At 73.2% G+C, this 84,200-nt stretch carries 78 protein-coding genes (1 of these 78 cut by a window edge); 41 read left to right on the top strand and 37 right to left on the bottom strand.

From position 1 onward, the window contains the following. A protein-coding gene (locus PGB27_RS24425) for a PEP-utilizing enzyme (RefSeq protein ID WP_274203036.1) crosses the window boundary here: on the bottom strand, window positions 1-1,320 show its 5' portion. Its footprint begins 438 nt before the window's first position; 1,320 of the gene's 1,758 nt are visible here — the first part of the coding sequence; its start codon is at window positions 1,318-1,320; the stop codon falls past the left edge of the window. 178 nt (window positions 1,321-1,498) lie between these two features. On the opposite strand from PGB27_RS24425, the gene PGB27_RS24430 reads away from it, so the two are divergent. The 3 genes from PGB27_RS24430 to PGB27_RS24440 all read left to right on the top strand — a co-directional run bounded on the left by PGB27_RS24430 (window position 1,499) and on the right by PGB27_RS24440 (window position 4,455). Beyond that, window positions 1,499-2,467, top strand: a complete 969-nt coding sequence (locus PGB27_RS24430) for an AraC family transcriptional regulator (protein ID WP_274203037.1) — start codon at window positions 1,499-1,501, stop codon at window positions 2,465-2,467. 95 nt (window positions 2,468-2,562) lie between these two features. After that, window positions 2,563-3,171: a GNAT family N-acetyltransferase gene (locus PGB27_RS24435; RefSeq protein ID WP_274203038.1), complete on the top strand. Its 609-nt coding sequence runs from the start codon at window positions 2,563-2,565 to the stop codon at window positions 3,169-3,171. A gap of 63 nt (window positions 3,172-3,234) precedes the next feature. Continuing rightward, on the top strand, window positions 3,235-4,455 hold the full coding sequence (locus PGB27_RS24440; RefSeq protein ID WP_274203039.1) for a DUF998 domain-containing protein: 1,221 nt from the start codon (window positions 3,235-3,237) through the stop codon (window positions 4,453-4,455). Here the strand turns inward: PGB27_RS24440 and PGB27_RS24445 are convergent. Genes PGB27_RS24445 through PGB27_RS24455 form a run of 3 tightly spaced genes read right to left on the bottom strand, consistent with a single transcriptional unit; the run spans window position 4,435 to window position 7,145 of the window. Beyond that, complete coding sequence (locus PGB27_RS24445; RefSeq protein ID WP_274203040.1) at window positions 4,435-5,370, bottom strand: vWA domain-containing protein; 936 nt, start codon at window positions 5,368-5,370, stop codon at window positions 4,435-4,437. The two genes, PGB27_RS24440 and PGB27_RS24445, sit on opposite strands and share 21 nt — an antisense overlap. A 24-nt stretch (window positions 5,371-5,394) precedes the next feature. Continuing rightward, window positions 5,395-6,324, bottom strand: a complete 930-nt coding sequence (locus PGB27_RS24450; protein ID WP_274203041.1) for an AAA family ATPase — start codon at window positions 6,322-6,324, stop codon at window positions 5,395-5,397. After that, window positions 6,321-7,145, bottom strand: coding sequence for a mycofactocin-coupled SDR family oxidoreductase (locus PGB27_RS24455; protein WP_274203042.1), 825 nt, complete (start codon window positions 7,143-7,145; stop codon window positions 6,321-6,323). The genes PGB27_RS24450 and PGB27_RS24455 overlap by 4 nt, the downstream gene beginning before the upstream one ends. A gap of 136 nt (window positions 7,146-7,281) precedes the next feature. Between PGB27_RS24455 and PGB27_RS24460 the strand changes: the two genes are divergently transcribed. Beyond that, a complete protein-coding gene (locus PGB27_RS24460; RefSeq protein ID WP_274203043.1) occupies window positions 7,282-9,546 on the top strand; it encodes a M20/M25/M40 family metallo-hydrolase in 2,265 nt (754 codons plus the stop codon). Window positions 9,547-9,656: 110 nt separating this feature from the next. Here PGB27_RS24460 and PGB27_RS24465 read toward each other — a convergent pair whose 3' ends face one another. The 12 genes from PGB27_RS24465 to PGB27_RS24515 form a co-directional block, all read right to left on the bottom strand. Continuing rightward, window positions 9,657-9,956, bottom strand: coding sequence for an antibiotic biosynthesis monooxygenase family protein (locus PGB27_RS24465; protein ID WP_274203044.1), 300 nt, complete (start codon window positions 9,954-9,956; stop codon window positions 9,657-9,659). A 31-nt stretch (window positions 9,957-9,987) separates the two neighbouring features. After that, entirely contained in the window at window positions 9,988-10,557 is a 570-nt protein-coding gene (locus tag PGB27_RS24470; RefSeq protein ID WP_274203045.1) for a YdeI/OmpD-associated family protein, read from the bottom strand. After that, a complete protein-coding gene (locus tag PGB27_RS24475) occupies window positions 10,554-11,174 on the bottom strand; it encodes a TMEM175 family protein (RefSeq protein ID WP_274203046.1) in 621 nt (206 codons plus the stop codon). The genes PGB27_RS24470 and PGB27_RS24475 overlap by 4 nt, the downstream gene beginning before the upstream one ends. Window positions 11,175-11,218: 44 nt before the next feature. Continuing rightward, the gene (locus PGB27_RS24480) at window positions 11,219-11,761 is read right to left on the bottom strand and encodes a YbhB/YbcL family Raf kinase inhibitor-like protein (RefSeq protein ID WP_274203047.1); all 543 of its coding nucleotides are present in this window, start codon (window positions 11,759-11,761) and stop codon (window positions 11,219-11,221) included. 72 nt (window positions 11,762-11,833) lie between these two features. Next, entirely contained in the window at window positions 11,834-12,475 is a 642-nt protein-coding gene (locus PGB27_RS24485) for a hypothetical protein (protein ID WP_274203048.1), read from the bottom strand. Window positions 12,476-12,605: 130 nt separating this feature from the next. After that, window positions 12,606-13,613 (bottom strand): 1-aminocyclopropane-1-carboxylate deaminase, encoded by a 1,008-nt coding sequence (locus tag PGB27_RS24490; RefSeq protein ID WP_274203049.1) that lies wholly within the window; start codon window positions 13,611-13,613, stop codon window positions 12,606-12,608. Between the two features lie 227 nt (window positions 13,614-13,840). Beyond that, on the bottom strand, window positions 13,841-14,599 hold the full coding sequence (locus PGB27_RS24495) for an SDR family NAD(P)-dependent oxidoreductase (protein ID WP_274203050.1): 759 nt from the start codon (window positions 14,597-14,599) through the stop codon (window positions 13,841-13,843). 734 nt (window positions 14,600-15,333) lie between these two features. Then, window positions 15,334-15,777, bottom strand: coding sequence for a very short patch repair endonuclease (locus PGB27_RS29500; RefSeq protein ID WP_408630117.1), 444 nt, complete (start codon window positions 15,775-15,777; stop codon window positions 15,334-15,336). A 114-nt stretch (window positions 15,778-15,891) separates the two neighbouring features. After that, window positions 15,892-17,136 (bottom strand): DNA cytosine methyltransferase, encoded by a 1,245-nt coding sequence (locus tag PGB27_RS24500; protein ID WP_274203051.1) that lies wholly within the window; start codon window positions 17,134-17,136, stop codon window positions 15,892-15,894. Between the two features lie 437 nt (window positions 17,137-17,573). Continuing rightward, window positions 17,574-18,278: an Eco29kI family restriction endonuclease gene (locus PGB27_RS24505; RefSeq protein WP_274203052.1), complete on the bottom strand. Its 705-nt coding sequence runs from the start codon at window positions 18,276-18,278 to the stop codon at window positions 17,574-17,576. 461 nt (window positions 18,279-18,739) lie between these two features. After that, a complete protein-coding gene (locus PGB27_RS24510; protein ID WP_274203053.1) occupies window positions 18,740-21,922 on the bottom strand; it encodes a UvrD-helicase domain-containing protein in 3,183 nt (1,060 codons plus the stop codon). Further along, on the bottom strand, window positions 21,919-23,667 hold the full coding sequence (locus tag PGB27_RS24515) for a PD-(D/E)XK nuclease family protein (RefSeq protein ID WP_274203054.1): 1,749 nt from the start codon (window positions 23,665-23,667) through the stop codon (window positions 21,919-21,921). Before PGB27_RS24515 ends, PGB27_RS24510 begins: the two co-directional genes overlap by 4 nt. On the opposite strand from PGB27_RS24515, the gene PGB27_RS24520 reads away from it, so the two are divergent. Then, window positions 23,611-25,023, top strand: coding sequence for a hypothetical protein (locus PGB27_RS24520; RefSeq protein ID WP_274203055.1), 1,413 nt, complete (start codon window positions 23,611-23,613; stop codon window positions 25,021-25,023). The genes PGB27_RS24515 and PGB27_RS24520 overlap by 57 nt on opposite strands. A gap of 69 nt (window positions 25,024-25,092) precedes the next feature. On the opposite strand, the gene PGB27_RS24525 is transcribed toward PGB27_RS24520, so the two are convergent. Next, window positions 25,093-25,842, bottom strand: a complete 750-nt coding sequence (locus PGB27_RS24525; protein WP_274203056.1) for a hypothetical protein — start codon at window positions 25,840-25,842, stop codon at window positions 25,093-25,095. Window positions 25,843-26,809: 967 nt separating this feature from the next. On the opposite strand from PGB27_RS24525, the gene PGB27_RS24530 reads away from it, so the two are divergent. Further along, window positions 26,810-27,754: a DNA-methyltransferase gene (locus PGB27_RS24530; RefSeq protein WP_274203057.1), complete on the top strand. Its 945-nt coding sequence runs from the start codon at window positions 26,810-26,812 to the stop codon at window positions 27,752-27,754. A gap of 1,107 nt (window positions 27,755-28,861) precedes the next feature. Here the strand turns inward: PGB27_RS24530 and PGB27_RS24535 are convergent. Beyond that, window positions 28,862-29,671, bottom strand: coding sequence for an MOSC domain-containing protein (locus PGB27_RS24535; RefSeq protein ID WP_274203058.1), 810 nt, complete (start codon window positions 29,669-29,671; stop codon window positions 28,862-28,864). 63 nt (window positions 29,672-29,734) lie between these two features. Here PGB27_RS24535 and PGB27_RS24540 point away from each other — a divergent pair, with 63 nt between their 5' ends. Further along, window positions 29,735-30,070, top strand: coding sequence for a hypothetical protein (locus PGB27_RS24540; RefSeq protein WP_274203059.1), 336 nt, complete (start codon window positions 29,735-29,737; stop codon window positions 30,068-30,070). Window positions 30,071-30,182: 112 nt separating this feature from the next. After that, window positions 30,183-31,031 (top strand): mycofactocin-coupled SDR family oxidoreductase, encoded by an 849-nt coding sequence (locus PGB27_RS24545; protein ID WP_274203060.1) that lies wholly within the window; start codon window positions 30,183-30,185, stop codon window positions 31,029-31,031. Window positions 31,032-31,037: 6 nt separating this feature from the next. Here the strand turns inward: PGB27_RS24545 and PGB27_RS24550 are convergent, their stop codons facing one another. From PGB27_RS24550 to PGB27_RS24560, 3 genes are all read right to left on the bottom strand, one after another. Next, window positions 31,038-31,409, bottom strand: a complete 372-nt coding sequence (locus PGB27_RS24550) for a hypothetical protein (RefSeq protein WP_274203061.1) — start codon at window positions 31,407-31,409, stop codon at window positions 31,038-31,040. A 100-nt stretch (window positions 31,410-31,509) separates the two neighbouring features. Continuing rightward, window positions 31,510-32,586, bottom strand: a complete 1,077-nt coding sequence (locus PGB27_RS24555; RefSeq protein ID WP_274203062.1) for a glycoside hydrolase family 172 protein — start codon at window positions 32,584-32,586, stop codon at window positions 31,510-31,512. A gap of 22 nt (window positions 32,587-32,608) precedes the next feature. Continuing rightward, window positions 32,609-33,301: a TetR/AcrR family transcriptional regulator gene (locus tag PGB27_RS24560; protein WP_274203063.1), complete on the bottom strand. Its 693-nt coding sequence runs from the start codon at window positions 33,299-33,301 to the stop codon at window positions 32,609-32,611. 82 nt (window positions 33,302-33,383) lie between these two features. Between PGB27_RS24560 and PGB27_RS24565 the strand changes: the two genes are divergently transcribed. After that, window positions 33,384-34,241 (top strand): SDR family oxidoreductase, encoded by an 858-nt coding sequence (locus tag PGB27_RS24565; RefSeq protein ID WP_274203064.1) that lies wholly within the window; start codon window positions 33,384-33,386, stop codon window positions 34,239-34,241. Between the two features lie 98 nt (window positions 34,242-34,339). Beyond that, window positions 34,340-34,759, top strand: coding sequence for an ester cyclase (locus tag PGB27_RS24570; protein ID WP_274203065.1), 420 nt, complete (start codon window positions 34,340-34,342; stop codon window positions 34,757-34,759). 4 nt (window positions 34,760-34,763) lie between these two features. Here PGB27_RS24570 and PGB27_RS24575 read toward each other — a convergent pair whose 3' ends face one another. Then, the gene (locus PGB27_RS24575) at window positions 34,764-35,576 is read right to left on the bottom strand and encodes an endonuclease/exonuclease/phosphatase family protein (protein ID WP_274203066.1); all 813 of its coding nucleotides are present in this window, start codon (window positions 35,574-35,576) and stop codon (window positions 34,764-34,766) included. Between the two features lie 182 nt (window positions 35,577-35,758). On the opposite strand from PGB27_RS24575, the gene PGB27_RS24580 reads away from it, so the two are divergent. Continuing rightward, a complete protein-coding gene (locus tag PGB27_RS24580) occupies window positions 35,759-36,184 on the top strand; it encodes an ester cyclase (protein ID WP_274203067.1) in 426 nt (141 codons plus the stop codon). Window positions 36,185-36,190: 6 nt separating this feature from the next. Here the strand turns inward: PGB27_RS24580 and PGB27_RS24585 are convergent, their stop codons facing one another. After that, window positions 36,191-37,450 (bottom strand): ferredoxin reductase domain-containing protein, encoded by a 1,260-nt coding sequence (locus PGB27_RS24585; protein ID WP_274203068.1) that lies wholly within the window; start codon window positions 37,448-37,450, stop codon window positions 36,191-36,193. Between the two features lie 85 nt (window positions 37,451-37,535). Between PGB27_RS24585 and PGB27_RS24590 the strand changes: the two genes are divergently transcribed. Then, window positions 37,536-37,913 carry an NUDIX domain-containing protein gene (locus PGB27_RS24590; protein WP_274203069.1) on the top strand — a complete coding sequence of 126 codons (378 nt, stop codon included), beginning with the start codon at window positions 37,536-37,538 and terminating at the stop codon, window positions 37,911-37,913. A 77-nt stretch (window positions 37,914-37,990) separates the two neighbouring features. Here the strand turns inward: PGB27_RS24590 and PGB27_RS24595 are convergent, their stop codons facing one another. Next, window positions 37,991-38,506, bottom strand: coding sequence for an RNA 2'-phosphotransferase (locus PGB27_RS24595; RefSeq protein WP_274203070.1), 516 nt, complete (start codon window positions 38,504-38,506; stop codon window positions 37,991-37,993). 45 nt (window positions 38,507-38,551) lie between these two features. Here PGB27_RS24595 and PGB27_RS24600 point away from each other — a divergent pair, with 45 nt between their 5' ends. Continuing rightward, complete coding sequence (locus tag PGB27_RS24600) at window positions 38,552-39,436, top strand: DNA polymerase domain-containing protein (RefSeq protein ID WP_274203071.1); 885 nt, start codon at window positions 38,552-38,554, stop codon at window positions 39,434-39,436. An 85-nt stretch (window positions 39,437-39,521) separates the two neighbouring features. Here PGB27_RS24600 and PGB27_RS24605 read toward each other — a convergent pair whose 3' ends face one another. Both PGB27_RS24605 and PGB27_RS24610 read right to left on the bottom strand, forming a co-directional pair. Continuing rightward, on the bottom strand, window positions 39,522-40,331 hold the full coding sequence (locus PGB27_RS24605; RefSeq protein ID WP_274203072.1) for an ABC transporter permease: 810 nt from the start codon (window positions 40,329-40,331) through the stop codon (window positions 39,522-39,524). Further along, entirely contained in the window at window positions 40,328-41,263 is a 936-nt protein-coding gene (locus PGB27_RS24610; RefSeq protein WP_274203073.1) for an ATP-binding cassette domain-containing protein, read from the bottom strand. The genes PGB27_RS24605 and PGB27_RS24610 overlap by 4 nt, the downstream gene beginning before the upstream one ends. 79 nt (window positions 41,264-41,342) lie before the next feature. Here PGB27_RS24610 and PGB27_RS24615 point away from each other — a divergent pair, with 79 nt between their 5' ends. Further along, window positions 41,343-42,110 carry a TetR/AcrR family transcriptional regulator gene (locus PGB27_RS24615; RefSeq protein WP_274203074.1) on the top strand — a complete coding sequence of 256 codons (768 nt, stop codon included), beginning with the start codon at window positions 41,343-41,345 and terminating at the stop codon, window positions 42,108-42,110. 45 nt (window positions 42,111-42,155) lie between these two features. Further along, window positions 42,156-43,373: a cytochrome P450 gene (locus tag PGB27_RS24620; protein ID WP_274203075.1), complete on the top strand. Its 1,218-nt coding sequence runs from the start codon at window positions 42,156-42,158 to the stop codon at window positions 43,371-43,373. Window positions 43,374-43,421: 48 nt separating this feature from the next. Here PGB27_RS24620 and PGB27_RS24625 read toward each other — a convergent pair whose 3' ends face one another. Continuing rightward, window positions 43,422-44,804 carry an MFS transporter gene (locus PGB27_RS24625; RefSeq protein WP_274203076.1) on the bottom strand — a complete coding sequence of 461 codons (1,383 nt, stop codon included), beginning with the start codon at window positions 44,802-44,804 and terminating at the stop codon, window positions 43,422-43,424. A 110-nt stretch (window positions 44,805-44,914) separates the two neighbouring features. On the opposite strand from PGB27_RS24625, the gene PGB27_RS24630 reads away from it, so the two are divergent. The 8 genes from PGB27_RS24630 to PGB27_RS24665 are packed head-to-tail and all read left to right on the top strand — an operon-like array spanning window position 44,915 to window position 50,952. After that, window positions 44,915-46,150, top strand: a complete 1,236-nt coding sequence (locus PGB27_RS24630; RefSeq protein ID WP_274203077.1) for an alpha/beta fold hydrolase — start codon at window positions 44,915-44,917, stop codon at window positions 46,148-46,150. Continuing rightward, the gene (locus tag PGB27_RS24635) at window positions 46,147-46,950 is read left to right on the top strand and encodes an N-acyl homoserine lactonase family protein (RefSeq protein ID WP_274203078.1); all 804 of its coding nucleotides are present in this window, start codon (window positions 46,147-46,149) and stop codon (window positions 46,948-46,950) included. The genes PGB27_RS24630 and PGB27_RS24635 overlap by 4 nt, the downstream gene beginning before the upstream one ends. Then, on the top strand, window positions 46,950-47,825 hold the full coding sequence (locus PGB27_RS24640; RefSeq protein ID WP_274203079.1) for an NAD(P)-dependent oxidoreductase: 876 nt from the start codon (window positions 46,950-46,952) through the stop codon (window positions 47,823-47,825). The genes PGB27_RS24635 and PGB27_RS24640 overlap by 1 nt, the downstream gene beginning before the upstream one ends. Beyond that, on the top strand, window positions 47,822-48,211 hold the full coding sequence (locus PGB27_RS24645) for a cupin domain-containing protein (protein WP_274203080.1): 390 nt from the start codon (window positions 47,822-47,824) through the stop codon (window positions 48,209-48,211). The genes PGB27_RS24640 and PGB27_RS24645 overlap by 4 nt, the downstream gene beginning before the upstream one ends. Next, the gene (locus PGB27_RS24650; protein WP_274203081.1) at window positions 48,208-48,639 is read left to right on the top strand and encodes a carboxymuconolactone decarboxylase family protein; all 432 of its coding nucleotides are present in this window, start codon (window positions 48,208-48,210) and stop codon (window positions 48,637-48,639) included. Before PGB27_RS24645 ends, PGB27_RS24650 begins: the two co-directional genes overlap by 4 nt. Beyond that, entirely contained in the window at window positions 48,636-49,499 is an 864-nt protein-coding gene (locus PGB27_RS24655; RefSeq protein WP_274203082.1) for an NAD(P)-dependent oxidoreductase, read from the top strand. The genes PGB27_RS24650 and PGB27_RS24655 overlap by 4 nt, the downstream gene beginning before the upstream one ends. Further along, on the top strand, window positions 49,496-50,254 hold the full coding sequence (locus PGB27_RS24660) for a carboxymuconolactone decarboxylase family protein (protein ID WP_274203083.1): 759 nt from the start codon (window positions 49,496-49,498) through the stop codon (window positions 50,252-50,254). The genes PGB27_RS24655 and PGB27_RS24660 overlap by 4 nt, the downstream gene beginning before the upstream one ends. A 17-nt stretch (window positions 50,255-50,271) precedes the next feature. Then, window positions 50,272-50,952 carry a GntR family transcriptional regulator gene (locus PGB27_RS24665; RefSeq protein ID WP_274203084.1) on the top strand — a complete coding sequence of 227 codons (681 nt, stop codon included), beginning with the start codon at window positions 50,272-50,274 and terminating at the stop codon, window positions 50,950-50,952. Window positions 50,953-50,957: 5 nt separating this feature from the next. Here the strand turns inward: PGB27_RS24665 and PGB27_RS24670 are convergent, their stop codons facing one another. The 7 genes from PGB27_RS24670 to PGB27_RS24700 all read right to left on the bottom strand — a co-directional run bounded on the left by PGB27_RS24670 (window position 50,958) and on the right by PGB27_RS24700 (window position 57,699). Continuing rightward, window positions 50,958-51,983, bottom strand: coding sequence for a sensor domain-containing diguanylate cyclase (locus tag PGB27_RS24670; RefSeq protein WP_274203085.1), 1,026 nt, complete (start codon window positions 51,981-51,983; stop codon window positions 50,958-50,960). A gap of 246 nt (window positions 51,984-52,229) precedes the next feature. Continuing rightward, complete coding sequence (locus PGB27_RS24675) at window positions 52,230-53,435, bottom strand: amidohydrolase family protein (protein ID WP_274203086.1); 1,206 nt, start codon at window positions 53,433-53,435, stop codon at window positions 52,230-52,232. A 67-nt stretch (window positions 53,436-53,502) separates the two neighbouring features. Continuing rightward, on the bottom strand, window positions 53,503-53,724 hold the full coding sequence (locus PGB27_RS24680; protein WP_274203087.1) for a hypothetical protein: 222 nt from the start codon (window positions 53,722-53,724) through the stop codon (window positions 53,503-53,505). Window positions 53,725-53,798: 74 nt separating this feature from the next. Further along, complete coding sequence (locus PGB27_RS24685; RefSeq protein WP_274203088.1) at window positions 53,799-54,740, bottom strand: MBL fold metallo-hydrolase; 942 nt, start codon at window positions 54,738-54,740, stop codon at window positions 53,799-53,801. A gap of 10 nt (window positions 54,741-54,750) precedes the next feature. Beyond that, complete coding sequence (locus PGB27_RS24690; protein ID WP_274203089.1) at window positions 54,751-55,635, bottom strand: fumarylacetoacetate hydrolase family protein; 885 nt, start codon at window positions 55,633-55,635, stop codon at window positions 54,751-54,753. After that, window positions 55,635-56,726, bottom strand: coding sequence for a hypothetical protein (locus tag PGB27_RS24695; protein ID WP_274203090.1), 1,092 nt, complete (start codon window positions 56,724-56,726; stop codon window positions 55,635-55,637). Before PGB27_RS24695 ends, PGB27_RS24690 begins: the two co-directional genes overlap by 1 nt. Before the next feature lie 103 nt (window positions 56,727-56,829). After that, complete coding sequence (locus PGB27_RS24700) at window positions 56,830-57,699, bottom strand: LysR family transcriptional regulator (protein WP_274203091.1); 870 nt, start codon at window positions 57,697-57,699, stop codon at window positions 56,830-56,832. 95 nt (window positions 57,700-57,794) lie between these two features. On the opposite strand from PGB27_RS24700, the gene PGB27_RS24705 reads away from it, so the two are divergent. Genes PGB27_RS24705 through PGB27_RS24715 form a run of 3 tightly spaced genes read left to right on the top strand, consistent with a single transcriptional unit; the run spans window position 57,795 to window position 60,383 of the window. After that, a complete protein-coding gene (locus PGB27_RS24705; protein ID WP_274203092.1) occupies window positions 57,795-58,487 on the top strand; it encodes an SDR family NAD(P)-dependent oxidoreductase in 693 nt (230 codons plus the stop codon). Further along, entirely contained in the window at window positions 58,484-59,551 is a 1,068-nt protein-coding gene (locus PGB27_RS24710; RefSeq protein ID WP_274203093.1) for an S-adenosylmethionine:tRNA ribosyltransferase-isomerase, read from the top strand. Before PGB27_RS24705 ends, PGB27_RS24710 begins: the two co-directional genes overlap by 4 nt. A gap of 49 nt (window positions 59,552-59,600) precedes the next feature. Beyond that, the gene (locus PGB27_RS24715; RefSeq protein ID WP_274203094.1) at window positions 59,601-60,383 is read left to right on the top strand and encodes a MerR family transcriptional regulator; all 783 of its coding nucleotides are present in this window, start codon (window positions 59,601-59,603) and stop codon (window positions 60,381-60,383) included. Here the strand turns inward: PGB27_RS24715 and PGB27_RS24720 are convergent. Beyond that, complete coding sequence (locus PGB27_RS24720) at window positions 60,311-63,328, bottom strand: BTAD domain-containing putative transcriptional regulator (RefSeq protein ID WP_274203095.1); 3,018 nt, start codon at window positions 63,326-63,328, stop codon at window positions 60,311-60,313. The genes PGB27_RS24715 and PGB27_RS24720 overlap by 73 nt on opposite strands. A gap of 146 nt (window positions 63,329-63,474) precedes the next feature. On the opposite strand from PGB27_RS24720, the gene PGB27_RS24725 reads away from it, so the two are divergent. The 6 genes from PGB27_RS24725 (at window position 63,475) to PGB27_RS24750 (ending at window position 67,039) form a co-directional block, all read left to right on the top strand. Then, window positions 63,475-63,711 (top strand): tautomerase family protein, encoded by a 237-nt coding sequence (locus PGB27_RS24725; RefSeq protein ID WP_274203096.1) that lies wholly within the window; start codon window positions 63,475-63,477, stop codon window positions 63,709-63,711. 4 nt (window positions 63,712-63,715) lie between these two features. After that, on the top strand, window positions 63,716-64,108 hold the full coding sequence (locus PGB27_RS24730; RefSeq protein ID WP_274203097.1) for a cupin domain-containing protein: 393 nt from the start codon (window positions 63,716-63,718) through the stop codon (window positions 64,106-64,108). A gap of 119 nt (window positions 64,109-64,227) precedes the next feature. Continuing rightward, on the top strand, window positions 64,228-65,400 hold the full coding sequence (locus PGB27_RS24735) for a sensor histidine kinase (protein WP_274203098.1): 1,173 nt from the start codon (window positions 64,228-64,230) through the stop codon (window positions 65,398-65,400). Then, entirely contained in the window at window positions 65,388-66,053 is a 666-nt protein-coding gene (locus PGB27_RS24740) for a response regulator (protein ID WP_274203099.1), read from the top strand. The genes PGB27_RS24735 and PGB27_RS24740 overlap by 13 nt, the downstream gene beginning before the upstream one ends. A gap of 84 nt (window positions 66,054-66,137) precedes the next feature. After that, entirely contained in the window at window positions 66,138-66,476 is a 339-nt protein-coding gene (locus PGB27_RS24745; protein WP_274203100.1) for a PE domain-containing protein, read from the top strand. Window positions 66,477-66,493: 17 nt separating this feature from the next. Further along, on the top strand, window positions 66,494-67,039 hold the full coding sequence (locus PGB27_RS24750; protein ID WP_274203101.1) for a DUF3558 domain-containing protein: 546 nt from the start codon (window positions 66,494-66,496) through the stop codon (window positions 67,037-67,039). Window positions 67,040-67,075: 36 nt separating this feature from the next. Here PGB27_RS24750 and PGB27_RS24755 read toward each other — a convergent pair whose 3' ends face one another. Beyond that, window positions 67,076-68,017: a zinc-binding dehydrogenase gene (locus tag PGB27_RS24755; RefSeq protein ID WP_274203102.1), complete on the bottom strand. Its 942-nt coding sequence runs from the start codon at window positions 68,015-68,017 to the stop codon at window positions 67,076-67,078. A gap of 164 nt (window positions 68,018-68,181) precedes the next feature. On the opposite strand from PGB27_RS24755, the gene recC reads away from it, so the two are divergent. The 5 genes from recC to PGB27_RS24780 all read left to right on the top strand — a co-directional run bounded on the left by recC (window position 68,182) and on the right by PGB27_RS24780 (window position 78,387). Next, window positions 68,182-71,424, top strand: a complete 3,243-nt coding sequence (recC, locus tag PGB27_RS24760) for an exodeoxyribonuclease V subunit gamma (RefSeq protein ID WP_274203103.1) — start codon at window positions 68,182-68,184, stop codon at window positions 71,422-71,424. After that, window positions 71,421-74,804: a UvrD-helicase domain-containing protein gene (locus PGB27_RS24765; protein WP_274203104.1), complete on the top strand. Its 3,384-nt coding sequence runs from the start codon at window positions 71,421-71,423 to the stop codon at window positions 74,802-74,804. Before recC ends, PGB27_RS24765 begins: the two co-directional genes overlap by 4 nt. After that, on the top strand, window positions 74,801-76,645 hold the full coding sequence (gene recD, locus PGB27_RS24770) for an exodeoxyribonuclease V subunit alpha (protein WP_274203105.1): 1,845 nt from the start codon (window positions 74,801-74,803) through the stop codon (window positions 76,643-76,645). The genes PGB27_RS24765 and recD overlap by 4 nt, the downstream gene beginning before the upstream one ends. Window positions 76,646-76,743: 98 nt before the next feature. Beyond that, window positions 76,744-78,102: an SLC13 family permease gene (locus PGB27_RS24775; protein WP_274203106.1), complete on the top strand. Its 1,359-nt coding sequence runs from the start codon at window positions 76,744-76,746 to the stop codon at window positions 78,100-78,102. A gap of 27 nt (window positions 78,103-78,129) precedes the next feature. Beyond that, window positions 78,130-78,387 carry a hypothetical protein gene (locus tag PGB27_RS24780; RefSeq protein ID WP_274203107.1) on the top strand — a complete coding sequence of 86 codons (258 nt, stop codon included), beginning with the start codon at window positions 78,130-78,132 and terminating at the stop codon, window positions 78,385-78,387. A 7-nt stretch (window positions 78,388-78,394) separates the two neighbouring features. On the opposite strand, the gene PGB27_RS24785 is transcribed toward PGB27_RS24780, so the two are convergent. Continuing rightward, window positions 78,395-79,942: a carboxylesterase/lipase family protein gene (locus tag PGB27_RS24785; RefSeq protein ID WP_274203108.1), complete on the bottom strand. Its 1,548-nt coding sequence runs from the start codon at window positions 79,940-79,942 to the stop codon at window positions 78,395-78,397. Between the two features lie 219 nt (window positions 79,943-80,161). Between PGB27_RS24785 and PGB27_RS24790 the strand changes: the two genes are divergently transcribed. The 4 genes from PGB27_RS24790 (at window position 80,162) to PGB27_RS24805 (ending at window position 84,038) form a co-directional block, all read left to right on the top strand. Then, window positions 80,162-80,824, top strand: a complete 663-nt coding sequence (locus tag PGB27_RS24790; RefSeq protein WP_274203109.1) for a hypothetical protein — start codon at window positions 80,162-80,164, stop codon at window positions 80,822-80,824. A gap of 4 nt (window positions 80,825-80,828) precedes the next feature. Next, complete coding sequence (locus tag PGB27_RS24795) at window positions 80,829-81,443, top strand: hypothetical protein (protein WP_274203110.1); 615 nt, start codon at window positions 80,829-80,831, stop codon at window positions 81,441-81,443. A 165-nt stretch (window positions 81,444-81,608) separates the two neighbouring features. Beyond that, complete coding sequence (locus PGB27_RS24800; RefSeq protein ID WP_274203111.1) at window positions 81,609-83,195, top strand: N-acetylmuramoyl-L-alanine amidase; 1,587 nt, start codon at window positions 81,609-81,611, stop codon at window positions 83,193-83,195. 39 nt (window positions 83,196-83,234) lie between these two features. Next, window positions 83,235-84,038 (top strand): SirB1 family protein, encoded by an 804-nt coding sequence (locus PGB27_RS24805; protein ID WP_274203112.1) that lies wholly within the window; start codon window positions 83,235-83,237, stop codon window positions 84,036-84,038. Window positions 84,039-84,200 lie beyond the last annotated feature (162 nt).

Raw genomic sequence — 84,200 nt, forward strand, 5'->3', positions numbered from 1 at the left:
GCCCCGGGCCGACCAGTGGTCGTAGTAGTCGCGGCGTGCGGTGACCAGTGACCGGCAGTCGGCCGGGCCGCCGCCGTCGAGCAGGTCGAGCAGCTCGGCGCGGAACAGGAAGAACACGTCGTCGCGCGCGTCCAGCACGCCGTCGGCGACGAGCCGGTCGGCCGCGGCCAGCGTCAGGCGCCGGATCGGCAGGTGGACGCGACGGTCGATGAGGAAGTTGTGCTCCTCGTTCCACCACACGAAGTTCGCGGACCGGTTGGACGCGAGCGCCGCGTCGAACCGGGTGCGGTCCTCCTCGGTGAGCGAGGCCCGGGCCTCGTCGACGAGACGGTCGCGCTCGGCGAGCACCTCGCGTCGCGCGGCCGCGAAGTCGTGGCCCTCGGGCCGGGTGAGGAACTCCCGGATCGAGCCCAGCGGCGTGGCCGGGTGCTCGGCCCACGACGGCCGGTCCATCGTCGCGGTCTCGTCGGTGCGCTGGCCCCAGACCGCGAGGAACGCCTCGAGCTCGGCCCACCAGGCCGCCCCGTCCGCCTCCCGCTCGAGCGCGGCCCGGACGTCCTCGACGGTCGGCTCGGCGAGCGCCCCGGCGACGCCGAGCTCGCGGGCGCGCGCCGCGAGGCGCCAGAGCTCCTCGTCGGTGCGCAGGTAGGCGGTCTCCTCGCCGGCGAGCCACTTCGGGATCTGACCGGTGTCCAGCCCGAGGTCGGTGACGAGCTGGAAGAGCGCGACGTAGTTGGCCGCGAGCAGGTACATGACCTCGAAGTGCACGCCCCACGCGCGTCGGTGGAAGGCGATCGCGTCGACCAGGGCCTCGCGCAGCTCCGCGCGGCCCATCGCGTCGACGTCGAGGGCGTCGAAGTGGGTGTAGGCGGCCTCGAGCTCGGCGCGGTAGCCCGCCCAGTAGGTGTCGAAGTCCGCCAGCCGTGGTCCCGCGAACGCCCCGAAGCGCTCGGCGCGCGCGCCCATCTGCCAGATCGAGGTGATCGGGCACTGGCCGAGGTAGACGTGGACGCCGGCGATCCGGTTGACCATCCCCGCGGTCGGCGGGATGCCGACGATCTCGGCGCCGTACTGCGTGCCCCAGGTCTGGGCGTCCTCGAGCAGCCCCATGCTCGCCGGGGTGATGCCCTCGGCGAAGTGCTGCGAGTCCCGCATCCAGAAGCGGCCCTCGTCGGCGCGCGTGAAGGGCGCGAGCGGCTCGGCGAGGAACGGCCGGGACTCCAGCCGTGGCTCGTAGCCCGGGTAGAAGTCGCCGTCGGCGTACTCGCCGAGGGGGATGACCGTGCCCCGGTCCTGTTCTGCGTCTTCCGTGATCGTCACCGGCTCACGTCCTCGTGCTGGGCTCTGCTGGGTCCGGTGCGCCCGGACGCTAGGAGCCGGTGACGGTGGATCGGTAGCCACTTCCGGCGACGCCGTCCGGTTCCGGCGAGCCGGGTGTGGCCCTTGACACCCCCGCCGGGTCCGGCCAGCGTCGGGCGCGGGCACGAGGAGGTGCGGCGTGGAGGTCCTGCGCGGGGGCTTTCGGACGGCCGACCCCGACGACGCCCACGAGCGCACCGAGCCGCTCATGACCGGCCACCGGATGGTCGTGCGCCGCGAGGGCGCGTCGTTCGGGGCGGACGTGCGGTGGGTCGCGGGCGACGGCCTCGGGCTGCTGCGGTTCTCCTACGGCGCCGCCGTCGACATCCGCTCCCACCCGCTCGACGCCTTCGCCACCGTGCACCTGCCCGTGCGCGGCGGCTTCCACGCCGAGCACCGGGGGATGCGGGTGCGCGCCGACGCCTCGCACGGCGCGGTGTTCTCGTCGTCGGGGCCGTTGACGATGCGGTGGGACGCGGGCCTCGACCTGCTCGTCCTCAAGATCGACCGGGCCGACCTCGAGCGCGAGCTCGCCACCCTGCTGGGACGCCCGCCCGACGTCCCCCTGACCTTCGACCTCGCGATGCGGCGGGCCCGCGGCACGGTGAGCGGGGCCGCCGAGCTGGTGCGCAGCACGTGCGCGGCGGCCGGTCCGCAGGGCCCGCCGCCGCGGGTGTGGGCGGCGCTGAAGCACGCGGCGGCGACGGCGCTGCTGCTCGGGCACCCGCACTCGTACACCGACGCGCTGCGCGCTCCCACCCCGCCGGCGTCGTCGACCGTCGTGCGCCGGGTGCTCGACCGCGCCGCCGCCGACCCCGCCCACCCCCCGACCGCGCCCGAGCTGGCGAGGCTCACCGGCGTCAGCGAGCGCACCCTGCGCGCGGTGTTCCACGCCGAGTTCGGCGTCGGACCGGTCACCTACCTGCGGCGACGGCGCCTCGACGCCGTGCACCGCGAGCTCGCCGACCTCGACCCCACCGGGGACACCACCGTCGCCGACGTCGCCCTGCGCCACGGCTTCGCCCACGCCGGGCGCTTCGCGGCCGAGTACCGCACCCGCTTCGGTGAGGCACCGAGCACGACGCTCCGGTGCGCTCCGCGCAGGTGAGCACCCTCGCGTGCCATCGCACGCGAAAGTGCTCACGAGCGCGCAGCGCACCCGGCGCTGGACCCGGCGCGTCGCGGCGGAGCACCATCCGGGTCATGGGGGAGGCGGTACCGGTGGGGGAGGGCGACGTCCCGGCGGTCGCCGCCGCGGCCGCGCGGGCGTTCGCCGACGACGGCATGTTCACCTTCGTCTTCCCCGACCCGTCGACGCGGCCGGCGAAGCTCGACCGCTTCTTCCGCGGCGCCGTGCGCTACGGCCGGCTGGCCGGCACCGCGCTGACGACGAGGCCGGGACGCGCCGGCGTCGCGATCTGGCTGCCCCCGGGCCACACCACGATGTCGGTCGCCGCCATGGCCCGCGCCGGCATGCTGACCTTCCCCGTGACGCTCGGGCCGGCCGCGTTCCGCCGCTTCACGGCCTACACGAGCTGGCTCGACGGCCAGCGGCGCGAGCTCGCCCCCGACCCGCACTGGTTCCTGCTCGCGCTCGGCGTCGACCCCGTCCGGCAGCGCCGCGGGGTCGGCACGACGCTCATGGCCTCGACGCTCGCCGACGCCGACCAGCGCGGGCTGGCGGCCTACCTGGAGACGACGAGCGAGGCGAACGTCGCCTACTACGAGCGGGCCGGCTTCACCGTCGCGCGCGAGGCCGTCCCCGACGCCGGACCGCGGACCTGGCTGATGCGCCGGGAGCCGCGGCGCTGAGTGTGGGGTGATCCGGCCACCGGGTAGTCGCGGGATCGATCAACGCGCGGAGGGGACGATCCAGTGGCGACGTCGGCACGCGAGCGGGAGCTCGTCCCCGCCGAGCCGCACGACCGCGCGCGTCCGGGGCTCATCGCGGCCCTGGCCCTCGCGGCGCCGCTGGTGCTGGTGGTCGGCGCGCTGCTCGCCGAGGCCGCGCAGCCCCCGGGGGCCTACGACGCGGTCGGACAGACCGTCAGCACGCTCGCCGGACGCGCAGCCACCGACCGCTGGATCATGGCGGGCGCCCTCGCCCTGGTGGGCGTGCTGTACGTGCTGATCGCGGCCGGTCTGCGGGGCGTGTCCCGGCCCGGCCGCGCCGTCCTCGGTCTCGGCGGGGCGGCAGTGGTCGTCGCGGCGCTCGCCGCCCAGCCCGCGCACGGCAGCTCGACGGTGCACATGGCGGCCACGGTCACCGGCGCCGTCGCCTTCGCGCTCTGGCCGATCCCGCTGGTCGCCGACCGGCGTCTCGACCCCGTCCTGCGCCGGGGCTCGCTCGTCGCCGTGGTCGCGATGCTCGCCCTGCTCGGGTGGCTCTGCGCCCAGGCGTGGACCGACGGCGCATGGCTCGGGGCCGCGGAGCGGGCGCTGCTCCTCGCCGAGACCGCGTGGCCGCTGGTCGTCGCGGCCCGGATCGCCCGTCCGGCCCCCGCGACCGTCGCCGCGCTGCTCGGTCCGGTCGTGTTCGTCGTCGGGGTCCTCGCCGCGCAGGCCGCCCAGCCTGGCCCCGACCCGCTGGGCCAGTCCGTCAGCGCCCTGTCCGGCCACGCCGCGACCAGCCGCTGGATCATGACGGGCACGATCCTGCTGGTCGGCGCCCTGACGGTGGCCACCGCGCTCGCCCTGCGCCCCCGCGTGCCGCCGGCGGCGTGGCGGCTGCTCGCGGCCGGCGGCGTGTTCCTCGTGGTGGCGGGGCTGAGTCCGCAGCCGGTGGGCGGCTACTCGGCGGTGCACATGGTCGCCGGCGGCCTCGCGTGGGCGAGCTACACCATCTGGCCGTTGGGCCTCGTCGCCTCGCCGGCGGTCGACCGGCGGCTGCGCGTGGCCTCGGCCGTCGCGACGGGCGTGCTCGTCGTGCTCGTGGCGTGGTTCGCGGTCCAGCTCGTCACCACCGGCACCTGGTACGGCCTGTCCCAGCGGATCGTCGTGCTCGCGCAGGCGGTGTGGCCGGTGGTGGTGGCCGTCCACGTGAGCGGACTTTCGAGCGATACCTCGAAAGTTCGCTCACGAGGAGAAGATCACTGACAGCGCCGGCGCGACGTCGTGGTGGTCGCGCACGAGCCGGCAGTGTCCCCGCCCGGCGCGGGCGAGGTCGCGGCCGAGCTCGACGTCCCGTTCGCCGGACACGTCGAGCAGCACGTCGAGCCGCGGCAGGCGACCGGCGATCCCGCGCGGGTCGGGCCCGGCGTTGTGCACGGCATCGGAGAGCAGCAGCACCCGCGCGTGGGGAGACCCGGCACTGAGCCGTGCCGCGGTGGTGAGCGCGAAGGCGACGTTGGTGAGCCCGCGGGTCGGCACCCGCAGCAGCAGGTCCAGCACCGCGAGCGGGGCGAGGCGCTCGCCGGGTCGCAGGAGCACCGCGGCGTCCGACCAGAACGCGACCACCGCCAACCGGTCCCGCCCGAGCTCGCCGGCGAGCGCCCCGACCGTCGCGGCCGCGGTCAGCGCGCGCTCCCCGGTCATCGACCCCGAGACGTCGACCGCGAGCACCACCGTCCGCGCGCTGCGCCGACGCTCGCGCACCACGAGGTCCTCGTCGGCCGGCGCCGGGTTCGCCGCGAGCACCTCGAGCGTCGCGTCGAGCTCGAGGTCGTCGCCCGCGCCGTGCCAGCGCCGGCTGACCAGCTCCCCGGCCACGCCGGTCGAGCGTTCCTCGTCCGTCGGTGGGCGCAGCGCCAGGCGCCGGGCGATCCGCCGGGACCGGGCGCGGGCGACCTCGTCGGTCGTCCGCGCCGAGAGGTCCTCGAGCGCCACCACCTCGGCCGGCTCGTCCGACGCCCCCGGCGCCGTCCTGCTCCCGACCGACCGGTCCCCGCGACGCCGCCGGGTGCCGTCGGAGAGCACCAGCCCGCCACCCGCCCCGGCCCGCTCGTAGAGCGCCGGCTCCTCGGTCAGCTGCTTCGGTTTCCGACGCAACGGCCGGGTCGAGCGGCGCGTCACGGGGCTGTCGGCCTCGACCTGCTTTCAACCCGGCTCGGCGCGCGCCGGGTCGAGCACGAACCACGACTCCCAGATCGTCCGCAGCACCTGCTCGGGCGTCGCCTCGACGACCTCGTCGAGGTGGATACGACCCGACAGCGCGAGCAGCAGGCCGTCGAGGACGAGCGCGGTGTAGTCGTCGGGCAGCCCCCGCGGCGGGGTGACGCCCGGGTCGTCCGGGATCGGCACCGACCGCAGGCGGGCCAGCCGGTCGACGACGAGCGCGAGGTCGATCGCCCCGCGCACGCTGCTGCCCTGCCGGATCGCCTCGTGCCCGCGCGTCGCCCGCGTCAGCCCGACGGCGTCGGCGACCAGCCGCGGGAGGTCGAGGTCGGTGCGGGCGGCGACGATGGCCCGCTCGGCGTCGGCGTCCTGGTAGTCGACGGCGAGGCGGCAGAGCCGGTCGCTCACCGACGTGGACAGGCGCGTCGTGCCGATCGTGTCGTACGGGTTCATCGTCGCGACCACCCGGAACGACGGCGCCGCCTCCACCGTGCCGACCCGCGGCACGGCGATCCGGCGCTCGGCCATGGCCGTGAGCAGCGTGTTCAGCGTGTCCTCGGGCGCCCGGTTGAACTCCTCGACGTAGAGGAAGCCGCCGGACCGCATCGCCTCCAGCAGCGGTCCGGGGACGAAGGTCTCCGCCGAGTAGTCCTCGCGCAGCACCCGCGCCGGGCTGTGGTGCCCGACGAGGCGGGTCGGCGTGAGGTCCGCGTTCCCCTCGACGAACACCATCGGCACGTCCCACTCGGCGGTGATCGCCGCGAGGATCGTCGACTTCGACGTCCCCGGCGGCCCCTCGAGCAGGACGTCGCGGCCGGCCGCGACGGCGGCCAGGAGCAGGTCGAGCTCTCGCTCCCGGCCGACCACCCGCGCGGCGACCTTCTCCCGGACGCCCGCCAGATCGTCGGTCACTTGACGCTGAAGCCCGCGTCGACCGGCAGCGTCACGCCGGTGACGTAGCGGCCGGCGTCGCTGACGAGGTAGAGGATCGCGTTCGAGATGTCGACGGCCTCGACCATCTCGACGGGCAGGAGGTTGGCGAGCGCGTCGCCCTTCTCCGGGTTCTCGGCCATCCACGCCTCGAGCTGCGGGTTGACGACCATCGGCGTGTTCACCCCGGTCGGGTGCACGGTGTTGACGCGGATGCTGTGCGGGGCGAGCCAGTGCGCGAACGTCCGCATCAGGCCGACGACGCCGTGCTTGGCCGCGGCGTAGCCGCTCATCGCGCCGCCGCCGTCGCCGCCGCGCCCGGACAGCCCCTGCGTGGAGCTGGTCAGCACGATCGCGCCGCCGTCGCCCTGCTCGATCATGCGCGGCGCGGCGACCCGGACGGTGTGGTAGACGCCGGTGAGGTTGATGTCGATGACCTCCTGCCAGCCGCGCTCCTCGTCGTCGGGCTCGCCGCCGACCTGGTTCGCGATGCCGGCGTTGGCGAGGACGATGTCGACCCGCCCGAGCTCGGCGACCCCGTCGTCGAGCGCCGCCTGCAGCGCGCGCCGGTCGCGCACGTCGGCCTGGCGCGTGACGATCCGCCGGTCGAGGTCCTCGACCTGCTTCGCGGTCTCGGCCAGGTCCTCCGGCGTCGCGCCCGCGTACTGCACCGTGCCGATCTGCTCGCAGATGTCGACGCCGATGATGTCGGCGCCCTCCTGGGCGAGCCGCAGCGCGTGGCTGCGGCCCTGGCCGCGCGCGGCCCCGGTGATGAAGGCGACCTTCCCGTCGAGCTGTCCCATGCGCGGGCTCCTCCTCGTGCGACGTCGTCGTCACCCCCACCGTGACCCACACCACGACGATCACGCCACGGCCGTACGGCCGATCTTGCGGGCCTGTCGCTGGCGTGGCGCGCGCCGGTGCGAGACGGTGCACGCCGTGATCGGGCGCCTGCTGGCCGTGGTGCTGCTCACGGTGGTGGGTGTCTACGCGGTGCTCCTCGAGCGCCCGCCGGACCCCGTGCCCGCGTCGGCGCCGCCCGCCGAGTTCAGCGCCGACCGGGCCGCCGTGACCGTCGACCAGCTCGCCCGCGAGCCCCGCCCCGTCGGCAGCCCGGCGTCCGACGCGGCCCGCGAGGCGCTGGTCGGACGGCTGCGCGCCGAGGGCCTCGACCCGCGGGTGGACGCCACGGCCGCGATCGCCGCCGAGCAGGGGCAGGTGCGGGCGGCGCGTGTCGAGAACGTCGTCGCCACGCTCCCCGGCACCGACCCGACCGGTGCCGTCGTCCTCATGGCGCACTACGACTCGGTGACCGCCGGCCCCGGCGCCGCCGACGACATGTCCGGCGTCGCGACGGTCCTCGAGACCGTGCGGGCCCTGCGCGTCGGCCCGCCGCTGCGCAACGACGTCACCGTCGTGCTCACCGACGCCGAGGAGGCGGGCCTGCTCGGGGCGCGGGCGTGGGTGCGCGAGCAACTGCCCCCCGACCGCCCGACCGTCGTCCTCAACTGGGAGGCCCGCGGCGCCGAGGGACCGTCGCTGCTGTTCGAGACCTCGCCGGGCAACGCCGGGCTCGTCGACGCCTGGGCCCGCTCGGTCCCGCACCCGCGCGGCGACTCCTCGCTGGTCGAGATCTACCGCTTCCTGCCCAACGACACCGACCTCTCGCCCGTCCTCGACGCCGGCCGGCCCGGGATGAACGCGGCGTTCGTCGAGCGGCCGTACCAGTACCACACCCCCGGCGACACCCCGGCGAACCTCAGTCGCGCCTCCGTGCAGAACCACGGCGGGAACGCGCTGGCGCTGACCCGCACCCTCGGCGCCGAGGACCTGGCGCCGCTCGACCCCGTGGCGAGCGTCGGGGAGCCGTCCGGCGACCGCACCTACTTCGCCGCGCTCGGCTACCTCGTCACCTACGACAGCTCCTGGGCCTGGGGGGTCGCGGGCCTCGCCCTGTTGCTGGTCGTGGTGCTGGTCGTCGTGGCGCGGGTGCGACGCAGGGCGACGATCGTCGGCGTCCTGGGCGGCCTCCTCGCCTACCTGCTGACGCTGGTCGTCGCGGTCGCCGCCGGGATCGGGTTCTGGCAGGCGCTGGTGTGGTTCCGCCCGTCGTACGCCGACACCGGTCCGTTCCTCGGCCGCCCGACGCTCTACGAGATCGCGGCCGGGGTGCTCGCGTTCGTCGTGGTGACGCTGGTCGTGAGCCTGCTGCGTCGCCGGCCCGGCGGCCTCGCCCTCGCGTGCGGCGCGCTGCTCGTGCTGGCGCTGCTCTCCCTGGGGCTCGCCGTCGTCGCGCCCGGCTCGGTGTTCCTGGTCGCCTGGCCGGTCGTCGGGCTCGCGGTGGGCCTGCTGGTCGTGGCGCTGGCGGGGGAGCGGCCGTGGCTCGCCGTCCCGTTCTTCGTGCTCGGCGCCGTGCCCGCGGTCGCCCTGCTCGTCCCGTTCGCGGTCGCGTCCTACGGCGTCGCGGGCGTGTCCGACGGGCTCGCGGTGGCGGTGTTCGTGCTGGTCGGGGTGCCGATCGCCGCGGGGCTCTCGGCGCTGCCGCGGCCCGGGCAGGTGCGGGGCTACGCGCTGCCGATCATGGCGCTGTTCTGGGTGCTGATCCTCGCCGCGGGCGGGCTGTTCGTCGACCGCCCCGACGCCCGCACTCCCCAGGGCAGCAGCCTCGCCTACGTCCTCGACGCCGACGCCGGTGTCGCGCGGTGGGTGACGACGGACGCCGCGCCCGCCGAGTGGACGCGCCGCTACGCGCCCGACCCGCCGTCGGTGGTCGCGTCGTGGCCGTACGGCGAGCCGGTGGGCAGCGGGCCGGCGCCGGTGCGGCCCGCGCCGGGTCCCGCCGCGCTCGCGACCCCGATCGCCGGCGGCGGCGTGCGGCTGCAGGTCTCGTCGCCCCGGGGCGCGCCGACGATCATCGTGCGCGCCGACCGTCCCGCCGCCTCGGTGACGGTGACCTACCCCGGCCGGACGCCGCTGACCACCCCGCTCGACGGCGGCCCGCTGCGGCTCCAGCTCGACGACGTCCCGCCCGAGGGGGCGACCGTCGACCTGCAGCTCGGCGGACCCGCCACGCTGCGCGTCGACGACCAGACCCTCGGCCTCGCCGGCCTCCCGGACTTCGTCCCCCGCCCACCCGAGCTGCGCCAGGCGCGGGGCAACCAGAGCGACGTCGTGATCGTGTCCCGCCGCCTCGCCGTCCCCTGACCTCGACCCCTCACCGGCGCACGGGGTGTGCCAGCCTGGCGTCCACGCTGGCACTCAACGCCAGGATCGCCACCTCCTCGCCGGCAGACACGCCGGCAACCCGGGACGGCTCAGGCACGCTCGTCCGAGACCACCTCGTACCAGCTCGTGTCGCTCGGACCCTCCTGCAGGCCCTCCATCCGCTCGCGGGTCTCGAGGAACGCGTCGTCGGAGTGCCAGGCCTCCCACGCCGCGCGGGTGGTCCAGGTGCCGATCACCGTGCGCTCGTTGGGGGCCTCGAGCGGGATGACGAGCTGGTTGCCGACCCAGCCCTCCTTCTCGCGGGCGGTCTCGAGGCGGTCGCGCATCGCCGCGTCCCACTCGGGCTCGCGGCCGGGCGTGAGGGTGACGTGGGTGATCACGGTCATCATGGGTGCCCGGCTACCCGCGCCCCGGCCGGTCTCACGCCCGCGGGTACGCGACCTCGCCGGCCGCCGCCCGCTCCGCGATCTGCGCGATCCGCCCGGCCCGCGTCGCCGGCCGCTTCGCCTCGACGAGCCACACGAGCATCGCCCGCCGCTTCGAGCGGCTGAAGCCGTCCCACTGCTCCCGCGCGCCCGGGTGCGCGTCGAAGGCCGCGGCGAGATCGGGCGGGACGACCAGGTCCTCGACGTCGTCGAGCATCGTCCAGCTGCCGTCGGCCTTCGCGGCGTCGATCATCGCGCGCCCGGCCGGCGCGATCAGTCCCGCCGCCTCCAGGCGTTCGATGCGCTGCTTGTTCGAGCGGGCCCAGCCGCTGCCGCGCCGTCGGGGGCTGAACCACATCGCGGTGCGCTCGTCGTCGAGCGAGCGGGTGGTGCTGTCGATCCAGCCGAAGCACAGCGCCTGCTCGACGGACTCCTCGTAGCCGACGGTCGGGCGCCCGGTGCGCGGCTTCCACGTGACGAGCCAGACGCCGACGCCGCGGTCGTGGTGCTCGGCGAGCCAGGCCCGCCAGGCGTCGACGTCGTCGGGGTGGACCTCCTCGCTCATGCCCGGCTCACCGCCGTCCGGGCCTCGAGGCGGTCGGCGACCAGGCCCAGCGGGATCGCGAGCGCCCAGCTGACGCGGGCCCAGGTCGGCGAGACGAAGGCGATCGGGATCGACGGCAGGAAGCCGACGACGACGGCCGCGGTGCCCCAGTACTTGCCGTGGCCCCAGCGCCGCGCCCAGCCCTCGCCGACCAGGCCGTCCTGCTCGGCGACACGCCACAGCGCGAGCGAGCTCAACGAGGTCCCCATGATCGAGCCGGCGTAGATGACCGTCGCGGCGATGCTGTCGCCGTCCCCGAGCAGGGCGGTCGGGAACGGCAGCATGACGACGAAGAACAGGAACACGAGGTTGGCGACCAACAGCCGCCGGCTCGCGCCCCGCAGCGCGATGAGGTCGTCGTGGTGCAGGACCCAGAAGCCCCCGATCACCGCGAAGCTCAGGACGAGCGCGAGGAACTGGTGGCCCAGGGCGAGCAGGTCGGCGACGACCTGCCCGTCCCGGACCTGCACGTCGGTGAGCGGGAGGATCAGGATGGTGATCGCGATGGCGAAGATGCCGTCGCTGAGCGCCGACACCCGGTCGAGGGAGGGCAGCGGCCGGCCGTCGTCACCCTCCACCGCGCCCCCTGCGTGTGCTCAGCCCTGGATCTCAGCCCTTGATCTCAGCCCTTGATCTCGTACGTCGGGGTGATGATCGCGCGCCCGATGCTGTGGAAGAAGAGGTTGAAGCCGAGGAACGCCGGTGTGGCGTCCGCGCCGACCCCGAGGTCCTCGACGTCGACGGCGTGGACGACGAAGAAGTAGCGGTGATCGCCGTGCCCGTCCGGCGGGGCGGCGCCGATGTAGCGCTTGGCGCCCGCGTCGTTGGCCAGGGTGATCGCGCCCTCGGGCAGCAGGCCCTTGTCGGGGTCACCGGCGTCGGCCGGGAGGCTCGTCGTGGAGGCGGGGATGTTGACGACCGCCCAGTGCCAGAACCCGCTCGCGGTGGGGGCGTCGGGGTCGAAACAGGTGACGGCGAAGCTCTTCGTGCCCTCGGGCGCGCCCGACCACCTCAGCTGCGGCGACACGTCCTGCCCCCCGGCGCCCATGATCCCGCTGACCTGCGCGTTCGGGAGCTGCTGTCCGTCGGCGACGTCGGTGCTGGTGACGGTGAACGTCGCGACGTCGGGCAGGAACTGGTACGGGTCCGGGGGCTGGTGGGACACGGCGTGGGCCTCCTCGTGTGGACGTGCCTTCTCGCCGCGCCAGGTACCCCCGTCGCGTCCAGCGATCACGCGTCAGACCGTCGCCGGCGTGCCCGTCCGGTCCGTGGCGGCGCTCTCCCGCGTGACGAGCAGCGCCACGCCCAGCACCACGAACCAGAGCAGGCTGCTCAGCGCGGCGACCAGCGGCACCCAGAGGTGCAGCAGCGGCAGGATGCCCAGCACCCCGGCGCCGGCGACCCAGGTCGGCAGGACCCGGGTCCGCCAGACCACGGCGGACGTCGCGAGGATCATCGCGGCGGCGCCGACCTGGGCGTAGTGGTAGCTCCACACCGCCAGCGCGAGCAGCGGCTGGGCGAGGGCGCTCGGCACGACGCCGAACTGCACCGCCGCGGCCGGGTAGGCGACCTCCGCCGCGAAGCCCGCGGACGTCAGGGCGAAGAAGACCGTGCCGCCGATGAGCGCGAGGTAGACGGCACCCGAGGGGCCGGCGGCCCGGCGCAGGACGTGGACCAGCACGCCCAGGAACACGAGGCCCAGGAGCACGTGCAGCAGCGGCAGCGCGCCGTTGGCCGTGACGAACCCGGCCGCGCTCTCGTAGTAGCCGGCCGCCTCCTCGGGCGTGCGCGGCTGGTTCGGTGTCCCCACCACGTACGCGGGGATCATGGCGAGGGCGGCCAGCACCCCGCACGCTCCGCCGATCCTCGTCTCCGTCACGTCGCCTCCCCGTTGCCCTGTCCGTGCCGCACATCACAGCGCGGGGGTCCGGGCGCGGACAGATCCGTCGTGGCGAGATCACCCGGTCGTGTCGGTGAGCTCGCCGCGTTCGGGCCGACGGGGCGGGCGCTCAGGAGAACGCGCCCGCGTAGGCGTTGAGCGCCGGCTGTCCGCCGAGGTGGGCGTAGAGCACCGTCGAGTCCGGGCCGATCTCCCCTGACCGCACGAGGTCGATGAGCCCGGCCATCGACTTCCCCTCGTACACCGGGTCGATGATCATCCCCTCGAGCTCGGCGGTCAGCCGGATCGCGTCGATCGTCGACGCCACCGGGATGCCGTAGAGGTCCCCCGCCCAGCCCTCGAGCACCGTGATCTCGTCGTCGCGCAGCTCGCGTCCGAGCCCGATCAGCTCGGCGGTGCGGCGGGCGATCCGCTCCACCTGGTCGCGGGTCTTCTGCAGTGTCGCCGACGCGTCGATGCCGATCACACGGCGCGCCGGCTCCTGCGCGGCGAAGCCGGCGATCATGCCGGCGTGGGTCGAGCCGGTGACGGTGCAGACGATGATCGTGTCGAAGAAGACGCCGAGCTCGGCCTCCTGCGCCGCGACCTCGCGGGCCCAGTTCGCGAACCCGAGCCCGCCGAGGCGGTGCTCCGAGGCGCCGGCCGGGATGCCGTAGGGCGTGCCGCCGGCCGCGCGGACCTCCTCCATCGCGCGTTCCCACGAGTCGCGGATGCCGATGTCGAAGCCCGACGGGTCGAGCCGCACGTCCGCGCCGAGGATGCGCGACAGCAGGATGTTGCCGACCTTGTCGTTCACCGCGTCCGGCCAGTCGACCCACTTCTCCTGCACCAGCCGCGCCTTGAGGCCGAGCTTGGCCGCGACCGCGGCGACCTGCCGCGTGTGGTTGGACTGGTAGCCGCCGATGGAGACCAGCGTGTCGGCGCCCGAGGCGAGCACGTCGGGGACGATGTACTCGAGCTTCCGGGTCTTGTTGCCGCCGTAGGCCAGGCCGGAGTTGCAGTCCTCGCGCTTGGCCCAGATGTCCGCCCCGCCGAGGTGGGCGGTGAGGCGGTGGAGCCGGTGGACCGGGCTCGGTCCGAACAGCAGCGGGTAGCGCTCGAAGTCGTCGAGGGACAACGGGTCCTCCTCGTCCTGGTGCTGGTCCGCGGGCCGCGGGCTCTCCGTGGCAGCACCAGCTCGCCGAGTACCGTATGCAACATATCGCATGGCCGGAAGAGCGCGGTCCTGTGACGGGTGCCCGAGATCAGGCCGGGCCCGCGCCCACCGTGAGGACGCAGGGCGGCGCCGGCGCGGCGGGGTCCCGAGTGCCGTTCGCCCGCCGCGCCGGCGTCACCACCCAGCGGTCAGAGCAGCAGCCCGCCCTCGACGGCGACCGTCGCGCCGGTCATGTAGGCGCTGTCGTCGGAGGCGAGGTACACGACGGTCTTCGCGATCTCCGCGGGCGTGGCGTGCCGGCCGAGGGGGATGAGGTCGTCGAACGTCTTGGCCGCCTCCTCCTGGCCCAGGCCCGTCGCGCGCATCTCGATGGAGTCCTGGAACGGCGTCGACGTCGGCCCGGGGTGCAGGGAGTTGACGCGGATGCGGCGCGGCGTGAGCTCCTTCGCAGCCGCCCGCATCATCCCGACCTGCGCGTGCTTGGCCGCGACGTAGCCGCTGATGCCGCCGAAACCCATGAGACCGACGACGCTGGAGGTGATGATGATGCTCGCTCCCGCGCCGAGGTGCGGCGAGGTGTGCTTGATCATGTGGAACGCGCCGAGGGCGTGGACCTGCAGCGTGCGCGCGAACTCGTCCGACGGGTAGTCCTCGATCGGCGCCACGGCCCCGGTGTTGCCGGCGTTGCTGAAGACGACGTCGAGGTGCCCGAACCGCTCGATCGCTTCGGCGACGGCGGCCTGCACGGCCTGCTCGTCGGTGACGTCGGCCTGCGTGAACGCGGCCTTCTCATCGCCGAGCTCGGCGACCGCCCGCTTCAGGGCGTCGGCGTCGAGACCGACGAGGTGCACCTGCGCGCCCTCGTCGACCATCGCGCCGGCCGACGCCCGCCCGATCCCGCTCTCCCCGCCGGTGATGATCGCGACCTTGCCGTCCAACCTGCCCATGGCTGCCCCCTTCGTCCGGACCGGAAGGGCAGCCTTGCGCCGTCCTGACCTGCGCAGGTCTCGGCGAGGACACGAGTCCGTGGTGACCTCGTCGCGGTCGACGGGCTCGCGTGCAGCGGGTCACCGACCGACTCCGCGGCGTCTCACGGACGCGTCGAGCGCACCCCGTCGCGGGCGAGGACGAGCTCCGTCTCGCCGGGCTCCGCCGTCTGCACCGCCTCCTCGAGGTGGACGAGGAACAGCCGCCACGCGGCCTCGAGTGGGTCGACGCCAAGTGACGAGGTAGAAGCGTCTGCATCGAAGGTTCTGAACTCACCGGTCGGTAGCGCGTGGGTCGCGAGTAAAGCAGCAATCCTTCTCCGGGTGTCACGTTGCCTCGATCTCGACCACCAGACAGAGGGACTAGATGGTATTCCTGCCGAGACCGACAGCGACCCGGAGACTCAGACCCCGGTAGGCTCTGTGCCTCGTTCGACTAGGTCTCCCTAGTCGGCTGGTAAGAAGGCGGAGGATCGTAGCGAGCTCCTTGAGCAACCCCTGACCCGGCGCTAGTTGTTGCCATTCAGTTCCCCGAGGCCTAGTTTCCCCCGAGGCTCGCACCAGAAGGGTCAAACCGGGAACGCTTCACCCTTGCACAAGCTCGGCGAATACGAACCTTTGTGCCACGACTTTTCCGTAGTGGTACGAACTGTCGCGAAGCGCCGCTGGCCCGGCGCAATTGCAGCCCCAAAGTCCTACTTCGAGCACGGCGGCCGTCGATCAACGAGAAGTTGTTCAACTCGAACCGCACATGCATCGGCATCCGCAAGCACCTCGGACGCCCAAAATCTGACCACGAGCCAGCCCTGAGCCAGCAATGTCTCGGTGACGACCCGATCGCGGCGAATATTGTTTTCGATCTTCGCGACCCACCACTCGGTGCGGCTGGGGAAGAGTTCAGCCAAATTTGATAAGCCTCGCCGACGATGTTCGTTGCCGTGCCACATGTCGCCGTCGACGAAGACCGCTAGGCGCCGAGTCCTGTTAACTACATCCGGTCGACCGAAAACGTCACGAGGGTGCAGCCTAAATCTTATGCCGCGAGCGTGCAGGGCCCGGCGAAGAGCGAGCTCAGGCTTGGAATTCTTGGAACGAACTCGCGACATCATGCGGCTCGTCACGGCAGGATCTCTCACCACTGGCCAATCGTCCTTGACACAATCCTGAGCTCGCCTCGTTCTTCGGCCTATCGGTTTATCGCCTTCCTCAGGGATAACTGCACCGGCCGCAAAGATGTTTGTCCAAGATCTCGGCTAGGCGGTCCTTGTCGCGAGGGCATCGGCGACCGCGCTGGCCATAACCTTGCCGAGCTGCACTGGAACTGCATTACCCAGCTGCCGCATCTGCTCCCCGCGCGGTCCTGACAGCCTCCATGTGTCGGGAAAACTCATTGCGCGGGCGACCTCACGCACAGTCATATAGCGAATCGAGCCATCATCTCTACGGAGTACCGTCTCTCCGCCAGGCACCCCGTGCACACCTGCCTTCACGGTCTTCGCGGGTCGGTCAAGATCGTTCGGGGTGTGTCCTGCATACTCGCGGGCGCCCGGCCATCCGTAGTGGTGAAGCCACCCGGGTGTCTCCCTGCGAACCCCAATGGGTTCAGGGAGGCCTCGAGTGGCGTCTCTAAGTGTTAGCCACCGCTGCTGTTTCCGAAGATCGGGGTCGAGCTGAGAGGAGCTTAGAGCGAGTTGTCCGCGCTCCGCGGTCGGCTCACGTACCAAGGCTGGTTCCCTACCGGGGAGGCCGTGCTCCTCCCAATAGCTCCCGTCTCGCTGTGCTTGCACTAGAGCTTCCCGCGAGTGCGTCGGTGTGGGAAACTCCCAGTCACCAAGGCCTAGATCAGCACGAAACGCCACTACGAACACGCGCCAGCGCACTTGGGGTACCCCATAGTCTGCTGCGTTTACCAAGAGGTACTTGACATCGTAGCGCTCGCGTAGGTCGTCTGACTTGCCCAGCACCGACCGCAACCGCAAGTCGTGTTCGCGCCAGTTCTCGCAGTTGCCGCGCTCCTCGAAAGGGGCCCGCAGTTCGTTCAAGATGTAATCATAGTATGGCTTGAACGACGGTCGTAGGAGGCCTTTCACGTTCTCCGCAATCACGGCTCGAGGCCGAGTCTCTCTTATGCACCGGAACAACTCGGGCCACAGATTTCGAGGGTCGTCGTACCCCTTGTGGGCGCCCCCAAGGCTCCACGGTTGACAGGGCACACCGCCGGCGACAACGTCGACGCGCTCCCGGTAGGGACGAAAGTCAATCTCTCGGACATCTGCCTCAATTAGCGGCCACGAAGCGCTACTACTGGTAGTCGGAGCCCACTTAGCGGCGTCGTTTACATCTGTCTTCGGGGGGTGCAAGTCGAGGGCGCCGTTAAGTCGCAGTGTTTCGGCTGCTCGCCGGTCGACCTCGTTAATCATTAGGTGCTCGAATCCGACTTCGTGCATCGCTCGCGCCAGACCGCCGCCTCCAGAGAACAGCTCGATGCTCGTCCCCATCGAGCCGGGCGAGCACTCATGGGCGCTGGTGGTCGAAGCTGACTCCTTGAGCTCCAAGCTCGAGGTAGAGCCGTGATGAGCTACCCCGTCCGAGCACGGTCGTGTTGGCGTCCCACGTGACATGTCGTCTACCCCGGACACGAGCATACGCGCAATCTACCCCAAGGCTGCGCAAGCTCGAAGTCGGGGCGGGAGCGTGTCTGGACGGTCACCGACGTAGCGATCTTCCACTCAGAGGCATGCGAAGAGGTATGTGAGTGGCTTGAGCTCACGGGGCTTGGCCTGCGCGGCCCTACGCACTAGGACTCGCCAATCCATTTTATGTTAGACAGTTGTAGTCGCCACCCATCGCTTCCGCCATCGAGTGGGCGGATGTCGCAGACGGGAACGATCTCGACGAGATCGCCGACCTGTTCAGCGCACAGCCCCTTCCGATCTCAGTCCCCATGCTCACGTAAGGCAGCGCTTGCTTGGTCCAGCTCCGCAATGAGTGACTCCACAATGTTCCTTGTCTGCTCTCGCGGAGGGAATTTATCTAGATGGCGATCGATGTCGCGCAAGATCTCCTCTCTCGGTTTCTGGTCTTCTTCAGTCTTCTCCGCCCAGAGACGACCAGGGTGTAACGTGTCCCATGGCGATCGCTTATTCTTCCGTGTGTCCGAGGCGTCTCCGTGTTTGCCTACTCCGTGACAGACCCTGTATTCCTTGTTCCAGATCGGCTTGAAGAAGCTGATGAGTTCGGCTTCAGCTGCCTTCTGATAACCGCTACGCGTAACAAGGTATCTACACTCGAAGTCTTGAATCGATAATGTGCTTGATGCGGCTCGGATCGAACGAGCATGCTCGTCGAGGCGGCGATGCAACGTGGGTCCCTGAGACGTAGCCCTCGCTGCGTTGGGATCAGTGGGCTCAGCTTTCCCTGCGTAAATAGGCTGCTCTGATCTTGAGATTCTCGCGTAAGGCTCGAACGGCCCATTGTAGTAGAGAACGTACACTCCGGAGCCGTAGAATGGAGTAACTTCATCCAGCCGGACCCTCGATTGGCAGACCATCGTCAACGCGATGACTCTAGCCGCAGTCGTTGGATCGTTGGGGTCAAAAACCCTTGATGGCTGAAGAATGGGATCCAGTTCCTGTGCCACGGTTTGCAGCTCATCGACCTTAGTGGTCAACGCCCGACGGAAACCTGTACTGCTGCCGGAAAGTGCCTGCAGGTCGCAGGTGATCGACGCAAGCTTCTCGACCAGGGCTCGCTCGAGCGCACTGTCGCTTCGCCTATTCAAAGGCAGCCTCTCCTGACGCTTGAGGTAAGCCGTGGTCCCGAGGTCACCCTACCCCCTTACCGGGCCTCACGTTTCAACAGCCTGACGTCGGTGTCGGACCAGGGCCTCCGACAGGGTTGTACAACGCTCGGGTTGAGTCGACCCGATAAATCCAAGAGGAGGGACGTTTGGCCGGCCGCAGCGTCAACAGGGCAGCAGCCCGCAGCGCCAGCAAACCGCGCGAGTCTGCGCGATACACCGCATCTTCATCGCGGACGTGCCGGAGGCAAGCCTATGGCTGAGTCTGGGAAGCTCCGATAAAGAGGTAGGCGGGCCACATTCTATAGGTGATAAGTGAGCTCGGCAGTGTCGCGTGGGCGGAGGAAGAGGAGGGCACTCCGTGACACGGACTCTTCCGCTGCAGCGCCGAGCGTGCGCGAATATACCCGGAGCTGGCGGCGGTAAGCCGAGATTGTTGCGGGTGAAGGAGCCGTATCCGTCTTGTAGTCGACGACAACGAGGCCCTCGTCGTCACGGAAGAGCAGGTCGATGTACCCCTCGACCAACTGCCCATCGATGACAGCGCCGACGTAGGTCTCCCGCCAGTGCGGGCGAGTAGCTGCCCGCTGCACGATGTCCGACTCCAAGCCCGACCGCACCGCCAGGGCGATGTCGTGGACCGCCTCCGGCACGCCCTCAGCAAGGGCCTGCGACTCGGCGAGCTCTTGCAGATGCTCTCCCGTCGCCAGGTCGATGGTCTGCAGCACCGCGTGCACGGCGCGTCCAACGGCGGTCCCGTAGCGTCCCTTGAGCCAGGGCGGGAGCTCGAGGTCCACCGGGTCCTTGTCGAGACCGGGCGGGAACGACGGCAGCTCGACCTCGCCGTGCGCGATCGCCGTGGCGGACACCGCCTCGAGGACGCGCGCGTGCTCGACGGAGGTGGCGTGGGCAGCGGCCCAGGCGTCCCACGCCGGCAGCGGCTCGGCCTCGACGACGAGCCGCTCGCCCGACCAGACCAGGTCGTCCGCTGATGCGAACGTGTGCGAGGGCACGCCCGCTGCCCCTCGTGCGAGCAGTTCTGCGAACACGCAGTCGACGGCGTCCTTGTCGGCCTTCACCTCCTTGCGGTGCAGCGACACGGCGAGGTGGCTCTCGGCGCGCGTGCAGGCGACGTAGAGGAGGCGAAGACGTTCGCCGTGCTCGACCTGCTTCTCGTACGCGTCGGCGTCGTCGTAGCCGACAGTACGGAGCTTGGCTGACAGCTGGGCCTCCACGCCCCCATCGGCGGGCCACAGGACAGTGGGCCGGCGGTTGGACCCGCCAGACGACAACCCCGCGACGACCACGAAGGGGAACTGCAGGCCCTTCGACGCGTGGATCGTCGTGATGCGCACCGTCTGGGTGTCGGTCTCGGGCAGCACGGTCTCGGTCACGCGCGCGGAGTCCTCGGCCTGGCGAGCGGCCCACGAGAGGTATTCGCGCAGTGAGCCGTGCTCGCTCTCCGACCACGCCCTCGCCTGGTCGACGACGAAGCGGAGGCGTCGCCAGACCTCCCGGTAGCGCGGGGAGTCGACGACCGCCTCCAGAAGCCGGCGACGCTCGAGGATCTCCTCGAGGAGCTCGGAGGGCGTGCGTCGTGTTCTCGCCCGCACCCAGGCGCGGAGCTGGTCCAGGGCCTCGGCGACCGGTTGGTCGTCCTCCCGGGGCGCGAAGAGGTTCCACGACCTGCCGGCGGAGCGCCAGCGCCAGAGCTCCCGGTCGCTGCACCCGAGCAGCGAGCTCCGCAGGGTAGCGACGACGGCGAGCTCGTCGGTCGGATCGTCGATCGCCCGAAGACACGTCATCAGCTCGCGAACCTCGCCCGCGGCGTAGACGATCGACGCTGCCTCCGTGCGATAGGGCACCTCAGCACGATCCAGCGCCGCTTCGACCGCCGTGATCGCGGTCCGGTACGGCAGGAGGATCGTGATGTCGTCGGGGCGGATCGGGCGCTGACGCCAGTCGTCGGTGCGCTCCCCGACGGTCCACCCGTCCTGCAGGGCCGTCACCACGAGGTTCGCGATGTCGCGAGCCTCGACGCCGCGCACCTCGTCCGCGGTGGGGGATCGCCCGGAAGGATGCGGTGCGCCGCCGAGCACCGTCACGCTGCCCCCGGTGGCGCGCTCCGGCTTCACCTGCAGCGGCTCGTACGTCGGCTGGATGCCTGGTCGGGGTCGGATGAGCTCGCCGAAGACCCCGTTGACCCACGTCAACACTTCGGGCGCGGAGCGGAAGTTCGTGGTCAGCGCGAGGGTGGTCCCCAACGCGGACTGGGCCGCGAGGTAGGTGCTGATGTCGGCGCGCCGGAAGCGGTAGATCGACTGTTTGGCGTCCCCGACGACGAAGAGGCTGCCGTCGGGGACGGCGAGGTCCGTCCACGCGTCCACGGCGGCGAAGCGGCCGCCGGCGATCCGCACGGCGAGCTCGATCTGGATCGGGTCGGTGTCCTGGGCCTCGTCGAGGAGGAGGCGCTGGTAGCGCCGTTGCAGCGCCGCGCGGGCGTCGCCTGAGGAGCGCACCAGGCGGCGTGCCAGGACGAGGAGGTCATGGAATCGCAGCTCGCCGGTCTGGAGACGCCGTCGCGCGGCGCCGAGCACCTCCTCGGCGAGGCGTGGCAACAGGCAGCGCAGGACACGGTCGACGACGATCCGCTGCTCCTGTTGGCCGTCCTCACTGAGCTGCCGGAACTCGTCGCGGATCGCCTTGGCCTGCCCGCCCCACGCGCCCGCCTTGCCCTTGTTGCTGCCGTGCGGGATCTCGTCGACGAGGTCGAGCAGCTGGGCGTCGTCGTCGGTCGCCTCAGCGCGAGCGAGCCACTCCTCGAGCAGGAGGAAACGCCCGAGGAGCGCGTCCGAGGGATCAGTGCACTCGCGACGACGGAGGAGAAGGGACCGGGCGCGGGCCACGTAGGAGCTGACGTCGACGCGGGGCGGTGGCGGCGCCACGAGGCCGGCGAGGCGCTCCTCCACCATGTCCCAGTTGGCCTCGAGCCGGGACAAGAGCTCCCGGACGTGGTCGAGCTTCATGTCCGCGGCCAGGCCCAGGCGGAGCAGGGGCGCGACGTCGGGGTCGGAGAGCAGCTCCGTGCGGAGGTCGTTCCACCGCCGTTCCGCAGCGACCTCCGAGCCGACCTCGTCCAGCACCTCGATCAGCGGCGGCAGACCGACCTCGATGGGGTGCTCGGACAGCACACGTCGGGCGAACGAGTGCAGCGTGCCGATGGCGGCCGCGTCGAGCTCCGCGAGCGCGCCATCGTTCCCGCCCTTCTCCAACTCCTCGCGGAGCCGATCGCGCAGCTCAGCGGCGGCCTTCTCGGTGAAGGTGACGGCGGCGATGTGGCGCATCGGCACTCCGCTCCTCACCAGTTCGGCGATCCGCGCGACGAGGACCGTCGTCTTGCCCGAGCCGGCACCCGCGTCGACGAACAGCGTGCTGTCGAGGTCGGAGCGGACCCGCTCACGCACGGCGTCATCGAGAAGCGTCACGAGTCCTCCACCTCGCCGTAGAAGAGCAGGCGGACGTCGCGCGCCTCGGCGCTCTTGGTCGGCCAGACCTGAGCGAGCGCCGCAGTACCGAGGCCGTCGACGTCACACCAGGGGCAGCCGTACGCACGGTTCCCCGGGTCGTTCGGCGGCCGGGCGAGGAACCACCCGCGCCCGATGCCGTCGACGATGGTCCGCAACACTTGCCGGGTGTTCTCGAGGACGGCGTCGGTGACGTCGAACCCGACCTGTTCGAAGCCTCCGCGCAGGCTCGTGAACCAGTACTCCGCGCGGACGGGCGTGTCCGCCCGACCGAACGCCTCGCGAGCCGCGAGGGCGTAGACCGGGAGTTGGAGACGCTGCCCGTGATCGGTCGGCTCCTCCGGGGTGAGCTTGCCGCGGTAGAGGTCGGTCTTGCCCGTCTTATAGTCCGTGACCACGAGCCCGCCGCCTCGTCGACGGTCGACGCGGTCGACACGGCCCTGGAGCCGCAGCGTCCGGCCGTCTCCGAGGTCGAGACGGACCGCCGGGGACCCTTCCCTCCCGAAGGCGTGCTCGGCGCCGACCGGGACGGCCTCGTCCAGGCGCGCGCGTCGCTCGTCGTCCTTGACGAGCCAGGCCTCGAGGTCGCGGAGGAGGACGCGCCGGTCCTGCTCCCAGAGCAGGGGGAAGCCGGTGACGCCCCGCGCCCGCGCCTTGACGAACTCGTCCTCGGCGAGGAGGGCGAGGCGCTCCCTGGCCAGCTCCGGCCACGCCTGCCCAGCAGACGGCGCCCATCCCTCGCACAGCGCGTCGGTCACCAGTCGCTCCCAGACGGCATGCAGCACGTTGCCCCGTTCGAGCGCCGAGATCTGCACGATCTCGTCGGGCTCCTCGACGGGCGCGACCCCGAGGAGCCGGCGGAGGAAGTAGGCGTGCGGACACCTCGCCCAGTCCTCGAGCGCCGTGGGCGACAGCCCGTCCACCTCGGTCGGGACGGGCAGGTCCTCGCCGGCGAGGTCGCCGTCGTACTCGGTGAAATCCGGCCCGCTCCGGCCGCGTCGCAGTGCGCGTGCTCGACGGAGCGCGGCGTCGTCCTCGCCGAGTGACCCTTCGACCGCGGCCCGCTGTCGCCACTCCTGGGCGTGCGCCGGCTCGGGCGTCGTCGTCACGGAGCCGGTGTACGACGTCGACGCCTCGAGATGCTTCTCGATCTCCCGCCATCGGGAGGGCTGGAGGTCGGGCCGCCCACTGATCGTGCGCAGCGACGCGAGCAGCCACCGGCTCGGTTGTCGTTCGCCTCCGCGGCGAAGGTCGCCCCGGGGAAAGCTCATGGTTCTGCATCCGGGCGGGGCGGCTGCCAGGGCGGCCAGGACGTGTCGGTGCTGGCGCGCCGACCGTTCACTGATCGTCGGAAGCGCGCCGGCGGTCCGCTCGCGGACGCGGTCGGGGAGCAGCGGGTCGTCCGCCGTCCTCGCCGGGAGCAGCCCCTCGGCCGCGCCGACGAGGAAGACCTCGTCGACGTCGTCGCCGATGCCCTCCGTGACGGGCCCGACGTGGACGCCGACCCCGATGGTGCCGACGCGGTCGAGGACGACGTCGAGCTCCAGCTCGAGCAGCTCGCGGAGGGCTCGCCGCGAAGGGCGGCCGGACATCCCCGCAGCGGCGTCCAGCGTCGAGGCGATCTTGCGCGCCGCGGACGAGTCCTCGGGGTGCAGGCCCTCGTCGGACGCCAGGACGCCGGCGAGGAGCCGGCGTGCAGCCTCCACGATCTCGTGCCATGTCTGCGCGGCGTCGATGGCGTCGAACGCAGACCGGAGCACCGCGATGAACTCGAGGAGCGCGTCGGCGGTCGACGCGGTGCGCTCGCGTCGTTCCGCGAGCCACTCCCGCGGCTCGCTCTCCGCGCGTTCGGTGGCAGCGTCCTCCCGCTGCTGCTGAGCGAAGCCGAGCAGGCGCCCCCAATCGTCGCCCGCCACGACACGCGCGTCGCGCGAGACCCGTTCCCACGCGCTGCTCGGCGCCGGCCGGCCGGCCGCGTGTACCGGGCCGCCGGCCACCATCGCGAGGACGTCGCGGCGGCGGAGGTCACCCTCGGTCAACGCGAGGAGGCGGAGGACGGTGGCGCCGTACGCACTCTCGACGGCGGGTCGGACACCGCGCCCGAAGAAGGTGATGTCTGCCTTGCGGAAGTGTTCGTGGAGGAGCCGCGCGTACGGGTCGGTGCTGCCGTGGAGTACCGCGATGCGGTGTCCGGGCCGGGTGCGCAGCGCCGTCACCACGCGACGAACAACGGCCCGGACCTCGTCGTCGGGATCCGATGCGTGCAGGACGGTGCTGGCGGTGGCCTCCGGACAGGAGAGCTCGGGCACGGCCGCCTGGAGCTCTCGAGCACACCGTCGCGGACCGGCGTCAGCCCGCACGTTGCCCGTCAGACCGAGGACCAGGTGCAGTTCGTGCCGGTCGGCGAGGGCGCGCAGGAGGTCGATCTCCGGCGCATCGAGGTCCTGCGGCAGGAAGAGCACCAGCGGCCCGAAGAGGTGACGGGAGACGGAGGAGGCCGCCTCTCGCAGGAGTGCTGCTTCGTCGTAGGTCGTCGTCGCCAGGCGCTGCTGGACGGCCCGGTGGACCCGGACGGTGTCCGCGGCGACCGGTTCGTCGGGCTCCGCGAGCTGGTTCGTCGCGTTCTCGTGGACGAGGCGCAGGGCCCGGTGCGCCTCAGCCAAGGCACGCACGGTCCCGATGTGATCGGCCACCGGCGCGAAACGACCCGGCTCCTCACGCAGCACGTCGCGGACGGCACTCGCCAGCGCCGGTCCGGTGAGAGGCCGCCGTCCTGTCGCCAGCAGCTCGTCAGCGGCGAGGATCTCGGCAACGCGCCGCAGGGTGAGCACCGCGAGCGCGGCGATACCTGCGGGATGGCCTTCTCCTCCGCGAGCCAGGGCGCGGCGCGAGGCGACGCCGACGCGTTCGCTGGGCACGACGAGGGTGACCTGCCGGAGCGGATCCTCGCCCTTGATCTGGTGGACGACGCGACGCAGCTCTCGGTACGCAGCGTCGCCGTAGGACGTCGACGACGTCGTCGTGATCGGCACGAACAGGCCACCCCCCGAGCTCGATCGTGATCGACGCGGGTGGCGCCCGGAAGCGCTCTGCGGTCGAGCCACTCCAACGAGCGACGGGCGGTCGGAGGCCTAAGCGCAGTAGCGAGCGATCCACCGCTGGGCCCATGGGGGCATCGCTGAGAGGTCGAGGCAGCCGAAGGCGGCACTCCAGCGGAGTCCCTGGCGCCCGTCGGGCGTCAGGAAGAGGTGGCGGGCCTCGATGCCGAGCAGCTCGCGCATGAGGTGCTGTTGGAGCTCGACCTGCCCGACCCGCCGCAGCCCTCGTTCGTCGAAGATCGCTTTCTCGGGGGCGGTCGCCGGGTAGCTGCCTTCGCCGGATTCCACCTTGGCCTCGATGACGACCGCGTGGTCCGCGGTGCTGTGGACGACGAGGTCGGGCTTGATGTTGAACGACCACGAGAAGCGGCAGGTGGCGAGGAACTCGTCGTCGTCCGTGATGTGCGGGTGGAAGCTCCGCACCGACCACCGGCTGGGACTCTGCCAGTACTTCGTCGAGGTCCCTCCGAAGTGCGCGTTCCACGCCTGCGGCTCGGCGTCGGCGAGCGCTCTCACGTCGGCGGTGTCGAGCTTGCTGATGATGAAGTCGCGACGGCGGGTGTCGGCGGGCGGGATCACGTTCCAGAGGTCGCGGAGGAAGGCGTACTCGACGTAGACCGCGACCTGGTCCCGCTCGACGGGGAGATCGGGTGCGACCAAGTCGAGGAACCGGTGCACGTTGTCGCCCAGCAGCAGCGCCGCATAGAGCAGGGCAACGACGTTGCGCTCCTCCCGGCTGATCGTCCAGTACGGGCCGATGTCCGCGACGTCGCGAAGGTTCACGGGCGCGGCCCACAGACGACGAGCAGGTCTCGGGCTCGGCTCATCCCGACGTAGCGCATCTCGCGCGCTCGTTCGGGCTCGCGGAAACCGTTGACCGCGAGCACCACCACCGGCCTCTCGAGGCCTTTGGCGCCGAGGACGTGCCCGTAGAAGACGTCTCGCTCGTCCCAGAACGTGTCCCAGTAGCCGTCACGGCCGAGGTGATCGGTGCGCGCGATCTGTTCCGGGTGACGGCCCCGGGCGTGAGCAGCATGAGGTGCTCGGCCGACCAGTTCTGCCGGTCCAGCAGGCGCTCCACCTCGGCGTCGGCGTGCTCCACTGCCTCGTCTGCGGGGCACGACACCCACTCGACACCCAGGCCACGGGAACCCGAGGGGTGAACGCAGGTGCTGGTGCCACGCGCCGGAGGCGTACTCGACCACCGCCCTTGATGTCGATCACCGCCCACGCCGACGTTGGGCCACAGGGCCACGGCGTCAGCCTCGTGGTCCCCGCCGCTGTCGTAATCGCAGGGGAGTACGCGACTTCGTCCCGCAGCTGACGGCAGAGCTCGTCGAAGCGCTTCTTCTCACAGCGGTCGATGCGTTTGCCGTCCTCGGAGTTCTTGCGCGCCACAGCTATTTCCTCCCTAGTTTGCATCACGGTTCGGCGGCTCTCCGAGGTAGGGGGCTCCGATCCGATTTCTATCGCTCGCCTATGGCTCTGACCGGCACCATCTTACACGCGCCCTACGCACTCCCCGACTATGCGCCGGGTGTTGCGACCGCGTATCATTCGAACTGCTCTGTGCTGCACAGGAGCGCGCGAATTGCGCGGCACAACAACAAAGTTTCGAGTTTTGCGACAACGTCTGCGGGTGGGACAGGCTGCGTCCCACCCGTATCGCATCCGAACGAGCGCTCTTCGTCAGCGGTCAACGCCGCCGGCCGCTCCGCTGCGCTGGTAGGCCGTGCGGTAGTATGTCTAGATGAGTCGAAGCGGTTTCCATCCTGACGCGCCCAATGCCGTGCTTTATGGAGACAATATCGATGCCTTGCGTCGGATGCCAGACGAGTGCGTATCGCTAATCTATATCGACCCGCCCTTCAACACCGGACGAAGCCAGCGTCGTCAGAACTTGAAGACAGTGCGCAATGAGGTTGGCACGAGGACGGGTTTCAAAGGGCAGCAATATCAGAACATCAAAGGTGACCTCTTCTCCTATGACGACGCGTTCGCGGACTACTGGGAATTCCTAGCACCGCGACTTGAACATGCTTGGCGCATACTTCGAGATGACGGATCTCTCTACCTTCATCTCGACTACCGTGAGGCGCACTACGCGAAGGTCCTTCTCGATGCGCTATTCGGGCGGGACAACTTTCTAAACGAGATTATTTGGGCATACGACTACGGCGCGCGTGCCAAGAACAAGTGGCCGACTAAGCACGACAACATCCTCGTGTACGTCAAGGACAAGACTAAGTACCACTTCTCAAACGAGGATGTCGACAGGGAGCCCTATATGGCTCCGGGACTTGTTACTGCTGAGAAGGCCGCGAAGGGCAAGCTGCCAACAGATGTCTGGTGGCACACTATCGTTTCGCCAACGGGAAAGGAGAAGACAGGCTACCCGACCCAGAAGCCGGAAGGCATTTTGCGACGCATCGTTCAAGCAAGTTCGCGACCTGGGACCTGGGTGATGGACTTCTTCGCCGGCAGCGGCACGACTGGAGCCGTCTGCGCGGCTCTGGGCCGTCGCTATCTCCTAATTGACAGCCATGAAGACGCCATAGAGATCATGCGGACACGGCTCGAAGGTGGAAATTTACTCCTTGGCGAGCCCAAGTTCTTTACGGTCGATGACGTCTCCAGCTTGCTCGACCTGCCAAGCAATGAGGAGGTGACGCGTGATCTCGGACCTAACGCGTAGAAGGATTGGTGACCCGGAGGTGCTCGAGCTCGCAAACCTCTCTGAGACACTGCAGCGGGATTACGTCTCCACGGCTGGTGACCCCTGGGAAGGGAGCCCATTCGGTTGGATCCTTCGTACGCCTTCAAGGACTAAAGGCGCGATCGGTGAGAAGTTGGTCTCCGCGTGGTGCGCTCTCAAGGAATTTGATGTGGTGAAGTCGCGCAGTACGGACGCCGATAGGATCATTGAGGGGCATAGGGTTGAAATCAAATTGTCGACCCTTTGGTCGGGGGGTGGCTTCAAGTTCCAACAGATCAGAGATCAGGAATACGACTACTGCCTTTGCCTTGGCTTAGCCCCCTTCCACGCCTACGGCTGGTTCATACCGAAGTCTGCCCTTCTAGAGCGCGTGATCGGCCACACTGGACAACACACTGGCCAAGCAGGGACGGATACTGCTTGGCTCGGTTTTCAATCTGATAGCGCGCCAATCTGGCTCTCGCCTTACGGCGGCTCATTAAGCGACCTCCGGGCCGCGATCGAGCAATGTGGGCGAGGCTGGAACGCCTGACGAGGATCGGTTAGGGGTTATGAGTGCCCTTCTTTGTACCATCTCAAAGCAGGAACGTAAGAATTGGGAAATATGTCGAGATTTCGGGCTTTGGGGTGTTCCTCATGGCAATAAATGGAAGGTGAATCTTACGAAGGCAAAGGAGGGTGACCGCCTACTGTTCTGGATCGCCGCGCAAGGTTTTGTGGGATGGGGGACCGTAACTGGCCCTATGAGAGTCCCGGCGAGCAAAGAGGAGGTCCCTTGGCCGGGCGGTTTGTACCGGTACGCCGCGCTCGTGCCGATGCGGGTAGAGCTAGAATTGACGAAGCCGCTCAGACTTCGCTTTGACGAGAGGCAGAAGCAGTTCGATACGGGTATCTCGGTCTTCATGCTTAGGCGGGGCTTCATCCACGTGCGAGACGAGCAAGCGGAGGCTGCTATTGCTGCGATGAATCGGCATGCGGCTGAGACGAAGCCAGAATGCGCATAGCGACCTCAGAATTGCCGTGTAGCGTCGTTGCTTCGTGTCTCGAGGCCGAACTGGGCGGAAACTGGAACACGCTGCAGGGCTATCATACCGCCACGCGCAGCTCGTCCCCCACCGCGACCTCGCCCGGCTCCAGCACCGTGTACTTCGCCCCGAACACGACGCCCTTGTCCTCGAGGCGGTAGGTCGCGAGCGTCTCCAGCGGCTCGGGGCCCACGCGGGCGCCGGTCTGCTGGTCGACGGTGACGACGGCGCAGCGCACGGCCTGCTTGGCGAACGCGAGCCGAGCAGAACCCAGGAGCACGCGGTCCAGGTGGTCCTCGGCGTGCGCCGGGCAGCCCGTGAGCACGACGTTGGCACGGAAGCGCTCGAGCGGGACGGGCTCGCCGGTGCGTTCCGCGGCGCGGTCGGACAGGTCGTCGGCCGCGGCCCGGGAGAGCAGCAGCAGCGAGCCGCTGTCCGCCCAGCCCGACAGGCCGGGGACGAGGCCGTCGGTCGGGCGGTGGTGCTCCGGGGTCACGCCGACGAGCCGGCTCTCGACCCCGAGCACGTCGGAGAGCCAGGTGGCGGCCTCGTCGCCCTGGTCGAGGGCCGGGTGCTCCTTGCCGAAGATCTCGACCTGGCATCGCGGGCCGTCGTCGGCCGCCTCGATCGTGCACGACTCGCGCCCGTCGGCCGAGAGCGTCAGGGTCGAGCCATCGAGGTGCGGGCGGATCGTCGCCAACAAGGGGTGGCGCCGCTGCGTCTTGAAGCGACCGTCGGGCGCGACGACCATGAACTGCCGATCACCGGCGAGCCCGGTCGTCGTCACCTCGCGGCGGTCGACGGTCATCCCCGCGCAGCCCTTGACCGGGAAGACGGTCAGGGACGCGACGCGAGCGACCGCCTCAGGCATGCGCCCAGCGTGTCACGCCGTCCGATGGCAGATCAGTCGTCATGCTCCACGCGGAGGTGCGTGGTGACCGATCGGGACGACCCGGACTTCCTGCACGCCCGCTGCCCGCTCACCGGGGTCACGGCGCGGGGCGTGGCCACCTGGGTGCTCATGGCCGAACGGCGCTTCGGCGGTGAGATCGTGCCGATGGACGGCGCGCCGCTCGAGGAGCAGATCGCGCGGGCCGCCGACAACGTGCGCCGGCTCATCGCGATCGCCTGCGCCCGGCGGCCGGACAACGTCTTCCTGCAGGACGCGCGCGAGGCGGTGGAGGCGTCCGACCTCTTCTGCGTCGCGGTGGCGCTCAGCGCCGACGAGCTCGAGATGCGCGTGGTGCGGCGCCAGGCGGCCGCGGACTGACGCCTGTCCATCCCCTGCCCGCAGGCCGTTCGCACGGCCGCTCGGCGGTACACGGCGCGCCCCAGGCTCGATCACGATGAGACCGGCGTCACATCGAGATCGGGGAGACGGCATGGGACGGATGGACGGCAAGGTCGCGCTGATCACCGGTGCGGCGCGGGGCCAGGGCCGCGCGCACGCCGTGCGGTTGGCCCAGGAGGGCGCCGAGATCATCGCGGTGGACGTGTGCGCGCAGCTCGACTCCGTGCCCTACGACATGGCCACGCCCGACGACCTCGCCGAGACCGCCAAGCTCGTCGAGGACCTCGACCGCCGCGTCGTCACCCGTGAGGCCGATGTGCGGAACCTCGGTGCCCTGCAGTCCGCGGTCCAGGACGGCGTCGCCGAGCTCGGGCACCTCGACGTCGTCTGCGCCAACGCCGGCATCGCCAGCTTCGCGCCGGGCTGGGAGCTCTCCGAGGAGAGCTTCCAGGAGATGATCGACGTCAACCTCACCGGCGTGTGGAAGACGCTGAAGGCCACGGTGCCGACCATGATCGAGCAGGGCACGGGCGGGTCGATCGTGCTGACCAGCTCGATCGCCGGGCTCCGCGCCTTCCCGAACCTCGCCCACTACACCGCCGCCAAGCACGGCGTCACGGGCCTGATGCGCACCTTCGCCGTCGAGCTCGCGCCCCACGACATCCGCGTGAACTCGGTCCACCCGACGACCGTGAGCACGGGCATGATCCACAACCCGGCCATCTACGAGCTCTTCCTCGGGGTGCAGGGCGCGACCTACGAGGATGCGCAGACCGGGATGACGGTGCTCAACGCGATGAAGGTCCCGTGGGTGGAGGCGGTCGACATCAGCAACGCCGTGCTGTGGCTCGCCTCCGACGAGGCCCGCTACGTCACCGGCACCACGCAGATCATCGACGCGGGCGCCCTGCAGCCGTTCAAGATCCCGCACGAGGCCTGACCGGGGTCAGGTCACCTGGTCGGCCGGCACGGCGCGCACGCCGCCCTCGACGAGCACGAGGTGGTCGTGGCCGGGCTCGCGCACGAGGATCGCCTCCTCGATCTGCGCGAGCAGGGTCTGCAGGCAGGCGGCCTCGGGGTCGTCGAGCTCGTCGGTCTCGACGTCGTCGAATCGGGGCTGACGAGCCGACGGGTCGCGCCCCTCGTCGTCGCAGACGTGGTGCGCGAGGCGCTGCGGGCAGACGTGCAGGCGCACGGCGGGCTCGACGGGCTCGCCGTCGAGACCGGCCAGGTCCACACCGTCCGACGGGCTGCCGTCGAGATCGGCGCGGAAGCCGAGGGCGGAGAGGAAGCGGTCGTAGCGTTCCTGGTCGTTCATCGCGTACCTCCGTGGTCGATGCCCGATGGTGCGAGGAGCAGGGCTGGCCCTGCCACTACAGAGGGGTGTGACCCTGGCCAAGTGGGCAGTGACGTCCCGCTCACTGGTTCGGGAGTCGATCCTTCACCGGTGCCAGGTCGAAGGGTCGGTGGGGCTCCGCCTGGTACCAGTAGGCGACCGACGACCAGTCGTCGCTGCGCCGGTTCGCGTGCCCGTGCTCGATGCTCACGCGGATCGAGCGCTCGAACACGACCGGGTCCTCGATGTGGAAGCGGTACAGGCTCACCGGGCCGCGCCAGTTCTTCCCGCCCGCGAGCGTGACCCCGTGGTACGGCGCGGAGTAGGTCTGCGTCGGGCACCAGGCGGTGTTGACGTAGTCCTCGGTGCCGGTCCCGTGCAGGGTCGGCGGCCAGACGTCGCCGTCGATGAAGATCATGTCGTCGCCCTCGCCGTACCAGTTCCAGCGGCGGGTGCGGCGCCGGTTCTGGATGTTGAGCACGCAGCCGACGTAGTGCCCGTGGCCCTCGGCCTCGAGGATCGTGTAGTTGTCAGCGCCTGTCAGGTTCGTGCCGTGGAACTGGTAGGCGGCGTTGGACCGGCCGGGTCTGACACCGGACGTCAGCTGGCGGCGCCACTGCACGTGGAAGCGGCCGATGTCGTCGTCCAGGGCGTCGAGCTCCTCGTGGTCGACGTAGAAGTAGACGAGGACGTCCGCGTCGTCGACCTCGCTCGTGATCTCCATCCGCGCCCCGGACCCGAAGGGCATCGCGAACCAGCAGTTGAACGCCTTGCCGTCCTCCGGGCTCATCTGCAGCGGGAGCGAGACGAAGTTGGTCGTGCGCCCATGACCCACGCCGAAGAAGTCGCCGAGCGGGACCGCGACGCTCGGGTGCTCCTCGCCGTCCCACCACGCCCGCAGGGTCAGGCGTCGGAGCAGGTCGTCGACCTTGGCGCGAGGGTTCCGCAGGCTGCGTGACGCGGCGACGGTGACCCAGAGGTGGGTGACGACGCCGGCGCCGGCGACGTCGAGCAGGGTCGCGGTCTCGCCGGGGCGCAGGGTCACGCGGTCGTCGTTGCCGCCGGTGCGGTCCCAGCTCGACGACCGGCGTCGGCGGGTGCGGCGCAGACGGGGCAGGTCGCGCAGGCTCGATCCGTGGGGGCCGTAGTCGACGGGCACGGGGCCGCCTCTCGTCGTCGGGTCAGCGACCCCCACCCTGCGCCGCGGTGATCCGGTCCAGCCACTCGCGCAGCACGCCGACCTCGGCGGGGCTCAGGGCGTCGACCTCCGGCAGCGCCGCGCGCAGGGCCGCCGCCGCGGGGACCGGGCCCGGGTCGGCCAGGGCGGGCGCGTCGGTGGTGATGGCCGCGATGACGGCCTCGCGCGCCGTGGTGGCGAGCTCCGGGTCCCGCTGGTCTTCGGGCGTGGTGAGCAGCGTCAGCGTCGTGCCCTCCCCGACGGCCCGGACGAGCGCGACCGCTCGGGCCTCGGGCACGCGCAGCCGCCCGGCCTCGGCGATCCGGCCGATGTGCTTGCTCAGGACACCCACGGCGGCGGCCGCGGCCGGCGAGCTCGGGACGGTGCCGGCGTACATCAGCCGGTAGAGCGCGGGGTGGGTGAGGCCGAGCTCGACATGCTGGTCCCAGCCGTCACGCAGGTCCTGGACGGGGTCGTCGGTGGGTTCGCGGGCAGTCTTGCCGGCGAGGTACGACGCGAAGCCCTCGGTGGCGACGGCGTCGAGCAGGCCCTGCTTGTCGCCGAAGAGGCGGTAGATCGTCGGGGCCTGGACGCCCGCCGCAGCGCTCACCGCGCGCGTCGACACCGCCTCCGGCCCGCCCTCCTCGAGCAGGCGCAGGGCGGCCGCGACGATCCGTCCCCGCGGGCCCTCCTCCACGATCACGATGATAGCGAGGAGTTGCTTCCGGCGCTAACAACAGTGCTAACGTTGTAGCGTTACCAATGGAAACGAAGATGCCATGATCGTCGCGACCGGAGCGAGCGGCCGCCTGGGCCGCACCGTCCTCGAACGGCTGCTCGAGCGCCTGCCCGCCGACCAGATCGGGGCGAGCGTCCGCGACCCGGAGAAGGCGCCGGACCTCGCCGAGCGCGGGGTGCGGGTGCGTCGCGGCGACTACACCGACCCCGCGAGCCTCGCCACCGCGTTCGAGGGTGCGTCGCAGGTGCTCGTGGTGTCGGCGAACGTGCTGGGCGAGGAGGCCCTCCGCCGGCACCGCAGCGCGATCGAGGCGGCCGTCGGGGCCGGGGCCGAGCGGGTGCTCTACACGAGCCACGCCGGCGCCGACCCGACCTCGCCGATGGGGCCGATGCCCGACCACGCCGCCACCGAGGAGCTCCTCCGCCGCTGCGGCGCGGCGTTCACCTCGCTGCGCAACGGCTTCTACGCCTCGACGGTGCCGATGCTGCTCGCCGGCGCCTGGCAGACCGGGGAGCTGCGCGTCCCCGAGGACGGGCCGGTCGCGTGGACCACGCACGAGGACCTCGCCGACGCGACGGTCGAGGCGCTCGTCGGCGACGCGCTCGACGGCGTCACCCCGCCGCTGACCGGGCCGGAGGCGCTGACGATGGCGCAGGTCGCGGCGGTGGCGTCCGAGGTGGCGGGACGGGCGATCCGGCACGTGACGGTCTCCGATGCCGAGTACCGCGCCGAGCAGGTCGCGCGCGGCGTGCCGGGGGAGGCGGCCGACATGCTGCTGACGATGTTCGCGGCGAGCCGGCGCGGCGACTTCGCGGCGGTCGACCCGACGCTGCCCCGGTTGATCGGTCGCCCGGCGACGCCGCTGGCCGCGGTGCTCGGGGCGTCGGTGCCCGTGTAGGGGGTGCGGGAACTACGAACTTCTCTGCTCGCGTGACCGGGTCCAGCCTGGCTCTCCGGGCGCGGACGGATGCGCCCCCGAGGCGAGGGAGCGGCGAGGTGTCGACCCAGCAGAACAAGGAGCTCGTGCAGCGGCAGTTCGACGAGATGTGGAACGCGGACAAGTGGGACTCGCTCGAGGAGATGTTCGCCCCCGACTACGTCAACCACGACCCCTACAACGGCGACCAGGGCCGCGGCCCGCAGAGCTTCAAGGCGCGCGTCCAGGCCTACCGCGGCGTGCTCGCCGACTTCGACCTGCGCATCGAGCGCCAGCTCGCCGAGGGCGACCTCGTGTCGACGTACTGGTCGCTGCGCGGCACCCACGCCGGGGAGATCGAGGGCACGGCGCCGACGGGGCGGTCGGTCCACGTCGAGGGGCAGCTGATGAGTCGCGTCGACGACGGCCGCTTCGTCGAGGAGTGGGTCCACTGGGACACGCTCGGGTTCCTGCGGGGGATCGGGGCTCTCCCCTCCTGAGCCGTCACGGCGCGGCCCGGAGGTCCACGACCACCGGGCGGTGGTCGGAGGCCGTGACGTCCGGGACCTCGGTCGGTCCGACGGGGACGAGCCCGCGGACGAGGACGTGGTCGATGCGGCCGCGGCTCGAGGTCGCGGGGCCGTCCGGGTCGACGTCGGTGAAGCCCTGGCGCAGCGGGGCGAGCTCCGGGTCGTCGGGTCCGACGTTGAGGTCGCCGAGCACGACGGCCGGTCCGGGCCCCGCGGCGACCTCGGCGAGCCGACGGATCTGGGCGGTCTGCACGCCGTCGATCCCGATGTGGCTGTTGTGGACGGCGACCGGCCCGGCGGGCGTGGTGACCTCGACCGAGAGGGCACCGCGCTGCTCGTCGCGCCGGTCGGGCGGGAAGGTCGTGATGCGCGGCGGGCCGACGGGCAAGCGCGAGAGCACGGCGACGCCGTAGAGGACGTCGTTCGGGCCGGTGTCGCACGCCGGTCCGAGCGCGGCGTTGATCGGCGCGAGCGCCTCCGCCGGGGACGGCGGGCGGATCGGGCCGCGCACCACGGCGTACTCGAGGGCGTGGTCGCGGCGGAGCAGGTCGGCGAGCTCCTCGGCGTCGCGGGTGCAGACCTCCTGGAGCGCCAGCACGTCCGGGCGATGGTCGGCGACGACCGGCGCCCACTCGTCGGGGTCGTGCGCGCCGGTCTGGACGTTCCAGGTCATGACCCGGAACAGGGGCGGGCCGGGCGGTGACGGTGGCGGCGCGGTCGTGCAGGCCGCGGCGACGGCGAGGACCACGACGAGCAGCAGCCGTGACGCACCCCGTGGACGTCGCACGCCTCCATCGTCGTCCACCGCGGTCCGTGACGGACCGGACCCACCGGGTGTCGGTCCGGAGTTCGTCGTGAACGCGGCACGCCCTGATGGCCGATCGACCGGTCGTCGGCGTCACCTCACCCTGGTGACCTGCAGGTTCGACGACGTCGGCGCCGGACCGTGGCGAGGGGGGGACGACGGTCATGGCCGAGACGGGACCGATCCGCGCGCTGCTCCAGCGGCTCGAGGACGCGATGAACGCTCGCGAGCTGGACCTGCTCGACGACATCGTCGCCGAGGACTTCGTCCGGCACTGCCAGGCGACGCCCGACTTCGACGTCCGCAGCCGCGAGGACTTCAAGGACTTCCTGCGGCAGAACACGGCGTCGTTCCCGGACAACGTGCAGACGTTCGTCCAGGTGGTCGAGGACGGCGACCGCGCCGGCATCTGGGCGACCTACGAGGGCACGCAGACCGGTCCGCTCGGCCCCTTCCCGGCCTGGGGGCGGAAGACGTCGTTCGACTTCGGGGGCATCGTGCGGGTCGAGGACGGCAAGATCGCGGAGCTGTGGGTCACCTGGGACAACATGGTGATCCTCGGGCAGCTCGGACACCTGCCCGGCGGCTGATCGCGGTCATCCGAAGCGCTCCGTGGTGATGGCGCCAGCGGGCACGCCGAGACCCGCGAGGCCGTGGACCGCCGCCCCGACCAGGGGCGGGGGACCGCAGACGAGGTACTGGTGGTTCGCGGGCACGCCGTGCGGCAGGAGCGCCTGGAGCATGCCGGCGTCGAGGCGGTGGCCGCCGGTGCGCAGGACGGAGAGGTCGAGGCGGCGGGAGAGTGCGAGGATCTCGGCGGCGAACAGGGCCTCGCCCTCGCGCTCGGCGAGCAGCAGGGCGTGCGAGCGGGGGTCGGCGGCCGCGGCGTGGGCGCGCAGGATGCTCATGATCGGCGTGACCCCCACCCCGCCCGCGATGAGCACGAGGCCGCCCGCCGTCGCCGTCGGCACGAACGCGCCGTGCGGGCCGTCGACCCACACCGCGCGCCCGGGCTCGAGGTCGAGCAGGCCGCCGGAGAACGGTCCCTGGTCGCGGACGGTCAGCTCCAGCACGCCCGAGCGTCGCGAGGCGGCGATCGTGAACGGGTGCTCCTCGGCGAGGGGGAACCGCCGCAGCCGTAGCCACACGAACTGGCCGGGCTCCGGCGCGGGGTCGAGCGGGCGGCCGGCGGGGACGAGCACGACCGTCGAGGTGTCGCCGGACTCGGGGCGGATGGCCGCGACGAGGTGGGCGCCGGGCCCGAGCACCGGTCGGACGAGCCAGCGCCGCAGCAGGACCGCCAGCACCGTGACGCCGAGCGCCGCGAGCGGGATGCCGACCAGCGGGTTCTCGACGAGGTGCCCGAACAGGGTGACGTGCGTGGCGATCAGGAGGAACGCGCCGGCACCGAGGACCGCGTGCACGCGCGCGACCTGCCCGTAGCGGCGCAGCGACCCGCGGGGACGCATGACGCCGAGGAGGAGCAGGAGCGCGAGCGCGGCGATGCCGGCCTTGATCGGCCAGCCGACCGCGAGCGGGTCGAGCATGCCCAGGCCCCGCGGCGAGTGGAGCATCGCGGAGACGACGTGGGCCAGCACGCAGCCGAGCGCGGCGACGCCGAGGCGGCGGTGGAGGTGGTTGCCCAGCTCGACGCCGAGCAGCCGGGTCAGTCCCCGGACGCGCGAGACCAGGACGAGGGCTGCCGAGACGAGGACCGCGGCCACGAGCCCGAGGGCGCTGGTCCAGGAGACGGTCTCGCCGAGGCGCGGCGAGGCGAGGGAGAGCGCGAGGGCGACCAGGGGCATGAGCAGCACCGTGGCCACGCCCATCGCCCAGGCCCGCCCGCGTTCGGTCATGGTCGGGGACGCTAGGGAGGAGCCGGCGGCGGCTGGTGTCGTTCGGTGTGGCCGTGATCTGTTCGTGACCTCGGGGGAGTGCGGGATGGAGGTCGTCGCCCGGGCCGTGGTCGTGCGGGACGGGTCGGTCCTGCTGGTGCAGGACGTGGGCGCCAGCTACTGGTACTTCCCGGGCGGCCACGTCGAGGACGGCGAGACGCCGGCGCAGGCCCTGGTGCGGGAGCTGCGCGAGGAGCTCGACGTCGGCGCCACGCTCGGGGAGCACCTGGCGACGTTCACGAACCGGTTCGTCGAGGACGGCGTCGAGCACGACGAGGTCGACCACGTGTTCGCGGCGACGATCGACGCCGACGACCCGGTCAGCGCGGAGCCCGCGCTCGTCGCCGGGTGGCACCGGCTCGCGGACCTCGACTCGGTCGACGTGCGGCCGCGGGTGCTGGCGGAGCTCGTGATCTCGCGGTGAGGCCCGCGCGGCGTGTCGCGCGGGCGAGGATGTGGCGATCCTGACGGTGGGTGCCAGCGTGGACGCCACGCTGGCACTCAGGCGCGGCGGAGGTACGCCGGGGCGAGGGTCTCGGTGAGCCAGGTGTCGGCGTTGCCGCGGCGGAACACGGCTCCGGCGGCGGCCGCCGCCTGGGCGTCGACGGCGAGGATCACCGGACGTCCGTGGCGCGAGCCCACCTCGCGCGCGGTGGCCTCCGACGGCGACAGGTGCACGTACTGCCGGCCGCCCGCGTGCAGGCCCTCGCGGAGGATCGCGTCGACGGCGCCGGCGGAGGTCCCGTGGAACAGCCTCGGCGGCGGGTCGGCGGGCGGCATCTCCACGTGCCCGGGCAGGGAGTGCCCGTAGCGCGCGCGGACGCGGCCGTCGACGATCTCGTAGCGCTGCTTCGACCCGTTCGCGACGACGTCCTCGACCTCGTCCGGCGTCGCCCCAAGCGCGGCACACAGCGCGTCCACCGGCGTCCAGCCGCCCTCGTCCAGCTCCAGGCCGACACGCGCCGGGTCGTGGCGCAGCGCCCGCGACATGCGTTTCGAGAGCCGCACCCGGTCCACGAGCGCGGGGTTTGTCCTCCCGCCGCCCGAGGCAAACGCCCGGACATGACCACCATCGCGGGCGTCGACGTCACGCACCCCGACAAGGTGCTCCTGCCCGCCCGCGAGGGCGGCGACGACGTCACGAAGGCCGACCTCGCGCGCTACTGGGAGGCGATCGCGGACGTCGTCCTGCCGCACCTCGCGGGGCGCCCGCTCACCCTGCAGCGCTTCCCCGACGGGCTCGACGCGGGCGGGTTCGTGCAGCAGGACGCGGGCGGGCGGGCGCCGAAGGGCCTGCACACCGTCGACACGCCGCGGCGGGAGCGAAAGGGCGCCGACGACGTCGTCCACCACCCACAGGTCACCGAGACCGCAGACCTCGTGCGGCTCGTCCAGTTCGGCACGGTGACGCTGCACGGGTGGAACGCGGTGGCCGGGTCGCTGGAGCGTCCCGACCGGCTCATCGTCGACATCGATCCCGGCGAGCACATCGACCTCGCCGGCATCCGCGACGTCGCCCGCGCGGTGCGGGCGGCGGTCGAGGGGCGGGGCCTCGTCGCGTTCCTGCAGTCGACGGGCAGCCGCGGCTACCACGTCGTCGCGCCCCTCGACGGGTCGGCGGGCCACGACGCCGTCAAGGCCGCGGCCGTCGAGATCGCCGAGGCCGTCGCCGCCGACCACCCCGACGAGCTCACCACCGCCGTGCGCAAGGACGCCCGCGGCGGGCGGACCTTCCTCGACGTGGGCCGCAACGCCTACGGCCAGACCGCGGTCATGCCGTACGCGCCGCGCGCCCGCCCCGGCGGCCCGACCGCGACGCCGCTGGACTGGGACGAGCTCTCCCGCGTCGCGCCCGACCAGCACGACGTGCGGTCGATCCCGCGGCGGCTGGCCCGGAAGGCCGACCCGTGGGCCGGTCTCGCAGACCACGCGCGGGCCCTGCCGTGACCCTCGCGAGCTGGTGGAGATACAGGCGTTGAGCGTCAGCGTGGACGCCAGGCTGAGACACCCCGTGCCTCGGTCACCCCCGAGGTCAGCCCGCGCTGCGGAGCACCGCCCGCACGCCCACGACGAGGCCGACCGCGCAGGTCAGCGTTGCGGCGATCGCGCCGTGGAGGATCGCCGGGTCGGCCAGGGCGCCGGTGAACGCGGCCCGCTCGGCGTTCACGACGTAGGTCAGCGGGTTGACCGTCGCCGCGGCCTGCATCCAGCCCGGCCCGGACTCGAGCGGGAGCATCATCCCGGACAGGATCAGCAGCGGGAAGATCAACGTCTGCTGCACGCCCCAGAACAGCCACTCGCGGTTCCGCGACGCGAGGCCCAGCGCGTACGAGAGCGCCCCGAGCCCGACGCCGAACACCCCGAGGATCGCCAGGCCCACGACCACGCCCGCCGGCGAGAACCTCACCCCGAACGGCAGGGCCGCCAGCGTGATGATCACGGCCTGGACGACGAGCGGCGCGAGCTCCTTGAGCGCGCGCCCGACGAGGATCGCCGGCCGGGACACCGGGGTCGCGAGCACCCGCTCGTAGCTGCCGGTCATCAGCTCGTAGAGGAGGTTCGCGCCGGTGCTCCCGGTGCCGAACAGCGCGATCATCACGACCACGCCGGGCAGGAACCACGTCAGCGGCGACTCCCCGCCCAGCGCGTCCGACGACAGCGACCCGGCCAGCAGCGGGGCGAACAGGCCGAGGAAGACCAGGGGCTGGAGCAGCGAGAAGATCAGGGAGAACGGGTCGCGCAGGACCAGCTGGAACTCGCGCAGGAAGATCGTCACGGTGTCCCGGACGAACCCCGGGCGGACGGTGTCCGGCTCGACCCGGGTGACGACGGTGACGCTCACGCCGCCGCTCCTTCCTCGCGCAGGCTGCGACCGGTGAGGGCGAGGAAGACGTCGTCCAGGCTCGCCTCGTGCAGGTGGGCGGCGTGCACCGTGACGCCCGCGCGCTCGAGGCGGGCGAGCAGGCCGGGCAGCACCCGCGCGCCGTCGGCGAGCCGCAATTCCACCCGGAAGCCGACGACGGTGGCGCCGTCCACCAGGTCCTTCACCGTCGCCGGCTCGTCCACCTCGAGCACGATCCGGTCCTCCGCGTGGCGCGCCCGCAGCGCCGCGCTGCCCGCGTCCGCGATGACCTCGCCGTGGTCGACCACCACGATCCGCTCGGCCATGGCGTCGGCCTCGTCGAGGTAGTGGGTGGTCAGCACGACCGTCGTGTCCATCTCGCGGCGCAGCCGGGTGATGTGCTCCCAGAGGTTGGCGCGCGCCTGCGGGTCCATCCCCGTCGTCGGCTCGTCGAGGAAGAGCAGCCCCGGCCGGTGCACGAGTCCGATCGCGACGTCCATGCGCCGTCGCTGCCCGCCCGACAGCGACGCCACCGTGCGCCGCTCGAGCCCGCGCAGCTCCAGGGCCTCCATCAGCTCACCGGCCCGCCGGCGCGCCGCGGCGCGCGTCCGGCCGTAGAGCGCGCCCTGGGTGACGAGCTCGTCGAGCACGCGGTGGTGGTGGCCGCCGGCGTTGCCCTGGCCGACGTAGCCGATGCGCTGCCGGACGCCGGCCGGGTCGGCGACGACGTCGACGCCCGCCACCTGCGCGGTGCCCGCGGTGGGCCGCAGCAGGGTCGTCAGCATCCGCAGCAGCGTCGACTTGCCCGCGCCGTTCGGCCCGAGGACCGCGACGAGCTCGCCGCGCTCGACCCGCAGCGAGATGCCCCGGACCGCCTCGACCACCGCGCCGCGTCTCCGGAAGGTCCGCCGGAGGTCCTCGGTGAGGATCATGCCCCGATCCTTTCGGTACAGCGTATGGAAAGTCCGCCCTAGATTAGGCTGACGCCGTCCGGAAAAGCAAGGAGGGCCGATGGCCGACGAGCACCACCTCGAGCTGCTCTGGGGCGGCGAGCCCCCGAGCGGTCGGGGCCGGCCGGCGCGCACGACGCGCGAGCAGGTCGTCGCCGCGGGCATCGCGCGGGCGGACGCCGGGGGCCTCCACGAGCTGTCGATGCGCCAGGTCGCGGCCGACCTCGGCGTCGGGGTGATGTCGCTCTACACGCAGGTCGAGAGCCGGGACGGGCTCGTCGTGCTGATGATCGACCGCGCGTTCGCCGAGGTCACGGACACCCTCGGACGCCGCGACGGCGAGCCCTGGCGCGACGCCGCGGCCCGCCAGGCGCGCACGCTGTGGGACCTCTACGGCCGTCACCCCTGGATCCTCGACCACGGCCACCGCATGCCGATGGCCCCGCACGTGCTCGCGCTCGAGGACGCCTTCTACACGCCGTTCCTCGACATCGGGCTCCCGGCGTCCGCGTCGGCCAACGCGGCGATCGCGCTGCGCAGCCTCGTCACCGGGCTCGCGCGCGACTCCCGCAGCGAGCAGGACCAGGTCCGGCGCACGGGCGTCGGGTACGCCGAGTACTGGTCGTCGCTCAACGCCGTGTTCTGGGACCGCTACTTCGACGAGGAGCGCTACCCCGCCATGACCCGCCTCTGGTACGCGGGCGGGTTCGCGGCCGAGGACATCCTCGCCGGGGAGGGGATCCTCGAGCGGGCGGTCGCGGCCTATCTCGACGGGATCGCGGTGCGGGTGCAACCGGGAGGAACCGGTCAGGGGACGGGCGGAGCCTGAGCGCGCGGAGCACCATCGGGGTGTCGCCGTCGACGGGAGATCGTCATGACCGAGCAGGTGCACCAGCGCTGGACCGGTGAGGTGGCCACGCAGCGCGACGGGTTCACGTTGCTCGAGGACGTCGCCGCGCTGCGGGAGTCGGGCGGGACGGCGCGGGTGACGACGCCGTTCGGGCACGAGGCGACGATGGTCAGCCGCTACGCCGACGTCCGCGAGCTGCACGGCGACCCCGAGGGCTTCCGCCTCGACGCCGTCCCGGCACCGCCCGCGCTGATCCAGGCCGGACGGGACACCGCGGAGTTCCGGCGCCGCCAGGCCGGCAACCTCCTCGGCCAGGACCCGCCGGACCACACGCGGCTGCGGAAGATGCTCACCGGCGAGTTCACGGTCAAGCGGATGAAGCGCCTGGTCCCGCGCGTCGAGGAGATCGTCACCGAGCACCTCGACGCCATGGAGCGCGCCGGGCGTGCGGACCTCGTGCCCGACTTCGCGCTGCCGGTGCCGTCGATGGTCATCTGTGAGCTGCTCGGCGTCCCGTACGAGGACCGCGCCGGGTTCACCGAGCGCAGCGCCCGACAGCTCGACGCGACGACGCCGGCGCCCGAACGGATGCGCCTCGCCGACGCGTCGCGGGAGTACATGGCGACGCTCGTCGCCCGCCACCGCGGCGCGCCCGGCGAGGACCTGCTCGGCATGCTCATCCGCGAGCACTCCGACGACGTCACCGACGACGAGCTCATCGGCATCGGCAACCTGCTGCTCATCGCGGGGCACGAGACGACGTCGAACATGCTCGCCCTCGGCACGCTCGCCCTGCTCGAGCACCCCGACCAGCTCGCCCGGGTCCGCGACGACCCGTCCGCGGTCGACGGCGCGGTGGAGGAGCTGCTGCGCTGGCTGACGGTGGTGCACGGCGGCTTCCCGCGTGCCGCGACGCGGGACACGACGATCGGCGGGCACCCGATCTCCGCCGGCGAGCTCGTGGTCGGGTCGCTGGTGGCGGCGAACCGCGACCCGGAGCTGGTCGAGGACGGCGAGACCCTCGACGTCGGCCGCACGCCGGTGCCGCACCTCGCCTTCGGGCACGGCATCCACCACTGCCTCGGCGCCCCGCTCGCGCGGATCGAGATGCGCGTGGCGTTCCCGGCGCTCCTGCGACGCTTCCCGGACCTGCGCCTCGACGGCGAGCCCGAGTTCCGCGGCCGCGCGCTGATCTACGGCCTGACCCGCCTCCCGCTGACCTGGTGGGCTCCGCCCAGGTGAGCAGAGACAAGTGCCCCAGCACGCTTTTCTCACCTGCGCGGAGCGCACCTACTCGAAGTCGACGTCCTTGGTCTCCGGTCCCGCGGCCGCGCCGACCGCGCCGAGGACCCCGCCGAGGGCGAGGAGCACGAGGACGGCCGTGGCGTAGGGCATGAGCGCGCCGAGGCCCTCGAGGAAGAACGCGTAGAACGACGGGATCACGACCGACACGCTGAAGCCGAGGCCGAAGCCCGAGGCGCGGACGTCGGTGCGGAACCGCTCGGTGATGTAGGGGAGCACGACACCCCACGGCGCGGTGACGACCACCGAGAACGCCACCACCACGAGCACCACCAGCCCGAACGGCAGGCCGCGGCCGTTGACGAGCACCGCCATCAGCGCCACCCCGACGGTGGCGATGAGGACGCCCGCGATGACGAAGAACCGCCGCCGGCCGATGCGCTGACCGATCACGCCGGCGGCGATGTAGCTGCCGACCAGGCAGACGTAGGCGACGAGCAGGGCGACGGTCAGCTGGTTGTTGGACAGCCCGACGAGGTTGCGCAGGACGGTCGTCGGGAGGAACAGCGTGACGAGGTTCTGGGTCAGCCAGAAGCCGGTCATCATCCCGAAGACCTGCAGGAAGGTCCGGCTGCGCAGCACTGCGAGCAGCGGGCGCCCGGCGCCGCCCTGCGAGGTCCCCTCGGACTTCGCGGCCTCGGCCGCCTCCCAGATCTCCGACTCGGAGACGCTGCGCACGTAGTAGATCGCCAGCACGAACGCGAGCAGCGCGCCCAGCACGAACGGCACCCGCCAGCCCCAGACCGCGTACGGCGAGTCCGGGCCGGCCAGCGGGAAGAGCGCGAACGAGGCGAGCCCGACCAGCGTGATCACGACATAGGCCAGCGGGAACGCGGCGAGGATGATCCCGCCGAGCAGCCCGCGGCGGCTCTTCGTCGAGTACTCCATCGCCAGCGGGAGCGCGCCGGTGTAGCCGCCGCCGAGGCAGATGCCGTCGAGGAAGCGCAGCACGATGAGCACCCAGTACGACGCGATGCCGATCGTCGAGTAGCCGGGGACCAGCGCGATGAGCAGGGTGATCACGCCGAAGCCGGTGACCGAGATGATCGTGCTGCGCCGGCGTCCGACCCGGTCGGCGAGCGCGCCGAACACCGCCGCGCCGATCGGGCGGCCGACCAGCGTCGTGACGAACACCAGCGACGTGAAGATCGCGGCGAGGCCGGGGTCGAGCCGGCCGGCGGGCTGGAAGTAGATCAGGGCCGGCGTGAGGATCACGGTCGGCAGGTAGATGTCGAACATGTCGACGAACTCGGCGAAGAACGCCCCGCGCGTCGCCGACCGCCGCTTCGCCGCACGCTCCGGCGACTCCGACGGCGCGGCCGTTGCGGCCGTCGCTGCCGTGGTGCTCACCGGCCCCTCGTGACTCGTCATCGAGACCACTCCTCGCCCGCGGCGAACTCTGTCTGGCTGTCTGACAATCGAGAACGTAGGGTCGGCCGCAGCCGGACGTCAACCACGCGAGGTCTCGACGAGGAGGCGCGATGGGGCTGGACTCGCAACGCATCACGGACTCGCTGACCGACGATCTGCTCGCCGGGCTCCCGCCCGGTCCGGACTGGAGCCTGCTGCTGGAGATCGGGTCGGAACGCCACCTCGTCCGCGTGGTCGACGGCTCCCTGCGCCGCGAGGGCGCGCCCGGCATCAACGCCACCTGGGACGTGGGCTTCGCGGTCTCCGACGAGGAGTGGGCGGACTTCTGCGCCGACCCGCCACCACGGGGCGCCACGTCGGCGCAGGCCCTCGTCGCGACGCGGGGCAGCGAGCGGATCACCGGACGCCGCGAGGTCTGGGCCCGCGCGGCCCCGGCGATCGACCGGTTCCTCGAGGCCCTGCGCGGTGCGCAGCGCCGGCCCGTCGAACGTCGCCCCGACCCCGCGCCGCCATCGCCCGGCTTCGGCCCGAGCGTCGGGCGCTACCTGCACCTGGACGACGGCCGACGGATCTTCGTCGAGACCGCCGGCGAGGGCCCGCCGCTGCTCTGCCTGCACACCGCGGGCGCCGACTCGCGCCAGTTCCGCGGCCTGCTCGAGGACCCCCGGGTCACCGACCACCACCAGGTCGTCGCGTTCGACATGCCCTGGCACGGGCGCTCCGACCCACCCGACGACTGGCAGCACCGCCGCTACCGCCTCGACACCGAGACCTACGCGTCGACGGTCCTGGCGGTCGCCGACGCGCTCCGGCTCGACCGGCCGGTGCTGCTCGGCTGCTCGATGGGCGGGGCGATCGCGCTCTACCTCGCCGCCGAGCACGGCGACCGGTTCCGCGGGGTGTGCGCGCTCGAGGGCGGGCTGGGCAGCCCCGGGCGCTTCGTCGAGTGGACCCACCGCGCCGACGTCGACCACTCCGCCTTCCTCGCCAGCTGGGTCGGCGGGCTCATCGCCCCGGCCAGCCCCGACGGGCCGCGCGCGCAGACGCTGTGGGGCTACGCCAGCAACGGCCCCGGCGTCTACCAGGGCGACACCGCCTTCTACTCGATCGACTTCCCGCCGATCGCCGCCCGGCTCGGCCGCGCGACGTGCCCGCTCCACGTCTTCAGCGGCGAGTACGACTACTCCGCCACCACCGAGATGAGCCGCGCCGCCGCCGAGCAGCTCGGCGGCGAGCTCGTCGTCATGCCCGGCCGCGGCCACTTCCCGATGGCCGAGGACCCCGAGGGCCTCCTCGAGTACCTGCTTCCCGTGCTGGCCACGATCCGGGACGAGGGGCTGCGATGAACGAGGTCCTGGCCGTCCGCTACGGCACGCGCGTCACCACCCGCGGCGAGGCCTACCTGAACTGGCACGTCTACGGCGAGCCCGACGCGTGGTTCCGCATGGACTACTTCTTCTGGCTGGTCCGCGACGGTGGTCGGACGACCGTGGTCGACTGCGGCTTCGACCCCGAGGTCGGCCGGCGGCGGGGCCGGGAGGTGCTGGTCGACCCGGTCGAGGCGCTGCGACGGCTCGGCGTCGACCCCGCGGGAGTCGATCGCCTCGTGGTCAGCCACGCCCACTACGACCACATCGGCAACCTCACGCACTTCCCGTCCGCGGAGATCGTCCTGACGGCCCGGGAGCTGGCGTTCTGGACCGGCCCGCACGCCGGGCGCGTCCAGTTCGCGCACTCGACGGAGCCCGACGAGATCGCGGCGCTGGCCCGTGCCGACGCCGAGGGCCGGGTCACGACGTTCTCCGGGGTCTGCGAGGTGGGCGCCGGGTTCTCGTTGGTGGAGGTCGGCGGGCACACGCCGGGTCAGCTCATCGGCCGGGTCGAGGTCGAGGGCGGTGAGGTGGTGCTCGCGGCCGACGCCCTGCACTTCTACGACGAGCTCACGCTGGACCGCCCGTTCTTCGTCGTCGCCGACCTGGAGGCCATGTACGCGGGCTTCGACACGCTGCGCGACCTCACCGCCCGCCCCGATCGCGCGCTGGTCGCGGGGCACGACATCGACGTCGGGCGCCGGTTCCCCGGACGGGTCGAGGGCACCGGCATCGACGACCTGGTGATCCGCCTGGACGTGGAGGGGAGCCGCTGATGGGACCGGTCGGGATGATCGGGCTGGGCAACATGGGTGGGCGCATGGCCCGCCGCCTGGTCGACGCGGGCGTCGAGGTCGTCGGGCACGACCCGGTGGCCGCGGTGGACGGCGTCGACGCGGTCGCGGGTCCGGCCGACGTCGCGGCCCGTTGCACGACGGTGCTGCTCTCGCTGCCGGACTCGACGGTGGTCGAGCCGGTGGTCCGCGCGCTGCTGCCGGCGGCGAGCGCCGGCACGACCGTCGTCGACCTGTCCACCGCGTCGCCGGAGTCGACCGTCGCGCTGGCCGCGGAGGCCGCGCAGCGCGACGTCACCTACCTCGACGCCGGCATCTCCGGCGGCGCGGCGGCGGCCGAGAAGGGCACGTTGACGATCATGGCGGGCGGGGACGCCACGGCGGTCGACGCGATCCGCCCCGTCCTCGCGCCGCTCGCCGCGACCGTCCACCACCTCGGCCCGGTCGGCGCCGGGCACACCGCCAAGCTGCTCAACAACTTCCTCAACGCCGTCACGCTGGCCGCGACCGCCGAGGTCATGGTGGCAGGGCAGCGGGCCGGGCTGGACCTGCGCACGCTGCTGGTGGCGATCAACGGGGGCAGCGGGCAGTCGTTCGCGTCGAGCAAGCGGTTCCCGCACATCGTCGAGGGCGACTACCTCGAGGGCGGCCTGACCAGCCGGCTCATGACCAAGGACGTCACGCTCTACACCGAGCTGCTCGGCCGGCTCGGCGTGCCGTCCCTCCACGCCGCCGGTCCGCTCGCCGCGTTCGGCCTGGCCGCCCACCTCGGCTACGGCGACGTCATCTCCAACCGCGTCGTGGACGCCCTCGGCGACCTCGCCGGTGGTGTCCGCATCCAGCAGGAGGCACAGTGAAGATCGTCCACGGCCGCGCCGAGGGCGCCGTCACCGAGGCGCGCGGCGCCACCTTCACCGGGACCGTCTGGGGTGATCCGGTCCTGCCGACCACCGACGGCACCACCATCAACTCGGTGACGTTCACGCCCGGCGCGCGCACCTACTGGCACCACCACGAGCGCGGCCAGATCCTCGTCGTCACCGCCGGCACGGGCTGGGTCTGCACGCACGGCGAGGCGCCGCAGCCGCTGACCGTCGGCGACGTCGTCTGGGTGCCGCCGGGTGAGCGGCACTGGCACGGCGCCGGCCCCGACTCGATCATGACCCACCTCGCGACGTCGCTGGGCACGACGACCTGGCTCGACGAGGTGTCCGCCGACGAGTACGGGCAGGTCGGGCGATGAACGGCGGGACGCGCAGCGAAGCGGAGCTGGACCATCGGGACGGCCACGGGGCCGACGAGCGCTTCGAGCGCGGGCTCGCCGTGCGCAAGGAGGTCGTCGGCGAGGCCCACGTCGAGCGGTCGATGGCGCAGGTCAGCGACTTCTCGCGGCCCGTCCAGGAGTGGGTGACGCGGGCGTGCTGGGGCGATGTGTGGGACCGCCCCGGGCTCGACCGGCGCACGCGCAGCCTGCTCAACCTGGTCATGCTCACCGCGCTCGGGCGCTCGCACGAGCTCGCGGTGCACGTCCGGGGCGCGGTGACGAACGGCGCCACGACCGAGGAGATCCGGGAGGCGCTGCTCCAGGCGACCGTCTACTGCGGCGCGCCGGCGGGGCTGGAGGCGTTCCGGGTCGCGGAGACGGTGCTCGCCGAGGAGGGTCGGCTGTGAGGACGGTGGGGTTCGTCGGCCTGGGGCACATGGGGACGCCGATGGCGTCGCGGCTGGTGGACGACGGGGTGACGGTGCGGGCGTACGACGCGTCGCCCGACGCGCGGGCGGCGTTCGCGGCGGCCGTGCCGGGCGCGACCGTCGTCGACACCGCCGCCGGCACCGCGACCGGCGCCGAGGCGGTGCTGCTCTGCCTGCCGGACTCGGACGTCGTCGAGTCGGTGGTGGCCGAGCTGGACGCCGCGCGGGTGGTCGTCGACATGAGCTCGTCGGAGCCGCTGCGCACCCGCGCGCTGGCCGAGCAGCTGGCCGGCACCGGCCGGGTGCTGGTCGACGCGCCGGTCTCCGGTGGGGTGTCCGGGGCCCGGGCCGGCACGCTCGCGGTGATGGTCGGCGGTCCCGACGAGGTCGTCGCCGACCTGGATCCGCTGCTCGCCGCGATGGGCCGCCCGCGGCACGTCGGACCGGTCGGGGCGGGCCACGCGCTCAAGGCGCTGAACAACCTCATGTCCGCCGCGCACCTCGTCGCGAGCTCCGAGGCGGTGCTCGTCGGCGAGGAGTTCGGGCTCGACCCGGCGGTGATGCTCGAGGTCGTCAACGGCTCGTCGGGGCGCAGCGGCTCGACCGAGAACAAGTGGCCGAACCACATCCTGCCCGGCACCTACGGGGCGGGCTTCGGGATCGGGCTCATGGTCAAGGACATCCACATCGCCCTCGACCTCGCGGCCAGCACGTCCGTCCCCACCCGGCACGCCGCGGCGACGGTCGCGCTGTGGGACGAGGCGCTGGCCGAGCTGGGCCCGACCGCGGACCACACCGAGATCGCACGCTGGCTGCGCGCGCACAAGGAGGCCTCGTGACCCTGACCGACGAGCAGCAGGCGATCAAGGACGAGTTCGTCCGCATCCGCGGGACCTGGGGCGAGCCGTGGGAGCGCATGCTCGAGCTCGACCCCGCGTTCGTGCGCGCCTACCTGGACTTCTCCGCGGTGCCCTGGCGACGGGAGCCCGGCGCGCTCTCGCCCAAGGTCAGGGAGCTCCTCTCCATCGCCGTCGACGCCGCCGCGACCCACCTCTACACGCCGGGCGTGCGCCAGCACGTCGCCGCCGCGCTCGACGCCGGCGCCACCCCGGGCGAGATCATGGAGGTCCTCGAGCTCACCAGCACGCTGGGCATCCACGCCGCCAACATCGGGGTCCCGCTGCTGGTCGAGGTGCTCACCGAGGAGGGTCTGCGCGACGGGCCCGCCCCGCTCGACGAGCGCCAGGAGCGGCTCAAGGCCGAGTTCACGGCGACCCGCGGCTACTGGCACACGTTCTGGGACGAGATCCTCGAGCTGGACCCCGACCTGTTCGAGGCCTACGTCGCGTTCTCCTCCGTGCCGTGGCACACCGGCACGCTCGAGCCGAAGGTCAAGGAGCTCGTCTACTGCGCGTTCGACGCCTCGGCCACCCACCTCTACGTGCCGGGGCTCAAGCTGCACCTGCGCAACGCGCTGGGCCACGGCGCGACGGTCCCGGAGATCCTCGAGATGTTCGAGATCGCCAGCGTCGTCGGCATCCACGCCGCGACGACGGCTGCCCCGATCCTCGCGGAGCTGACCGCGGGGCGCTGACCGCCGCGGATGGGACCATGGTCCTCGTGTCGTCGTCGGTGTGGGGGTCCGAGCCGCTGCCGCGGGTCGCCGCGCCGCTGCGCGAGCAGGTGACCGACCGGGTGCGGCAGGCGATCCTCGACCTGCGTCTGAAGCCGGGCGAGCGGCTCATCGAGCGCGAGCTCACCGAGAACCTCGGGGTCTCCCGGGCCACGGTCCGCGAGGTCATCCGCCAGCTCGCCGCCGAGGGGCTGGTCACCGTCGTCCCGCAGCGCGGGGCCGAGGTGACGTCGCTGTCCGCGTCCGACGCCGCGGACATCTACGAGATGCGGGCGTCGCTCGAGGCGCTCGCCGTGCGGCGGTTCGTCCAGCGCGCGGGCGACGAGCAGGTCCGGGCGCTGCGGGCGGCCGTCGACGAGATCGCGGACAGTGCCGCCGACGGCGGTGACCACCTCGGCGCCAAGGACCGCTTCTACGAGGTGCTCATGGACGGCTCGGCGAGCGGCCCCCTCCAGCAGACCCTCGCCGGGCTCCAGGCGCGGGTGCGGCTGCTGCGCGCGACGTCGCTGTCCGTGCCGGGTCGCCCGGCCGAGGCCGCGGAGGAGCTGCGCGCGGTGGTCGACGCCGTCGAGGCCCGGGACGCCGACGCCGCCGCCGACGCCTGCGTGCGCCACATCCGCAACGCCGCGGCCACGGCGACGGCGCAGCTCACGAGCTAGGTGCGTCAGGCCGTCGGGAGGCTCGGGGGCTCGCGACGGGGACCGGGCACCGGGCGTCCGTCGTGGCGCCGGGCGCGCTTGTCGGCGTACATCAGGGCGTCGGCCTCGGCGCAGGCGCCGGGGAAGCCGCCGGCCACGGTGAACGCGGCGGCCCCGATGGAGCTCGGTACGCCCGCGGCGTCCAGAGCCTCGCGCAGCCGCTCGACGAGGTGCTGCGCGTCCTCGACGCCGACCTGCGCGACCAGCGCGAACTCGTCGCCGCCGAGACGCGCGAGCGGGTCGGTGCTGCGGATCGTCGAGCGCAGGACCGCCGCGCAGTGGCGCAGGTGGCGGTCGCCCGCGTCGTGGCCGTGGGTGTCGTTGACGGCCTTGAGGCCGTCGAGGTCGAGCAGCACCACCGACGCGGGGTCGCCGAACCGCCGGAAGCGCTCGTCCTCGCGAGCGATCCAGCGCTCCCAGCCCCGCCGGTTGAGCAGGCCGGTCAGGGCGTCGGTCTCGGCCTCGCTGACCGCGCGCTCGAGGGCGCGCGCCGAGTCGACCGCCGCGGCGTCGGCCTCGAGCACCGAGGACAGGAGGCTCGAGAGCAGGTCGAGCAGAGGTTCCTGGGCGACGAGCTCCGGGCCGACGGGCTCCCGGTTCATCCCGACCACGGTGCCGAACAGGACGCCGTCGCCGGTGACGATCGGGGTGCCGACGTAGGTGCCGACCTGTATCCCCTGTGCCGCGACCTCGGAGGCGAGGCGCTCGAGGTCCGGGATCTCCCGGATGTCGGGCACGATGCGCGGCGCCGCGCCGGCGATCATGTACTGGCACATCGAGCTGGACCACGGCGCGCTGAGGCCGGGCGCGAACCCGTAGCCGGAGTCGGCCGTGATCAGCATGGTCTGGTGCCCGTCGGCGACGCGCGTGACGGCCCAGGCGTCGAGCGGCACGACCCGTGCCAGGTAGTCGACGACCATGCGGCACGCCGCGTCGAACGCCCGCGGCGGCGTCAGCGTCGGGACGACGTGGAGATCTTGTGTCGAGGTCAAGCGAGGTCCTCCCCCCGGGCAGCTCCCCGGCCCCTTCCCGGCCCTCGCCGGAGCTGCCGCCACCCGAGTGTCGCCGCCCTGCCCGACCCTCGAACCGGGAGGTCCCGGTCGTCACCCGCACAGGCGACCGCAGCGGTGTCGACGATCGTCTCGGGGTCTCTCGCGTCGGCGCAAGACGTGGCGATACAGCGCGATCGACCGCGCCTCGCGTTCTCTCGGCCTGTCTAGCTCGAACGCGAGACGGCGCTATCGCACGCCGGACAGGCGCACCCCGGCACGCCAGACACCGCGGAGGTCGCGGGTGGCGGTCATGTCGGTGAGCGGGTCGCCCGCGACGAGCAGCAGGTCGGCGCGCCGTCCCGGGGCGATGCGCCCGCGGTCGGCGAGGCCGAACACGTCGGCGGGCACCGAGGTCGCCGCCCGCAGGACCTCGCGCGGGGTCATCCCGGCGGCGGCGAGCAGCGCGAGCTCGAGGTGCATCGACGCGCCGTGCAGCACGGCGGCCGCGTGCCCGGGGACGTCGTTGGCGTCGGTGCCGGCGAGCAACGTCGCGCCGCTCTCTGCGAGACGAGCGACGTTGTCGGCCGCGTGGTCGTAGGAGGTGCCGGGCCGGTCGCTGACGGGGAGGTGGCCCCGGTCGCCGGCGCGCAGCGCGGTCACCACCTCGGGATCGAGGCCGGCGAGGAGGCGCGGGTCGGCGAGCAGCTCGGCGGTGCTGTCGGCGTCGGCGCGGGCGCGCATCATCGCGAGCGTCGGGCAGACGACGAGGCCGGTGAGGCCGGTGTCGTCGATCCCGTCCTCGATCGGGCCGTCCAGCGGGACGTGGGTGAGGACGTCGACGCCGGCGTCGAGCGCCGTGCGGAAGGCCCACCGCGTCGGGGCGTGGGCGACGGTGAGCAGGCCGCGGTCGTGGGCGGCGGCGCACACCGCGGCGACCGTCCCGGGGCTCAACGTCGGCCGGGAGACGTCGGCGCTGTTCTCGACGAAGATCTTGATGTAGTCGGAGCCCTCGCGGACCCGGTCGGCGACGAACTGCTCGGCGTCCTCCGGCGCGGAGAGCCCGGGCATGCGCCAGCCGGAGGGGTCCGGCGGCAGGATCACCGCGGGCCAGCCGTCGACGGCGCCGGCCATGAGCCCGCAGCTGCGCAGGTCCGCCTCCTCGGTGTGCTTCGCCGCGCGCCGGCGCAGCATCGCGGTGAACTGCGGCGGCGCGGAGAACATGTCGAGCACGGTGGTGACGCCGTAGCGCAGGTCCTGGGCGAGGTTGCCGGCGCCGCGCAGGTGCACGTGGGCATCGATGAGGCCGGGGAGCAGCGTCATCCCGCGCCCGTCGACGTCGCCGTCCCGCGCGCCGTGACCCACGGCCGTGACGACCCCGCCCTCGAACGTCACGTCGGTGACGCCGAGCGCGTCGGTCCCGTCGAACACCCGCGCGCCGGTGATCGTCGTCATGCCGTGCCTCCCTGCCGACACCGTCCAGGGTGGCAGGACCGAGCGGGGTGTGTCGCGCGCGCGGACCTCAGCGGGCCCAGGCGTCGAGGTCGAGCGTCACCGACGCGCCGAGGTCCACGACCCCGCGCCCGCGGTGCTCCGCCTCCTGGCGGTACAGGTCGCCGTCGAGCACGAACGTGGTCAGCGTGAGCGGCGGGCCCGGGTCGAGGATCATGACGCGGTCGGTCCGGCGCCTACCGGGCGAGAGCACCTCGGCGACGGCGAGGACCTCCGACGGCGGCTCGATCACGCAGCGCGAGCCGGACGCAGCGCGCCGGGACGGAGCACCCCAGGACCGATGCTGCGGGACCCGGAGCGTCCTGCTCAGGCGAAGCAGGTCAGCGGGCCGCCGTGGTAGGTGACCATGTCGTCGAGCGCCCCGAAGACGTCGATCTGCCCGCCCCGCTCCAGCCCGTCGAGCTCCGCGTAAGCCCGGTGGAGGTTGCCGACGATGCGCTCGGCGTCGGGCCAGTCGGTGAAGCGGCCGAGGTCGGTGTCGCGGGCGGCCTGCAGCGGGGTGACGCCGGCGGCGCGGCCGCGCTCGGCCACGTCGAGCACGAACCGCAGGTAGTCCAGCGTCGCGTCGAGCGGCGCGCGGTCGTGGAAGACGGGGCCGTGGCCGGGCACGGTCGTCCGCGCCGCGAGCGGTGCGACGACGTTCTCGAGCACCTCGATCGCGCCCGTCACCGAGCCCATGAGCAGGAACGGCGTGCCACCGTTGAAGATCAGGTCGCCGCAGAAGAGCGTCGAGCGCTCGGGGAACCAGACGAGCGAGTCGTTGGTCGTGTGCGCGGGGGTGCCGACGTACAGGACGTCGGCGCGCAGGTCGCCGGCGTGGACGGCCACCCGGTCGGTGTAGGTGACGAAGGGCGGCTCGAGGGGCAGGTCGCCCCACTCCGGGTTGTGCCAGTACGGCAGCTCCCGGGCCGGGCCGAACGCGAGCGCCTCGGCGCGGGTCCGCTCGTGCGCGACGATCGCGGCGCCGCCGAACAGGGCGTTGCCGAAGGTGTGGTCGCCGTGGTGGTGCGTGTTCACCAGCGTGCGCACGGGCCGGTCGGTGACGGACGCGATCGTGTCGAGGAACGCGCGCGTGCGGCGCTCGGTCGAGCAGGAGTCGATCGCGAGCACGCCCTGCGGGCCGACCACGAAGCCCGTGTTGTTGATCCACCACGTCCCGTCGGGCTGGACGTAGGCGTGGATGCCGTCGGAGACCTCCTCGCACCGCGGCGGCCCGGGCACGGTGATGTCGTCGGTACGACTGCTCATCTCGGTCCTCTCAACGCAACGGGATCGGGGCGGCGCCGGGGACGATGGCGGCGTCGATCGCGCCGAGCCCCTCGGCCTCGAGGTGGACGCGGTCGCCGGGCTCCAGCCAGGGATAGGCGTCGCTGCCGTGGACCCGGGAGAGCTCGAGCAGGCAGCCGGTGCCGACCGTCCCCGAGCCGATGAGGTCGCCGGGCACGACCCGCGTGCCGCGGGAGGCGTAGGCGATCATCTGGGCGAAGCTCCAGTACAGGGCGTCGAGACGGCCGGCGCTGCACGGCCGGTCGTTCACCGACGCGGACATCGCCGCCGACGCCACCAGCTCGTCGGGCGTGACCATCCACGGCCCGCAGCTCGACGCGAAGTCCTTGCCCTTGGCCGGGCCGAGGTTGAGCTTCATCTCGGTGCCCTGCAGGTCCCGGGCGCTCCAGTCGCAGAACAGCACGTAGCCCGCGATGTGGTCGCCGGCCTCGTCGGGCGACAGGTCGCTGCCCTCGCGGCCGATCACCGCCGCGATCTCCAGCTCGTAGTCGAGCGCCCGGCTGCCCGGCGGGACCGCGACGTCGTCGTGCGGCCCGCGCAGCGACGCCGGGTTGGTGAAGTAGAAGCAGGGTTGCTCGTACCAGAGCGGGTCGACCTCCAGCCCGATCGCCGCGCTCGCCGTCACGACGTGCTCCTCGAACGCCATGAAGTCGCGGATCGAGGGCGGGCGGGGGATCGGGGCGAGCAGGGTGACCCCGTCGACGGCCTCGCCGACCTGCGCCGCGGCGTCGGTCAACCGACCGTCGGTGATCAGCTCGAGCAGCGACGACGCCCCCGGGACGGGGTGGAGGCGGTCGTCGCGCCACAGCCCGACCTGCTCGCCGCCGTCCCCGGCGCGGAAGGTGCTCCAGCGCATCAAGCGACCTCGGCGCGCAGCTGCTCGGCGGCAAGGGTCATCGACTCGAGCTTGGCACGGGCGAGCGGGCGCGGGAGGGAGAACATGCCGCAGTCGGTCGTGAGGTGGATGCGCTCGGCGGGCACGTGCTCGAGCGCCTTGCGGACGCCGGCGACGATGTGGTCGGGGGTCTCGACGACGAGGCGCTTGATGTCGATGCACCCGATGCCGAGACCCTTGTCGCTGGGGTAGCGCGACCAGAGGGCGAAGTCGTCGTCGGGGAAGCCGGTCTCGGCGAAGGCGTACTCGACGGCGTCGACCTGCAGGTCGTTCGCGACGAGCTCGTGGAAGCCGGCGTAGGGCGTGATGCCGATCTGCGCGCCGCTGCCGAGGTGGCAGATGTGGAACACGCGCAGGGCGTCGACGCCGTCGAGCGCGCGGTTCAGGGTCTCGACGACCAGCGGGTAGTCCTCCGGGGCGTGCAGCGTGAAGCCGACGTCGTCGAGCTGCAGGATCTCCACGCCCGCGGCGACGGCGTCCTTGAACTCGGCGTTGTAGGCGTCCGCGAGGTCGGCGTAGAGGGCCTTCTTGTCGTGGTAGTGGCGGTCGGTGAGCCAGCCGGCGAGGTTGGCCGGGCCCATGCCGCTGCAGAACTTCACGGTGCGCGGGCTCACGGCGCGCGCGGCGCTCCACAGGTCGGCGAGGTGCATCGTGCCGCGGCCGATCGGGCCGTCGACGGCGACCTCGTTCCACGTGTTGGCGAACGCCGCGGTGCCCTCCCGGCCCAGGGCCGTGACCATGTGGTTCGGCGCGGGCTCCACCGTGATGCCGTCGAGGTGGTAGCTCGGGTAGAGCAGGAACGAGGAGATGAAGCCCTCGTGGCGGTCGTACCAGAGGTGGCCGTCGGTGGGGAGGTCGAGACCGACGGCGACCTGGTCGCCGATCATCGCCCGCACGCCGTCGCTGAACGCCTCGGCGAAGTCGCCGCGGCGCAGGGCCACGCGGATGTCCTCGCCACCGAGGTCGAAGGTGTTCCACTTCGGGCGCGGGTAGGAGCCCACCGCGGTGGTCGGGAAGAGGTGGCCGAAGTGGTCGCTGAGCCGGCGGGGCATGGCGGGCCTCCACGTCGTCGAGGAGTCGTCGGGGTCGTGGCCCCACCGTGGCGGGCTCCCGGCGCCGGATCACGTGCCGAAACGGTTGCGATTGGGCCTTGACTCAGGTGACCGCGAGCAGGTCCGCGGCCTGCCGGAACGCGAGGGCCGTGCGCGAGTCGTCGTCGGGGCGCGTGGCCACCGAGACCTGGGCGTCCTCGCCCGCGAGCGGCACGAAGCAGACGTCGGGACGCGGGAAGTAGCGCTCGGCGAGCTCGCCGTGAACGCCGAGCATCCCCGACGTCGCCACGGCCGCCGGGATGGCGGCCGGGGTGCGCACGACCGGGCTGCGCCGCGACGCCTGCCCGGTGACGCCCGCCCACCGGCCGAGGCCCGGGTGGCGCCCGGACACGGCCACCCAGGGCCGGCCGTCCACGTCGCACTCGTCGAGGCGGTCGGCGTCGGCGAGCGGGGAGGAGGCGGGGACGACGGCGACGCGCGGGGTCGCGAACAGCCGGTCGAGGCGCACGCCGTCCACCGGTCCGACGTCGTGGATCAGGGCGACGTCGACGTCGCCGACCCGCACCGCCTCGTACTGCGTGTCCCAGTCCAGCTCGATGTGCACGAGCGTGCGCCCCGGCAGCTGGGCGGTGACGAGCTCGCGCAGCGCGGGCCACCGGTCGGCCGCCCCGAAGCCCAGGACGCCGACGCGCACGACGGCGTCGTCGGGTGCCGGCGGCGCGTCGCGGACGGCGGCGGCGAGGTCGTCGACGCGGGCCAGCACGTCGCGGGCCCGCTCGACCAGCCGGGTGCCCGCGGGCGTGAGGTCGACCCGCCGGCTGGTGCGGTCGAACAGGCGCGCGCCGACCTCCTTCTCCAGGGCGCGGACGTGCCGCCCGAAGGCCTGCGGCGCGATGTAGTGCCGCTCCGCCGCCTTCCGGAAGTGCCGCTCCTCCGCGAGCGTCACCACATAGCGGAGTTCTCGTATGTCCATGTGTGCGCCTCCGTCCCGGCGACGCTACTGCGCGGCGAGGGCGGGAGGAACCGCCGCTTGACCTGCAGCGTCGTTGAGGTCGCACCGTCGGTGGGGTGAACGAACACCGGCCCACGGCCCTCATCACCGGCGCCTCCCGCGGACTGGGTCGCGCCCTCACCGCCGACCTCGCCCGGGACGGCTGGCGGGTCGTCGTCGACGCCCGCCACGGCGACGCGCTCGCCGACGCCGTCGCCGGCCTGCCCGGCGTCGTCGACGTCCCCGGCGACGTCACCGACCCCGCGCACCGCACCGCCCTCGCGGAGGCCGCCGACGACCTCGGCGGCCTCGACGTCCTCGTCCTCAACGCGAGCCTGCTCGGGCCCAGCCCGCAGCCCGCGCTCGCCGACTACCCCCTCGACGTGCTCGAACAGGTGCTGCGCGTCAACGTCGTCGCGCCGCTCGGGCTGGTCCAGGCCCTGCGGTCGCTGCTGCGGCCCGGGGCGCGCATCCTCGCGATCACCTCGGACGCCGGGGCCGAGCCGATGGCGGGCTGGGGCGGCTACGGCACGTCGAAGGCGGCGCTGGAGTTCCTGTCCTCGGTCCTGGCCGTCGAGAACCCCCAGTGGCGCGTGCACGTCGTCGACCCCGGCGACATGCGCACCGTCATGCACCAGGAGGCCTTCCCGGGCGAGGACATCAGCGACCGCCCGGAGCCCGAGACCGTCGTCCCGGCCCTGCGCGCGCTCATCGACGGCGACCGGCCGAGCGGCCGGCACCGCGCCGCGGACCTGGTGGTGACGTCGTGAGCGTCGTCGACGGTCGAGCTCCGCGGCGCTCCGTCTCCGTCGTCCCCCTCACCCGCTTCGTCCTCCCCGCCGACGCCGAGGCGCACGAGCCCCCGGAGCACCGCGGGCTCGCGCGCGACGGGGTGCGGCTGCTCGTCGCGCGGCCCGGGGCCGTCGAGCACCGGCGGTTCGACGAGCTCGACAGCGTCCTCGACCCCGGCGACCTGCTCGTCGTCAACACCTCCGCGACGCTGCCGGCCGCGCTCGACGTCCGGCACCAGGACGGGCGGGCGATGACGCTGCACGTCGCGACGGCGCTCGACGACGGCGACTGGGTCGTCGAACCGCGCCGCCCCGACGGGCCCGAGACCGACGTGGCCGTGGGCGACCGGATCGGCCCGCCCGGGCTCGTCCTCACGCTCGTCGCGCCCTACCCCGACGAGCACGCACCGCGGCGGCTGTGGCGGGCGCGGCCGTGGCCGCCGGTCGGGCTCGCGGGCTACCTCGCGACGTACGGCCGGCCCATCGCCTACGGGCACCTCGCCGGCCGGTTCCCGCTGGCCGACCACCAGACCGTCTACGCCACCGTGCCGGGCAGCGCGGAGATGCCGAGCGCGGGGCGGCCGCTGTCGGAGCGCCTGCTCGTGCGGCTGATGGCGCGCGGGATCACGGTGGCGCCGCTGGTGCTGCACGCCGGGGTCTCGAGTCCCGAGAAGCACGAGCCGCCGACGCCCGAGCGCTTCGTGGTGCCGGCGGCGACGGCCCGGTTGGTGAACTCGGCGCGTGAGGCCGGGTCGCGGGTCGTCGCGGTCGGGACGACGGTCGTGCGAGCGCTCGAGACCGTGGCCGCGCCCGACGGGACCGTGTCCCCGGGACGCGGGTGGACCGATCTCGTCCTCGGCGCCGACCGCCCCGCCCGCACCGTCACGGGGCTGATCTCCGGGCTGCACGAGCCGGAGGCGAGCCACCTGGCGTTGCTTGAAGCTGTCGCGGGCCCGGCGCTGGTCGGGCGGGCGTACGCGGCGGCGGTCGCGGCGCGCTACCTGTGGCACGAGTTCGGCGACTCGACGCTCCTGCTGCCCTAGCGTGGATCGTGCTTGACCCTCACGCGACGAGAGGCTCCACGGTGGTCCCATGACCGAGACGGCAGCGGGGACGACCACCACCTGGACGGTGGGACAGGTCGCCGAGCGCTCCGGGGTGACGGTGCGGACCCTGCACCACTACGACGAGATCGGGCTCCTGCGCCCAAGCCGTCGCAGTGCAGCGGGGTACCGGCTCTACACCCCGGACGACCTCGTGCGGCTGCAGCACGTCGTCGTCTACCGGCGGCTCGGGTTCGCGCTCGAGGAGGTCGCGGTCCTCCTCGACGACCCCGAGGCCGACGTCGCCGCGCACCTGCGTCGGCAGCGGGCCGAGGTCATGTCCCGGCTGGACGAGCTGACCGAGCTCGTCACGGCCATCGACCGAGCCCTGGAGGCAGAGGTGTCCGGAATCCAGCTCACGCCCGAGGAGCAGCGCGAGCTGTTCGGTGAGGGCTTCAAGGAGGAGTACCAGCAGGAGGCGCAGGAGCGCTGGGGCGACACGGAGGCGTGGCGGCAGTCCCAGAGGCGCACGGCGGGCTACACGAAGGCCGACTGGCAGGCGATGAAGGCCGAGATGGACGAGGTCAACGCCCGGTTCGTCGCGGCCCTGCAGGCCGGCGAGCCCGCCGACGGCGAGCGCGCGATGGACGTGGCCGAGGCCCATCGGCAGCACATCAGCCGGTGGTTCTACGACTGCCCGCCGGAGATGCACGCCTGCATCTCCGACATGTATGTCTCCGACCCGCGGTTCACGAAGACCTACGAGGACCTCGCGCCCGGGCTGGCGCCGTACGTCCGCGACGCCGTGCACGCCAACACGGCCCGGTCCTGACGCCTCCCCGCGTCGAGGCGTTCGAGCGTCAACCGGACGACCTCGGCATCGGGCAGCGCCCCGCCGCGCGCCACCACGGCGTCGAACCCGGGCAGCCGGTCCCGCAGCACGTCGACCATCTCCTGGATGTCGGCGGCGTCGGCGGGCTCGAAGGGCAGGGCTGTGGTGGCACCCGCGGCCTGGATCGCCCCGTGCAGCAGGGCCGCGAGCTCGTCCTCGCCGAGCGCGACGAAGACGCCGAAGAGGTGACGCAGCGAGAGCCACTGGTTCGCCCAGTCCCCGCCGCGGAACCAGGTGTCGACGACGTCGCGGAACCCGACGACGGCAGCGTCCAGCTCGCCACGCTTCGCCCGCACCGAGAGCTCCTCGGTGCGGGCGAACGCGTGCAGCCATCGGTGGTCGACCGACGCGGCGAGCTCCGCGCTCTCCTGCAGCAGCGCGACGGCCCGATCGGGGTCGGTGCGCTCCCGGGCGAGCCCTTCGGCGTAGTCGGCCATCGCGAGCGCGGTCGGGTTGCCACACCGGACCGCGGCACGCCGGGCCGCGGCCGCCGCTCCCAGCGCTCCGGCGCCGCCGGTACTCGTCCGCGCCACGGAGGACATGTAGGACGCGTGCGCGATCAGGCCGTCGACGCCCGTCGCCTCCGCCGCCGCGACCATCCGGTCCATCGCCCGCACCGCTGCGTCGGGGTACCCGAGGTAGAACAGCGCGTTGCCGGCGACGCGTTCGGCCAGCCCGAGGGTCGGCACGCCGAGGCGTCCGGCCGCCTCCTCGGCCTCCTGGGCCTGCTCGACGGCTTCGGCGAGGGCGCCGCGGACGAAGCTGCCGTACCCCACGACCGCCCGGACGACGGCGTAGAGCGGCCGTCCCGGCGCGCCCGGCACCGCCGACGCGGCCGCCGCCCAGCGGAACACCTCCCCGCGCAGGGTGCGGATGCCGAACTCGCGGACCGCGGCGACCAGACCCATCGCCGTGTCGAGATCGGCGGTGCTCGTCCCGTCGGCGGCGAGGGCGAGGCTGCGACGGACCGCCTCCCGCAGGTCCTCGAGGTCGCGCTCGAAGGAGCGGACGCCGTCGACCTCGCGGGCTCCGTGGAGCTCCTCGGCCGCCGCGCGCGCCGAGCGCAGGTAGGACGCCGCGTGCGCCCGCCGCCACACGGCCGTGTCGCCGTGCTCCTCGAGCCGGGCCCGGCCGAACGCGCGCAGCGTCTCCAGCAGCCTGTAGCGCATGCGACCGGCGGACTCGGTCGCGACCACCATCGACTTGTCGACCAGCCCGGCCAGCACGACGGCGACGTCGCCGCGGTCGAGGACTCTGCCGGCGCACACGTCCTCCACGCGCGGCAGGTCGAACGCGCCCGCGAACACCGACAGGCGGGCGAACAGCTCCTGCTCCGCGTCCGTGAGCAGGTCGTAGGACCAGGTCACGACGTCGACGAGCGCGTGGTGGCGCGGGTCCCGCCCGCGGATGCCTGCCAGCAGCCGGAACCGTTCGTCCAGCCGGTCGGCGAGGTCCGCGCAGGTCAAGGAGCGCACCCGGGCGGCCGCGAGCTCGAGGGCCAGCGGCACCCCGTCCAGCCGCCGGCAGATCTCGGCCACCTCGCGGCGGTTGGACTCGTCGACGACGAAGCCGGGCCGTGCCGCGCAGGCGCGCACGGCGAACAGGGCGACGCTCGAGCTGTCGCGCAGCTCGGTGAGCGTCACCTCGCTCGACGCCGGGACCGGCAGCGGCGGGAGCGACCACGTGATCTCCCCGGGCAGGCCGACCGGTTCCCGGCTGGTGGCCAGCACCCGCATCGTCGGGCAGTGCCGCAGCACCCGGCCGACCAGCGGGGCGACGCCGTCGAGGACGTGCTCGCAGTTGTCGAGCACCAGCAGCAGCGATCGTCCGGCGAGCACGTCGACGATTGAGTCCTCCAGCGAGCGCTCCGGGCGACGTTGCAGCTCGAGAGCACCGGCGACGGCCCCGGTGACCGAGCTCGACCCGTGCACCGGCGCCAGCTCGACGACCCGGACGCCGTCCGCCGTGCCCGTCGTCGCGGCGAGCTCGAGGGCGAGGCGGGTCTTGCCGACGCCACCCGGCCCGGTGATCGTGACCAACCGGCCGTCGGCGAGGAGCCCGCGGACGAGGGCGAGCTGGTCGTCACGGCCCAGGAGCTCGTCGTGCCGCGGCGACACCGGCGCTGTTGGGGCCGTGGCGGGAGCGTCGTGGACGAGGCCCTCGCGCTCGGTGAGGATGTCGCGTTCCAGGGCCCGGATCGCGGGCGACGGGTCGAGTCCCAGCTCGTCGCGCAGCATGCGACGTAGCTCCTGGGCCCGGCGCAGCGCCTCGGCCTGGCGCCCGCTGCGCGCGAGAGCGGTCATCAGCTGGGCCCAGAACCGCTCCCGCAGGGCGTGCTCGTCGACCAGCGCCTCGAGCATCCCGACGACCCCGCGGTGCTCCCCGCACGCCAGCCGGGCGTCGACGGCGAGCTCCTGGGCCACCGTCCGCAGCTCGTCGAGCCGCGCGGCCTCGGTACGGACGGCCTCCTCAGCGGAGAACTCGACGAACGCCGGCCCGCGCCATTCGGCCAGCGCGGCCTCGGCCTCGTCCCGAGCGCCCCGCGGATCGGTCGCCAGCAGGGCCTGGGCACGGGCGAGCCCGGCCTCGAAGCGCGCGGCGTCGACGGCGTCGTCAGGAGCGGTGAGGCGGTAACCCGGCGCGCAGGTCTCCACCCGCGGCCCGCCCGGCGTGTCATCGAGGACCCGGCGCAGCCGCGAGACGTGGGTCTGCACCGTGGCCAGCGCGGTCGACGGCGGCGACGACCCCCAGAGCGCATCGGCGAGCCGGTCGAGCGGCACCACCCGGCCGCGGTGGGCGAGCAGCACGCCGAGCAGCAGCCGCGGCTTCGCCCCGCCGACGGCCACGACCGTGCCGCCGCGGACCACCTCGACAGGCCCCAGCACACGGCACTCCACCCTGCTGATGGTGACGTAGCGCGACACCTCACCGAAGACTCGTCAGCCGATCGATACGGGTTTGTCAGGGAGGTCGGTGACCCTTCGTGTCACAGCGGTCGGGACCCCGGCCCGAGGGACCGAGGAGGAACGCCATGCCGTTCGTGGAGATCAAGGTGATCGACGGAGTGTTCGACACCGAGGAGAAGGCCGAGATGGTCAGGGCCGTCACCGAGGCGATGATCGGCGTCGAGGGCGAGGCCATGCGCGGGGCCACCTGGGTGACCGTCCAGGACGTCGCCAGCGGCGAGTGGGGCATCGGCGGCAAGCTCATGACCGCCGAGGACATCAAGGCCCTGCGCGGGCAGACCGCGACGACCGGCGCACGGTGACGTCGTGCGTATCCGCCGAGAGGACCTGTCGGTCATCATGGACGTGCCGGGCGCGACGGCTCGGCAGATCAGCGGATTCGGCGACGTCTCGGGATACGGGTCGCTCGCCGCCGAGTGGTTCTCGCTGGGTGCGGGCACCGACATCGCCCCGCTGCTCCAGGGGCTGCCGTCCAACAGCTGCCACGCCCCGCACTGGGGCTACCTGATGTCGGGCGAGGTGGTCGTCACCTACGCCGACGGGGCCACCGAGACGATCCACGGCGGCGACCTCTTCTACTGGCCGCCCGGGCACTCGGTCCGCGTCGAGCGCGACGCGGAGATCATCCTGTTCAGTCCCGCGCAGGAGCACAACACCGTGATCGACCACATGAAGACGGTGCTGGCGGGCGCGGGCTGACGCGCTCGCCGCCACCGGTCGGCCCGGGTCCGTTCGGCGGTCCCGGGCGGCCGATGGTCGACGTCGGCTCGACTTCGGTCGGATGTGGGGGCCGTGCCCGCCCACCTACTCTCCGCGACATGGACGAGGAGGCACCGGCTGATCGGTACGCGAGACGGTGGGACGCGCTGTCGGTGCTGCTCGTCGTCGCCGTCCTCGGCGGACTGACGCTGGTCAGCCGGTCCGACACCGGGGCCTCGTTCGCGTCGATCGTCGCCGACGGTGGCGTCGTCCTCGCCGCCTGCGTGCTGGTGCCGGTGCTGATCCGCTGGCCCGTGCCCGGAGCGCTGGCCATGGCCGCGCTGGCCGCGGTGTCCCCCGCGGGGACGCCGGCGGCGTCGATCGCCGTGCTCAGGGTGGCGTCGCAGCGGCCGTTGCCGGTCGCGGTCGGGGTGGCGGCGGCCAGCGCGGTCGCCCACGCACTCCTGGGGATCCTGCGCCCGATCCCGGGCCTGCCCTACGGCTGGTTCCTCGTGATCGACGCGGCGGTGCACGCCGCGCTCGTCGCCTGGGGTGCGCTGATCCGGCTCCGACACGTCGCGCGCTGCGAGCGGGAGCGGCGCGCCGAGGAGGAGCAGGCGGAGCGCGTCGCCGCTGCCCGCCGGCAGGAGCGCACGATGATCGCGCGCGAGATGCACGACGTCCTCGGGCACCGGCTCTCGCTGGTCGCCGCGTCCGCCGGGGCGCTCGAGTACCGGCCCGACGCGCCCGCGGAGCAGATCGCCCACGCAGCCGGAGTCGTGCGCGCCGGGGTGCACCAGGCGCTGGAGGAGCTGCGGGAGGTCATCGGGGTGCTGCGCGCCGACGACCTGGTCGGCAGCGCCGGGGGCTCCGGCGGGTCCGGCAGCTCGGACGGGGAGGCTCGGCCGCAGCCGACGCTCGCGGGGCTGCCAGCGCTGGTCGGCGAGTCCCGGGACGCCGGGCTCGCCGTCGAGCTCGACGACCGCACCGAGGGCACGCCACCGGAGACCCTCGGCCGCACCGCCTACCGCATCGTCCAGGAGGGGCTGACGAACGCGCGCCGCCACGCCGCAGGGTTGCCGGTGCGCGTGGTCGTCGAGGGGGAGGCGGGCGAGGCGCTGCGGGTCGAGCTCCGCAACCGGCTGCCGTCCGGGCCGTCGACCTCCGACCGTCGCGGCACCGGCCTCGTCGGCCTCGCCGAGCGCGCCGCGTCGGTGGGCGGGCGCCTCGACCACGGCACGACCGCCGACGGCGACTTCCGCCTCGCGGCCGAACTACCGTGGCCGCCGTGAGCTCGCCGGACGAGATCCGTGTGCTCGTCGTCGACGACGACGCCCTCGTGCGCGGGGCGCTGACGATGATGCTCGACGGCGCCGACGGTCTCCGCGTGGTGGGCGAGGCCGCGGACGGCGACGAGGTGCCCGCCCTCGTCGACGCCCACGCCCCGCACGTCGTGCTCATGGACCTCCGCATGTCGCGCGTCGGCGGGCTGGCGGCGACGAAGCGGCTGCGGGAGCGCTCCGACCCGCCCGAGGTCCTCGTGCTCACGACCTTCGACAGCGACGAGAACGTCCTGCACGCCCTGCGCGCGGGCGCGAGCGGGTTCCTGCTCAAGGACACGGCGCCCGCGCAGATCGTCGAGGCCGTGCACCGCGTCGCGGCCGGCGACCCGATGCTGTCGCCGACCGTCACCCGCCGCCTCATGGACCGGGCCGGCGCCGACGAGACCAGCCGCGAGCGGGCGCGCGCGGCCCTGCGCCGGCTGAGCGAGCGCGAGCACGACGTGGCGGTGGCGATCGCGCGCGGCCGGTCGAACGCCGAGATCGCGTCCGAGGCGTACATGAGCCTGTCGACGGTCAAGGCGCACGTGTCCCACGTGCTGGCGAAGCTCGACCTCGAGAACCGCACGCAGATCGCGCTCCTGGTCCACGACGCGGAGCGGTGAGCGCGAGGTTGGCGGAACCGCACCCGGCATGGCGCGGTGATCGCTAGCGTGGGGGCCGTCGGCGAGGTGGAGGAGGGACGGCTCATGACCCAGCCCCTGCCCGTGGGTGGCGGGGCCTTCACCGTCGACATCACCCGGGCGCCCGAGGCGATCCGGGAGTTGGAACAGGCTCGGGGTGAGCTGGAGAGCATCAAGAAGGCCGCTCGTCTCCTCGCTCACATCGATCCGCCGGCCAACGATCAGGTGTCCATCGACGCCGCGAGGGTGCTGGGGCTGAAAGCATCTGAGGGCCCTGGCTCCTTGGCTGTCGCCCTCGAGCAGGGCATCGACGAGATCTCGAGATTGATCGAGCAGTTGCGGGTCGGCTTTGAGATGTATCAGCAGGCTGAGGCGGAGGCCGAGTCGCGATACCGCCGCTCATGATCCGGACAAGTGCGCTGGTGGGCCTGGTCGTGCTCCTCGCAGCGTGTGCGACCCAGCAGGCCCCGCCGCCGGCGCCGCCTGATCCACGATTCGGCGCTCCCACCGTGGCCGCGCCTCGCGATGTGCGTTCATTCGGCAATGACCCGTGTACGGGGCCGCTGACGGCGCCCGACTGGGACACCATGGGAATCTCATCGATCGGGGTCGCCGAGACGGCACCGACCGGCGATCGCTGGTGCGTTCGCCGCGGTTCGACGGGCGATCGCTCGGTGTCGCTCACGGTCGTTGCTGCTCGGGACGTGCTCGTCGATACGTATCGCGTACGCCAGTTCCCGCTGTTCCGAGAGGTGGTCATCGGCGGGCTGCCGGCGGCGGTCGAGCAAAGCTCTCCGGATTCCGTGTCCTGCTCGGTCACGGTCGGGACCGCCCAGGACCAGGGCTTCATCGTCGATTATTCGGAGTACGAGTTCCGCCCCGACGGGCGGCCTGACGACCCGTGCGGCCGGGCCCAGCGAGTGGCCGAGCGGGTCGTCGCCGCCCTCCCCCCGCTCCCCGCCAAGTAGCACCGGCTTCCCGAGGACACGGGTCGCCACCCCCGCCTACGGCACCAGCAGCGTCTTCCCCACCGTCGTCCGGGCGGCGATGGCGGCGTGGGCGTCGGCGGCCCGGGACAGCGGGAAGGTCTGGCCGATCACCGGGCGGTACCGACCCGCGGCGGCCTCGGCCAGCGTCCTCTCGACGGCGGCGCGGCGGGTGGCGCGGTCGAGGCGGGGGAGGTCGGTCAGCCCGATCACGGTGATCCGGCGGCGGGCGGCCTGGTCGGGATCCGGGGACGCGAACTCCCCGCCCGCGGTCCCGTAGGAGACGAAGCGGCCGCCGTCGGCGACCAGCCCGGACGCCGCCCGGCCCAGCGCGCCACCGGCGCCGTCGAGCACCGCGTCGACCGGGGCCACCGACCCCGTCCACGACGCCTCGCCGTAGTCGACGACCTCCGCCGCGCCGAGCGTCCGCAGCAGCGACGTCTTCGCCTCCCCGCGCGCGGCCGCGACGACCTGCACGCCCCGGCGCACCAGCTCCTGCACCAGCAGCACCCCCGCGCCGCCGGCCGCCGCGGCCACGAGCACGCGGGAAGGCGTCCCGACGGCGTCGAGCAGCGACTGCAGCGTCGGGCCGTCGTGCAGCAGTGCCACCGCCTGCTGGTCGGTCAGCGCGCCGGGCACCGGGATCAGCTCGGACTCCGCCACGACGGCCCGCTGCGCGTAGCCGCCGACCGGGATCTCCGCGCCGCCGACGTCCTGCTTGGTGTCGGCGACGACCCGCCGTCCCGCGGCCCGCCCGACGACCCCGCTGCCGGGCACGTACGGCGGGCGGACGGGGAAGAAGTCCTCGCCCCAGCCCGAGCGCAGTAGCGTGTCCAGGAACATCACGTCGGACGCCGTCACCTCGATCACCGCCTCGCCCGGTCCGGGCGTCGGGTCCGCGACGGTCGCGGACCGCAGCACCTCGGGTCCGCCGAATCTGTCCACCTGCACCACGTCCATGCCGCGAGCGTCGAGGCTGGACGAAGGTCGAGGTCAAGCGACGAGGTCGAGCGACACGGGTGCCCGGGACGCGGGAGCGTCGGACTGCTCGTCTAGCGTCGGCGGCACCGGTGATCGGCCGGGCGACCGGCCGGGGAACGGGCGAGCCAGGGGGAGGTGCGGGCGTGCTCCACGTGCACCGGGCCGAGCGGGCGGACCGGCTCGTCGAGGCCCTCGCCGACGTGCTCGCCGACCCGCTGGACGACCCGTTCGAGGCCGAGCTCGTCGCCGTGCCCACGCGGGGGATCGAGCGCTGGCTCGCACAGCGGCTGTCGCACCGGCTGGGGGTCACCGGGGGCGACGACGGGGTGTGCGCCAACGTCGTCTTCCCCTCGCCCGCCGAGGTCGTGGCCCGGGTGCTGCAAGTCCCCGAGGACGACCCGTGGCGCGCGGAGCGGCTGGTCTGGCCGTTGCTGGAGACCATCGACGCCTGCGCCGACGAGCCCTGGTGCGCGCCGCTCGGGACGTTCCTGGGCGTCGGCGACCCCACGGGCACGCGCAAGGGCCGGCGGTTCGCGGCTGCCCGGCACCTCGCGCGCCTGTTCACCCGCTACGCCGACCACCGGCCCGCGCTCGTCCGGGCCTGGGCGCAGGGCGACGACGCGGGCACGCCGGCGGATCTGCGCTGGCAGCCCGAGCTCTGGCGCCGGCTGCGCGCGCGGCTGGGGGCGGCGAGCCCGGCGGAGACGGTCGCCGACGTCCCCGTGCCCACCGGTTTCCCCGCACGGCTGAGCCTCTTCGGGGCCACCCGCCTCTCGGACACCGAGCTGACCGTCCTCGACGCCCTGGCCGTCGACCACGACGTGCACCTCTGGCTGCCGCACCCCTCGCCGGCGCTCTGGTCGCACCTCGAGGGCCGCACCGCCGAGCGGCGCGCCGACGACGCGAGCGCGCAGGCGGTGGCCCACCCGCTGCTCGCGAGCCTCGGCCGCGACGTCCGCGAGCTGCAGCTGCGCCTCGCCCGTCCCGGACGTGCCACCCGTACCGATCACCACCACGCCGCCGCGCCGACGCCGACCACGCTGCTCGGCCGGCTGCAGGACGACCTGCGCCACGACCGCGCCCCGTCCGCGCGCCCGGCCGTCGACGACGGCAGCATCCGCATCCACCGCTGCCACGGGCCGGACCGCCAGGTCGAGGTGCTGCGCGAGACGATCCTCGGCCTCCTGCGCGCCGACCCGACGCTCGAGCCGCGCGACGTCATCGTCCTGTGTCCCGACATCGAGACGTTCGCCCCGCTCGTCACCGCGGCCTTCGGCCCGGGCGACGGCGAGGAGGCGTCGCACCCGGGGCACCGGCTGCGGGTGCGCCTCGCCGACCGCTCGCTGCGCGAGGTCAACCCGCTGTTCGGGACGCTCGCGACGCTGCTCGACCTCGCCGACGCCCGCGTCACGGCCTCGCAGCTGCTCGACCTCGCCGAGTCCGACCCGGTGCGCCGCCGTTTCCGCTTCGACGACGAGGACCTCCCGCGCCTGCGCGAGCTCGCCGAGCGCGCCGGCGTGCGCTGGGGCCTCGACGCGCCGCACCGCACGGCGTTCTCGCTGGTGCGGTTCCCCGAGAACACCTGGTCGCAGGGGCTCGACCGGCTGCTGGTCGGGGTGGCGATGTCCGCCGACGGCGGTGACTGGCTGGGCGACGCGCTGCCGCTGGACGAGGTCGACTCGGGCGACGTCGAGCGGGTCGGGCGGCTGGGCGAGCTGGTCGACCGGGTCGGGGCGGTCGTCGAGGGCCTGCGCGGCGAGCAGCCGCTGACGGCGTGGATCGGGGCACTGCGGCGCGGGCTCGACGGGCTGACGGCGACGGTCCCGGCCGACGCGTGGCAGCTCGCGCAGGCGCGCGCCGAGCTGACGGCGGTGCTCGAGAGCGCCCCGCACGACCCGGTGATGACGCTGCACGACGTGCGCGCCGTGCTCGCCGACCGCCTCGCCGGGCGTCCCACGCGCGCGAACTTCCGCACCGGCACGCTCACGGTCGCGACGCTCATGCCGATGCGCTCGGTGCCCCACCGCGTGGTCTGCCTGCTCGGCATGGACGACCAGGTGTTCCCCCGCGAGACCCGCGCCGACGGCGACGACGTCCTGGCCCGCGACCCGCGCGTCGGCGAGCGCGACCCGGCCGCCGAGGACCGGCAGCTGCTGCTCGACGCGATCGTCGCCGCGACCGACCACCTCGTCGTCGTCCACTCCGGGGCCGACGAGCGCACGGGCGCCGACCGGCCGCCGGCGGTCCCGATCGGCGAGCTGCTCGACACCCTCGACGCGACCTTCGCCTTCGGTGACGCCCGGCCCGCCCGCGAGCACCTCACCCGCCGCAACCCGCTCCAGCCGTTCAGCGCCGACGACTTCGACGCCGCGGACGGGAAGGCCCCCTTCTCCTTCGACGGCGCCGCGCTCGCGGGCACGAAGGCCCTGCTCGCCGAGCGGTCCGCGCTCGTCCCGTTCCTGCCCGGCCCACTGCCGGTGCGCCCGCGCGAGGTGCTCGACCTCGAGGACCTGGCGCGGTTCGTCGAGCACCCCGTCAAGGCGTTCCTGCGCCAGCGCCTCGGGGTGCACGCGCGCGGCGAGGAGGAGGAGCCGAGCGAGGCGGTGCCCGTCGAGCCCGACGGCCTGGCGCGCTGGGCGATCGGCGAGCGCCTGCTGCGGGATCGGCTCGCCGGCCGTGACGTCGCCGCGTGCATCGCCGCCGAGCGCCGCCGCGGCGACCTGCCGCCGGGGCCTCTCGGCGACCGGCTCATCCGCGACGTCGGGCACCAGGTCGACCCGCTGACCCGGGCCGTCGACGGCCTGCGCGACACGGCCGCCGTCGACGTGGACGTCACCACCGACACCCTCGTCGGCGCGGTCGGCGGGGTGCACGACGCGACGCTGGTGACGGTGACGTTCTCCCGGCTCGCGCCCAAGCACCGGCTGCGGGCCTGGGTGAACCTCGTGGCGCTGACCGCCGCGCACCCGGACCGGCCGTGGCGTGCGGTCACCGTGGGGCGTGGCTGGTCCGGCCGCCCGCCTTCGGTGTCGACCCTGGGCCCGCTGGAGCCCGAGGTCGCCCAGAAGATCCTCGCCGACCTCCTGGCGCTGCACGCCGACGGCATGGTCGAGCCGCTGCCGCTGATGTGCCAGACCTCGGAGGCGTACGCGCTGGCGCGCAGCACGAAGGGCGAGGTCGCGGCGATGAACAAGGCCCGCGACACCTGGACCAGCCGTTATGGCGGCGAGCAGTCCGACCCCGCGCACGTGCTGGTCTGGGGCCGCCGACGAGCCCTCGACGACCTGGTGGGCGCCGCGAACGGGGACGCGCCGAGCCGGTTCGCGGGCCTCGCGACGCGGCTGTGGACCCCGGTCCGCGAGGCCGAGGGGTGGGGCGGGCGATGACCTCCACGCTCACCCGCTCCTTCGACGTCTGCGGCGACCTGCCCACCGGCACCACGGTCCTCGAGGCCAGCGCCGGCACCGGCAAGACGTTCACCATCGCCGCGCTCGCGGCCCGCTACGTCGCCGAGGGCCACGCGACGCTGCCGCAGGTCATGCTCGTGACCTTCGGCCGCGAGGCCACCCGTGAGCTGCGCGAACGCGTCCGTGAGCGGTTCGTGCGCACCGAGCGGGGGCTGGCCGACCCGGCCTCGGCGCGGGCGGGCCGCGAGAAGGACCCCGTCACCGCCCACCTCGCCGACGCCGACGACGCCGAGGTCGCGCGCCGGCGGGCCCGGCTGACCGCCGCGCTCGCCGGGTTCGACGCGGCGACCATCGCGACGACGCACCAGTTCTGCCAGGACATGCTCACCGGGCTCGGGATCGTCGGGGACACCGATCCCGACGGCACGTTCGTCGAGCGGATCGACGACGTGGTCACCGAGGTGGTCGACGACTTCTACCTGCGCAAGTACGCGGTCCCCGGCGCGCCGCCCCCCGACTTCGACCGCGCCGAGGCCCTCGAGATCGGCCGCGCCGTCGTCGGCGACCCGGGTGCACGCATCGAGCCGGCTCCCGACGCCCCGGACGCGGCGGGCGCGCGGGCGTCGTTCGCGACCGCGGTACGCCGCGAGGTCGAGGCGCGCAAGCGGCGCCGGCGCCTGTTCACGTTCGACGACATGCTCACCCGCCTGCACCGCGCGCTGACCGACAGCCGGCTCGGCGAGGCGGCGTGCGCGCGGCTGCGCGACCGGTTCTCCGTGGTGCTCGTCGACGAGTTCCAGGACACCGACCCCATCCAGTGGGACATCCTGCGCGTCGCGTTCCACGGCCACAGCGCGCTGACCTTCATCGGCGATCCCAAGCAGGCGATCTACGGCTTCCGCGGCGCCGACGTCGTCAGCTACCTGCAGGCGGTCGAGTCGGCGGGCAGCCGCGAGGGGCTCGGCACCAACTGGCGCAGCGACGCCCCCCTGGTCCGCGCGCTCGATCAGATCTTCCACGAGGCCGCCCTCGGCGACGAGCGCATCGTCGTGCCCCCCGTCGCGTCCGCACACCCGGGCCGGCGGCTCGTCGGCGCGCCGCGGCCGGCGCCGTTCCGCCTGCGCGTGCTGTCGCGGGCGGGGCTGCGCGCGCAGTGGTCGACCGGGCTCCCGCTGGTCGTCCCGGTGCGCGAGAAGGTCGCCGCCGACCTGGCCGCCGACATCGCCGAGCTCGTCGCCGCCGACTCGCGCTGGGAGGAGGACGGTCGCGCGGACCCGAGCCTCGGCCCGGGTGACGTCGCGGTCCTCGTGCGCACCAACAAGCAGGCCGACCTGGTCCGCGAGGCGCTGACGGAGGCCGGCATCCCGTCGGTGCTCGCCGGCGCCACCAGCGTGTTCGCCACCGAGAGCGCCGAGGAGTGGCTCGTGCTGCTCGAGGCGGTCGAGCAGCCCGGACGCCCCGCGCGGGTGCGGGCGGCCGCGCTGACGGTGTTCCTCGGACACACCGCCACCGACCTCGACGCGCACGCCGACGTCGTGCTGCCCGAGGTCGGCGCGTCCCTGCGGCGTTGGGGGACGGTGCTGCACGACCGCGGGGTCGCGGCGTTCCTCGAGGCCGTCGCCGCCGAGACCGGGCTGGCCGCGCGGGTGCTCGCCCGCGTCGACGGCGAGCGGCGCATGACCGACGTCCGGCACGTCGGCCAGGTGCTGCACGCGGCGTCGGTCGAGTCGCGGCTGGGCGTGGTCGCGCTCGTCGAGTGGCTGCGGGCGCGCATGGCCGAGGCGGCGGCGGGCACCGGCGAGCTGCGGCCCGAGCGCAGCCGGCGCCTCGAGTCGGACGCGAGCGCGGTGCAGGTGCTCACGATCCACAAGTGCAAGGGCCTCGAGTACCCGGTGGTCTACGTGCCGTTCGGGTGGGACCGGTGGGTCGCCGACGACCCGACCGTCGTCACCCACCACGACGAGCACGGGAAGCGCGTGCGCGCCGTCGGCGGCGAGACCGACCCGGCCTGGCGCGAGCACGTCGCCACCGCCCGCGACGAGGACGACGGCGAGGACCTGCGCCTGCTCTACGTCGCGCTGACCCGCGCGCAGGGGCAGGTCGTGTGCTGGTGGGCGCCGTCGACGAACACCTCGGCCTCCGCGGTGCACCGGCTGCTCGTCGGACGCCCCGCCCCCCGCACCGGCCCCGACCGCGCCTACCCCGTGTGGGAGGACGAGCGGGTCCTGGCGCACCTCGAGACGCTCGCGGGCGAGGACATCGCCGTCGAGCGCGTCGAGCCCCGCCGGGCCCTGCCCTACATCCCGCCGGCCGGGCGGGCGCACCCGCTCGCGGCCGCCCTGTTCGACCGGGGCCTCGACCTCGCGTGGCGGCGCTCGTCGTACTCGTCGCTGACCGCGAACGCCCACGCCGGACCGGGGCCGGTGGGCAGCGAGCCCGAGGAGCGCCGGCTCGCCGACGAGACCGACCCCGAGGACGCGCCGGTCCGCGACGCCGACGACGTCGAGCCCCTCCCGTCGCCCATGGCGGACCTGCCCGTCGGCCCGGCCTTCGGCACGCTCGTGCACGCCGTGCTCGAGACCGTCGACACGGGCACCGGCGACCTCCACCGCGCGCTCGTCGAGGCCGTTGGCGCCGAGCTGCGCCACCGGCCGCACGCGGAGGTCGACGCCGCGACGCTGGCCGAGGCGCTGCTGCCGGTGATGCTCACGCCGCTGCCGGCCGGTGGGCCAGCGCGCCTCGCCGACGTCGCGCCGCGCGACCGGCTCGCCGAGCTCGACTTCGAGCTGCCGCTCGCCCGCGGCGACCGCGCGCGTCCGGACGCCGCGCCCGTGACCCTCGGCGCGGTGGCGGGGCTGCTGCGCCGGCACCTGCCCGCGGACGACCCGCTCGCCGGCTACCCCGACGTCCTCGACCACCCGCGCGCCCACGAACTGGGCGAGCAGGTCCTGCGCGGCTACCTCACCGGCAGCATCGACGGTGTCCTGCGCGGGCCCGACGGGCGCTTCGTCGTCGTCGACTACAAGACCAACTGGCTCGGGCCGGTCGGTCCGACGGGCCGGGCGCCGCTGACCGCCGCGCACTACGGGCCGACGTCGATGGCCGCGGCGATGATCGACGCGCACTACCCCCTGCAGGCCGTGCTCTACGCGGTCGCGCTGCACCGGTTCCTGCGCTGGCGGCTGCGCGGCTACGACCCGGAGGCGCACCTCGGCGGGGTGCTCTACCTGTTCCTGCGCGGCATGTGCGGGCCGGAGACACCGGTCGTCGACGGCACGACGTGCGGGGTGTTCGCGTGGAACCCGCCGGCCGCGCTGGTCGTGGCGCTGTCCGGGCTGCTCGACGGGGGTGCGACGTGACGGCGGTCGTTGCTGAGGGGCTCCTCGCCGAGGACGGCGTCCGCGTCGCGACCCGCGCCACCGGGCTGCTCGCCGCGTTCAACGAGCGCGGGGTCCTGGCCGCCACCGACGTCCACGTCGCGCGGCGTCTCGGGCGCCTCGGCGGGGAGACCGACGAGCAGGTGCTGCTCGCCGCGGCGCTGGTCGTGCGGGCGCTGCGGGCCGGGTCGGTGTGCCTGGACCTCGCCGCGGTCGACCGGACGGTGCTGGCCGAGGGCGACGAGGTGGTCGACACCTCCGACCTGCCCTGGCCCGACCCGGCGCCGTGGCTCGCGGCGTGCGCGGCGTCGCCGCTGGTCGGGGGCGACGACGAGGCGGCGACCGGGCGGCCGCTGCGCCTCGTCGATGGGCTGCTCTACCTCGACCGCTACTGGCGCCAGGAACAGCAGGTCCGCGCCACGCTCGCGCAGCGGGCCGCGGCCCCGCCGCCCACCGTCGACGCCGACCGGCTGCGCGCCGCGCTCGACCGCCTCTTCCCGGCCCTCGACGGCCAGCGCCGCGCCACCGCCGTCTGCACGCTGCGCTGGACCAGCGTCCTCGCCGGCGGTCCCGGCACCGGCAAGACGACCACCGTCGCCACGCTGCTCGCCGTCCTGCGCGACCAGGACCCGTCCCTCCGGATCGCGCTCGCCGCGCCGACGGGCAAGGCGGCGGCGCGGATGCAGGAGGCGCTCGCGGAGGTCGACCTCCCGGCGGGTGACCGGGCACGCATCGCGGGGCTCCAGGCCTCGACGATCCACCGCCTGCTCGGCCCGATCCGCGGGTCCTCGCGCTTCCGCCACGACCGCCACCGGCACCTGCCCTTCGACGTGGTGGTCGTCGACGAGACCTCGATGGTGTCGCTGACGCTCATGGCCCGGCTGCTCGAGGCGGTCCGGCCCGACGCGCGCCTCGTGCTCGTCGGCGACCCCGACCAGCTCGCCTCGGTCGAGGCCGGCGCGGTGCTCGGCGACCTCGTCGCGGCACCCGCCGACCCGGAGCCGGAGCTCGACCGCGCGCTCGAGCAGGTCGGCGCGCCCGGGTCGCCGGTGCGGGGCGGGGTGACGGTGCTCGACCGCACCTGGCGCTTCCACGGCACAATCGCCCGGCTCGCGGCGGCGATCCGGTCCGGTGACGCCGACGAGGCGGTCGCAGCGCTGCGGGCCGGCGAGCACGACGTCGTGTTCGTCGAGGACGCCGACCTCACGGCGCGCGACCCGGGCGGGCTGCGGGAGCTGCGCGACGAGGTCGTCGGCAGCGCCGCGGAGACGGAGCTCGCGGCGCTCGACGGCGACGCCCCCCTCGCGCTCGCGCGCCTCGACGAGCACCGCCTGCTGTGTGCGCACCGCCGCGGGCCCTACGGCGTGACCCGGTGGGCGAGCGACGTCGAGCGCTGGCTGGTGGAGTCCGGGCCGGTCGCCGACCGCGACGAGGAGTGGTACCCGGGCCGTCCGCTGCTCGTCACCGCCAACGACCACGACCGCGGCATCTACAACGGCGACACCGGCGTCGTCATCGGCACCCCGCGGGGCCCGCGGGCGGCGTTCGCGCGCGGCGGCGCCCCGGTCGAGATCGCGCCGAGCCTGCTGGACGGGATCGCCACCGTCTACGCGATGACCGTGCACCGCGCCCAGGGCAGCCAGTTCGCCCGGGTGTCGGTGATCCTGCCGCCGGCCGAGTCGCCGTTGCTGACCCGCGAGCTGCTCTACACCGCGGTGACCCGCGCCCGGGTGCGGGTGCGGCTCGTCGGCACCGAGGAGGCCGTGCGCGCGGCGATCGCGCGACCGATCGGCCGGGCGTCGGGGCTGCGTCGCCGGCTCTGACCCTCGGGCGGCTTCAGACGGATTTGACGCCCGGCCACCCGTATGGGCGAATTCTCGTCCCGGCGGGCGGCGTGGCCCGCGCGGCGGGGGAGGTGCGGATGACGCCCGTGATCGTGTCGATCGTGGTGCTGGTGGCGATGTTCGTCATCGCGACCGTGCTGCCGGTGAACCTCGGGGCGCTCGGGTTCGTCGCGGCGGCCCTCGTCGGCGTGCTGGCCGCCGGGATGAGCCTGGACGACGTGCTCGCCGAGTTCCCCGGCGACCTGTTCCTCATCCTGGTCGGGCTGACCTACCTCTTCGCGGTCGCGCACCACAACGGCACCGTCGACCTGCTCGTGCGGTGGTCGATGCGCCTGGTGCGCGGCCACCTCGTCGCCGCACCCTGGATCTTCTTCACGCTGTCCGCGGTGTTCTCGGCGATCGGGGCGCTGTTCGCCGTCGCGATCGTGGCGCCGCTGGCGATGCCGTTCGCCCGCCGCTACGGGGTGAGCCTGCTGCTCATGGGCATGATGGTGATCCACGGGTCGCTGGCGGGCGCGTTCTCGCCGATCAGCGTCTACGGCACCTTCGTGGCCGGCGTCGTCGGGCCCACGGGCATCCCGTTCAGCTCGACGACGCTCTTCCTCGCCCCGCTGGTGATCAACCTGGTGATCGCGGCGGTGATCTTCGTGGTGCTCGGCGGCCGGTCGCTGGCCGGGACGCGGGTGCAGCACGCGGCGCCGACGGTGGCGGGGCGACCGTCGGCGGGGGGTGACGGGGCGCCGGTCGCCACCGAGGGCGCCGGCTCCCCGGACCGGACGGACGACGACGAGGCCGACGACGAGGACGACGACGAGGACGACGACGAGCCGGTCCGGGTCGGGCGCCCGCAGGTCCTCACGCTCATCGGGATCCTGGCGCTGGCGGTGGGCACGGTCGGGTTCAACCTGGACGTCGGGGTGCTGTCGCTGACGATCGCGGTGACGCTCGGGATCCTGTGCCCGGCGGGCCACCGCGAGGCGGCGCAGGGGATCGCGTGGTCGACGGTGCTGCTGGTCTGCGGCGTCATCACCTACGTCGGTGTGCTCCAGGAGGCCGGCACGGTCGACGTCGTCGGGCAGGGCATCGTCGCGCTCGGCGTGCCGCTGCTCGCGGCGCTGCTGCTGTGCTACCTCGGCGGCGTGCTCTCGGCCTTCGCGTCGTCGGCGGGCATCCTCGGCGTCGCGATCCCGCTGGCCCTGCCGTTCCTGCAGCAGGGATCGGTGAGCGCGATCGGGATGGTCGCCGCGCTGGCCGTGGCCAGCACCGTCGTCGACGTCAGCCCGTTCTCGACCAACGGCGCGCTGGTGCTCGCGTCGACCCCGGCCGACGTCGACCGCGACGCCTTCTACCGGCGCATGCTGATCTACAGCGGCGTCGTCGTCGTGCTCGGTCCGCTGCTGGCGTGGGGCCTGCTCGTCGCGCCGGGCTGGCTATAGCGGCTCGCGACCGGGTAGTCCGACCCCATGACCGAGGAGGGCAAGACACCCCAGGCCCGCAACCCCGCCGCCGACCCGGACCACGCGCCGGAGAAGCAGAGCGAGCTCAAGCTGAACGTCGGGATCGGCACCATCGGGACGATCCTGTCGATCGGCGTGGCCCTGATCTTCTTCTTCCTCGAGCACAGCGTCGTCCTCGGGATCGTCTTCCTCGTGGTGGCGCTCGTGGCCGGCGCGATCACGCTCCGCGCCTTCCAGCGCAAGCGGAACGCCCGCCCGAGCTAGCGACCGGTCAGTCGTACCCGCGGAACCCCTCCCACGCGAGCCGGCGCTCGCGGCGGGGGTCGGACTCGACGCGGTCGACCCGGTCGAGGATCTTCGTCAGGCGGGTCTGCGGGTCGTAGGTCGGCCAGTGGGAGGCCGGGGCGCCGTGGTGGGCGAAGTGGATCCAGTCGGTCTGCACGCGCTCCTGCACCCCGCGCAGAGCCTGGCGGCCCCCGAGCGCGGTCAGCCACCTCGCGGCGTTCGTGTCGGCCAGCCCGAACACGGCGTAGAGCTCCATGCCGTGCGTGGCCCGCACGCCCATCAGGTCGAGCACCGGCGTCGTCAGGTCGTAGCGGTAGGCCCACACCGGCCCGCGGTGGGCCTGCACGATCCGGATCGACGGGTACCAGAACATGTAGTCGCCGCCGAGGTCCTTGCGGTGCGGCGTGCCGGCGTAGACGGCGAGCACCTGGTCGCGCAGCTCCGGCTGGGTCAGCGCGAACATCCGCTCCATGCTGTCGTCGCTGACGAGCACGTCGAGCCGTAGCCGGGGCAGCTCGAAGAGCCGGCCCTCGGTGTCGTTGGTGCCGATGATCAGGGGCACGTCGGCCGCCCGGCCGCCCTCGAAGGCGTCGAGCGGCGGCTCGGGCAGCAGGTCGCCGTCGACGACGGGGGCGGTCGGGATGGTGCCGGGCTGGTCGCCGAGCCGGTCGCGCAGCACCTGCGCGGCGCCGAGCAGCTGGTGGGGCGTGGCGGTGGTCAGGCCGGCGAGCGGGTCGTCGTCGGCACCCAGCGCCGTGACGAACCCGGCGGCCCACGCCCGGGCGCGCTGCTGGCCGAACACCATGCCGGGCGCGGAGCTCTCGGCGATGGCGCGGTGGAACAGGCCGCGCGCCGCCGGGGTCGCCATCAGCGTCGTCACCGAGATCGCCCCGGCCGACTCGCCGAAGATCGTGACCTGGTCGGGGTCGCCGCCGAAGGCGGCGATGTTGTCGCGCACCCACTCGAGCGCCGCGATCTGGTCGCGCAGGCCGAGGTTGTTCTCGATCGGCCGCTCGGGGGTGCCGTAGGCGGAGAAGTCGAGGTAGCCGAGCGCGCCGATGCGGTAGTTGACGCTGACGAAGACGCAGTCGCCGCGACGCACGAAGTCGTAGCCGCGGTAGGTCGGGGCCGACGACGCGCCGACGACGAACGCGCCGCCGTAGAACCAGACCATGACCGGGCGGGGCTTGTCAGGGGGCGCGGAGCCCTGCGGAGCCGGACCATCGAGATGGGCGGTCAGGGGCGCGCTGACGTTGAGGGTCAGGCTGTCCTCGGCCATCGGCGTCTTCCTGCCCGCGCCGATGAAGTCTCCGATGCGCTCCTGGATCGGCACGGGCCCGAAGCGCGAGCCGTCGCGCACGCCCTCCCACGGCACCACGGGCTGCGGGGCGCGCAGCCGGTACTCGCCCACGGGCGGGGCCGCGTAGGGGACGCCCCGCCAGGTGTGCACGCCGTGCGTGGTGAGGCCGCGGACGAGGCCGCCGGTCGTCTTGACCTCGGGGCCCGGGGTCGTCACGTGGTGCCGTGAACGCATACCCCGAGTCTGTGCGTCGGGTTCCGTCACCGCCCGTCGATGTGATCGACGAGCCCCTCCCGGGCGTGTCGCGCCCCCGAGTCCGCCCCCTCGACGACAGGACGAGTGGACGTGCTGACACGCTCGGCGGCACATCGCGCCACGCTCGGTCACACAACCGATGGATATTCGCCCTATCGGCCCAGCGTGTCGCGTTGCGGGTGCCGAGGATCTGCCTTGATGGACGTGCAGACGGACGCGGGGGTCGACGCCGCGCTGTGGGGGCTGGAGGCCGCCTTCGTGGCGCACCCGCCCCCGCAGACGCTCGCGGGCTGCCCCCACTGTCACGGAGAGGTGCGGGTCGCCGACGCGGACCCGCTGACGCTGGTGCTCGCCCTCGGCAACACCCTCGGGACCGGCGACGACCTGCGCGCGCTCACCCCGTGGCTCGTGCGCCGGGCGCTGACCGGCGACCGCGTCGACCTGCGCACCGTGCTCGAGCGCATCGCCGAGCACTGGGCCGACTGGACCGACCTCGAGCGCGACGCCGTGCGCGACGTCGTCGACGCGGTGTGGACCGCCCTGCTCGACACGCATCCCGACCATCCCGACGGCGCGACCGCCGTCGCGATGCTCGACAGCCTCGCCGCGCTCGGGGAGCCGCCGGACCGGCTGCTCGCGATCTGGGAGTACAAGGAGATCGCGAGCGCCGACCACCACCTCGCCGAGCTCGTCGTCGACGCCTTCTACGGCGCCCGCGTCGACCCGCGCGTGCTCGTCTGGGCCCGCGCCGACGCCCAGCGCGCCCGCCTCGAGCGCGCCCGCGACCGCGACCGCGGGCGGCCCTGGGTCGGCACGATCACCGCCGCCTGCGACCTGGCGGGCACGGGGGCGCCAGACTGATCGGGTGGCGAGCTCGCGCGGACTGCCCGACACCCTGGTCGACGAGCTGTGGCGGCGTGCGGTCGGCGGGATCGGCCCGTTCTCCGGCGCGCCGGCGGTGGCCGACGACGCGCTGGCCGCGACGGACGACGACGTCGAGGCCGCCGTGCGCCGGGTGGTCGGCGCGCACGTCCGGCTCGCCGCGAGCTCCGGGCTGCTCACGAGCCTCGGCGGCGCCGCGACGCTCGTCGTGACCGCGCCGGCCGGCACCACGGGCCTCTACCTGCTCGGCACGCGCCTCGCGGCGACGATCGCGCACCTGCGGGGCCGCGACCTCGCCGATCCGGTCGTGCGCACCGCGGCGCTGGTCTGCGTCCTCGGGGCCGACGGCGTCGAGCTCGCCGAGCGCACCGGCCTCGACCTCGTCAACGCCTCGCTGCTGCACGGCCTGCGCCGGCTGCCGCCCGAGGTGCGCGCGCAGCTCGACACCCGGATCGGCTTCCGGCTCACCTCGCGGTTCACCCGCCGCGGCGCGCTCAACGTCACCAAGCTCATCCCCGTCGTCGCCGGGCCCATCGGGGCGGGCGCCGACGCGATGGCCATGCGGACGGTGGCGACGTTCGCGCAGGCGCACCTCTGAGATCTCCGGCCGTGGGCCGTCCGGACGCAGCGCGCTCGTCCGGTCACGGGAAGTCACCCGACCGGGCGGCTTCTGGGCGTGGTGGGGCCGATGGTGCCCGTGTGGGGGTCATGGTGTGCCGTCGGCGATCACCGGGAGCGCCGGGCGAGCGGAGGTGCGAGGGCCATGGCCGGGTCCGGGGGACCGCACGGGCACGGGTCGCGCGGGGCGGGCGGACCACGCCGGCGCCGCGCGTCGCGGGCGTGGACGGGCACGATCGCGCTGGCGACGGCGGCGGTGCTGCTGCTGCCGGCCCCCGCGGTCGCAGCACCGGGCGACCCCGCGGTGCCGCCCGTTCCCCCAGGTCAGCCCACCTCGGCCGTGCCGACGGACGCCCCGGCCGGGATCACCCAGCTCGACCCGGCGCACGCGGTCATGCCGCCGGCCGGGCTCCCGCCCGCGGCCCCGGTCCCCGCCGGCATCGCCCCGGTCGGCTTCACCCCCGGCGCCCGCGACGCCACGGGCGTGCGCGAGGTGCGCGGGGACCAGCCGCTGCGCCTCGTCGCCGTCACCTGGACCGGTGCGGCCCCGGACGCTGTCGCCCTGCGCACCACCGACGCGGCCGGGCAGTGGGGCACCTGGACGGACCTCGAGGCCCCGGGCAACGAGCGCGACGACGCCCCGGCCCCGACCGGCGGCACCGACCCCGTGTGGGTCGGCGACCGCACGGCCGTCGAGGTACGGGCGCTGCGCGCGGGGCAGCCGGTGACCGACGAGGTCCAGGTCGTGCGCATCGACCCGGGCGTCGGGAGCAACGACGCCGCGATCGGGGCGCTGGGCTCAGCACGCGGACCGGCCGCGCCGCGCTACGTGACCCGCGCGCAGTGGGGCGCCGACGAGTCGAAGGCCGCCCGTCCCGAGACGACGCCGACGATCCGCGCGGTGACGATCCACCACACCAGCGAGACCAACGACTACAGCCCGGCGGAGTCGCCGGCGATCGTCCGCGCGATCTTCGCGTACCACACGCAGAAGCAGGGCTGGGGCGACATCGGCTACAACGCCCTCGTCGACAAGTACGGGACGATCTTCGAGGGTCGCGCCGGCGGCATGGACAAGGCCGTCGTCGCCGCGCACGCGGGCGGGTTCAACCGCGAGACGTGGGGCATCGCGATGATGGGCAACCACACGACGCTGCCCCCGAGCGCGGCCACGATGAACTCGCTCGCCGCGCTGGCGGCCTGGAAGCTCGGCGGGCTGTACCGCGACCCGAACGAGGAGGTCGAGCTCACCTCGGCCGGCGGCGGCACCTCGCGGTTCCCGAAGGGTCAGTCGACGACGGTCCCCGCGCTGTTCGCGCACCGCGACGTCGGCAACACCTCCTGCCCCGGCGACGTGGGGTACGCGCAGATGGGGCCGCTGCGCGCGAAGGTGAAGGCGCTGATCGACGGGTCGGCCACCGACGTGCGCGCCGCCTGGTCGGCCCGGCGGGCGGTGCTCGGGGAGCCGACGCGCGTCGAGTCCCCGACGGCCGACGGCACCGGGCGCTACACCGACTTCGAGCGCGGGACCGTCGTCTGGTCACCGCGCACCGGCGCCTGGCCGCTCACCGGCGCCATCGCCGCGCACTGGCGCGCGGCCGGTGCCGAGGCCTCGCCGCTGGGCTACCCGACCGGCGCCGAGCGCGACGTGCCCGGCGGGCGCGCGCAGGACTTCGAGCACGGCGCCCTGACGTGGGACCGGGCCACCGGAACGGTGCGCGGACCGGTCTGAGCACGGCGGTCCGTGCCCACGCAGGGCAGGATGCGCGGGATGGACGACGACGGAGCTCGCCGTGCGGCCGTCGACGACGCCGTGGACCGCTTCCTGGCCCTGGTCCGCGGCGGCGAGCCCGACCTGCTCGACGCGGTCCTGGAGATCGCCCGCGCCGCCGACCCGGCCGCCGACGTCGCGGGCGCGCGCACCGAGATCGACCGTCTGGCCGCCGGGGTCACCGACCTCGACGGCCTCGTGCGCCGCCTCTACGTCGAGGAGGGCTTCCACGGCAACCGGGACGACTACTACGACCCGCGGAACTCCTCGCTGACCGAGGTCCTGGCCCGCCGCACCGGCATCCCGATCACGCTGGCGGTGCTGTGCATCGAGGTGGGCCGTCGCGTGGGGATCGAGATCGAGCCGGTCGGGATGCCGGGCCACTTCCTCGTGCACCCCGTCGCGGCCCTGCAGCACCTCGACCCGTTCACCGGCGAGATGCTCGACCGCGAGCAGTGCATCCGCCGCTTCCGCGAGTCGACGGGGCTCGCGCCGGAGGTGCCGTTCGACGACGCGGTGCTCGAGCCGATCGGGACCGAGGCCGTGCTCGTGCGCATGCTGACGAACCTGCGCGGGATCCACCGCGCCCGCGGCGACCTCGCCGAGCTCGGCTGGGTGCTGCGCATGCGCCTGGGGCTCCCCGGGGTCAGCGCGGTCGAGGTCGCCGAGCTGGCCGAGGTCCGGGGCCGGCGCGCCGCCTTCCGCGAGGCCGCCGACCTGCTCGAGGAGTGGGCCGAGGTCCTGCCCCGCGACGCCGAGCCCCTGCGCCGCCACGCCCGCCGCTGGCGCGCGCACCTGAACTGACCCCGTCGTGAGCACTTTCCACGGCTATAGCCGTGTGCTCGTGCTCAGGACATCGGAGACAGGTGATGTCTCAGCACATCGCGGACACTGAGTAGGCCCGCCGGGTGGGCTGGTCGTGATCGTGGCCAGCCTGCCGGGTTGTGGGCAGAACAGGGTTCGAGA

The organism is Actinomycetospora lemnae, assembly GCF_028737315.1.
GTDB lineage: Bacteria > Actinomycetota > Actinomycetes > Mycobacteriales > Pseudonocardiaceae > Actinomycetospora > Actinomycetospora lemnae.

Excerpts from the sequence above, each read along its gene's own strand:
- PGB27_RS24435 (WP_274203038.1), top strand. The coding sequence starts at position 2,563 with ATGGGGGAGGCGGTACCGGTGGGGGAGGGCGACGTCCCGGCGGTCGCC.
- PGB27_RS24455 (WP_274203042.1), bottom strand. The coding sequence starts at position 7,145 with ATGGGACAGCTCGACGGGAAGGTCGCCTTCATCACCGGGGCCGCGCGC.
- PGB27_RS24465 (WP_274203044.1), bottom strand. The coding sequence starts at position 9,956 with ATGATGACCGTGATCACCCACGTCACCCTCACGCCCGGCCGCGAGCCC.
- PGB27_RS24470 (WP_274203045.1), bottom strand. The coding sequence starts at position 10,557 with ATGAGCGAGGAGGTCCACCCCGACGACGTCGACGCCTGGCGGGCCTGG.
- PGB27_RS24495 (WP_274203050.1), bottom strand. The coding sequence starts at position 14,599 with ATGGGCAGGTTGGACGGCAAGGTCGCGATCATCACCGGCGGGGAGAGC.
- PGB27_RS24500 (WP_274203051.1), bottom strand. The coding sequence starts at position 17,136 with ATGGGGACGAGCATCGAGCTGTTCTCTGGAGGCGGCGGTCTGGCGCGA.
- PGB27_RS24530 (WP_274203057.1), top strand. The coding sequence starts at position 26,810 with ATGAGTCGAAGCGGTTTCCATCCTGACGCGCCCAATGCCGTGCTTTAT.
- PGB27_RS24535 (WP_274203058.1), bottom strand. The coding sequence starts at position 29,671 with ATGCCTGAGGCGGTCGCTCGCGTCGCGTCCCTGACCGTCTTCCCGGTC.
- PGB27_RS24545 (WP_274203060.1), top strand. The coding sequence starts at position 30,183 with ATGGGACGGATGGACGGCAAGGTCGCGCTGATCACCGGTGCGGCGCGG.
- PGB27_RS24550 (WP_274203061.1), bottom strand. The coding sequence starts at position 31,409 with ATGAACGACCAGGAACGCTACGACCGCTTCCTCTCCGCCCTCGGCTTC.
- PGB27_RS24565 (WP_274203064.1), top strand. The coding sequence starts at position 33,384 with ATGATCGTCGCGACCGGAGCGAGCGGCCGCCTGGGCCGCACCGTCCTC.
- PGB27_RS24580 (WP_274203067.1), top strand. The coding sequence starts at position 35,759 with ATGGCCGAGACGGGACCGATCCGCGCGCTGCTCCAGCGGCTCGAGGAC.
- PGB27_RS24585 (WP_274203068.1), bottom strand. The coding sequence starts at position 37,450 with ATGACCGAACGCGGGCGGGCCTGGGCGATGGGCGTGGCCACGGTGCTG.
- PGB27_RS24590 (WP_274203069.1), top strand. The coding sequence starts at position 37,536 with ATGGAGGTCGTCGCCCGGGCCGTGGTCGTGCGGGACGGGTCGGTCCTG.
- PGB27_RS24600 (WP_274203071.1), top strand. The coding sequence starts at position 38,552 with ATGACCACCATCGCGGGCGTCGACGTCACGCACCCCGACAAGGTGCTC.
- PGB27_RS24610 (WP_274203073.1), bottom strand. The coding sequence starts at position 41,263 with ATGATCCTCACCGAGGACCTCCGGCGGACCTTCCGGAGACGCGGCGCG.
- PGB27_RS24615 (WP_274203074.1), top strand. The coding sequence starts at position 41,343 with ATGGCCGACGAGCACCACCTCGAGCTGCTCTGGGGCGGCGAGCCCCCG.
- PGB27_RS24620 (WP_274203075.1), top strand. The coding sequence starts at position 42,156 with ATGACCGAGCAGGTGCACCAGCGCTGGACCGGTGAGGTGGCCACGCAG.
- PGB27_RS24625 (WP_274203076.1), bottom strand. The coding sequence starts at position 44,804 with ATGACGAGTCACGAGGGGCCGGTGAGCACCACGGCAGCGACGGCCGCA.
- PGB27_RS24630 (WP_274203077.1), top strand. The coding sequence starts at position 44,915 with ATGGGGCTGGACTCGCAACGCATCACGGACTCGCTGACCGACGATCTG.
- PGB27_RS24635 (WP_274203078.1), top strand. The coding sequence starts at position 46,147 with ATGAACGAGGTCCTGGCCGTCCGCTACGGCACGCGCGTCACCACCCGC.
- PGB27_RS24640 (WP_274203079.1), top strand. The coding sequence starts at position 46,950 with ATGGGACCGGTCGGGATGATCGGGCTGGGCAACATGGGTGGGCGCATG.
- PGB27_RS24650 (WP_274203081.1), top strand. The coding sequence starts at position 48,208 with ATGAACGGCGGGACGCGCAGCGAAGCGGAGCTGGACCATCGGGACGGC.
- PGB27_RS24665 (WP_274203084.1), top strand. The coding sequence starts at position 50,272 with ATGGTCCTCGTGTCGTCGTCGGTGTGGGGGTCCGAGCCGCTGCCGCGG.
- PGB27_RS24675 (WP_274203086.1), bottom strand. The coding sequence starts at position 53,435 with ATGACGACGATCACCGGCGCGCGGGTGTTCGACGGGACCGACGCGCTC.
- PGB27_RS24685 (WP_274203088.1), bottom strand. The coding sequence starts at position 54,740 with ATGAGCAGTCGTACCGACGACATCACCGTGCCCGGGCCGCCGCGGTGC.
- PGB27_RS24690 (WP_274203089.1), bottom strand. The coding sequence starts at position 55,635 with ATGCGCTGGAGCACCTTCCGCGCCGGGGACGGCGGCGAGCAGGTCGGG.
- PGB27_RS24695 (WP_274203090.1), bottom strand. The coding sequence starts at position 56,726 with ATGCCCCGCCGGCTCAGCGACCACTTCGGCCACCTCTTCCCGACCACC.
- PGB27_RS24700 (WP_274203091.1), bottom strand. The coding sequence starts at position 57,699 with ATGGACATACGAGAACTCCGCTATGTGGTGACGCTCGCGGAGGAGCGG.
- PGB27_RS24715 (WP_274203094.1), top strand. The coding sequence starts at position 59,601 with ATGACCGAGACGGCAGCGGGGACGACCACCACCTGGACGGTGGGACAG.
- PGB27_RS24725 (WP_274203096.1), top strand. The coding sequence starts at position 63,475 with ATGCCGTTCGTGGAGATCAAGGTGATCGACGGAGTGTTCGACACCGAG.
- PGB27_RS24735 (WP_274203098.1), top strand. The coding sequence starts at position 64,228 with ATGGACGAGGAGGCACCGGCTGATCGGTACGCGAGACGGTGGGACGCG.
- PGB27_RS24745 (WP_274203100.1), top strand. The coding sequence starts at position 66,138 with ATGACCCAGCCCCTGCCCGTGGGTGGCGGGGCCTTCACCGTCGACATC.
- PGB27_RS24755 (WP_274203102.1), bottom strand. The coding sequence starts at position 68,017 with ATGGACGTGGTGCAGGTGGACAGATTCGGCGGACCCGAGGTGCTGCGG.
- PGB27_RS24765 (WP_274203104.1), top strand. The coding sequence starts at position 71,421 with ATGACCTCCACGCTCACCCGCTCCTTCGACGTCTGCGGCGACCTGCCC.
- PGB27_RS24775 (WP_274203106.1), top strand. The coding sequence starts at position 76,744 with ATGACGCCCGTGATCGTGTCGATCGTGGTGCTGGTGGCGATGTTCGTC.
- PGB27_RS24780 (WP_274203107.1), top strand. The coding sequence starts at position 78,130 with ATGACCGAGGAGGGCAAGACACCCCAGGCCCGCAACCCCGCCGCCGAC.
- PGB27_RS24785 (WP_274203108.1), bottom strand. The coding sequence starts at position 79,942 with ATGCGTTCACGGCACCACGTGACGACCCCGGGCCCCGAGGTCAAGACG.
- PGB27_RS24790 (WP_274203109.1), top strand. The coding sequence starts at position 80,162 with ATGGACGTGCAGACGGACGCGGGGGTCGACGCCGCGCTGTGGGGGCTG.
- PGB27_RS24800 (WP_274203111.1), top strand. The coding sequence starts at position 81,609 with ATGGCCGGGTCCGGGGGACCGCACGGGCACGGGTCGCGCGGGGCGGGC.
- PGB27_RS24805 (WP_274203112.1), top strand. The coding sequence starts at position 83,235 with ATGGACGACGACGGAGCTCGCCGTGCGGCCGTCGACGACGCCGTGGAC.